The organism is Jezberella montanilacus, assembly GCF_003003055.1.
GTDB classification, from domain to species: domain Bacteria; phylum Pseudomonadota; class Gammaproteobacteria; order Burkholderiales; family Burkholderiaceae_B; genus Zwartia; species Zwartia montanilacus.
The window spans coordinates 1-115,343 of record NZ_PVTV01000017.1; the positions used below are offsets into that span (position 1 = coordinate 1).

Sequence of the window (115,343 nt, forward strand, 5' to 3'; positions counted from 1 at the left end):
TCGTCCGTAAATCGTGCTTTCTTCATCACTGCTCCTTGCTGTCAAGGAGCCATTGTCTCTAATTTCGCGTGGTCTGAAAATCCCAGGGCAGGTCATATCTGTTCATAGATTTCAGCGAGCCTGAAGATTGCCGATCTAGTTTGTGCGGACACCTTGCTAGGGCGACCGATACGCGGCCTGTCCAGCAGTCCTAGGATCCGATCCTGTTCAAACTCTGCAATATTATCGAGAACTCTTTGCTCAGGCATACCGACGGCTTGGGCGATCAAATTTGGGTGAATGCCTGCGACAAATTGCAGGACAAGCCATGCTCGTTTAGCGATACGTGTTGAGCCACTATTAGCCCAAATTTTTACTATTTCCGCTTCCGTTGGGCTCAAAACAAGTTTCATTTTGTACAAAACTTATGCAATTAAGGGATGAACTCTCGATAGACTTTACTCCAGGTAACCTCACAGGGAGTTGCAAAATGCTTGATTGGGAAAAAGATCGTCGTAAACGCCTTCCACGCCAATATGATTCAGATGCGTTACCCGCTACCGGATCTTGGGCAGATCAAAAAAGATGGGCTGATGAGTATGGTCAAAAAAGGCACAATTCCTTACAAAGATCAACAACTGCAACTCATCGCGTCGACTTGAAATCCCATTGGATATCTCAACTAAGTCTTTATTTGAAGTGCCTCAAATCAGTCGATTTTCATAAAAAATACCCGGAACACCAGTTGGAAATCATAGGTATTGTTCGAAAACTGATTAGTTCCTTATCAGCGTCAGGCAGCCGATTAGAGGCTTCCGTGCAAAAAGAAATCGACGAGGCAAAACGTATTATTTCTAACTTCCGTCACTAAGTTGCGTTCTCGGTGAATTTCGTAATTTACTAAAACTCTATTTCGATTTTTGCAAGCATTAGTGTGTCATGGCGATTTATTTTTTCAAGGCTCGTGTCTTGAGACAGGGGCCTATTAGAGTTTTACTAATTCTACTTGCCATTTGACATAAGCACTTGAGAACAAAATGACCGCACAATTTACCGAGGTACTGCATTACAAAGGTGAGCAGATGTCGCTGCGAACGCAACCTTTGTCGGAATATTTGTATCTGATGGATACGACGCCTGATTTCAAGCGCAAGTCGACGGCCTGTTGGCGACGTTACGTCGGTAAATGGGAAATCCTTTTAGATCGTCTCTACTTAGTCGGGATTCACGCCACCTATACAGATGGTACTGCCGTCACCTTAGATAGTCTTTTCCCCGGCTTTCCAGAAAGGGTATTTGCGCACTGGTATTCAGGCGTATTGAGTATCCCTCAGGGAGCGATGACACAATATGTGCATATGGGCTACCTGAGCACTTACGAGCGGGATCTATTCATCGCCGTTGAAAATGGTGTGGTCGTAGACACGCAATTGCGCATCAATAATGTCTCGTTGGGCGAGGGTGACAACATTGCTTAACTGGGTCCTTTATCTCGAAATATATTTGACAGTTGGGTTTGTTGTTTGCTCTGCCTTTATTGGCACTCATTTATTTGTAAATCGACACAAATCAACGGTTTTTGATTACATGCGCCGTTCGACTAATCGTGAGTGGACTCATTTTTTGTGTGACTTCTTTGAGGATTTCTTCATTCCCGCTGTTGCGTTGGCTCTGGTTTGGGTGGTTTGGCCGATACCGATCGGCCTGAAAATCAAAAGCATGGTTTTTAAAAAACCACCTCCGTTAAAGCCAAGAAGGCTTGTCGAGGTAAAAGAGTTCATCCTGAATGAGGCTGAATTAATCAGAGAAGTGACGATTGAGGAGGTTGAAAGAACCAACTTCATTCATGATCCGATGGAGGCTGTGCCGAACGTCCCGTTCGGTCATTCCAATGCCCTTTGGCTAGCGCTAAGGGATTCGATTCAACCCAATGAAACGCTGTGGGAGTTTGAATCAGAGCGGTCTGAACTCAAGGGAGTTCACTCCATGTGGGGTTATGCGATCAAGGGCGATGGCAGAGTGGATCGGTTTATGACAACAGGTTGGAAGATAAAAATTGAGGTAGGTTCAGGGTAGTCCCGTAATCGAGCAGGCACTAGTTAGGTAAATTACTGATATTGCTTGAGTTTAGGTCTCAGAGGATGGTGGTCAAAAAACTAGCCGCCTGCTCGGTCAGCACAACTTCAACCGCCAGTTGTGCTCGGGTCAAGCCGACAAATAGTTTGCGTCGTGCTTTGTCGTCGAGTGTTCCAAAATCGATCTCCGTTAAGACAATGCCCGAGGCACTTTGACCTTTAAACCGGTAGACCGAGTCGACCAACAGATCGCCAGTTGTCCAGATCGCATCGCCTGCAACCGAATACTTGCCTGTTGGTCGACGTAGCGTAAACGCACCCAATTGAGCGGTCTTGTTGAACTGCGAGTTAGTGAGGCCTTTCCAACTAATAATGGCGATATCGGCGAGGGCAATGCCGCGTTGCAATAAGTGTGTGACGGCTGCTTCGGTTTTAATTAGTAGGTCACTGTCAGTCGTGTAGGTATAAAAATTAGGCAGTTCGCCGCGATAAAACGATCGCGATACGATGGGCTGTTCGGTCAAGCCTAGCGCATTAATCACCTTACATACTGCTTTGGGTGTCCGAAAATTATCTAAGCAAGTGACGTTCACGACATCGCTGAGGTCGAACTCTTCTCTGTCGTAAAGCCTTTGCGCGTCGTCCTCAAGTAAATATATCTTGCCGTCATCGGTCAATTGGGGCAATAGGGCGGCCACCCAGGCCGGCTGAAAGTCTTGTCCCTCGTCAAGCACGATCAGTTGATAGCGCTTTTGCAGCTTGGGATCGGTCTCAACAGAGTCACAATATTGCGCGGCTAGCCGATCGTAATTGCCGGGGGCTGCGAAGTCAGGCTCACCCACTGTTTGTCGATAATGCTCGACGCAGAGTTCATGAAAACTTGCAACTTTAGCTTTGGTGGGTGCGATGTGACCAATGTGATCCGCCAGGCTGCGGTTGTAGCAAACGTAGAGGCTAAGTTGGGATTTGTCAGCCGCATCTTGTAATAGTTTTAAGGCTAGTTGTGTTTTACCGGAACCGGCTGTGGCTTGTATTCGTATTAAGCCTGAGGGAGCAGATATGCGTGGTATCCACGTGGCCAGACCATCCGCTAAACGAAGTGTTGTAGTTCGGACTTGTTCACCCAAGACGCGCATATCCAGCGTGACGTTAAATTCGTTACTAAAAAATCTTCTCAGGCTTTCAACGTCAACCCCAGAGTGCTCGGTCGCCATCATTTCTCTTGCGAGTGCCCCGAGTTGGTCGAACCGGGTGGCATCAATAATGCGTTCTGGTGGTAGGGCAACGATTTGTTGGTTACCCATGACGTAATCCGGAAGGACGAGGCAATTTGTTACGTGAGTGTTTAATTTTGCTTTGCTTAGCCGATCGACCATTGCGGCAAACTGAATCTTGGTTTGTCGCCCAACATCGGTTGAACCGTCATGGTAGGCCTTAATCATTTGCCCATTGCCAATGGATACATCGCCAGCTTTGATTTCTACCAGTAAGACATTGCCGATGGGGGACAGCACCACGATATCAATTTCACCATGCTTGTCTCGGTCGTTATGCAGGGTGTGCCAGGAAACATTATGAAAGATCTCATAGCCGTCAGGCAAGGATGATTGCAGCCGATAAAGCACATCGAGCTCACGATCTCTGCCGCTGCGGTAGGTTGGTTTGGGGAGGTCAGGGACGAGGTGTGCCATGGGATTTCTGTAAAGTGGTCGCGATATTTAAGGATAGCCGTTTTGAGTGTCTCATCCTATGAGTCACCTGTGAGGCGATTCGATACAAGGCCCTCAATCGTCGTCAATTTAAAGCGCTCGCCTGCCATGCCATACGGCTGTCATTTAGTCGGTCTGGCGATGACGGCGACCGTTACGGCAGAGCACAATACCGATGGTTTGCTTCAAGGTTTTTTAAAATAGTTACCGCTAGTGCTGCAAAAATAACATATAGTCAGTAGCATCTGGTGAGGCAGTAACTAACAATAATGACCCACAGGCGAGTCACTTCAGACAAACTCATGCCATCTGGCACGCGAGGATAAATGGATCGCACAGAACGCTTCTATAAGATTCAAGCCATGCTGATGGCTAAACCCTCAGTCACAATGAAGCAAATGCAAGACACGCTTGAAGTATCGCGAGCGACGCTTAATCGCGACTTAGCTTATATGCGTGATCGACTTGGTATCCCCTTCGCGTGGGATGCGGGCTTACGCGGTTATGCACTGACTCGGCAGCAGTCAGCGGATAAAACGTTTGAATTGCCTGGCGTTTGGTTTAATCAGCAAGAGATCCATTCTTTACTCACTATGATTGAGCTGATCGCCAAGCTTGAACCAGGTGGGCTGCTGTTGCCGCATATTGAGCCCTTCAGGGCACGGCTAGAAGGATTGTTAGATCAAGGCGTTGGCGGCTCTAAAGAAGCAATGAATCGAATTCGAATTCTGCCTATGGCACAACGCCAAGTATCTAGTGACTATTTTCAATCAGTGACTCACGCCTTAGTGCAACGCAAACGCCTGGATATCAAGCACCACGCACGTCAGACCGGGCAGGATACTGATAGGCAGATATCCCCACAGCGGTTGGTGTACTACCGTGACAACTGGTATCTCGATGCCTATTGTCATCTGCGCGAAGATTTACGTAGCTTTTCTCTGGATGCCCTTAAAGGTGTGCACATCACTGAAAAAGCTGCCAAGAATGTCGACGAAGCCAAACTGCGTGAGGTGTTTGAAACAAGTTATGGCATTTTCTCAGGTAAGGATCATCACGTAGCCAAATTGAAGTTCACGCCCTTTAGAGCTCAGTGGGTTGCCCGCGAGGTCTGGCATCCAGAACAAGTCGGTAAAGTGGACGTCGACGGCAGTTACACACTTGAAGTCCCCTACGGTGAGGATTGGGAACTCATTCAAGACATTTTGCGTCAAGGCCCCGATGTTGAAGTATTAGCACCAGCTGCACTAAAGAAGAAAGTCAAAGAGACCCTAAAACGCATGATGCGGCTTTATTGAGCGGTTCGGAAATTTATTGTTATCAATTTTTGATGGAGTAATTAGTCAACATGAATGAAATCAAATGCCCACATTGTGCTAAAGCTTTCAAGATCGATGAGGCTGGCTACGCGGATATCTTGAAACAAGTGCGGGACGATGATTTCAACCATCAGTTGCACGAAAGACTCGAGCTGGCAGAGAAGAGTAAGCAGAGCGCCATTGAACTTGCCATGTCTCGAGCCGGTATAGAGTTGCAGAAAGCTGAGGTAGCTAAAGACAGCGTGATTCAAGACCTGAATGCTAAACTTGATGCAGCCCAATCGGCACAAAAGCTCGCCTTGGCAGAAGCCCTAAGCGCAGTCGAAAAACAACGTGACGAACTTACCTATAAGCTTGAGCAGGCTGCACTGGAGACGGCTACGGCGGTCCAGCTTGCTGAGGCAAAACGGGTAAGCGAATTACAGCAGACTGCTGCAGCTAAGGATACCGAGATCCAAAGCCTGAGGGCTCAGCTTGGAACCCTCGAAATCAGGCAGAAGCTTGCCCTGACTGAGGCTATTAGTGTGGTCGAAAAACAGCGCGACGAGGTGAGAAACAACCTCAAGCAGGCAGAGCTTGAAAAGCAACTGGTTGAACAAGCGTTAAAAAGTCAATACGAGACTCAGATCAAGGACCGAGATGACGCAATCGAACGTCTCAAGGACATGAAAGCGCGCTTATCAACGAAAATGGTAGGCGAAACGCTAGAACAGCATTGCGAAATCGAGTTCAACAAGATTCGCGCGACAGCGTTTCAGAGAGCCTATTTTGAGAAAGACAACGACACGCGTAGCGGCAGTAAAGGCGACTATATCTTTAAGGACTCTAATGAGGATGGGGTTGAAATTGTCTCGATCATGTTCGAAATGAAGAACGAGAGTGATCACACTGCTAATAAAAGTAAAAACGAAGATTTTCTTAAAGAGCTCGATAAAGATCGAAATGAGAAGGGTTGCGAGTATGCAGTCCTGGTCTCTATGCTAGAGGCCGAAAATGACCTCTACAACAGCGGGATCGTGGATGTGTCTCATCGCTATCCCAAGATGTATGTGGTGCGACCTCAGTTTTTTATCCCTATCATTACTCTGCTTCGTAATGCGGCGTTGAACTCACTGAAGTACAAGTCAGAGCTCGCCCAGATTAAGCTGCAAAGCATTGACATAACTAACTTTGAAACTGAGCTGAACAATTTCAAGACTGGATTTGCAAGAAATTACTCCCTCGCATCGAAGCACTTTGAGACCGCGATTTCGGAGATCGACAAGTCTATCGATCACTTGCAGAGAACAAAAGAAGCTTTACAAACAACGAGTAACCACCTTCGTCTCGCGAATGATAAATCGCAGGCGGTAACAATCAAGAGACTCACGCGAGGTAATCCGACCATGACGCAGCGGTTTGCCGAATTACCTCCCGCAAATGAAAACCAGGACCCCGTTGACGATTGATTAATTTAGGTAGCATGCCTGCTTGCAAGTTCGTTTAACATTTTTTTCTCAGTCTCATCTAGTGATACACCACTGGGCGCATAATGAGTTATCTCCCTCATCGATGGCGCCCAACATGAACGAACCCCAAATCCCCAACGACGCACCTATCGTCTTTTTGTTGACGAAGGTAGAGATAAATTTGTCTGGCGTTGGGGGGCTTGAGCACCATCGGGCACATGATTCCGAGCTACTCTGGGCGATACTAGCAGCTATGGGTACATTGTCGACCCTGCTCATTTTATCGACGTTTTATATTGCATCACGCTGGGGCTGAAGCGGTAATCTTCCGTACTGATCAAGTAAGGAACCATTATTTGCTTGACAATTAAAGCTGTTTTTTGTACAATTATTCTAATAAATTATAACTTGTCAAGTTAAAAATGTTACATATTTTTATGCGTAAATTTATGAATCCTTGGCAAGCAAAATCAAGCATCCGCGTCAGGCACAAAGCCTGCATCGTCTTTTGAAACGTAACATTTTTCAAAAGAAATCCTGTCTTTTTAGGCATTAATCAACTTCCGCTTAGCGTTGCATTGCTGCAATCTTTTTAAAGATTGACGGCTTGTTGCATTCTTTTTTGCTTGTTAACTCACCTGAGGACAACATCATGGCTACTCGTCGACGTAACAGTAAGTATTTTTTACAAACAACCGTAACTGCTACTGATATGGAGGATTTTTCGCCTGAGTTTGCCGATGCGTGTAAGCGTTGGGCATTACGAGCTTTGATCGACTTAGGTGGCCACGAGGGGATTGTTCAATCCAGTTTCTGCACTGAGCCTGGCCTCATGCGCGCACTGGGTCTTAATCAAGAGATGATCGAGAACTACGAGCCTGAGCGCATGCTTGGTGCGCTTAAACAATTACACCGCGATGTCGTCAATCCAAAAACTGCTGACGAGTCTGGTAGCGCAGCAGCTGCTGCTAAGACGCTTTGTACACCGGACAGCGTCTTAATGCGCAATATTGACTGGTTAGGTAATCAAGTTTCGCTCACGTCAGATGAAAAGCAAATTTTGCTTCTGAGCGTTTTGGTGCGCCAAAATCCTTTTCTCGGGCAGGCCGTCGAAGCCTTGGGCTTCTTGTCAACGTCGCGTGCGAATTCTGTGTTGTCAGTACTACTTGATATCTCTGTGCCTCGTGTGCTTCAGGCGCTATCGGAGGATTCAAGCTTGGTTCGGTCAGGTTTAATGTTTATCGACGACAGCGGCAATTTTGAGTTCAATAATAAGGTCGTAATGCTGACGGGCTTAGATGGGCAATTAATGGTGGAGCAAAAAAATCTCTATTTTCTGTTTGCTTATAACTTTGTCGTGGCGCCCAAGCCCAAACTGACACTAGAGCAGTTTGACCACCTTGGGTCCAAGGTTAAGAATCTCAGTACTTTTCTGAGTGTTGCAGTGGCCGAAAAACAAAAGGGCGTCAATATTCTTGTTTACGGTCCACCGGGCACAGGTAAAACCGAACTAGGTCGTGCATTAGCTAAAGAACTTAAGTTTCAGTTGTTTGAGGTTGCAGTAGAGGGCTGGCGAGGTAGCCACATCGCTGGTAAGGATCGCCTTGCTGGTTATCGGTTGTCTCAAATGATCTTGGCCAAGCGCAAAAACACTATGCTCGTTTTTGATGAGATTGAAGACATCACTCCACGAACAGAGGATGATGGTAATAGTCGCCGAGGCAATCGCTCTGGTCAAAAGGGTTTTCTCAATCAACTGTTGCAAGAGAACCCAGTCCCAACGATCTGGATCACTAATAGCTTGCGTCCGCTGGATCCAGCTCATTTACGTCGGTTCGATTACTGCTTGTTGATGGATATCCCTCCCAAGAAAGTTCGTACCGCGATGTTGGCGGATTGTACAAAAGGGCTCGATGTTTCACTTGAGTGGTGCGAAAAAAAGGCCGCTAATGATGCGCTATCCCCAGCTGGTATGTCACGCGCCGCCAAGGTTGCGGGTGCGATGTTCAAAGGAGGAGCCAACACCTCTGTTGAAGCCTTGCTAGATGACGTCATTGATTCGGCGATGAAAGTTTTGTCAATTGACGCGCCACCTGCGAAAGCGAAAGCAGGTGCAGTCAAGTATCAGTTAGACGCCCTCAACGCAGACTGCGATCTAGGCGATGTTCTGGCGGGTCTGACCGAGACCGGGGAGGGACGCATTTGTTTATACGGGGTTCCCGGGACAGGTAAGTCGGCTTTTGCGAAGTACGTTGCTGACGTACTAGGTAAGCCAGCACTTATTAAACGTGCTTCAGATATCTTGGATCCTTATATTGGTCAGACCGAGTGCAATATGGCTGAGATGTTTTACCAAGCCGAGAAGGACGATGCTGTGTTGATACTGGACGAAGCCGATAGTTTTCTGCGATCCCGCGAGGGCGCTAGGCGTGGTTGGGAAATAACAGCTGTCAACGAGATGCTCACCCAAATGGAAGCATTTGGGGGCATCTTCTTTGCAACAACGAATTTGTTGGATCAACTTGATGCCGCTAGCTTGCGTCGTTTTGACATGAAGATCAATTTCGGATTTCTCAAGCACGCTCAACGTCTCTCGTTGTGTCGCGAGGTGTGCAAATCAATTGGCTTGGAAATGTCATCCCGGGATGAGTCTCGCTTGGTCGAGCTAGAAAAGTTAACGCCAGGCGATTTTGAAAATGCCCTAAGGCAGTCTCGTCTGCGCCCCCTTCGCACGGTGGATGATTTGCTCAGTCGATTGAGTCAAGAGGTGAAGCTAAAAAATCTGAGCTCAGGGCGTCCAATCGGCTTTTTGGCGACCGGTACAGCCTAGGATGGTTAGTGATGGCGACAGAAATTGTCGCAACAATCCGTATCATTACTTTTCTCGCAGTTAGCTGTTTTTCCTTCAAACTTTTAAAGGATTTACTATGCCTAAGCACAGCAATGTTTTGCCACTTGAGCAAGCTGGTCAAGGCCGTCAAAGCAGTTCATCCCGAGGACGCTTTTGCACACCCTATGTGCGCCTAGTAAAAGTAGGCCAACAAACAGTGGTTACGGCTGGCCGCCGAAATCCACACGCGGCATAAAGTCAACGTGAAGGGATTCTGTAACTGTTGCAATCCCTTCTTGCTTCATCACGAAATTGCGTCAATTAACGATTCAACTTAGGATAGCAAAATGAAAGTTTACAAAGTGACTTACACAGCCTACGAAAAAGGCAGCTGCATGGTAGTGAGTGAAGGCGTCATGCCAGTCCACACAAGCTCGTCTTATGAAGCTGAGGAGACCGTAAAAGCAATGTTTAGTGGCCTAGAAGTGATAATCCGACATACAGACTAGTGTCTATTGCAGTTGGGTTTAGTTTTTAAATCTATTGATAAAAGGATTGACTTTATGGCGAACCCTCGCTTTCTAACTAAGTCTCGCTTCAAACTGGCAGCAGAATGCCCGACCAAATTGTTCTACGCCAGCGAAAATAAGATATATCGAAGTCTTAAAAACGATGACAGTTTCTTGGCTATGCTTGCAGAGGGCGGTTTCCAGGTGGGCGAATTAGCTAAATGCTTCTATCCGCACGGCGTCGAGGTGTCAGAAACTAGCAATGCTGAAGCCGTAGCTAAAACTAATGAACTTTTACAAGTCGAATCAATCGTGATTTTTGAAGCGGCGATAGCATTTGAAAACCTGTTTATTCGTGTGGATATCCTCGTCAAGAACGGCAATCACTATGAATTGATTGAGGTCAAAGCTAAGTCGTACGATTCATACAAACCCGACTTGGTTGGAACCAGGGGCGGCATAGTAAAAGGCATGCGTCCTTACATTGAAGATGTGGCCTTTCAATCTTATGTGTTTAAGCAGGCTTTTCCGCAAGCACAACTCGATAGTTTCTTGATGATGCCGGATAAGTCAGTGGCGGTCGACATCGACGGGTTAAATCAATACTTCAAACTAGTGCGTATGGACCAACGCTCAAGAGTGATTGTGAATCCAGAGATCACTAATGTGGCTCTCGACCGTCGACTATTAGCGAAGGTCAATGTGGATAGTCTTGTTAATCGGGTGATGGAAGAGGGCGTGAGCACACCTCTGGGAATGGTGCCTGTAATTGACGCGATCAGACAATGGTCGCAAGCCTGTCTAGTCGGGGAAAAGATTGATCCTACGCCAGGTGGGCACTGCGGAAAATGTGAATTCAAGACTCGACCAGTCGATGTGCTAAGAAGTGGTTTGCACGAATGTTGGGCTGAAAAGTTCAACTTCACTCCTGAGGATTTCGCTAAAGGGACCGTGCTGGATTTATGGAACTTTCGCGGCAAGGATAGGATGATTAGCGAAGGCAGGGTTCGTATCCAAACCTTAGCCGAGCATGATTTAAATATGAAAGACGGCGGCGAGATATTGAGTTGGACCGAGCGTCAGTGGATGCAAGCTCATGGGATCCCCAAGAATGAGGATAAGGGCGGCTTTTGGATAGCTGAAGCTCACATAAAGGCCGAAATGTCGAACTGGAAGTATCCCTATCATTTCATCGACTTTGAGACGAGTGCGGTGGCGATACCATTTCATAGAGGAATGAGGCCTTATGAACAAATCGCTTTTCAGTTTTCCCATCATATGATGCATGAAGACGGTCGCATTGAGCACGCGGGGCAGTTCTTACTAGCAGAGCCTGGTTTGTTTCCAAATTTTGAGTTCATCCGCGCATTAAAAGAAGAATTGGACAAAGACAACGGCACCGTATTTATGTGGAGCCATCATGAAAACACAATATTGACGCGAATTGCCGAGCAACTTGAGAATTACTCAGATCGACCTTCTGACTGGGAAGCACTAAAAGCTTTTGCAGAGTCGCTACTTAAAACCGGCGACCGCCCGATGTTTGACCTTTGTAAGTTGGCCACGGATGCGTATTATCACGTCGATACGAATGGACGCTCCTCTATTAAGATGGTCTTGCCTGCCGTGTTGAACTCAACGCCATCATTACAGGCTTTGTACGGCCGGCCAATTTATGGAGATGACACTGGTCGTTCTGATGGGATGCCGAGCCTGAATTACAAAAACTTTACGTGGTGCAAAGCAACACCACAAGGGTCTGTCACGGACCCTTATGAACAGTTACGCCAATGGGGTAGTGAGCTACTTGGTGAAGAAGTGGCCGAAGGAGAAGATCCTGACGATCTTGTCATCGCCGAAGGCGGGGCTGCTGCCACTGCTTACCAACGGTTGCAGATGGAGAGTTTGTCGGCAATGACTCGCGACAAAATCAAAAATGCCTTGCTCAGATATTGCGAGTTAGATACGCTTGCGATGGTAATGGTGGTGCAGGGATGGAACGCGTCGGTTCATCAGCAAATGTCTTAAATCCCTTAGTAACTACGATCAGACTACTTGCTTGTTGGGGGGTGCGGTGGAAAAGTTGGACTGGTTTATCCCGTAAGTCCGAGACTTTGTCGGCATTCTAAAGGACTGCATGATCCAAGGGATATATTGATACGCTTTTCAAGCTGACGCCGAGCTTCCCTAATCTAATCGCGTTGATCATCTGAGTTCGCCCAGAGGTTATGCCGACAAGAACGACTCTTTCCTTTGGATCGACGTATTCAACGGATACGTAGCAAACTTCAATATCGCCTTCAACCACTCAATAGCCCGCAAATGCGGGGGTGCAGCGGAAAAGTTGGACTGGTTTATGCCGTAAGTCCAAGACTTTGTCGGTATTCTAAAGGACTGCATCATCCAAGGGATATCTTGATACGCCTTTCGTTGTATCAATGAATATACGAATCAACGATCTGAATAAATTGCTCAATGGTTGTCGCCTGTCAGCTACGAGAGTAAAACAGCTATTTTTTCAGACGCCCAAAGAAGCCTTCACAAGCAGAGTTATCTGGTGAGCACCCTTTACGCGACATCGATCGAATTAGTTTGGCATCGCCCATCCGCGTTAACCAGCCTGGCCATCGATAGTGAGCCCCGCGATCCGAATGGACGACCGGTTGATCACTATACTTTGCTACTATTTCGATGGTCGCATCCAGCATCGTGTTCACGTGATGGCGAGACGGACGTCTACACACTTGTCAGGGCCGCGCAGACGGGCCCAGTGATAAAAGTAAGAGCTGCAAGCAAGGCCAAGTTCGGCAAGGAGTTCTGGCACAGCATACGTTTGTCTTAGGGCAGGTCACGCTTGTGCCAAAGGCTTTGTATTAACTGTTCAACTGCCTGCTTTAAAACGTGGCGCTCAAGCATCGTGTTATGTCCGTTCTCTTGCGACAAATTCCCAACTGTCGTCGGCACATTTAAACCATAAGTTAAGTTAGTCCTAGTGCCATCCATCTGCACGTTAATGAATCGATGACCGTTTGTGTGAGCCTTAATAATGTTATTCATCAATTCTCGAATTATCCGCTGCCTCTGTGCGTCAGTCCTTTTCCTTTGACCCGAATGCACAACGCATCTATTGAAAGCCTCCCAATCTAGCCACACAAAAATCAATCCATGTTCCACACACCATTTAATCTTGGTTATGTGTTTGCACTGTATGTATTCCCAATTACCCTCATCCTTCGCTGGATAATGAAACGGACCTTGAATTTCAATGGCAATCTTAATGTTGTTCTCGAACAAGATTTGAAGGTCCAACTCCAGCCAGCTTCCATTATTGGAGATAGGTCTTTGTCCATGAAGTAGCCTGGGGGCGCCGTCCTGGCAGTTTGCATATATTGCGGCCAAGTCTCGATAAAGCACGGTCTCTGCCTGCGATTCACCAAACGTCCGAAGTTTCTCGCCCGCATCAAGATATTGAATTATGGACTTTACATAAAGAAGTATTTCTGTCGCTAATATACTACTTGGGCAAATTACTAATTCTTGATTTAAATGTGCCTCGTCGACACCGAGAAATCTTCTCATACTGAGCATCGGTAGTCCACTGATCCAACCGAGCGGCGGACGGTTGTGATCTTGCACTCGCTCAATGTATAGAGTCTCTGAAAAGAGCTCAGCCTTAGGATGACGAATCTCCACGTTTACGTCATTGCTGACTACGCTCAAATTCAAAATATCAAAGGATTGTTCCCCGTACTTTAGCTGTAAATATATGCAGCTCGTGTACAGTGGGTTACCTCCATTCCCAAAACCCTTGAGATGGCTTTTGTCTGCAGACACACATATCCTTTCTGAAGATAAGCTATCTTTTATAAATTTGTAAAAAATCCACGCCGCAGCTAACCTACTCTCTAATTGCGTCACTCTAGCTTGATCGGGCTTTAGCTCCACTCGAGCGCCTTGACACTCCCATTCCTGCTGGTAACAATCTAACACAGAGGCGGGTGAAGCTGTTGATTCTGCGTGGTGCAGTTGAAATTGCGCATACGAGTCATCTGTAAGATTTTGGTTATACCAGGCCATTCGCTACCCTCATTATATTTAGAAAGATAAAAAAACTAATAATGTCTTCACATCCTGACTGATCAGGCCGATGGTAACAACAAAATGTTTTGTCTGGTTGACCTGTCTGGTTTTAACGGACGATGTTAATTTAGAAACGACGGCTCCGGTTGTTGAACTGCTTTTCCATCCAGGTACTTACTCAAGTGAGGATCTTGAGTACGGGCTTGTGTAAGATCAATTTAGAAATTCAAGCGTGTGTTTATCATCAGGGTTGATACGAATCGACTCTGGCAACTGTCTAACCATACACAGAGTAGTACTTCGTCGCGACATAATCTGTCGCGGCGGTCTGTCACCATCTAGCTTGAAAAAATGGAGACAACTATGAGCCCTTTGTTGCCGGACTTTGTTTTTCTTCCCAGTAACGGTGAACTTTATCTTTGTACCGTCTCGTCTGCAGGTGTGGTTCAGACGCGTGTACTTGCGCCAGGCAACTCAGACGCGATCTACAAGATTTCGACAGATCAAAAGTTCTTCGCTTTTTTGGATTCTGCCAACAAACGCTTGGCAGTTTACGAGTTACTGAACGCCGAGCCTTGGCTGCAGCGCATCGTTCCGCCCACAAATTTGCCACGCGACTGTATCGCGTATGACTTTATTCTGCACGACGGGCAACTGCTCGTAGGCGGCAGAAGTCGTTCTCAAGAAAACATCTGGATGCTGGATTACACCTTGCCAGCGCAACCCGCGCGCGCCTGGACGGCACTTGAGGTGCCCGAACTCGTCCGTAATAACGGTAAGTCGATTGACCTGCTCTACGTACTAGACCGGACGCTGGTAGCTGTTGACAATGTCATCCGGCCGAAGTGGTTTGTGTTTTATCAATTGAACAAAGGTACTCTTCCGACACCAGTCGGTCTGCATCCAATTAGGGTAATGTCGGCCTTTGAAGGGATTCGCCACGGGGCCGAGAGTAATGCGTTGTATGCGCTTTTTTCAGCGGGTGCGGGGCAGCGGGGCGCTTCGTCGTATGTGCAGCTGTACTTTAAAGATGAAATCGCACAGAGTGTCGCTGCCGCGGACTTGAGTACGACCAGACTCGGTGGCAAGGCCAGTGTTAGCGCCGCAGATCTCGCAACGGCTAAGGGCAGCAGCATGGTGGCTGGTGACGCTTCAGTTATACGGATTCCGTCTCGTTCTACGTTGCGCCACGATCGCAATCGCACCTTGAACTGGCAGTTTTTTACGCCGATGGGTAATGATCACGACGATGAGTTTGGTGATTGGAAAGCGAACACTGACTTTGACGTAGAGTTTCTGCCTTTTGTCTCGCGGGTTAGGCGTCGCAAAGAAATCCCGCCTGATCCAAAGGTACTAAAGCTCAAAGCAGCGCGTGCGAAGCGAAAAGAACTGTTAAGGCAGCTACCTGGCGCAAGCGTCTTTGCGATGATTTTTTGCAATGATTTTTTACTGTTGGCGATGGGTGAGCAGGGTGTCTGGGTTGCAAATACCACGCCGGTGCTGCGCGATCGTCGTATCGACCTCTCGGCTCGCTTCCGTCAAGTTGGCTCGGTTCAGTTAACCAAGGCTGTCGGCTTTGAAAAGCGAACTGACGAACAGGGCGGCGTGTTTGTGCTGGGCCAAACCAGCACTGAAGCTATTGCGCATGAATGGCTGAGCCTTGAGCAAATTGTACTTAGCGCCAAAGCTCGCGCAAAGTCTCAGCGCTCGGCAGGCCCTTGAGTACGAAGCTAAGCGATCGGCATCTCAGCAGCTTGTGATTTTTTGGCGAGGTGAATTGAGCGAATGCCCTAGCGGGGTGAGTAAAGTAGTCGCTAGTCAAAGGTGGTGCTGTGAATCAGACGCGACTACTTCACCTGGTTGAGCTATGCAGCTTTAGCCGCAGTACCTTTGGCGCGAATCACGTGGATTTTTGGTAAAGGTTTTATTTCGACGAGCGCGTTTGCGTTGGCGATTGCTTGCGCATAGACTTCGGCAACATCCCGGCCCGCTAGTAACTGTGCGATAACAAAATCGCGCTGGGTGGTTATGTTGGCAGGCATAAGTGCGCGATTATTTTTAAAATAATCATACATTTCGTGTAGTGCTTGCTGTTCTTTTGCTGCAGCAGATTTTAAGACTGGCTTTTTCGTGCTTATCGTTTTTGTCATCGTCGCATCCAAAAAGTTGAAGGAACAAGATCATATAAAAAGGTCACGAAGAAAAATGTCGTGAACAACTTCGGTCGCAATTTATTATGTGGTTGTATAAAGAGTTTTTGGCAGTCTTTTAAAAATACGATGACTGCCATCTATTTGAAGTAGCGCTTAATTAGCGCTTGCTATTGTTGCGAACGATTGGCAAGCGTGCAGCGTCTTCGCTCCACTTGTAGTAGTACACGCGATCTATTTTTTTAACAGATAATTGCGGCTCGGCAACGTACGCTAAGCGTTCAAGCTGATTGAGTACTTTACGAGTAAAACTTTCAGGCAGCTCATCACGACGGTACACGGCTTCCAGCAATTCAGTCAGTCTGGTGTGCGAAATTTCGCTGTCTGGCCCTGGTATTAGATTAATAAGATCCCAACAAAGACGATTTATTCCCACAAGCGATTCCTTAAAATTTAGTCAAAAGCGCGACTTGACGCATAGTCCTTAGCAAAGGCAGCGCCGTGATTTTTAAGCAAACTAGATTGATGAGGTTAAAAGATGTAAAGCAACACGTTGCGTGTACAAAGGCTTGTTGTTTTATGAAGTATTTGTTTATCTTTTTTATTTTTTTAATCTTAATTACTACACTGATAATGTAGTTTTTCACGAATTAATTGTCAAGATAATTCCGTGAAATCCGGAGGTTACTGGCAGCAAAAATTCTTTTCTTTTAGCGATATTTTTACAACGCGCACATTGTTTTTTGTCGCGCCTTTGACGCATAGTTTTGGCTGATGTCGTTGCGAACAAGCTGCAAAAAAATGGGGCTACTTTGTCGTGAGATTCATTGACAATTAAATCGCAAAATCTTACACTTTCAATCCCAGTTCATTACACAAAATCAGCACACGATTTTGTCACCAGCCGCTGTAATAGCGGGCCAACTACTTAAATAGTTTTTTTAATAACTCCGTTTGCGCTTAGCTGCTTAAGTACAGCTAGTGCGCGTTAACTTCGTCGATAGCAAATGTTATTGCCGCGCTAAACCTTTTAGCGTGGTGCGGACCATTTTTTACTTAACTTGACTGTAAAAGGTAATTTATGAAAAAAACTAAAGCGATCAAAACATTTACAGTAACACGCGATTCGGTTAATGCTTGTGTTGTATTCACTTGGAATGGAAAGCAAGAAACGTTAGCCGATGCTTTACATACAATGCAACACGTTTTTGCTTTTCCTGACAGCGTGCTTAATCAAGTCAAACAATTGAAAGCCGTTACGTTAGCGCCAAACAAAATGCAAGTTAAAAAATTTCCGCTACACAGTTAAATTAAAAAACTGTCGTATCCCTCTGCAGTGCAATCACAAGCGCGTTTCCACCTTACTGCTAACCGTAGCCGTAGCAACTGTTAGTCAGCTTTCGTCTGCTGTATTCGCTCAATCTTTAAAAGGATCCGAAATGGCTCAATCTCGTCGTGCAGTGTTAGCCTCAAAACGTTACTCCAAAAAAACTAAAGAACAAGTTGCTCGCGAAATTCGGTGGGAATATTACAAAGCAAACAGGAATCGTTTAATAGACGATGTTGTGCAATACAGCGAAATAATTTTGCAAATGTTGCTTGCCGGCGTAGAAGTAGAAATTGCTTTTTTGCCTTATGTCAAAAATGTTAATGTTGTTAGTCCACAAATACTGCCCGCACACAACAGCCAACATAAAGCCGCGTGAAAAATCAGCTACATGAATCGCTAGTTTTGTAGACACTAGGTTCAGCCTTAAACTCAGCAGAGCTTATTCGACAGGAGCGGGTGTTAAAAATGATCATTACAGATTCACAAGTGCATATATGGGAAGCTCATCGGCCTGATCGTCCCTGGCCTGCCGAAGAGATCGCAAAAAAAGTATTCGTCGCAGCTGAGGGTGCACGACCCCATCGAGAGGAGCCCGTTAGTGCGGAGGAGATGCTTAGTGTCATGAATAGTGCACAGGTATCTCGCGCAATTATTGTTCCTCCGTCTCCTGTTGGCGACAATAATTTGTCTGCTCTAGAGGCTGCTGCTCGGTATCCCGACCGCTATGCTGTCATGGGTCGCTTTGATCCCAGTGCGCCGGACGCACGCAATCTTTTGCAAGGCTGGTTGGCGCAACCACAGATGCTTGGCATTCGCATGACCTTTCACAAACCAAAATGGGCTAGTTGGCTGGATGATGAGTCGATTGATTGGTTTTGGGCGGATTGTGAGAAGCTTGGGATTCCCCTCATGCTGTTGATACCTGGGCGCATGGATGTCATCGACAAGCTGGCCTCTCGGCATCCTGATTTAAAACTGATTCTTGATCATATGGGTCGACTGAGTGGGAAAAGAGATGACGACTGTTTTGCTGACCTTGACGTGATGCTCAAACTCGCAAAACACCCCAACGTCTCAGTAAAGGCATCTTCAGCACCTTGCTACAGCACTCAGCCGTATCCCTACAAAAATATCGAACCTTATTTGCGTCAGATTTTTGAGGCCTTTGGCCCCACGCGCACAATGTGGGGATCTGACTTCTCAAGACTTCCCTGCCCTTATACTGAGTGCGTGAATCATTTTCTTCAGGAGCTGAGTTTCTTGCGAGGCGATGATCTGAGCTGGGTAATGAGCAGAGCGATTTCCGATATTCTCAAATGGCCAGAACCAAAAACATCATGATAATTTTAAAAGCAACATTCTTAATACGCTTGTCAGCTAGACTGCTTTTGACTGGCGGCCTAGCTGTATTTTTCATTTCAGCCAACTGCTCTGCAGCCACGGGAGACGATTATCCGAATAAGCCGATCCATCTGATTATTCCTTTCCCACCCGGTGGTGCAGTAGACATCTTGGGCCGATTAATTGGCCAGAGTCTGTCAGAGCAATTTAATCAATCCGTCATTATCGAAAACCGACCCGGCGCGAATGGCAATATCGCCATGGAGGCACTCGCCAAAATGCCTGCGGACGGTTACTCACTGTTAATTGGCGGCAACGGCATTGCTACCAATAGTCTGCTGTACCCCAGCTCAACTTATCGTATGCCTCAAGACTTCTCAACGCTTGGTTATGTTGGGCGTGCGCCGCTAATAATGGTTGTGCCCGAGCAAGCACCTTATCAGTCACTTGGGGACGTCATTACTGCAGCTAAGAAAAATCCAGGTGCCGTAACATTCGCCTCTGCGGGAAGCGGGAGTTCAGCTCATTTAGGGGCTGAGCTTTTGAGCTACGCCACCAAAATTGAGCTCACACATATTGCCTACAAGGGCGGCGCGCCAGCTATTGTTGATCTTGTCGGCAATCGTGTGTCCTTCATGTTGCTTGATCTCGCGCAAGCCTTGCCTCAGTTACAAACTGGTCGCTTACGAGCGATCGTAGTTGGTACCCCCGAAAAATTAGATGTACTTCCGAAGGTCCCGAGCATGACTGATGCTGGCTATCACCAGATTGAGGCAACCGTCTGGTGGGGGCTAATCGGTCCGGCAAATATCCCTGAGGCAATTGCAAACAAAATAAATGCTGGCCTGAATCGTGCGCTGACGGACACTGCCATCGTCAAGAAACTAACAGAGTTCGGCGTGACGCCAAAACCGGGCACAACCCAGCAATTTCGTAGCTTTATTTTGAGTGAAATTAACAAATGGTCTGCAGTGATGAAAAACGTCAAAATGAAAGAAGATTAATACTCGTTGCCGAGGTATAAGGTGTTGCGCCTCGGCGAAAACCAAAGAGATCTCAGCTAATCCAAGCGCTCTCAGCTAATCAGTTGATGGCGCTTTTTAATTCAAGCGCTTCAGCAGGACACTGCCTAATCAGCGCCGCTATGTCTGACGGGGTCCCTTTAAGCCAGGCCTCATAGCTGTCAGGATTCAAAATCACCACCATGCGTTTTTCGTCTTGTGGCTTGTGCAATAGCTTAAATATTGAATGGTCATTAGCGTTAACGGTCAGCATGGTGTAGCTCTCGACCCAGCCGGTAGGCGAACGCCACGCCGACCATAGTCCGGCAATACCCATTGGCTCGCCATCAGCCCTCGATACTTCAGCCGCGACGGCCTTACCCGACCGCCAGTCTGGCTCAAACACAGATATCGCTGGGATGATGCAACGTTGCGCTTTTCTCCAGGCATCTCTAAACGTAGGCTTTTCAGCAATCGTTTCGCTTCGAGCATTGAAAGTGCCACGGACTTTACCGTCCTTTGACCAGTGCGGGATTAAGCCCCAGTGGCCGGAGACGGCCTCGCGATCGGGGACAGCTTCATCGCCAACATCAGCGTGCGGGTGCGGGCGGATGAAAAGACCTTCATAGCCTGGCCACATGTCGGGCTTGCAAATGGTTGTCAGTGGCCCAAGCCCAAAGATGTTGCGTAACTGATTGATATGAGTGACAGGTTTGTAGTGGCTACACATATTCGCTTGTGATTCGACTCATCAGGCTATTTGTTTTATTTTGTAACACGGTATCGTTTAGCGATCGAATGGGATTGAAGTGAATTAAGGGGCAGAATATTATTCGTTTGTTTTCGACTATTTCAGTATTCAGTTGGCAAACTTGTCACAGGGCCTTAAAATGAGACCGCGCGCGTTAGGGTCTTGTCCATGACAAGACAGATAATTTTCGTTACCTTACTTGTCATCCATGTCAAATTCAATCATCGATTCTGCTACGAAGGGCGCAGCTAGTGCGTTCTGGGATAAGCTCGTGCAGCATTTCGAGGTTAGTCGCACTTTGCTTTTTGGTAGCCGCGCTCGAAATACACATTCAGACGAAAGTGATGCTGACATTGCTGTGATACTACGTGGTGTAGTCGGTAAATTTATTGAAACAAAGTTTGTAATGGATGATTTAGCGTACGAAGTACTTTTAGATACAGGTGTGCGAATCCAACCACTACCAATTTGGCAAGAAGAGTGGGATCATCCCGAGCTTTACTCTAATCCTCTGCTGATCCGTAATATTCAAAAAGACGGCATACTAATTGACCGCTAACGAGCTTTTTGACAAAGCTACAACAGCGCTCAGTTCTGCTCAGTTGCTGTTGCAAGCTGGTGATTTCGATGGCACTTGTAATCGGGCGTATTACGCGATGTTCGACGCAGCTCGTGCTGCGTTATTGATTGCTGACGGAAATGAAAGTGCTCTAGCAATAAAAACGCATAGCGGTCTGATCGCGGCGTTCAGCCTTCGACTAGTCAAGACGGGTAGGGTTACGCTTGCTTTAGGCAAATCGTTTAATAAAGTAGAAGATCTTAGATTAGTCGCTGACTACAAAGGCGATCCAGTCGAGATTGAGCAGGCACAATGGGCAGTCAATGAGGCTAAGGTCTTTGTTGATGCGCTGAGATTGTTGTCAGTAGTTTAAGAAGTATATCGGGCTTGCCAATGATTGTCAGTGGCCCAAGCCCAAAGATGTTGCGTAACTGATTGATATGAGTGACAGGTTTGTAGTGACTGCACATAGTTGATCTAGCGGTTTTTAACAATTAGGTAGCAAACTCCATGATAATCTGACGAGTGCCTGTTTGATTCGGGCAGACAGCAAGGTTCAATCAGATTTCAACGAGGATCTTATGAAGCTCTTTCAAACAACACTCTCTGCCGTCGCCGTCATGTTGTTCGCCACGACTACCTATGCGCAAACCACTGGTATGGTCAGAGACAGATTGATTGATAAAGCACAGACCACCTGCAGCACAAAGCAGCGAGCCGAACGTCCTGCCTCAGTCAGCGATGCTGCCATTGCGTCTTTCTGCAAATGTAACGGGACCTTTATCGCTGACAAACTGACCAATGATCAAGCCATGGCGATGCGTGGTACCGATAAAACGATTGATCCCGTGCTTCTGGCAGCGGCAAATCAAGCGTGCGAGTCAAAGCTGAAATAAATCTCTCCGGCACAGTGACAGCTGGGGATTTGATACAAGAAGAAACGAATATTATGTCTAGCTTTCAGGTCGCAAACATTCTCGACTGTTAGTTGATTGTTTTTTCCTGTGTTACCCAGTAAGCTTAAAAGAAATTAAATAAGGCTTGGGGACATCATGCTAAAAAAAATCGCCTATTCGTTTTTATTCTTGTTTCTGTGCGCGCAATCAGCTTTTGCAGCGTCTGCAGTCAATCCGGTTGAATTGACTTGGATGTCGATTGCCAATTGGTACATCAAGATTGGTGATACAAAAATCATGATGGATGCGTACATCACACGCGTCCCCGGGCCTCCGTTCTTTTATGCCCCAAAGAATCTCCCTGAAGATCCCTATGCGTTCACCACAAAATCTTATGGCGTCGACACAGCCTCAATCAAAAAAGTAAAGGATGCAGTGCTTGGCAAAGGCGCCTTGGATTACATGATGGTTGGACATAGCCATTTTGACCACAGCTGGGATGCCCCCATGTGGTCTAAGTTGACTGGGGCAAAAATGATTGGTGGTGTATCCACTTGTCTTCAAGCTGAGGCACAGGGCGTCAAAACCAGCCAATGTCAGAGTGTCAGTGGTGGCGAAAAAATCGCGCTAAATGACAATACGGATGTGTATGTAGTGCGTTTTAATCATAGTGGTAACAATAAAAACCCCATTCAACATTTCGCACGAGAGCTCTATCAACCCCCAACGCCTGATGCCAAAGGTCAATACCGCGCCGGGGTAGGTGAAGACTATCCAAACGGCGGCGGTAACAGAGCCTACTTATTTGTGGTCAACACTGACAAAGGCAAAGTCAGTTTCTTTATCAACAGTTCTGCCAGTGCCTACGATCTGGATAAAGATATTATTGTCGACGGTGTTAATTATGGTTCGCCAATCGAAGATTTAAAAATGGCGATGAAGGCTGCTGGTCTTGATAAGGTTGATGTCTGGATCGGTGCCGGTGGTAAACCGGTGGCCGAACTCGTTGTACCTGTGCTTCATCCAAAAGTGTATATCCCTCATCACTGGGACGGTCTCTTTAACTCTTTCTGGAAAGGCATCCCTTATCCTTATAAAGATAACGACCTCGCCGATTACCTGAAACGTGAAGCGATTGAGCTGATTCCGCAAAAGCAATACTTTGATTCCTACTCGCTGAGTGCGACGGGTACGCATCTAACAGCCAACCATAGCGTGAAAGCGAAACTCGGTTTTCATGATGAGCAGAAATTCAGTGCGACGATGCTCAATTCAATTAAACATATGGCTTCAACTACTGCGGGCGATGATTGTGGCGAGACTGTGATCCGGCCCTCAATTTTGAGTATTATTCTGGCTCTAAACCTATTCATTAAATAAGGCTACATAAAAGGTTTAACCTTATTCTGTCAGCGTTTAGCCGATATTCATTTTCAACGTGGTTTGCTATCTGTCTCTTGGCGTACATAGCCCGGACTGTCTATCTGCGATGATCGAATTAACACGATTAAACGTGTTACAACAAATCAGCAAGAGAAAACGTAGACAAATCACCTCTGTCTGATGTTTCTTGATGTACGCGGTTCAACACCAGTAATTCAAAGGAAACTGAAATGACGTCAAATGCAACTTGCCCCGTGATGTCCGGGGCCAACACTGAATCCAGTCAAGGCCCCATGGCCTGGTGGCCTAAGTCGCTCAATCTCGACATTCTTCACCAGCATGACGCAAAGACAAATCCGATGGGGCCGTCCTTTAACTATCGAAAAGAGTTAAAGAAGCTGGATATAAAAGCACTCAAGAGAGATGTAAAGAAGCTACTCACCACCAGCCAAGATTGGTGGCCGGCAGACTGGGGTCACTATGGTGGTTTGATGATCCGGATGGCCTGGCACTCTGCCGGAACCTATCGAATCGCTGACGGGCGCGGCGGTGCAGGCACTGGTAATCAGCGCTTTGCGCCACTTAATTCCTGGCCAGACAATACCAATCTTGATAAAGCACGACGCTTGTTATGGCCAATCAAGAAAAAGTACGGCAATCAACTAAGCTGGGCAGACCTGATTGTCTTCGCGGGCACGATGGCGTACGAGTCGATGGGTCATAAAACCTTTGGCTTTTCTTTTGGGCGAGAAGATATCTGGCATCCTCAAAAAGATATTTACTGGGGTTCTGAAAAAGAATGGCTGCAAAAAAGTGGAGGCGAAGGCAGCAGATATTCAGGTGAACGTGATCTCTCGAATCCCTTAGCAGCCGTGATGATGGGTTTGATCTATGTGAACCCTGAAGGGGTTGATGGTCAGCCCGACCCAATTAAAACTGCTCATGATATCCGCATCACTTTTGCGAGAATGGCCATGAATGATGAGGAGACCGTCGCGTTAACCGCAGGTGGTCACACGGTAGGCAAGGCTCACGGTAACGGTAACGCTGCCAAACTGGGCCCACCACCTGAAGGTGCTCCGCTTGAAGAGCAAGGTCTTGGCTGGATCAATCAAGAGACAAGTGGCGTTGGTCGCGATGCTGTGACGAGTGGGATTGAAGGCGCCTGGACCTCACACCCCACCCAGTGGGATAACGGCTATTTTGATATGCTTCTCAATCACGACTGGGAGCTGAAAAAAAGCCCAGCCGGGGCTTGGCAATACGAACCCGTCAAGATTAAAGAGCAAGATAAACCAGTTGATGCAACGGATCCGTCGATACGCGCTATGCCCATCATGACTGATGCGGACATGGCGATGAAAATGGATCCAGCCTACCGAAAGATCTCAGAACGTTTTCATAAAGATCCAGCTTATTTTTCAGAGACCTTCGCCAGGGCTTGGTTTAAATTAACCCACCGCGACATGGGCCCAAAAGTCAGGTACTTTGGCCCAGATGTCCCCAAAGAAACTCTGCTTTGGCAAGATCCAATCCCAGCGGGTCGTAAAACCTACGATTTGAAATTGGTAATGTCCGAGATCAAAGCCAGTGGCTTGTCCAATAGCGAAATGATCACGACTGCTTGGGATAGTGCTCGAACCTTCCGTGGCTCAGATAAGCGAGGTGGCGCCAATGGTGCTCGTATTCGTCTGGCTCCTCAAAAAGAGTGGATTGGCAATGAGCCTGAGCGCCTTTCGAAAGCGCTCGCCATCTACGAAGCAATTGCTAAAAAAACCAAGGCAAGTATTGCTGACGTAATTGTTCTGGCTGGCAACATCGGTATCGAAGGAGCCGCTAAAGCGGGTGGCTTCAATATCAAAGTCCCGTTTACGCCCGGTCGCGGCGATGCGACGCAAGCGATGACAGACGTTGAATCTTTTGAAGTATTAGAGCCTGTGGCCGATGGATATCGCAACTGGTTAAAAGAAAATTATGTGGTGACGCCAGAAGAATTGCTTTTAGATCGGACGCAATTGATGGGGCTAACGGCACAGGAGATGACCGTTCTTGTTGGGGGCTTGCGTGTACTTGGCACCAATTATGGCGGTTCAAAACATGGTGTATTCACAAGCAAAGTAGGGGTTCTCAGTAATGACTTTTTTGTGAATCTAACTAACATGAATTATGCGTGGAAACCAACGGGTCGCAATAGTTACGACATCGTTATGCGAAGCACAGGTAAAACCAAGTGGACTGCGACAAGAGTCGATTTAGTATTTGGCTCAAATTCGATCCTGCGCGCTTACTCTGAGGTATACGCGCAGGATGATAATAAGAAAAAATTTGCTGAAGATTTTGTCGCGGCTTGGACAAAAGTCATGAATGCTGATTTGTTCAAATAACAGTCTGGTAGATTAATGAGTGACCTGACGACTTTGCAAAAGGACGAGCCTGTTTGTGCTCGTCCAACGACTAGCTTTGAGAACAAAAAATAACCTTTTGCTCGATCAGTTCATCAATTTGAGTTGCGCTGTAATCCAACTCATCTCTGAGAACATCTCTCGTATTTTCTCCAAAATTTGGACCTGAATGAAGAATCTCACCAGGTGTTGAACTGAGCTTAGGCACAACGCCTGGATGCGTTAAGGGCCCAAGCACAGGATGCTCAACTTGTGGGAGCATATCTCTTGCCTGAAAATGCGGGTCAGCAAAGATATCCGGCATGGTGTAGACCCTTGAAACTGGGACTTCTGCCTCTAACAATTGACGCTCGATTTCTACGCCGTCATGCTGTGCTGTCCAGGCCGATACCATTTCATTGCAAAATGCGATGTTCTGTCCGCGAACCCTGATGGAACTCATCTTAGGGTGATCGATGAGTTCAGGTTGACCCATGACAGCGATCAAGCGTTTAAAGGTCGCGTCGCTGTTTGCTGCGATCAATACATAGCCACCATCTTTGGTTAGGTACAAGCTATTGGGCGCCATATTGGGCAAGTTAGAGCCAACCCGGTTCGGCACAAAGTCAATGGTCTTAAACGCAGGGACGTAGGCCTCCATTTGTGAAAAAGCAGCTTCATAGAGGGCCACGTCCACCACTTGGCCGCGGCCAGTTTTGCCTCTGCTTAAGAGCGCCATGGAGGTGCCGTAGCATGCATACACGGCACTTAAATAATCAGTAGTTGCCAACGCCACACGGGCAGGGGGTCTGTCGGGATCGCCTGTCAGGTTTCTCACGCCGGCAAATGCTTCACAAATTGCACCGTAACCTGGTCGATCTTTATAGGGACCCGTTTGACCATAACCACTTATTCTGACCATCACAAGGCCCGGGTTCTCTTGAGACAAACTCTCATAATCCAGACCTAATCTTTCCATGACGCCTGGTCTGAAGTTCTCTACTAATACATCGCATTTCAAGGCTAACTCTCGGACAATTTTTCGACCCTCTACCGTCTTCAGGTCAACGGCAATTGCCCGCTTATTTCTCAACAGGGTGGCTGCATAAAGAGAGATGTCACCAGAATGCTTGCCCATACTTCGCATGGGATCACCTCCCGGTGGTTCAACTTTAATGACATCAGCGCCAAAATCGGCAAGCATGCGCGCGCAGGCGGGGCCAGCAATAGTCGAACACAATTCCAGTACCTTATAACCAACTAAGGGGCCAGAGTGCACAGGCGAATCTAACGGTTCAGTTGAAGACATACAGTCTCAATTCAATTTTTTGTGGAGCCGGGGATGTTCAGATCACTGACGATTTCTTTCACACTTGCGAATTCTTGGTCGTAATACTCGATTGCCTCTTTATTTGGCAAAAAGTGAGAACGACTTTGATTTCTTTCCATCGTTTCTAGCCACTCCTTACTTTGAGTCAGGCGTTTAAAAATGTTTTCCCAGTATGTGATTTGCTCTGGTTTTAGTCCTTGAGGCCCCAATATCCCGAGTGTCGAATGAAAGTCTGAATCGACGCCGCTTTCACGCCAAGTCGGGGTGTTGCTAAAGACACCACCGAGGCGTTTTTCAGCACTCACGGCTAGCAGTCGGATTTTGCCTGCTTGCAACATTGACACGACATTGGGTGTGGTTGCCGCAACTAACTCAATATGACCACCCATCGCGGCAAGAATCGAATCTGATGATGAGCGGAAGGGGACCACTACAATTTTTGTAATGTCTACCCCAGCGGCTTTCAATCCTTTTGCAGTGCCGACGTGGATATGGTTCCCAAGGCTGGTCGCCACGGCAATTCGCAAACTGGCAGGATCTTCTTTTAATTTTTTGATGACCTGTGCAAAATCTTTAATCGGAGAATCTGCTCGAACCGCTAACACCAAGTACTCGTCTTGCAAGATGGCGATTGGGGTCAAATCCCTGCTTGGCAAGATGTCTAAATTGCCAAGCAAATAATTCGAAATATAACCAGTCGTATTGGTAGTCAGGTAGTGTGCATCGCCAGGCTTTTGTCTCAGTACATCAAAGGCGATTTTTCCATTACCACCCCCTTTATTGATGACCACCATCTGATTTTTTGAATATTTATTTTGTTCAAAAAAATGCTGAAGTAGCCGACCAACCTGATCTAAGGCGCCACCAGGGCCGGCGGGCACAACAAATTCAATTGTTTGCGCCGGAGACCAATCCGCACCCAGCACAGGAGCAGGGCTTAGACCGACAAGGGATAAAAAGCCAGAAAAACATAGGATACGGAATAATCTTTTAACCATGTATTCACCTCTTTTTATTCTGGATAACAATCAGGGTCGAACACCAGCCTTAAATTTCGGTCCTACTTGTGTTTTTAGCCGGAACTGCGCTGCTTCAATAAATTGGCATAAATAGGGCCGAGTTTGTCTGGGATCGATTAAGTCCTCAACCGCAAATGCTTCGGCTGTTCTGAAAGGGGAAGACAGGCTTCTGAGTTCAGCTTCAATTTCAGCCTCTTTGGCTTTTGGATCTGGAGCGTTATCAATTTCTTTTCTGTAGGCTGCCTTGACCCCGCCTTCAATTGGCAACGAACCCCAGACTGCAGAGGGCCATGCGATTTTGAAATTCAATCCAGCGCGATCAATAACGCTACCACCTGCCACCCCAAAACATTTTCTGATCAACACACTATAAATGGGCACGGTCGCTTGCGCCAACGCATAGCGTTGTTGAATACCAAATCTCATAATGGCTTGTGATTCCGATTCAACACCGATTAATAGACCAGGTACATCAACAAAGAAAATCAAAGGGATATTGAATGAATCACACAGCTCAATAAAATGAGTCTGCTTTCTTGCGGCTTTGACATCAACAATGCCACCAAACATGGGGTTGTTGGCAACAATGCCAACGACATAGCCATTCATTCGTGCAAGGGTCGTAATAACGGCTTTACCGAACCCTGCCTGAATTTCAAAACCAGAATCCTTATCTACAACCATAGCAATCAGGTTTTTCATGTTGTAGGCCTGTCGCTCAGACCGCGGCACAATCGACAAAAGCTTTTCCTCGCATCGATCAACTGGATCGGTGCTTGGTATATGGGGCGGCAGCTCCCAGGCGTTTTGAGGCATAAAGGATAGAAACCGTTTAATCTGATTTAAACAGTCCTCTTCATTTTCAGCGACGTTATCGATCGTGCCAGCCGTTTCAGCTGCGATTTTATGGCCGCCGAGTTCGTTCTTGTGTAATTTTTGTCCAAAAGCACGTTCTACCACTGGTGGGCCAGCAGCAAAAATCTGGCTCGTATCTTTCACCATAATCGACCAATGGGCCAGCATTGCACGACCCGCAGGACCGCCTGCAACAGTGCCCATCACGGCGCTCACCACTGGGACCACACCCATTAGCTGCGCAGACCTTTCAAACCCGTCTTGCCCATAACCCGGGATAACGGTGTACCCCTTACGCTTAACGGTATTAACGGTGCCGCCGGTGCCATCAATCAGATTGACTAGGGGGATGCGGTATTCGAAGGCAAGGTCCTCGATAAAACCGCCTTGCCCGCCTTTTCGTCGGTCGCTGCCAAAACCGGTACCTGCTCTGATGGTGTAGTCTTCCCCGCCCACTGCAACCGGTCGGTCATTGATCTTGCCCAAACCCATCACATAGGGGGCTGGTTCAAAAGACACTAATTGTTCTTTGTCGTAAACGGCTTTGCCTGCCAGCTTTCCGACTTCGCGAAAAGATCCGGTATCCAGCAATTTGGTAATGCGTTCTCTAACTGTTAGCTTGCCATGATCGTGTTGTCGCTTTACCGCCTCTTCGCCACCGCATTTTTCTGCTAAAGCGTGACGCAGCTGAATCGCTTCAACTTCTTTTAACCAAGTCATCGTGAGTACTCCTTAATCAATAGCTTTATTTATTTTGTGTTGTCAGCGTATTTGGGCGTAAAAATTCAGAGATTTTTTCAAGGTCATTTTTAAACGCTGAAACTCGTCAGCACCGAGATGGTTCGATAGCTCTAGCTCAGCTTTCTTAATTGATTTATGGAGCTTCTTCATATAGTCAATGCCCTGATCTGTGAAGGTGACAACCCGCTTCCGTTGATCGTTCTGGTCAATGATTTGTTTGATCAATCCAGCGGCTTCTAACTCGCGAACTGTCTTAGATACCGCCTGTTTACTGACCCCCATCTTTTTTGATAATTCGGTCAGCGAGGTTCCGTTGAGGTCAATAAACGGCAAAGCAAAGCCAGTATAGGCATTGAAGGGATAGCCGGCATTTTCTTGCAGGTCAAGCTTCACTCTTGCTAAAAATCCCCTTCTCGCCAAAAGCAGAAGGCGCGGTAATCCATTTTGTCTCGATTCTTGAAGTTTTAGATTCACGTTTTTGTTCTGAAATACTGATAATATTGACAACTATGTTGACTAATTTATGAAACTTTGTCAACGATAAATACAGCCCCTGTATTGACTAAAGGAGACAGCCATGGGATCAATAGACGTCAAAGCCGAAATATCGGGATCGATCTGGAAGGTACTTGTGAGTGAGGGTGAACAAGTGACGGCCGGGGATACGCTGCTTATTATTGAATCCATGAAGATGGAGATCCCGGTTGAAGCACCTCAAGATGGCATCGTTGAACATTTGCATGTGAAAGAAACCGACACCATTGAAGAAGAGCAGGTTCTCGTTTCAATTAAATATTAACTCTCTGTCGGCTCGTATTGAGATGAAAAAAAAGATAACAAAAATCCTCATTGCAAACAGGGGAGAGATCGCAGTTCGTATTATTAAGACATGTCAGAAAATGGATATCCAGACTGTTCAGGTTTATTCCGATGCGGATGAAAATAGCCTTGCCGTCAAATTAGCGGATGAAACAGTCAATATCGGCCCTGGGCCTGCCTTACAGAGCTACTTTAATATTGAAAAAATAATATCTGTGGCTAAACAACACGCCGTGGATGCCATTCACCCTGGCTATGGGTTTTTGTCTGAGAAAGCCGAATTTGCAATGGCCTGTCTAGAAGCGGGCATTAGTTTTATCGGCCCTCATCCTGAGACCCTGATCGATATGGGGGATAAAGCCAGAGCTAAATTAATTGCTCAGCAAGCTGGGGTTCCGGTATCACCTGGTTCAACGGGAGAAATCCTCAATTCAGACGACGCCATAAAAATCGCGAATTCAATTGGCTATCCTGTCATCATCAAAGCTAGCGCTGGCGGCGGTGGCCGTGGGATGAAAGTCTTTTATGACGAGCAGGAAATACGCAGGAATTATGAAGGACTGGCAACAGAGGCGTTGCGATCTTTTGCTAACTCAGCGCTGTATGTCGAAAAATATTTTGAAAATATTAGACACATCGAGGTGCAGGTTCTTTGCGATCAAGAGGATATCTACGTTCTCGGTGAACGAGATTGCAGCATCCAGCGTAAAAATCAAAAATTAATAGAAGAATGTCCAGCAGTCATCTTGACTTCAGACGTGAGCGCTTTGATTTACGAGGCTTCAAAGAGAATTTGTGCGGAGGCGAAATATTTGAACGTTGGTACGATTGAGTACCTATACGATCTCAATACGTCTAAATTTTATTTTTTAGAAATGAATACTCGCATACAAGTCGAGCATCCGGTCACAGAGATGTGCTTCAATTTCGATCTGGTAGAGGCTCAAATAAAAGTTGCAAGCGGAGAAAAACTAGGGCTCGATCAAAATAGTCTGATTAGTCACGGTCACTCCATTGAATGCCGCATTAATGCTGAAAATCCAGACAAAAAATTCATGCCTTCGCCGGGCACTATTATAAAATTAAAGTGGCCAACTCTCGAGGGTGTCAGGATCGATTCTCATGTTTTTGAAGGCTACACGATTCCTATTTACTACGATTCATTAATTGCAAAAATAATATGCTGGTCTCATTCGCGAGACGAAGCAATCGAATTGATGAAGCAGGCACTTGGTGAGCTTCAAATCGAGGGGATTAAGACGACTGCTAGCTTTCATGAGTCCGTCATGGCCGATGCTAGCTTTGGCGCTAATCAGTACGATACGCGGTTTTTAAACCGTTTTTTTGAGTGAGTTGTGCCAAAATGAATACAACTGCGAGGGTTAGGGTTCAGTTTTGGTGAGTTTTACATCTCAGGAAGCGCTGTATGTCTCAAACCACTAAGTACATGAGCACTCGATTTTTGATTGTTGATCACTCAGCCGTGATGCGTCGTATGATCAAACACTCTCTAAAAGAGGCCGGCTATACCGTCACGGATGAAACAGACAACTGTTTGAACGCAATCCGGAAACTTCAGCAAAAATCTCATGACTTTGTGATTGCTGAATTGAATGCACCTCATATGGATGGCTTGATGTTACTTCACACGATCCGCAGCGATCCTGAATTGGCTAACACGCCCGTTATCATTATTTCAGCCACTAGCAGAAAGGACGATGTTCTTGCTGCGGCAAAAGCTGGTGCCAATGGCTACGTGGTCAAACCATTCTCTATCAGTATATTAGCCAGAAAAATTATCCGTGTTTTGGATAAAATGACTCTTGCTGCCAACCAGCAAACTTGACTGATCAAGCCCATTTTCGATTGTCTTTAAAGGGCAAGAATTGCCTGGCGCGATGCTCAGGCAAGTGCTTAATGTTTGGGCCGAAGCAAAGCAGCACCGGCCCTTGCCACGAGGCTGCGAGGCGCAAACCTCAAGGAGTTCGCCATCAGCCAATTTTTAAAACCGATGATGTGAGTTGGTTGCGAACTAGTAAGTGCTTTGATGGCTTCTATGGCGACGTGCTCAGCTGAAATAGTCTTCGAAAATACGGCTGTGCTCTTGACTGAATCGTCGCTCAGTTTATCGATGAAGCCAGTCTCAACAGCTGGAGGGCAGAGCGCCGCAATATGAATCCCACGGCCTCGATACTCGCCCCAGAGTGCCTCGCTAAAACTGAGAACAAACGCTTTGAAAGCAAACTCATTGCTTCAGGTGTTTGGTCCGGGTATTGCCAAATACCTGCACTAGTCTCTCAGCACAGGCGAGACGTTCTGGCGCAAAACGTTGTCCAGTTTCCCGGCTCATGTGTATCTGCGTTAAAGTAAGCACACAAAAATTAGCCATAAAATACGGGAGCCAGACGTGCGTACTAACCTAAAAATTACAGCCAACGGTGTCGAACTCGATGCGTGGTTTTACACACCCGACTCGGCTCAAGGACCTTTTCCTACAATCGTGATGAGCCACGGGTTTGGTGCAGTCAAAGAGATGTCTCTGGATCAAACCGCTGAGGTGTTTGTCAATGCGGGCTTTGCCTGTGTAGTCTATGATCATCGCAATACGGGATCGAGTGCAGGTGAGCCCCGCTTTGAGCTTGACCCCTGGCAGCAGATCGCAGACATGCGCGATGTGATCACTTGGGCCGTGATGCAACGGCAAGTTGATTCAAGTCGAATTGGCTTGTGGGGCACAAGTTACTCAGGTGGGCACGTGCTGGTGGTCGCTGCGACTGACAGAAGGGTGAAATGTGTCGTATCTCAAGTCCCAACCGTCAGCGGTTACAAAAATACATTGAGAGCGACCCCCACCGATAAGCTTGACGCCATACTTGACGCGATGAATGAAGATCGCATTGATCGCGCAAAAGGCTTACCCCCTAAACTCGTGGCGATTTCGGTTGAGGGCTCTGAAAGCTACGAATGGAGTGCGGTTGCAGGCGTTGGGACCACCTATGTGAATTCAGTCACCTTACGCACACTCGATCTGCGCATGGCTTATGAGCCGGGGATTTACATACCGCGTATCGCGCCGACACCGCTCTTGATGATTATCGCTGATCACGACATGCGTTGCCCAACCGATGACCAGCTTGCCGCGTTTGAGACTGCACGCGAGCCAAAAAAGCTACATATGTTCAAAGGCGGTCATTATCAGCCGTATAACGTGCGGCTGGCTGAATGTTCAGGGCTAGCAAAAGACTGGTTCACTGAACATCTCATCACCCGATAACGCGATTGAATGAGCCGGCATGCCAACGAAGCCGCCGTTTAATAGTGCGGCGGTAGTTCGTCGCGTAAGCTCGGCAGCTGTGTGTTGCCTTCTTGCGGGGTCTGCCTTCTTAAAACACTGATTTCGCGAGCGAGAGATTCGATTTGTTCTTGTTGCCTGAAGACCGTCTGGTTTAACTGATCCAGCATGTCATCGGCCAGTATCAGCTTGACCTCGAGGTCAGTCAAGCGCTTGTCGATGTCTTGCTCGGTCGTCATTAGATAAGTTCTTCTTGCTCACGCAACCAGCGTTTAAGCCCGATGCGTGTTGACATATTTACCATGTCAGCTTTGAGATCGGTAATGTTGCTCAGTAAATCCAGTTGCGTCTTTTTAAGATGGGATTTCAGTGAAGGTGCTGTGATCGAGACAGCGGAGGGAAGCACGAATTCCGCAACGGTCTCAATTTCTATGTCTCGCAAAGCGCGTTTGAGTAGTTGGATGCGATGCTCAAGCAGACTGATCAGTGCAGGTATTTTTTCTACTGAAAGACTAGCCGTGATTTGTTGCTCGGTAAGATTCGCCTTGGTTTGCAATTGCAATAACGTAAATAAATCGTGCTGCTCATAGGCCGTGTTGGCTTCGCTCATGAGGCTCGTTTTGTAGATGCGCTTAACGGGATCTGCTTCACGGTCTGGATGCAAAGCGCTGGCAAGTTGACGATAAATCGCTCTTAGGCTTGCCTTCGTATCGAAATCATCCTCGGCAACACCATTTTCGATAGCCGACTTGCCAGCTCTCTTACGACGTTTTTCTTTTGCCTTTTCGCGGGCTTCTGCCTGTTTGCGCATACGCTCGATGCTAGCGTGAAGCACATCGTCGACGTTCTCGAACTCATCCTCATCGTCAAGTTCTTCGCCCATCATTTGCTCGAAATACGATCTTGCCTCGTCCGCTTGGGATTTTTCGAGCTCAGCCAAAGTTTCTTCACTGTGCTTATCGTGCAAGAGCCGCATTTCATCATCGCCCTTCAGGGCGAATTCTTTTGCTGTTCGGCAAATGATGCGTTTAATTTGACGCAGCTGTTTCGCCGTTAACCCTTCCACTGAGAGTTTCTCGTCCAGCATAATAATCGTGGCACGTTTAAGCCCAGCCTGGCGCACTTGCAGGGGCCTAACAATACCCCAGAAAGTCACGCGATGTTGATCAACCAGCGCACGCAGGGCAGACGTTTTGTCGGCTAAAGACTTAGCCTCGTCTACCAACGCCGCAAACTCATGTTGTTCAGTGCTAAGGGGGCTCGATTCTTGTCGAGTGACGACGATGTCGCTATTCATTCATGTGTAGTGAGTAAACTAGTGCAGTAAAGCCCAACACTATACTTGACGAATCGGGTCATCTTGTTGACAGTGGCAGTATTCTTTGTCGATCAACTTAAGTTTTTACGCGACGAGGCCGAGGGCGCCAAGGGTGCCACCAATGGCTAGCAGCCAAAACATATTGACTCTGCCATCAATAATCAGGATGGCCGTCACGCCAGTAGTAGCCCAGAGTCGCCAATCACTAAGCGTTGCAGTGTTTGCCGTGGCTAAGAGCCAGCCGGATGCAATCAACATGGCAATGACAGTCGGGCTCATCCCTTGCTTGAAAGCCTTAACAGCCCTCAATTCTTGATTGCGTGATAACCACTTAGTGGCAAAAAACATCATGCTACAGCTAGGTAACAAGATACCGATTAAGGAGAGCAGGGCGATGCCTGGTGCATACAGATAGCCGCCAGCGTTCATTCCGATGTTCCAGCCAAGCAGGGCAATAAATAAGACATTAGGGCCAGGCGCAGCTTGAGCCAGCACGACTGATGCATTGAATTGACTGTCTGTCAGCCATTGTTGTTGAGTGACTAAATAGCGATGCAGTTCAGATACCAAACCAAGGGGGCCGCCGATCGAAGCCACTGAATACGCAAGCAGGTGTTTAACCAGATCGATCCAATCACCCCAGTTCATGACGATTTTTAGAGAACTATTCACGCTGGAATCTTTTTATAGGCGAGTACGCTGCCCACTCCGCCTAGAACGGCCAGCACTAAGATTGAGTGCCAATGCAGCCAGGCGATGGTTGTAAAGCCTGTAAAAGCCAGCATGGCGCAAACACGGATTCCCAGTGGGTTTTTTTTCAGCGCAGTAAGCAACTTGATTCCAGTCGCCATAATGAAACCTGCCGCCACCGCGCCCATTGCCCGTAAGGCTTGAGTGACTTGTGGCTGATCGCCAAACTGGGCATACAGGATGCCCAGCAGGACGATTGTGACGGAAGGTGCCGCCAACATCCCAGCTGCGGCGACGACCGAACCGCGCCAGCCGAAATATTTAGCACCCACCATAATGCTGAGGTTCATGGCGGGCGGACCTGGCATGGTGCGTGCGACTGCCCATTCCTGAACAAACTCTTCACGCGTCATCCACTGTTTTTGTTCAACTAACGCTCTCTCCATGAAGGCGAGAACACCGCCAAAGCCCTGCAAGGCCAAGCGAGTAAAAGAAAAAAACAGATCACCAAGTGATTTGGGGACTGGATGCTGGGGTTGGTTCATTCCAACAATACTAAAATTAGCTTATTGTCCTGAGGCGGATTGATAAATCACCCACCCCAAGGTCAGTGCCGACGGCACAATCATGATCAACATGATCGTCCAAATACCGCTGCCAGACGCGTGCTGGGTATGGGTGTCGTGCGAGTGATCAGCATTGCTCATGTTTCAGCTCCGTAAATTTGTGTATCGATTGAATTAATTCTTAACACTGACATCTTAGCAAACCGCCGCGGTAAGAAAGTCATCTACTGGCATAGAATGTTGGTTGCTTGACTTGCGCCACACTGACCACGAATGCCTGTTGCTGCTCAACTTTGCCCTTGCGGGTCCGTGTCTCCTAAAAAAGTGCCGAAGACATTTGAACAATGCTGCGGTTGCTACATCAACGCTTTTGACACAACGCCGGCTCCCGATGCGCTTTCATTGATGCGATCACGTTACACCGCCTATGTTCTCGATAACGAGGCATATCTGCTTGCGACGTGGGCTAGCGAACACCGGCCGGCGAGCGTGAGTAGTGATGAAAAACTCAAGTGGCTAGACTTAACTGTGAAGAAGTATCAACGGTATGACGAGAATTCTTCAACAGTAGAATTCGTGGCGCGTTACAGGCAAGATGGCAAAGGTGGCAGGCTGCATGAGACCAGTCGTTTTGTGCGTCGTGCGGGCCGCTGGTATTACTTGGACGGTCGAGAACGTGATCCCCTCTAAGCAGCCACTATACGGGGTGTTGTTTATCCTGATATCCACCTTGCTTTTTGCAAGCCACGACGGGATCACGAAATATTTAACACTCACTTATCCTGCCATCATGATCATCTGGGCGCGTTTTGCGATACAGACGGTTTTGACAGCTGGTGTCTTCGTCCCCAAAATGGGCGCTCGTATTTTGTACTCAAAACAGTACAAAATTCAGTTGATGAGAGGCGTGTGTATGCTGATGTCGAGCATGTTCTTTGTGCTTGGGCTCAGATATGTGCCGGTCGGCGAAGCGACGTCAGTTGTGTTTCTCGCTCCCCTTATTGTGACCTGGTACTCGGGCAAGGTTCTTGGCGAAAAAATCCAGATGGGTCAGTGGGTTGCAGTGACCGGCGGGTTACTTGGTGTATTGATCATCGTGCGGCCGGGTAGCGCATTGTTCACGCCTGCAATTCTTTTGCCGATGGCAGCTGCTTTTGCCATGGCTGGTTTTCAAATACTCACACGTCGTGTGCTCACGACTGATCACATGATCGCAACTAATTTTTTGACAAGCCTGGTGTGTACTGTTTTACTGAGTGTAGTGGTTTGGTATTTTTGGCAAACGCCTGGCCTAGGTGCATTAAGCTTGATGATAATCGGCAGTTCACTGGCAATGGCTGGGCATTTGTTGTTGACTCATGCTTACCGCCTCGGCTCTGTGGCCTCTTTAGCTCCGTTTAGTTATTCGCAAATTATTTTTGCGACCTTGATTGGTTTTCTATTCTTCGGTTACACCCCAGACGTGGCAACAAGAGTTGGGATGGCAATCATCATGCTCAGCGGGGCAGGCCTGATCTGGTGGCAGCGGCGTTGACAACAACAGGTGATTTTTGAATAGCAACAGAAACCACGCGCTAGGTATGGCGGTGATCTGTCTGGGTGCATCCATTGCGCCGTTGGATTTCTCAGTCAATATCGCTTTTCCTGCCATGACACAGGCGTTTAGTCTGGATACGCAGGGTATACGGTGGGTCGCCATTTGTTACATGTTGAGTTACGGCGGCTTGATGTTGCTCTTCGGCTCAATCGGCGACCGCGTTGGCCATTTGAAGATATTTCGCTGGGGTTTAATGCTTGGCGCCTTGGCCTTTTTATTGTGTGCTGTTGCCCCCAGTTTTAGACTTTTGCTTGTTGGTCGCGTGATTCAGGGGGTCGCAACCGCCTTGACAGTATCGTGTGCGCCCGCCTTGGTGTTGCGCTTGTTTGCTGATCATCGACGTACTTGGGCTTTATCGCGTTTTGGTGCTTATTTCGCTTTGGCAGCGGCCATCGCCCCTGTTATGGGCGGCTTGATGACTGGGTTAATGGGCTGGCCCGGCGTGTATTGGTTTCGCATACCGCTTATTGTGTTCGCTTGGTTTTCGCTGCGCTATGTGAATTTGTCTGAACATGACGATGAAACGAGGCAACGGCACGACGTCAATTTCTCCGCCTGGTCTGTGCTATCACAAGTGGCCTCGCAAAATAACAATTTTCTCTGGATCAATATTTCTAGCTTTGTTGTCCAGTGGTCGGTGTTTACGGTTCCCTTGCTAGTGCCTTATTTCTGTGTGCAGCAATTGGGCTGGACTTACCTCCAGTGTGGGTTGTTACTGGGTCTCTGGGCCTCGGGGACTGTGGCTGGTTCTTTTCTCGCACCGAGGTTTACCCAAGCAACCAAGGTTGAACTCGTGGCCTATCTATCCGCCTGGATAACGTCACTCTCAGTCTGTTCGATAGCATTGTGGTCTCAAGACGCCTCAATTCTGTTGATTGGTGGTTCGTTGCTGTCTTGCGGTCTTGGTTTAGGCGTGTACCAGGTTGCTTATGCGGACCTGGTTGTGGCAGCCTTGCCTCGCAGTTCGAGGGGGGTAGCCGGTAGTCTCACCCAAGTCACTCGTACGATTGGCGTGATTGTCGGCGCCTTTACTTGGTTATGGATTTTCTCTCAGCTGTTGCCTGAGACTAAGAGTGACGGCCACGACAGTCCCCAGGCCTTTATGCTCGGGTTTCGGGCCGTCTTTCTGATTAGCCCAGCGTTCGCAGTTGCTTTTCTGGCGATAAGCGCGCTGAAGCCGGGTTTGTGGTTTAAAGAAGAAGCGGCAAGCTAGCGAAACATCGTCTCCATTTCTAGTCGGACGCGCACAGCCTCTTTCGTTTGATCTATGTCGATATCCGCCCATTTAACGGTCTGGCCTGCAGGCACATCATTTTTTAGTCTGACATGATGAGCGAGCCCGATGGGCAGAGCACCTAGCTTTAGAGAATCTGCAGCGGGCATGACTTTACCGTAGACCGTGTAACCGCCTTCGCCGTCCAGCGTTTCGCCAGCCTTCAGGGCGCGTTTTGCGGTCGCCGCAACGTCGCCGTGAAAACCAGAAGTGGCGCCCGTTGCTTCTTGCCGGCAGGCAATGCTCGCCACAGATGTGCCAAGTTCTAAACCGATCAAGTGATAAGGTTTGTACATGGCCGCGTAGCGCCCACTCGCATCGGTTTTCAGACCGTATTGCGAAAAACAGCTTTTGACGTAATCCGTTGGCGCTTCGAACACCACATACACGCCCCAGCGCAGATCCCGAAAGACGGGTCTGCCGTCTCGTTCGATCGACGAAACTACCTCGACATTACCCTTGTGTGACAAGATGCCACCATCTGCCACTGGCCGCAAAATGTGGGGAAGATCATCAACGCCGCAAGGCGGGAACAACAGCCCATCAGCGGGCGGCCGTAAATCGCATGCGTTCGATACTGCCGCCATTTCAAGTGCCGATTTGGTGCCGTCCAGAAACGAGTTGAACATCTGGGCATTGAAGTCACCCGACCCCACTTGCTCGTCACTGAACCCGTAATGACCCCAAACGGTATCGGGGGTTGATTGATGGTAAACCGGCAAGTATTTAGTGCCTTTGCCGGCGCAGACAACCTCAAACCCTGTGGATCTCGCCCAGTCGACCATCTCTGCAATCAAGGCGGGTTGATCGCCTGACGCCATCGAATAAATAATGCCTGCTTCAGCGGCTTTTTTTGCTAGATAGGGACCCGCCAGTACGTCTGCTTCAACGTTGACCATGATGATGTGCTTGCCATGCTTGCAGCATAACAAGGCGTGATGGATACCCGCAGCCGGGCTGCCTGTTGCGTCAATCACAATATCAACGTGATCGCTGGCAATCATCGCATCTGCGTCATCAGTGATGAACGTGGCACCGGTGTTGCGTGCCTGATCCCAGGATTGTGCGCCATACTGCTCAGCAGCCCAGCCCACCTTCTTCAACGCTTCGCGCGCCCGGTCAGGCGATAGATCAGCCAAGCCCACCAAATGGACGCCGGGCGTCCGTGGTATCTGAGATAAATACATTGATCCGAATTTGCCTGCACCAATCAGACCAACTTTGACTGAATTACCTGCTGCGGCTCTACTTTTTAATTTTGCAAAGAGGGACATGCTATCTCCTTAGGTTGAATGTATATTGATCGATTGTTTGTCTCGATCTTGGTGTGCTGTCTGACAAGGTTTTAGTTCTGTTAATACTTTCAATACATATCAAAAATTCTTTGAATTTCACTCAATTCATTTGTTTTGCTCAAAGCCAGGGCAAGCAGAATGCGAGCTTTTTGGGGATTGAGATTATCGGCTTGCAAAAAGCCTGCTGCACGGTTGTGACTGGGACCAAAAACTCGACCAGAACCAGCTCTAGACGATAAAACCACACGAACGCCCTGAGCAGCAGCTTCTTTCATCGCGGCCATATCATCCGGTCCCAACAGGCCAGGTGCAAAGGCTGCACCGACAATACCTTTAGCACCCGCTGCGACAAAGGCCCGAATAGCGGTCCCGTCACTGCCTGCATAGCTATACGAAATATCTACTCGCGGCATCGCATCCATGCCGTCTAAGGCAAATTCTGTATGAGGGTAGGTTGTTCTAACCGGTTTGCGGTAGAACACGACGCGATCACCATCCGCATGCCCAAGTGCACCAAAGTCGGGCGCTTTAAACGTTTGCAAGCGGCCGTTCGAGGTTTTTGTGACTTCTCTAGCTGCGTGAATTTCATCGTTCAGGCAAACCAGCACGCCAAGACCACGCGCTTCAGGGCAGGCTGCCACGCGCACAGCGTTATAAATGTTCATGCCCGCATCGGTCGATAAGGCGCTGGCAGGGCGTTGAGAGCCCGTCACGACGACGGGTACGTCAACAGTCAGTGTCAGACTCAGCGCATAAGCGGTTTCTTCCATCGCAGATGTACCGTGCAAAATGACAATGCCTGATAGCGCGGGGTACTGCTTAACCAGATTTTCGATTGTTTGTGCGAGGCGTTTCCAGTGGGGGAACGAAATCGCGGTCGATAACAACGCCTCAAAGGGGACAGGGATGATGTCAGCGACTTCGTTTCCCTGAGGGAACATGGCCATCATTTCGTTTGCGTCGAGACGTGTGCCCGTTGCGCTGTACTCAAAGAGGTCCAGTTCGCCCAAACCACTAATTGAGGTGATGGTGCCGCCTGTGCTGATCACGGCAACGCTTGGCTTGTTATTCATACAGTCAGTCCGGTCGCTTGTTGATTAATAGGTGTCGTTAATGAATAGACATGCTTCTGATTTTATACGCCTGCGTGCTTGCACACTGCTTTTGCTGGAAGTGAGGCTTCAGTCCCACTATAAAGCGCGGGACTCAAGCACCTGGGTAACGCTGGTTGTTCAATGTTGCGTCAGCAGTTGCGCCAACTGGCTGGCACTGGTCAACTCCTCCATGCCCAGCACGGCATCGCGTAATTGCGCAACCTGAGACGCAGGCAGGGCATGCGAGGCAAGTTTCTCAAACTTAGCAATCACGTCGGCATCGCTTGAAAAATTCCGTTCACTGCCGCGCGCGTATTCTTTTGTGCATGTGAGCGTTTCACCGCTCTTGAGTACAACTTCAACCCGAACCATATGGCGAAACTTGGCGCCGCGGCTGGTAATGTCGGCATCATGATAGACCTCGACTTTTTCTGCCAGTGCCATACGGGCTGGATCGGACACGATGCTGTCACTGAATTGCTCAACAAAACAATCACCTTCCAGCAAATAGGTCGCAACACAGAAGGGCAGATTAAGCTGAGCAGAAGTCAGACCCTGAGGTTGATATTTCCAGCCCACATGATCCATGGTCACTTGTGAGCCGTGCACTTTGATGCGATCAATATCATAGGGACTGAAAGGTTGCTGGGCTTGCAGATCCCGAATCGCATCCAGCGTTGTATGGTTGCTGCCGACGCAGGAATAGAATTTGAGTGCGATAGCCATGGTCTGCCAGACCTCACCAAAGCCCGCTGTCAGTTCGCTCAGATCAAAGCGATCGGTAGAGCGTGAGAAGGTCGTGCAAAAGCCGCCATACTCAGACTCCAGCACGTTGACGATGCCGGTCAGACCACCTTGGGCAAACAGTGCACCATACAGACCGCTCTGCGAGGCACGACCCGCATGCATACGTTTAACCATGGCACCGTATTGCGCGGCCATCAGGCCCGCAGCCTGTGTGCCGGCAATGCCCAGCGCATGAACGGTCTGTTCAACATCCAGTCCCAGCCCGCGTGCAGCGCCTGCGGCAGCCGAGAAGACGCCGAGTGTTGCGCCCGAATGCCAACCCTGACCGATATGCTCAGGTCCCATACAAAGGCCTACACGTGGTCCGATTTCGTAACCTGCAACTGCGGCAGTCAGAAAATCTCGCCCACTCATATTTTGATGCGTTTCTGCCAGAGACATCAGTGCAGGCAAGACCACGGCACCAACGTGCAACACGCCCGCACGATGGACATCGTCGAGTTCAAAACCCTGAACTTCCGTGCCATTGACCAGCGCAGCGTGCGGCGCAGATAAGCGAAACTTGGTGCCCCAGATGGCGCAATCGCGTGTCTGATCAACGCGCGTCAGGGTGTCTTGCAAAATCCTGCACCATTGAAGATGCGAGCCATACAGCGCACAGCCTAGCGAATCGAGAATCAGTAACTTGATGCGCGCACGGACTTCAGCGGGTATGGCTTCGTATCGCAGGCCAGAAACAAATTTAGCAATACCTAGTGTGTATGGATTGTCTTGTGACGCTTCGCTCATGTTGACTCCTTTAGTCCATCTGGATTCGACCGTCTCGAATCACAGTGTGCATGCGTTGATATTCGGATTGAATATGTGCGGCAAACTCAGCTGATGAGCCGCCAATGGCCTCTGCGCCTTCGCTGACAAGCTGGGCGCGAACGGATTCTTGCGTGAGCACGCGGGTGCTGGCTGCCTGAATCTTGCTGAGAATGTCTTGAGGTGTTCCGGCCGGGGCAAGCAAGCCATACCAGGAGCCAGCCTGATAGTCGGGAAGTCCAGCCTCGGCAAGGGTGGGGACCTCAGGCAGCAAGGGCGCACGATGTTTGCCTGTCACGGCCAGCGCGCGCAGCTTGCCCGCCTGGATTTGTGGGATGATGGCAACAATGCTGCTGAACATCAGATCCACACGTCCGACCAGCAGGTCATTGAGCGCCGGTGCGAGCCCCTTGTAGGGGACGTGCACCAGATCGACTCCGGACTGCGTTGTGAACATGACGGCTGCAATATGTGCTGAGCTGCCATTGCCATTGGAGGCGAAGTTGATTTTGCCGGGGTCTTTTTTAGCTAGCGCAATGAGTGAGCGGACATCGGTTGCTGCAAATGCCGGATAAACCACCAGCACGGAAGGCGCCGAGGCAATCAGGATAATCGGTTCAAAATCCTTGATCGGATCATAGGGAAGCTTTGAGAAAAGGTTAGGGTTGACCGACAGACTGCCGACACCGCCCAGAAATAGGGTGTAGCCATCGGCCGCACTGCGCGCGGCAGTCTCGGCCCCCACCGCACCGCCTGCGCCAGGCCTATTTTCTACAATGACGGATTGCTTGAGTTCGACACCCAGCTGCTGTGCAACGACACGGGCGACTGCGTCATTGCCACCCCCCGTGGCAAAAGGGACGATCAGACGAATTGGTTTGTTCGGGTAATCTTGCGCCTCGCAATTCAGGCCAAGCAGACAGAGAATGAGCAGAAATAGCCGTTGCAAAATCATTATGCTTGATGAAAACAGAGTGAAACCGAGTGTTCAATGAAGTCGGCTATGATACTTCGCCTGTCATTTTTGTCTAGGATAACTCGCTTTAACAGTTAAACGCACTGTGCGGCGCCTTTGGGATTTTCTATGAGTCAAATTTGTTATTGGTTGCTTCGTCAACAGAATCAACTGTTAGTTTCAATCGATGACAATGGGGTGGCGATGTTTCCCCGCGCTCGAGCAGACGAGTTCGGCGGTTTGGTAGATCCCATTCTGGTTGGGCATTACCAGGGTGATCCGTGCTATGCCAGCGAATTTACTGATTTGCCAGCACATATCGCGGGTCAGTTAACGCCAGTGCGTAGTCTGTTTAGCATGGCTGGCCCTGAAGTTTTCGCTTTAGCGGGTCGCGCCACCCAACTGATGGATTGGAAGAAAAATCATCGTTTTTGTGGTCATTGCTCTACGCCGACTCAGGTCAAATCCACCGAGTTTGCGACAGAGTGCCCCGCCTGTGGCCTAGTTTGCTACCCGCGCATTTCACCTGCCATCATGGTGCTGATACGCCGCGGCAAAAATGAGTTGTTGCTTGGCCGTAGCCCTCACTTCAAGCCTGGCATGTTCAGTGCACTGGCTGGTTTTGTTGAGGCTGGCGAATCCTTAGAAGAATGCGCCCGCAGGGAAGTCAGAGAGGAGGTCGGTGTCGAGATAGGCGAAATGGAGTACTTTCAAAGCCAGTCTTGGCCTTTCCCCAACTCGTTGATGATTGCCTTCTTTGCAGAGTACGTTAGCGGAGAAATCACGCCGGACCCCGCAGAAATCGAGGATGCGGCTTGGTTTAGTATCGATGATTTGCCTACCTTGCCGGATCGCGTCAGTATCGCCCGGCGCTTGATTGACGAAGCGATTGCTCGCAGCAGGGTTTAAGCTCAAACCAAGTATTGATTAAAACGTGTATTGAAATCGCGATGATCATCCTTATCTAAGGATTATCCGATTCAGGCGCTTTGCCTGCCCAATAAAGGGATATCACTATGCGTTTTGACAAACTGACAACCAAGTTTCAACAAGCACTGGCTGATGCGCAGACCTTGGCGGCGCATAATGATCATCAATACATTGAGCCCGTTCATGTGCTGATGGCGCTTATTCAAGATGCTGACAGCGGCGCTGGCAGCCTCCTTTCGAGGTCTGGCGTGGCTGTTGCTCGCCTTATCCCTGCACTTGAGTCCGCCCTCAAAAGTCTGCCGCAGGTTAAAGGCGGTGACAAAACGATTCAAATCGGGCGCGACCTTCAAAATCTCTTTACTCAAGTAGAAAAAGAAGCCACCAAACGCGGCGATACCTATATCCCGAGTGAGTTGTTTTTGCTCGCACTGGCCGATGACAAAGGCGCTGCAGGACGTGTATTGAAAGAGAACGGTTTACAACGCAAGGCGCTTGAGGCGGCCATTGATGCAGTGCGCGGGGGGGAAGCGGTTACGGATCAAGAAGGCGAGTCTAAACGCCAAGCACTCGAAAAATACACGATGGATCTGACCGAACGAGCCCGTGAAGGCAAGCTTGACCCCGTGATTGGTCGCGACGATGAGATTCGTCGCACGATCCAGATTTTGCAACGCCGTACCAAAAATAATCCAGTTCTCATTGGCGAGCCTGGCGTGGGTAAGACCGCCATAGTCGAAGGTTTAGCTCAACGCATCGTCAACGATGAAGTCCCTGAGTCCTTGCGTGGCAAGAGAGTCTTGTCGCTGGATATGGCAAGCCTGCTTGCTGGCGCTAAGTTTAGGGGTGAGTTCGAAGAACGCCTTAAATCGGTACTGAAAGAGCTCGCTCTCGAAGAAGGCAGAGTGATTGTATTCATCGATGAGTTGCACACCATGGTGGGTGCAGGTAAGGCCGAAGGCGCGATGGACGCCGGCAATATGCTCAAACCTGCGCTGGCACGCGGGGAACTGCATTGTATTGGTGCGACAACCCTTGATGAGTATCGAAAGTACGTCGAGAAAGACGCGGCACTTGAGCGTCGTTTTCAGAAAGTGATGGTCAACGAACCCAATGTTGAGTCCACCATCGCTATTTTGCGTGGGCTTCAGGAACGCTATGAATTGCATCATGGCGTTCAGATTACTGATCCTGCTATTGTTGCCGCAGCTGAGTTGTCTAATCGCTACATTACGGATCGCTTTCTACCGGATAAAGCAATCGACCTGATTGATGAGGCGGCCGCCCGAATCCGCATGGAGATTGACTCAAAGCCAGAAGTCATGGACAAGCTTGATCGCCGTATTATTCAGCTGAAAATTGAACGCGAAGCGGTCAAAAAAGAGACAGATGATGCCTCGAAGCGTCGCTTGCAGATCATCGAAGAAGAGCTCGAAAAGCTACAACGCGAATACAACGATTTTGAAGTCATCTGGAAGCGGGAAAAAGCAGCGGTCCAGGGCACACAGTCCATTAAAGAAGAAATCGAGCGCGCACGCGCAGACATGGCCGAACTTCAACGCAAAGGGCAATTCGATAAATTGGCCGAAATCCAGTATGGCAAATTGCCAGAGCTTGAGGCGCGTTTGAAAGCAGCCGAGGTCTCGCATGACGCAGCTGATGAGAAGCCACGGTTATTGCGAACACAAGTTGGGGCTGAAGAAATCGCAGAGGTCGTCTCTCGGGCGACTGGTATTCCTGTTTCAAAAATGATGATGGGCGAGCGCGACAAATTACTGAAAATGGAAGATCGTCTGCACAGCCGCGTTGTCGGGCAGGATGAAGCGGTCGGGCTTGTCGCCGACGCGATCAGAAGGTCTCGAGCCGGCCTTTCAGATCCATCCCGGCCCTACGGTTCGTTTCTATTCCTTGGCCCGACCGGTGTGGGGAAGACCGAACTGACCAAAGCGTTGGCGGATTTCCTTTTCGATTCAGATGAGCACATGATTCGCATCGATATGAGCGAATTCATGGAGAAACACTCTGTCGCTCGTTTGATTGGCGCGCCGCCTGGTTACGTCGGTTACGAAGAAGGTGGATACCTGACCGAAGCGGTTCGTCGTAAGCCCTACAGCGTGGTGCTTTTGGATGAGGTTGAAAAAGCGCATCCTGATGTTTTTAACGTTTTGTTGCAGGTTTTGGATGATGGTCGACTGACCGATGGGCAAGGCCGCACCGTTGATTTCCGCAATACCGTGATCGTGATGACCTCCAATTTGGGGTCGCAACAGATACAGCACATGAGCGGTCAGCCCTATGAGGCAGTAAAGGAAGTCGTCTGGGAAGAAATCAAACAGCATTTCAGGCCTGAATTTCTCAACCGGATTGACGAGGTTGTTGTCTTTCATGCGCTGGATAAAGCACATATCGAGAAGATCGCGGGTATTCAGGTTGAGCGCCTGGCCAAGCGGATGGCCGCTCAGGATATGGTGTTAGAGGTCAGTGATGCCGCCTTGGCTGAGCTAGCTCGGGGAGGATTTGATCCTGTCTTCGGTGCAAGACCCTTGAAGCGCGCCATTCAGCAAATGCTTGAGAATCCGATCGCTAAACTCATTTTGCAGGGTAACTTTGGGCCGAATGATGTGGTGCCAGTCGACTATCGGGACGGAAAATTCGTTTTCTCCAGAACCTTGCAGTAGTTATTTGGTGTCATCGCGCGGCATAAACACCACTACAATAGTGAGGTTTATTTAACCATGCAAAATAATTTGTAGCCAAGCGCTGCGAAGTACCCGCGATGACAACTGAAGAGACTCAGCCCAACCCATCAGTGCGCAGTCTTGACACATCGATTGTCACCTGTGTTGTGCCCGCTTATAACGAGCACGATAACCTGAGTTTATTGCTTCCAACCCTGCAGGCGATGTTAACTGCCGCTTGTCCAAACTGGGAAATCATCGTTGTTGATGATGGCAGTAAAGACAAAACAGCTGATTTAATGCTCGTTTGGTCTAAAAACCCTGGTTTTCGTTACGTTCAACTCTCGCGTAACTTCGGCAAAGAGCCAGCCATTACTGCAGGGCTTGAGGCTGCCCGTGGTGATCTGGTTCTCATTCTCGACGCGGATTTGCAGCACCCACCAGAACTGATCCCCTCCATGTTGCAAAGGTGGGTAGCTGGGCGCGATATGGTTTACGCCGTCAGAGAGCACAGAGATGACGAAAGCTGGGGCAAGCGACACGGATCTAAATGGTTTTATCGCCTGCTTTCTATTTCAGGCGATGTAGATGTGCCCTCGGATGCTGGCGACTTTCGCCTGATGGACAGGAAGGTCGTCGACGCGCTGCTCAGACTTCCTGAGCGTAACCGGTTCATGAAAGGCCTGTACGCGTGGGTTGGTTTTGATTCAGAAGCGATTCCCTACACGCCGGCGTCAAGACAGCACGGCGAGTCACGATTCAATGCGTTTAAATTATTCAGTCTGGCACTTGCTGGTTTAACGGCTTTTACCACCTGGCCTTTGCGCGTTTTGAGCTTGGTCGGATTTTTTGTATCGATCTGTTCCTTCTCTTACGGGATATATATTATTTTTGAGGATTGGTTTTTTGGGAATCCGGTCAGTGGATGGCCTACGATCGTCACCATTCTGTGTTTCTTTAGTGGTTTGAACATGTTGGCGTTGGGAATTGTCGGCGAATATATCGCGGGGATTTTCAAAGAAGTCAAAGGACGACCCCTGTACTTAGTCAAACGCGATCAAGGCGATATTTACCGTCGTGATCCTTCAAGTGACGCAAGTTGACTGTGACCACGTCTATTGGTATCTGTGCTGATGATTTTGGTCTTGAAACCGGTATCAACGAGGGCATCTTAGCGCTTGTTGCTCAGGGTCGGCTCAGTGCTGTCAGTTGTCTGGCGCAAGGCCAATATTTTTCTCGAGACTCAGCGGCCCTGGCCTCCATGGATGTGGATATTGGCTTGCACCTGAATTTTACCGAAGCCCTTACCGGTTCAGATCTTTCTCTGCCTGTACCCCGACTGATTTTGCAAGCGTATTCACATGCTTTATCAACTGCCCGCATTCGTGCGCAAATCGATCAACAGCTTGATCGATTTGATGCGCTTGTTGGTCGCAGCCCTGATTTTGTAGACGGGCACGAACACGTTCACCAATTACCCGTGATCAGAGACGCGCTGTTGACCGCACTGAAACACCGTTACCCAAAGCAAGCGATCTGGCTCAGAAGTACGAGGCCAGCTCGACTTAGCCACGCCTTGCCCCGTGCTCAGCGAGTTAAAGCACATCTTATTGCGGCCCTCGGAGCAAAAGCGTTGCGTTCACAGGCTCAACAATTTGGATTTCAGATGAATACCGATTTTGTTGGCGTTTACGACTTTTCAAGGCCTCACCCGCTTTATCTAAAGATGCTTAATGACTGGTTGAGTCAGGCATCAACCGGAACATTGTTGATGTCACACCCCGCCACAGGCGTCGACGTAGCGGACAGATACGGTGTGGATCGTGTCGCAGAATACCAAGTGTTGAGCAGCGATGGCTTTGCCACGTTGCTCGGGCAGCTTGATCTAAAGATCACTCGTTTATCGAGTTTGAATCTTGCTGCTTAGCGCGCTCAAGTTCCGTGACACCAATCTCGTCCCGACCGTAAAACTTAACACCTAACTCAATCCGGTCACGGCCTTGCGATCGTCGGTGACGGTTGGTATCACGTAGCGAATAGACGCAGCCACAATATTCTTGTTGATAGAACTGTTCGCGTTTGCTGATTTCAATCATTCTCTGCGAGCCGCCGTGCTTGCGCCAGTTGTAAGTCCAGTAGAGAAGATCTTCGTAACGACCGGCTGCGCGTTCGCCGCAGCCATTAATTTGATTCATGTCTTTCCAGCGCGAAATCCCTAGCGAGCTTGATATCGTGTCAAACCCGTGCTCATGGGCATACAAGGCGGTACGCTCAAAACGCATATCAAAGCACTTCGTGCAACGCTCACCCCTTTCGGGCTCGTTTTCAAATCCCTTGATCCGGTCGAACCAATTGTCGACGTCATAATCGGCGTCAATCATTTCAATGCCATGTTGTTCGGCAAAACGAATATTTTCGTTTTTACGTATCTCGTATTCTTTTACTGGATGAATGTTAGGGTTGTAGAAAAAAATCGAATAGTTGATGCCAGCTTCGAGCATGGCTTCCATGACCTCACCGGAGCAAGGCGCGCAGCATGAGTGCAGCAACACCTTGTTGCGGCCTTCGGGCAGGGACATCGTTGGGCGTAAGGGTTTATCCATAATTTGTATTTTAATTTGAGATCCTCACTTTGTCTCAAAGACACTTTGCCATAACGCTTGAATCGATTTGCGTTCGAAAGCGAGCTCAGTTTGCGGGACGCGCGCCTTGTCTGCGCCTTGCAAACGCAACACATGTTGTCGATGTCGCAATGAGCGATAACTGTTTGCGCCGATTGTGGCGAGTTTTGTGTCAATCAACCCGTAATCACCCGCCAGATTAAGTAAGCCAATATTCCCAAGATTTTCAAGCAGCGCTGGATACTGAGAGGCGTATAAAAGCACTAAGTACTGTGTGACAAACTCTAAATCAACCATGCCGCCTGAGTCATGTTTGATGTCAAACTGGTCGCTACGATTGGGATGCCCCGCGGTAATCTTGTCTCGCATCGCCAGAATCTCTCGCCTAAGATCAGCCGGATCACGTCGCCTCATCAGTATTTTTCGACGAACATCCTCAAACTTAGCGCCCACCTCAAGATCTCCCGCGCAGAAACGTGCCCGAGTGATAGCTTGATGCTCCCAGACCCAGGCATGTTCTTGCTCGTAGTTCTCAAAAGCTTGAACCGATACTGCCAGCAGCCCAGCCTCTCCATCGGGCCTCAGTCTCAAGTCGACTTCGTACATCCGACCCGACGAAGTCAGCGTCGATATCCAGGAGGTTAGGCGCCGGCTGAGTTTCGCGTATTGTTCTTGTGCGTGCTCTCGTTGATCGTCATAGAGATAAACCAGATCGAGGTCGGATGAGTAGCCGAACTCCTTTCCACCCAGTTTGCCGTAAGCAATGACCGCCAAGCGGGGCTGGATTGGCGTGTCATTTACTCCCGGGTTTACCACGAGGGGCCACGCTCGCGTGATCGATTCTTGCAACAATAGGTCAGCTAAAGAAGAGAGTTGATCCGATAAGTGCTCAACCGAAAAAAGACCTTCGAGATCTTGGGCAAGTAGCTGAAAGCTGATCTGATGTTGTAGGTCGCGCATCAAATTCATTTGTTGCTCGACGTCTGGTTGCCCATCGATCAACTTACACGAATCCAGGTCTTTTTTTAAAGTTCCTCGAGTTTTTTCAAAATCGATTGGCTCCATCATGCTTTGCCAAGAGATCAAGCTATCAAGCACCACTGGGTGTCTTAAGAGATACTGCGCCGCCCACGGACTGGCTGCCATCATTCGAGCCATCCTGTTCAGTGCACCTGGATATTCAGCGAGTAACGCCAAGTATGAACTTCTTTGTGCCACGGTTTCCAGAAAATCCAGCATCTTGTAGATGGTGGCGAGTGGTTGACTGGTTTGTGCACACGCCGCTAAGGTGCTCATTAAAATTGAGTCCACTCTTTGCTGGTTCTGTGCAGATAAGGCTCGAATGCGGTGACCTTCTAAAAAAATACTAAGACGAGCTGAGAGCTCATCACGTTGTTCAGAAAATCGAGTGATTGCAGCGCTCAGTTGTTGCGAAAACTGACGATGTGACTCTTTCTTTTGGCTATTGTCGTCGGACACGCCAGCGGGCAGGGTGGGTTCGTTGCTTTCACCAAGTCCCGCCAGACGAAAGGCTTGTTTGAACAACGTAGCAACGAAGTGTCGATGCCTATCGAGGGTGGCCCAGAATTCCTGACTCGACATGCCCATTGCTCGTGCGAGCGCCTCACGCAAATCAGGATCTTGGGGTAACAAGTGAGTTTGCGCGTCCTCGCGATATTGCAATACATGCTCGGTTTTACGTAAAAACCGATAGGCAAGTTCCAGCTGCAGCGCAATATCGGGGGCGAGCAGCCCCGTCGATACCTGTTGAGCAATCGCGGCTAACAAGTTGCGCTCTTGCAAAACTGGCATACGACCGCCGCGGATCAGTTGTGTCAGTTGCACAACAAACTCGATTTCCCGGATTCCTCCATCCCCGAGTTTGATATTTGATGTGATGTCTACTCCGTGTCGCCCCGTGGCTCGGCGCTCCCAATCCTGTCTGATCTGCTCTCGCAGCGAGCGAAGGGCGGCTAACGCATCGAAATCAAAGTACTTTCGATAGACAAATGGCAGGCGCATGCTTTCAAGGTTTTTGACAGTTTCAAGAGAATTGCTATTTTTAAATGCCTTTGCAGGGATGACATCAGCCTTTAACCAAGCGTAGCGCTCCCACTCACGACCCTGCGTAAACAAGTACTGTTCGAAGGCATTAAGGCTCCAAGCTAACGGGCCCGAGTCTCCATCTGGCCTTAGTCGTAAATCTGTTCTGAAAACTTGCCCATCGCCGTCAAATTCAGAAATGATGGGCAACATCATTCGTATCAGTTTGACGTAAAACTCATGATTACTTATTTTTCTGGGGCCAGCGGTTTCACCCTCTTCGCCGTACAACATAATGAGATCAATATCTGAAGAGACATTTAATTCGCCTCCTCCGAGTTTGCCCATCCCGATAAGGATCAGTTCTTGAGGCAAGTTTGACGTTGGGTCAATAGGCTCACCCCAACGGTTAGCGAGCTCAGTCGCAGCTGTTTGATAGGATTGTTGGACGGCCAGTTGAGCCAGACGGGTCATGGCGCCGGTCACTTCTTCTAATGACGCAAGTCCGGCAAGATCACGAACCATAGCAAGAAAAAACACGCGTTGACGCAGCTGTCGAAGCACTTTTCGGCATTGCTCAAGACTGAGGACTCCGTCAGAGACTGGCTGACCCGATAATTCGATGAACCACGAATCAATAACGTGATGGTTCAACTGTGTTTGTGCATGCATATCGAGCCAGCGCACAAAGTCAGGATTGCCCAGCGCTAAACGGCGCAGTGTGCCTGACCAAGACATCGCATTGTCTACAATCGCCATGATCTCGCTTGTTTCATGAACCTAGGTGGCTGAATGCACACACAAGTTGGGTTATAAGTGAGTGTAGACATAAATTGCCTTGCCCAATGCGCGAGTTCAAGGCCCATTGAGTATTTACGATGAAAAGACACGATTTTGTTGGTACTTAGAAGAATACTACGCGCGTTTGTCGTGCTTTTTGTCGCCGCTTATTTCCTATCGGTCGGGGTCATGCTCGGTGTCCGGTATTTGGTGCTTCCTCATGTTGATCGGTGGCGCCCAGAAATCGAAGCTCAGTTGTCGAGTTTGTTGCACTCAACAGTCCAGATAGACGATATTTCGGCGAGCTGGTCAGGCCTGCATCCCGCACTTTCCTTGACGCAATTTAGAGTCCTTGACCAGCATGGCCAAGAACTTCTTAAGGTACCAAGCCTTTATGGAGTGGTGTCCTGGACAAGTCTGCTCTCTGGCACGCCGACTTTTGTCCATCTTCAAATCGATGGGCTCAGCGTTGCTGCAGTCAAAAGGCTTGACGGAACACTCGCACTGGTCGGCCTGGATATGCCACCCTTGCATGAGGATCAAGTTAATCACCCCTTGAACATCCCGGCCGTGAACTGGATGTTGAATCAGCGTCACATTGAACTCAGAAAGGCTGGTTTTGTTTTGACTGACGAGTCCAGACCGGGAGCGTCGCTTGCGTTATCCGACATCACGGTGATGATACACAACAGTCTTTTCAAACATGAACTGACGCTAAGTGCTCAGATCCCTGCATCGCTGGGCGGGCGGGCCTTGTTTCAGATGCGAGCCGATCAGATGTTTTCTCCATTTGTGCCGACAATCGGACGGAAAATCGAGTTCTATGGTGAGTTAGATCGATTTCTTCCCAGCGGTTTGCAGCCGTGGCTCGATATACCTCTCGTAACCGGGACGTATGGCGCTCGTGCCTGGGTCGAGTTTCGCGATGGGCGGCTAGCAGAGACCACGATTGATCTGGTCGGTCAGAACGCAACTGGAGCAATCGGCTCATCGACACTAGCAGCTCAACAAATAAAAGTCAGGCTAAAAGGTTTGTTGGCAGATATTCTTCCTGAGGTGATCTCTCCGCTCTTGGTCGTTAGCTCTGATCATAAGAGGGGGGTGCGCGTCACTGCTGCCTTACAAGGAGCAGCGTTGACGAGCACGCTGTTTGAGCCAAATCAACTCGACATTGGTCAGTTGGATGTGGCAGCCACTGTCAACGCTACGCACGAAGCTGGGTTGGCAATTGAATTTGATAAGCTATCTGTGCATAACAGCTCTTCAGAATTTAGCTTGCAAGGTAGATGGCGGGCAGGTGGTGTGCTGGGTTTAGGCTACGCCGATGTGACAGGATTTATCCAAAGACTGGATGCAACTTACCTGTATCGCTATTTGCCTACTTTGGTCGGTGCTGAAAGCCGAACCTGGTTGCACCAAGCCTTTACCTCTGGCGACTTTGTAGAATCAAAAATCAAGCTTTTCGGAGATCTTTCGTATTTTCCGTTTAACGATTGCGGCAATTTCGGTCAGTTCAGCGTAGACGGACGACTCAAAAATATCACTCTGGATTACGCGCCGCCGACAAAGTCAATTGCTGGATGGCCTGTTATCGAGCAGGTGAATGGCAAATTTAAGTTTGAGCGTTTAGGGTTGGCTGTCACGGCTGAATCAGGATATCTGCATTCGGGCCGCGAGGACAGGATCAAAATTACAAATGGTACGGCTAGCATTGCAGATCTGTACTATGACCCCTTGTTAAAGCTGCACTTTGAAACCAATGGGTCGGGGCAAACTTATTTAGATACGCTTGCGCAAACGCCTTTAGCTGACCGGTTTGGTGAAGGTCTTGCAGATGTCAGACTGACGGGCCAACTTGAGATTCCGGTTGATCTGGTCGTAGATCTCGTTCATCCAGAACAGGTCGACGCCAGAGGATACGTGGCGCTTCAGAACGAGTCTTTGACCCTATCGAAAGATTTACCGGTTATCGATGACATCAGCGGACGAGTGGACTTTGCTGGTGAGACGATTACGTTCTCTGGTGTACGAGCCCAGATGCTTGATGGCAACATACTTGTCGATGGCAGTTTTGACCATGACAATGGGGTGGTTCAAATATCAGGTGACTTAGGGGCTGCCGCGATTAATAAACTTGCCGGCCTGGCAACGCAAGATCTCGTGAAGGGCTCTCTGCAATACAAGGGTTTAATGAAGTTAAATGCGACCGGTGGGATAGATGCAACGGTCAATACCAATATGAAAGGACTTGCACTCAACTTACCACAGCCTTTAACTAAAGATGTTGAGCAAGAGGTGCCTCTGGAGATCAGGTTTGGCGGGACGCGCAGAGCAGCTGATCAGCGCAAGTCACTCAGTTTTTCGTATGGATCAAATCTCAAAGGACGCTTTGAGCGGACGCGAATGAGACGAGGTTCGTCCCTGTTCGACCGCGGTCTGATTACATACGATTTGGTCGGCAACATGCCTGAAACAGGTCTGGCGATTGATGTCGCGTTGCCTAGTTTTGATTGGGACAACTGGGAAAGCCTGACAGCATTAGCCAGCCCTGCCAAAGAGGGTAACAAGTCCGGCACAAACGCGGTGCTGCCGCCCCTCGTGAAGGCAAGATTGCTAGCTAGACACTTTACTTTGGGTGATATCGGGTTTAGTGATTTGGATCTCAATTTGAGCCATAACAGTGACTCGGCACTCTGGTCGGCGCAGCTAAAGTCTCGCGAATCCGACGGTGTCATTGATTGGTTGCAGGGCACCACCGCGACACCGGGGAAAGTCACTGCAAAGTTATCTCGTCTCGTGTTTGGCAGTGCGGCTGAGGTTGTCAAAACGGATACAGATCCAAGCGCTACGAACACGAGTGCTGCTGAGGTCACTCTTGATGACAGTCGGTTCTCAGATATTCCTTCAATTGATTTGACGATTGATGATTTAACCCTTTATGGGAACAGGTTAGGTCAGATTCGATTTAAAGGATCCAACAAAGAACGCGGAAAAAAATGGAACATTGATCAATTGCATATTGTTAATCCTTACGCGACCTTTGACGCGAGTGGCGATTTGCAAATGACGACTGCTGAGCGCGGTGTCAGGCTAACAACTAAGATTGAAATCAACGACGTTGGCAAACTATCTGACTATATGGGCTACCCCGATAAAATTAAGGAGGGACAAGGGGTGATCAATGCAGATGTGCACTGGCGTAACTTCCCCTGGGTCTTTGATTACGAGGGGTTATCTGGCAACGCCGAAGCCAGTCTGAAAAATGGTGTGTTCGAACATCTCAACTCGCGCAGTGCCAGATTGCTTGAATTGCTTTCTGTGCAATCACTGCAACGATTATTCAGTCTGAATTTCAAACCAGGAACGGTTTTTCAAAACGGCTATCCATGGAATTCAATTGCCGCTAAATTTGTGATTACCAATGGCGTCGTGTCTACCAGCGATTTGACCATCGCCTCACCCGTTGCAAATATCTTGTTAGTGGGCAAGTCCGATCTCAAAGAGCGAATTTGGGATATGCAAGCTGACGTGAAGCCAGTCTTTGATATGAGTGGTACCGCATTGGCAACGGGGTTTGTGGTGAATCCCTTCATCGGGATTGGCGCCTTAGTGACGCAGTATATTTTGCGTAACCCGATCGAGAAGGCCTTTACTGCACAATACAAAGTGACGGGATTTTGGGATGACCCCAAGTTAGAACCATTGGGTGGCGGCGCTTCCCCTGCGAAGGCGGAAGTGTCCCCTGTCCGATAAGTTACTTCTTCATCATGTCGAAGAATTCGGCATTATTTTTTGTTGAACGCATCTTGTCGAGGATGAACTCCATCGATTCGACTTCTTCCATGCCGTGTATGAATTTGCGCAACACCCAAACTTTCTGAAGCAAGTCCGGTTTGATTAATAACTCTTCGCGACGGGTGCCGGATTTGTTCAAGTTAATAGCAGGATAGACTCGTTTCTCGGCAAGTTTGCGCTCAAGATGAATTTCGGAGTTGCCTGTACCTTTGAACTCTTCATAAATCACTTCGTCCATGCGGCTACCGGTTTCAATCAGCGCTGTGCCAATGATCGTGAGTGACCCGCCTTCTTCCAGATTTCTTGCGGCACCGAAGAAACGCTTAGGCCGCTGCAAAGCATTGGCGTCAACACCGCCAGTCAGTACTTTGCCAGAGGCCGGTACCACCGTGTTGTAGGCGCGAGCCAAACGCGTAATGGAATCAAGCAGGATGACCACATCTTTTTTCATTTCGACCAAGCGTTTTGCTCGTTCGATGACCATTTCGGCGACTTGCACGTGACGGGTGGCGGGTTCATCAAACGTAGAAGCGACTACTTCACCGCGCACGGTTCGTTGCATCTCAGTGACTTCTTCCGGCCGCTCGTCAACCAGCATAACGATCATTACTGAATCCGGAAAGTTAGTAGTAATCGCGTGTGCAATATGCTGCATCATTACTGTTTTGCCCGATTTTGGGCTTGCCACGATCAACCCGCGTTGACCTTTGCCGATTGGAGCAAATATGTCGAGAATCCGTCCTGTCAGGTTTTCTTCACTTTTAATGTCTCTTTCAAGAGGCATTACCTTGTCTGGATGCAAAGGTGTCAAGTTCTCGAACATGATGCGATGTTTCATCGCCTCAGGGGCAAAGCCGTTGACTTTATCGACTTTAACTAAAGCAAAGTAGCGTTCACCTTCTTTTGGTGTGCGAACTTCACCCTCAATAGAATCCCCTGTATGAAGATTAAAACGACGTATTTGCGAGGGAGAAATATAAATATCGTCAGTGCTCGCCAAATACGAAGTGTCGGGTGAGCGTAAAAATCCAAAACCGTCCGGCAGGACTTCAAGAACGCCATCACCGAATATTTGCTCACCGAGTTTGGCGCGCCGCTTCATGATGGTGAACATGAGTTCTTGTTTGCGCAACCGGTTTGCGTTTTCGATTTCTAGCCCGGCGGCCATTTCTAGTAGCTGCGAAACGTGCAGCGCCTTTAGTTCGTTAAGGTGCATTGATATGAGTCAAAAAAATCGTACGGTGGGAGGGAATTAACTCGAAGAAATAAAAGGGTGGCGGGCCTCGGACGGACCCGCGCGCGGTACTGTTGCTTTAAATCGCGCTTTTGAGCCAGTCAGTGAGTTGTGACTTGGACAAAGCCCCAACCTTGGTCGCCGCAACTTGTCCGTCTTTGAACAACATCAAAGTAGGGATGCCACGGATATTGAATTTTGCCGCAGTTTCCTGATTTTCGTCAACGTTTACCTTGGCAATTTTCACCTGGCCTGAAAACTCTGTTGCGAGTTCTTCCAGGATTGGGGCAATTGCTTTGCAAGGGCCACACCACGCAGCCCAGTAGTCAACTAAAACCGGACCAGACGACTTTAAGACGTCAGCTTCGAAGCTAATGTCGCTGACGTGTTGAATGTTTTCGCTCATGATTGTTCTCTGCCTAACATAACTGCAAACAAATTATTACGCTAATTCAGCAGATTAGAGCATAACATTGGTCACAGAGGTTAAAAATCATGTAAGCGGCGCTACGTAGAATGGGACAATAGCGACTAGATGTGGGTTTTACGTAAAATGCAGTGCTTTTTCCATAGAATTTTGGGGATAACTTGAGTAAGACGTCCTACAACGAATCATCCATCCGGGTCCTGAAAGGTCTCGAGCCAGTTAGACAGCGCCCGGGTATGTACACTCGGACTGAAAGCCCGTTGCACATTATTCAAGAAGTCATTGATAACGCGGCAGATGAGGCGCTCGCCGGATTTGGCAAGCATATTCAAGTGACCCTGCAAAATGACGGTAGTGTAAGCGTCGAGGACGATGGCCGCGGTATACCCGTTGGGCTCCATCCGGAAGAAAAAGCACCCGTAGCCGAACTGGTGTTTACCCGACTTCACGCAGGGGGCAAGTTCGACAAAAAAGACGGCGGAGCCTACGCGTTTTCTGGTGGCCTTCACGGCGTTGGCGTATCTGTCACCAACGCACTGTCGAAGCGTCTTGAGTTGGTGATCTGGCGTGACGGCGGTGCTCACCGAATGGAGTTCGCCGACGGTGCCGTGACCGTGCCTCTTGCCTCGGTTGCTGAGTTAGCTCGAAAAAAATCAGGGACTCGCGTCCGCGTCTGGCCAGACCAGAGCTTTTTTGATTCTGCCTCAATTCCGCTCGCTGAGCTAACACATTTACTGCGAAGCAAAGCAGTGTTGATGGCAGGCGTTAAGGTGTCGTTACATGTCGAAAAAACGGGTGAGACACGTGTCTGGCAATATGAAGACGGGTTGGCAGGCTACCTGACAGAGGCCATGACTGGGATCGAGCTGAGGGTTCCCCTGTTTCAAGGTGAACAGTTTGCGCTTGCAGATGACGACTCTTTTGCATTGGGCGAGGGCGCGCAATGGGTTGTGGCGTGGTCGGACGAAGGAAGCGTGATTCGGGAATCTTATGTGAACCTGATCCCGACCCCAGCCGGGGGCACCCATGAATCCGGTCTGCGCGAGGGCCTGTTCAACGCGGTTAAAGCCTTCGCCGAGTTGCATGGACTGATGCCTAAAGGGGTCAAACTCTTACCTGATGACGTTTTTGCGAGAACGAGTTTTGTTTTATCAGCCAAAGTATTGGATCCTCAGTTTCAAGGGCAAATAAAAGAGCGTTTGAACAGCAGGGATGCTGTTCGTCTAGTCGGTGGTTATGTCCGGACTTCGCTTGAACTCTGGCTGAGCTCAAATGTCGAATATGGCAAAAAGCTAGCTGAGCTGGCAATCAGACAAGCTCAGGCTCGCGCAAAATCGGCTCAAAAAGTTGAGAAGCGCAAGAGCTCAGGCGTCGCGGTTCTGCCAGGGAAGCTGACGGATTGCGAGTCGACCGATGTGCTTCGTACCGAAGTCTTTCTTGTCGAGGGCGACTCGGCTGGCGGGTCTGCCAAAATGGGGCGAGATAAAGAGTTTCAGGCAATCCTTCCGCTCAGAGGTAAAGTACTCAACGCTTGGGAAGTCGATCGTGACAGGCTGTTTGCTAACAATGAAATTCACGACATTGCAGTTGCGATAGGAGTCGATCCACACGGACCTACTGACCAGCCCGATCTGTCAGGTTTGCGCTACGGGCGAGTTTGTATTTTGTCTGATGCTGATGTGGACGGTTCTCATATTCAAGTATTGTTGTTGACACTGTTCTACAAACATTTCCCCAGATTGGTTGAGCTCGGCCACGTGTACATCGCTCGACCGCCATTATTTCGGGTGGATGTCCCCGCTGTGGGCAAACGGCCAGCCAGAAAAATATATTGCCTGGATGCTGGCGAGCTTGAAGCGCTCGAGGATAAATTGCGTAAAGAAAATGTTCGCGAAGGGTCTTGGAGCATCAGTCGGTTCAAGGGACTTGGTGAAATGAATCCTGAGCAACTGTGGGATACCACTATGAACCCTGATACACGACGCATGTTGCCAGTGGCTTATGGCGAAATGGATTCTGCTGAGACGACGCGCATGTTTGATATGTTGATGGGTAAAGGAGAGTCCGGACAACGTCGTAGTTGGATCGAAGAGAAAGGCAATCTCGCCGAGTTGGATATTTAGGGCACGCGAATGAATGATGTTGTACAACCCGATCTGTTTGATCAGGGTGAACCGAATGAATCAAGCGAAACGATAACGCTCGGTAAATATGCTGAGCAAGCTTACTTAGACTATGCAGTTTCTGTCGTTCGGGGTCGAGCCTTGCCCGACGTTGGCGACGGACAGAAGCCCGTCCAGCGCCGGATTCTTTATGCCATGCAGGCCATGGGACTTCAATCGGGCTCGCGTCCGGTTAAATCGGCGAGGGTAGTGGGTGATGTGCTTGGTAAGTATCATCCACACGGGGACCAGGCGGCTTATGAGGCCCTAGTCCGAATGGCACAAAGTTTTACTTTGCGCTACCCGCTGATTGATGGTCAGGGCAATTTCGGTTCGCGCGACGGCGATAATGCTGCAGCGATGCGATACACCGAGGCGCGGTTGACGCCTTTCGCCCGAGTCCTGCTCGACGAACTCGACGAAGGCACGGTTGATTTTGTACCCAACTACGATGGCAGTCATCAAGAACCCTCGATGTTGCCAGCGCGTTTACCGGTCATGTTACTCAATGGCGCCTCAGGCATAGCGGTTGGTATGGCCACTGAAATCGTGTCGCATAATCTAAGAGAAGTGGCGCAAGCTTGTGTTGCATTGATCAAGCAACCAAAGCTGACAGAAACCGAGTTGCTAGAGATCATTCCGGGGCCCGATTTCGCTGGTGGCGGTCAAATTATTACCGCGGCTGAGGACATAGCGCTTGTTTATCAAACAGGCAGGGGTTCGATCAAAGCTCGCGCGCGCTGGCAATTTGAGGAAATGGCCCGAGGTCAATGGCAATTAGTCGTGAATGAGTTACCACCTGGCGCCTCGTGCCAGCGAGTATTGGAAGAAATCGAAGACTTAACCAACCCCAAGGTTAAAACAGGAAAAAAAACATTAACGCCCGAGCAACAACAAACCAAGACACAAATGCTGGCATTGCTCGATGCCGTGCGCGACGAGTCAGGCAAAGATGCCGGCGTACGCCTGGTCTTTGAACCTAAAACTTCAAAAATTGATCGGGATGAATTTGTCACGACATTGCTCGCTCAAACCAGCATGGAGACCAATGTCTCGGTTAATTTGGTTTGTATCGGAACCGACGGACGTCCAAGACAAAAACCCCTGCGGGATGCGCTGCTTGAGTGGATAGATTTTAGACTGGCAACGGTTTTAAGAAGGACCCGTTTCAGGCTGGATAAAGTCATCGATCGCATTCACGTCCTTGAAGGCAGAATGTTGGTCTATCTGAATGTCGACGAAGTCATTCAGACGATTCGTGAATCCGATGAGCCCAGACCCGCGTTGATGGCCAGATTCAATTTAAGCGAGCGCCAAGCGGACGATATTTTAGATATGCGTCTTCGGCAGTTGGCTAAGCTCGAAGGCTTTAAGATCGAACAAGAGCTCAAAGACAAAAAGGGCGAGCAAGCGCGTTTGCAAGAGTTGGTTGAGCAACCGGCCGCACTCAAACGCCTGGTCGTTAAAGAAATCGAAGCGGATGCGAAACAATATGGGGATGACAGACGCACCCTGATAAAAGTCGCTGAGCGAGCTATCCGTGAAGTCAAGGTAATCGATGAACCCGTGACTGTGATCGTTTCGCACAAAGGCTGGTTGCGCTCAAGGCAAGGTCATGGTCATGATGCGACGCAATTTGCTTTCAAGAGTGGCGATGATTGCTATGGCGTATTCGAATGCCGAAGCACAGATTCGCTGATCGCGATGGGTGATAACGGCAGAGTCTATTCCGTTGCTGTCGCGGGTTTGCCCTCTGCTCGGGGTGATGGCGCACCCGTTACATCAATGATTGATCTGACACCTGGAAGCCGAATTGAGCATATGGTGGCCTCTGCGCCTGATCAACGATGGCTCTTGACCACTCGGCAGGGCTTCGGGTTTTCGGTCAAATTGGTCGATATGACGACTCGTCAGCGTGCCGGTAAACAGTTCGTCTCTCTAGAAGCTGGTGATACGCTGTTGAGGCCATCCCCTATTTCAGAAGCAGCTGTGCAAGTCGCTTTTCTCTCTGAAAAAGGTAAATTGCTCGTGATCGGATTGGATGAAGTGAAAGCACTGTCAGGGGGTGGCAGGGGTACCATCTTGATCGCAATCGATTCGCCTGACTCCTTGTCGCAATGCGTTCCCATCTCAGAAAAAGGGTTGCGAGCAACGGGTGTTTATCGCAATAAACAAATTGAAGATGTTCTGTCAGGCGCCAGTCTTGCTGGCTACGTTTCTAAACGCGCCAGAAAAGGTAAGCTACTTGATGTTCGCCCTAAAAATCCGATCCTATCCCCGGTTTTCTGAGCTTCTCAATGCTATAGATCGTCAAATTAAAAAAACAGGTTAGTTTTCAATGTCCTTTCAAATTACGATTCAACCAAGTCAACACCAGTTCAAAGCTGAGTCGAGCCAGTCGGTTCTCGATGCAGCACTCGCAGCCGGAATTGTGTTGCCCTATAGCTGCAAAAGCGGGGCATGTTCAACCTGCCGTGGCAAAGTGGTGTCCGGCAGTTACGAAGCTGGTTCAAATCCGGCTCAGGTATTGAGTTCGGAGGATATCGAAGCCGGGTTTACGCTATTTTGTCAGGCTAAGCCTACATCCGACTTGGTGATTGAGTCTCGCGAGGTGAGATTCGCCACAGATATTCAAATAAGAAAATTACCTGTTCGTTTGACCGCAATGGCGCAGGTTGCGCCAGATGTCAAAATTCTGACATTACAGTTACCCGCGACCGAGACGTTTCGTTTTTACGCTGGACAATACGTCGAACTCCTACTGAAAGACGGTAAGCGCCGGAGCTACTCAATGGCCAACGCTCCGCATTCAGCAGCTGCCCTTGAATTACATATCCGTCATATGCCGGGTGGCTTGTTCACAGACCACGTTTTTGGCACCGGTGCAACACAGATGAAAGAGCGCGAAATATTGCGTTTCGAGGGGCCATTTGGTTCTTTCTTTTTGCGGGAAGACTCTTCCAAACCCATCATCATGGTGGCGAGCGGCACAGGCTTCGCACCCATTAAGTCAATCATTGAGCACATGGTACATGAAGGGATTAAACGACCGGTCACGCTATATTGGGGTGGTCGCCGTCCTGTTGACCTATACCTCGGTGAACTTGCAAAAACTTGGTCTAATGATCTGGCTGATTTCACCTATATCCCAGTTGTTTCTGACGCGCTTGAAGGCGATAACTGGACTGGTCGCACCGGTTTTGTGCACGAAGCCGTGATGCAAGATTTTCCGGATATGCAAAGTTTTGAAGTATATGCCTGTGGCGCACCAATTGTGGTTGAGTCTGCCCGTAAAGAGTTTTCAGCTAAATGCAAACTTCCTGAAGATGCTTTCTATGCGGATGCATTCACGTCAGCCGCTGATCTTGGGTAAACAGTGTTTATGATTGGTTCAAGTTTTATAAGGATTATTAGCTTGTCTTACACAAATCGCGTTATCGGCATTTTAAGTACCAGCCTCGTCTGCGCGTTATCCCAAGCAGCGACCGAAATCGAAGTTTGGCACACACTCAATCCAGCCAATCGCGCTGAGTTCGAGAAGATTGTTAAGCAATTTAATGCTGAGCAGAATGATACAAAAGTAGAGCTAAAAGCATTTGCTGACCAAATCGCATTAACAAGCCCCGACTCACGGGCGCTAGCGGCGAAACGCAAGCCCGATTTAGTGCAACTTGATGACAACAGATCACCAGACGTGATCGCCAATAATCAAGACATCCTGCCGTACTACGAATTTGCAAAGAAATACCCAATCCCGGATAACACTTCAATTCTGGCACAAACCAGCGGTTTTATTCGCGATAAGCAAAATCGTCTGCTTGCGTTTCCTTTCATGGCAGAGATTCCGGTCATGTTTTACAACCTAGACGCTTACAAAAAGGCTGGGTTGGATCCCAATGCTCCTGGCGCAACGTGGGCTGCTCTTCAGGCACAATTGTTGCTGTTGCGTGATAAAGCCTATTACGACTGTCCGTATGCAACCAGCCAGCAAGTTTCCGTCCACCTCGAAAATCTAGCGGCGATGAATAACTCGCTTTATGCGACGCCAAATAATGGCCTAGATAATGCAAAAGGTGCTGTACTTAACTTCGATACATTATTCATGCGCCATATAGCCATGATGGTGAGCTGGAAAAAGGTCAACATATTTTCAGTCAACAGCAATTCCAACCAGCCAGATGGATTATTTGCTGAGGGCAAATGCGCCGTGCTGACGAGTGGTTCTGGGTCGCTGGGGCAATTTGCAGCGACTAAGGATTTGAAGTTTGGCGTGGCTCCTCTACCGTATTACGATCAACTCACTCCCAAGCCAGGCGTCCCCTTTGTCAGCGGTTCTGCCCTTTGGGTAACGACTGGGCAACCGGTCGAGCAATACAAAGCGACCGCTAGTTTTCTTGCCTACCTGTCTAAGCCTGTGGTGGCTGCCGCTTGGCATCAGAAAACTGGGTTCTTACCACTTAACGATGCTTCGACGAGAGCTGCTGACGTTTCGTTTTATGGCAGCATTCCTGGACTGAATCGTATTGTCGAGAATATGCGGCAAGCGACAACCAAAACAAATCGGGGTTTTCGTTTGAATGGCTATGCGCGCATCGAACCCATGCTGAGTGTAGAACTTGACGCGGCCTTGTCTGGTCAAGTTCCACCAGTCAAGGCTTTAACGACGGCAATCGAAGAGGCCAAAGTGATGTCTGGTGAGGCACCGGCTCCAGCGTCCGCTTCAAACAACAAAAAGTCTAAGAAGTAGCGTCCTGTAGTCAACAATCTTAAAAGGTCAACTGCAGTTGACCTTTTTTTTACCATCATCGCTTGTAGCGCTCAAGCATTCAACGGCCCATACGTAGGTTTCACAATTGTGGCCTCAAGCGAATAAAGCCATCATGTCGATCATTTTGCTTCTCGTGATGACTGATGCTGACTGTACGTATCGCCTTAACAATCCTAGCGCTGCCATTGTTTGGGGCATGCACAACGCTACTACGCGACACGACTCCCAGATTTGAGGTCGGCGCTCAGGCTTCTCAAACAACTTCAGGTTCGCTTGATTTTAATTGGCGCCTGAGTGGTGATCGCTCGGTGGGACCAATTCAGGTATTTTCAGATGATCAGAAAATCTGGCTGCACTGGCACGCGAAACAGACAACTCCGATCCTGAGCGCACAGCAAACTGATGGCGAGCAAATTCTCAGTGACAGCCGACGTGGCGACATCAGCGTCGTAACGGGGTCGTGGGATCATCTCTATTTTCGTCGTGGCAAAAAAACTGCACAAGCTATGCGCGTCAACTCACTCGGCCGTGCTCCGCAGGTTGGGGTAACTGAAGTTGATAGCAATAAACAAATTGCAACAACCCAGCTTGGCAGCAATTTTGAAATCAACGCAGATGACCTGCATTTGCGCAACACATTGTCTCGCTGGGCGACGCTGTCAGGGTGGCATTTTTTGCCGGAACACTGGACCGTCGACTTCGATATCCCGATCTCCGGATATGCGAGTTTCAGTGTTGACTTTGAAGAGTCGGTCAAGAGCTTAATGAGCGCAACAGAGTTGTCAGACAGGCCACTTCAAGCTTGCATTTACAGCAATCGGGTGTTGCGAGTAGTGAGTGTCACCCAGACATGCGATCCGTCGACTTCTGCAGAGGTGAGGTCTTGAACGGCTGTCTCGCGCTGATTGGTGCCGGCACATTGTTGTTGTCTGGTTGCGCACTGCAGGATGCTCTTATTAAGCACACGCTGAACGTGACAGACTCAGCAAGTGAACTCGAGCAGAGAATTGATCGTTTCAAAGTAAGCACCAAGAGCACACAAATTCGACGTGAGGCACAGTCAGTGAACAAGCCTTGGATTGCTGGCAGAGCAGTACCGCTCGCAAGAGACGTCACATTGCCGAAAGCCTTGCAACGCAACGTGGATTCGACCTTACTGTTTGGTAGTACCAAGTTCACCTTGTCAGCACTCGCTGAGCGGCTGAGTATTGCCATCGACCTGCCGGTTCGCATCAGTCCTGAAGCTCTACTACCCTCGTCGATGTTTGCTCCAAGGATGGCAACAGTCGAACCGATAGAAGCAAGCACAACATTCAATGAAACAGCTTTCCCCAGAGGTTCGCAACCATTAGCCAAAATTCTGGACTTGATTTCCAGACGGCTAAATGTAAATTGGAGGTACGAGTCAGAGGCACTCGTGTTTTATCGCACCGAAACACAAGTGTTTGACGTTAGATTGCTCACGGCCTCGGCCTCAGTTGAGATGGCTTTGGGTCGTTCTACTTCATCTTCAGCTGGCGGATTTGACAGTAGTGCGCGAACGGTGCTTCGATCGGCTGAGCACAATGCGCTTGACGCAGTCAAAGCAAAAATCGAACCATTTCTTACACGAGCTGGGGCAGTAACTGCTCAAGCCGGGGTTGCGAGCTCTATCGTTGTCACAGACGTACCAGCGTCGTTAAGGTTGGTTGCGCAATTCCTAGATAAAGAAAATCGAATCCTAACTCGACGAATACGCCTGGTATTTGAAGAGCTGACAGTTGAAACAGACGACAGTCAAACGCTCAGCGTCGACTGGTCGGCCGCTGTGGTGTCCAACAATTTGACAACTTCTCTCAAAGGACCTTCGGCCGAGCCCATCAATGAAAACGCGCAGTCTGCCCTGTCGGTTGCGACAACGGGCATCAGTCCCGTCAAACTTATGCTTCAAGCGTTGTCGCGACAGGGAAAGGTCATTCGTCACAGCACGGTACCCATCATGACAATTAACCGTCGTCCCGTTACTCACGCCGTTCGTACGACATTTTCCTACGTCGATCAGGTTCGTACCGCCACAGCATCTAGTCTGGATTCCACCACCACTAATTCCGCGCAAGCCTCTGTCTCAGTTAGTCAGAAGGAGGAGACTGTTGGTGCTTTCCTAACAATCTTGCCTGATGCGCAGGATGATGGACAGATCCTGATCTCGATTGCTTATGACAACACCATTGCTCAGCCCTTAAAAACGATTAGCTTTGGGGAATCAGGAAAAGGCCTGTCGATTCAACAAGTCCTGATCGATGGAACCGGTACGGTTCAGCAGGTGTCCTTGCGATCGGGTCAGCCCATGTTGATCTCCGGGTTTGAGCGAGTCAAAGAACAAAGTGAGTCGACGAGCTTTACACCAGAGGTGCCCGCAATAATAGGCGGCGCGGATAGACTTGGTAAAAGCAAAGTCATCACAGTCATTGTGTTGACCGCGTTACTGGAGGAGGGCTGATGAGTTCGATTACCTCTCCCCTTGATCCCCTTATGGCAGATCGCCGCAACATGGTCTGCGCTTCTGTTATTAATCCACAGGGGGATTATTTAATGCTAGGTTTAACGTGGTTTGCGCTAGTTGGCTCAAACCCGCGCAATAACATTTATCAGCTTGCACGCTCGCTGCGCGCTACTCATTATGTATTAGTGGAATCGAATGCTCGCGTCGCTGCCTGCGCTCGCTTGCCAACGATAAATCGCGTGAGAGGACGTAGCCGCAACGCGGCCCATTGTTATTCGCTGGCAGCACTGTTTGCTTGCGCTCATCCAGAGGGTGCTCAGGCGTGTCTATTACCTGATACCCAAGGCGGCGCTTGGTTAATGGCCAGCCATGAGGGGCATGTCCTGTGCAGCAGTGATCGGCATTTTGCTTCGCGCCAAGCAGCCGACGATGCAATCGCAGACATCAAAATCAGATACCCCGGTTTGATTCAGCTTACTTTAAGTACCGAGTGGCAGCACAATATGCCGTGCTGGCTAGCTCAAAAACTTTCTGCATCATCAGCTCTGAAGTCGATCCCAACGTTGCACTTACTACCTCGAGGCTCAATTTTATGCGGCGGTTTTGTTTTGATCGGCGCTACATCGTTATGGGCTTTGACTGACCATACGAAGCCAATCGTTGCATCGACTGTGCAAGGGCAATTTGAGCTGACTCGCCAGGTCGAAGTTAAAGACGAGTTGTTAAAAGTGATGATAGACCGGCCCGGCTCTTTATGGTCAAGCATTCAGATATGGGCTTCTCTACCCATAAAAAAAGAGGGCTGGAAATTGATATCGATCGATTGTCAGACAACTGATAAGGATTGGCATTGTGGGGCTCGTTATCATCGTGATTTTCACCCCGCTGGGCGAGAACATCTGGAGCAACTGGGCTTAAGCAATCCAATCCTTACCTTCGATAATTTAAAAGAAGCGGTCGTTCGCTGGCGAGATCAGCGGTCTCTTGAGGTTCTTGACGACAATTTCGACAAAGGATCAGGTTGGCTCGATCAGCTCCAGAGAATTGAGAACGGGTTTAATTCCCTCGAGGTTGGGGCAGTTATCAAGCGAGCACAAGGCAATGTGCGTCCAGTGCGTCTGCAAGGCCCGTTGCGCTCTGCTTCGTTAATAAAGACCATTTTGCTACCTATCAGTTGGAGACGGGTATCCATTTCGTTGAATGATCTACCCGCCAGACTTGCCGGTGCAAAAAAGAGTGCAGTTGAATTTACAGCGGAAGGTGAAATCTATGCAGACTGAACTTCACAGCAATGTGCGAGCCGTTCGGTTGCGCTTCCCCTCAGCTTTGAGCTCGTTAGTGCCGCTGACTCATTATTTACGTTTGGCAGGCTTTGCCCTGGTCATTTGGTCGATCAATACGTACATGTTTTGCTACGCCCAAACAACCTTGGAACAAACGGTCAATGAATTGATCGAGACAGAAACTCAAACGGCATTAAAAAATAGAGGTAAGCACAAAGTGTTGACCGATCCAGATGAGAATAAAACATTCGATCCTGAGAACGGTGACAAACTCTTTTCCATTTACGGAGTCAATAAAAACTTAACGGCAGAGTTATTGATTGAATCAAAATTTTTAATTTTTAAATCGGGTCGTTCTCAACCCGTTTTAGGCTCTCGGATTGGTTATGAGCTGGTAAAAATAGATCCCCCCTGCGTGGTCCTGCGACGTGGCGAAAGTTTAAAAGAACTTTGCTTAGAGCCTGTGTTGCCATGATCCGGCTGCCCCCCTTTGCCTTAAAAAAAGGAATAAACGCAATGAATCTTGTTGTGACAACCATTGACACAACTGCCGAATTAACTCAACTGAGTCCCCGGTACAAGCGATTACTCACAATCGATCTTGATACCTTAAGTGTCCTCGACCGGATATGTCCGGTGCTGTTTGAAGACGGAACTGCCGGCGTTTTTGTCATGCGAGGCAATGATTATGATGATCAAGTCATGGCCGTGATCAATTTGTTGATGCAGAAGAAATTTAGACTTCAGCAGGCCCCTCTTTATTCTGTTGCGAGGCCAGTTTTCCTCAGTTTGATCAAGCCGCTCAGATTGAACGATGAGCGAGCTTTAGCCACCGTCCTAACAGGATCAGAGAATCTTCCTCCTTTAATTAAGATCTTTGACGAAATTGTTGAGTGGGCGGTTGATGTCGGTGCCAGCGATATTCATTTCAACGTCAGAACAACCGATGCAAACTCTCAAGTCAGATTCACCATCAATGGCGACTATTTTGTGTTCGACAAGTTTTCTAAATACCCAACATCCTTCATGCTTGAGATGCTTAGCCTGGTGTGGATGGAAATCAAGGGAGGCAATGGTGCCGTATTCGATCCTACGGTTGAGCAACAAGGGCGGTTGGAGCGGACGGTTAGTGGCAGTCGATTCACACTGAGATGGGCGTCTTTGGCAGCGGACGGCGGCCCCAGTGTCTGCCTGCGCTTGTTAAAGTCTGAGGCAATCTCGGAGGCACCCACCTTGTCGTCGTTAGGTTATCTCTCGTCTCAAGTTGCTTCGTTTGAACGAGCGACTTTGATTGAAGGTGGCGCTGTTGTTTTATCGGGGATGGTGGGCTCAGGCAAATCAACGACGATTGCATGCTTGATGCGCAACATTCCAAGTCATCGAAAAGTTATCACGATAGAAGATCCCGCTGAATTCATTATTCCTCATGCTTTGCAGAACACGTTGACCCGCTCTCTGAACGGCTCTGATACCCACGTGTTCGACGCTAAGCTAGCAACCATTAAGCGATCCGCTATGAACGATTTGCTGATTGGTGAAATCCGTGATTCTGCTGGTGGTCGCGCGTTTATGGATCTTGCAGCGTCTGGCGCAAATCTTTACACAACAGTACACGCTCGCTCCTGTTTATTGATTTGCGAACGGCTGAGCTCAACGCTGATAGGCGTTGCGAGGGACTTTTTGGCTAGCCCTGGGGTTCTTAAATTATTAGTCCATCAGATGCTCCTGTCGGCTTTATGTAAATATTGCTCGCTCAGTTTCTTTGAGGTGAATCCGGATCAGCCCTGGCGCTGCGTCAAAGGCTATGCGAGAAACCATTTGTGGTTTGCGCGATGGGCAGAAGCGATCGCTTGCACGTATCAACTTGACTTGAACCGGCTGAGGTTTCGTAACGAGTCAGGTTGCGACAGGTGTCGCAGAGTGAGTATCCAGGGATTGGCGGGAATTGAAGGGCGTACAGTCATCGCAGAGATGATCGAACCTGCTCGTGAGTTGGATTTTCTTGATGGTCTGGATAGCGGCAATCGTTCAAAGTTGCGACGCTGGTACGAAGAGAGGCCTCGCGCAGCTTTAACGAGCGAAGATATGACCGGTAAGTCGGTCTTCGATAGCGCTATTTTTAAAATATCGGTCGGCCATGTTGATCCAAGATTTGTTGAAGCGAAGTTTGGTTTGTTCAACGAACGCTTACAGGCTTGAGTGAATGAGGAAATTGTCATGGTCTTGGGCCTTGCTCGGTCCCCTGTGTCGTGTACGCGATCGCATGCATCGCTGCGTTTATGAGCAGAAAATTGCTTTTGTGGCAAAAATGTTTCGGCCCTACAGAGCTGATTACTACATATATCTCGCCGAAATGGTGGCGCTTAACGGCGGAGGCAAAACATTATTAAAGATTCTTGAATCAGATGGGTACCGTTATCGTCACCGAGGCGCGAGAGGCATTTTGACCGATTACTGGGCGAAACGCTTGAGCCTAGCCGCAGGTGATGTATACGCTACCTTTGAGCGCACGCTTCCACAGGAAGACATAATTGCGTTGCGTGCAGCACAGATCGCTGGTGGTGAATCGCTCAGTAAAGTGCTGAGTAGTTTGGGTCGTTGCGTTCGTATTCATGATGAAGCTCAACGTAGTTTCGTTCAAACGATCGCTGTTGGCATTGGTGCCTGGTTAGTCGCCTTAGCGTCGATGATGGCAATTCCTTTTTTCACGCACAATCGACTATTTTCAGCGTTCTCAATCATTCCTTCTGAGTTCTATGGCCCATGGACGATTCGCTTTGATCTGTTCGCTAAGCTTCTGCGAGACCAATGGTTGTTCGCGTTGCTTGCTGTCTGCTTTGGGTTCGGGGTGTTGACCTGGTCTGTAGGAAGTTACGTGGGGCGATTCCGAGGGGTTCTCGATCGATGGTTTGTCTGGCGACTGTATAGATTGCTTCACGCAATGCGATTCCTTTCCTTGCTTGCCGTATTGATTCAGCCTCAAGGAAGCGATCTGGCGCGTCTGCGTCAAGCAATTGTCGCAATGACAGGAAACAGTTCACCGTGGTTGGAGCATCACTTGCAGAATATGTTGTTAAGAATCGACGTTGGCGTAGCGTCGGTCCAAGCACTTGATACGGGTCTTATTGACGAGCAGACCTGGTGGTTTTTGTGTGACGTTGAGGAAATTGCAGGGCTGGATCAAGCGATCTTTCGCACTTCGGATCGCTTGGGAGATAAGGCACTGATCGAGTTTAAACAATGTGCGGTGCAAATGCGCTGGTCGTTATTGATCATCGCTGTAGCCATCGTGATGATCACTGCGCTCTGGCACTTTAAAGTTATCGATGAATTACGGCAATCGATGGCGATTGCCTATGCATTCAATTAAAGCGGGAGTACTCATGCAGATCTATTACTCTAAATCCTCACTACGTGGCCAGCATCAGCTTTCCGCTAAAGAGAGTTATCAGGACGGTTTCTCTCTAATCGAGGTGTCCATCGTGACGGCAATTATTATGCTGATTGCAATTATCGGGATTCCAGCGATACAAGCTTATGTTATCGAAAATAAAGTACCAAGGGTAGCGGAGGAGATACAACGCTTCGTTGCCAGAATCAAGGCAAATACCCACGGCTTTGGATCAACTCCTTATGCGGGGATTCACAATGGGACGCTTGCCTCTGCTTTAAGGGGGTCGAGCGTGGTTTCTGTCTCAGGTGAAGGAGCCATGTCCAATATTGCACACGGGCTTGGCGGTCTGGGTACAAGTGGTCGCGGCGTCGTTCAAATCGAAGCACATAGCCTTGCGGGTGCTGGACGTGGCTCAGCATTTTCGATTACTTTTACTGATGTCAACGAGGCCGCTTGTCCAGCACTCGCTTCTATCTTGCAACGAATCGCAGAGAGTGTGACGATTTCTGGAAGAGCGGGTGCGGCACAGGTTAAAAACGCTACGCAATCACCGCCTCAGCCTTATAACCCTATCTTGGCAGATGCTCAGTGCTCAAGCGGGGACAGCAATACTTTTCAGTTTGTTGTTCGTTGATGGATCAAATTGCGGTTCTGGCGATAAACTGGTGAGACAGGGCAGCGTGCTTTGCCGGACGCAGCAAGGCTTTTTATTATTCGAACTCGTTGTCGTTATGATGATAGCGTCGTTGCTTGCGACGTGGGCTGCTTCACGCTGGGCCTCCGAAATTGATGATCACGCCGCTTCGTCTACGGGTGTCTGGCTGGCCCGTGTGGGGGATGCTGTTAGGCAAGAGCTGAAAGTCCGGGCGAACGCCTGGCAGGAAGTCACCCTGACTCAATCATCGAGATTTGATAGCGATCGCTCTGATCGCGTTGAAACGTTGAGTGTCAGAGACCTGATCACCGCAGGTCATTTACCTGAGGGGTTTTTGACACAACCTTCATTGCGCTATGAGTTAACAGTGCACGTCCGACAGCGCATACAAACCTCGTGCTTCAGGTTGTTATGTGGTTTAGAAGCGCTGATTCTATTGCGTCCAAGCGCGTCCGAATTTGAGCATGCACAAGACAGTAATAGGCTGGGGAAAATTCTGACAACACTATCGGGAACGGGGTTGGTCGTTCATCCGCTCAATGTAGAAAGACTGAAAGGACCACAGCTTGACTTAGCCAACCCACCCTGGGGTGCGATTGAGCTGTTGCCAGCTGGAACGATCGGGATGCATGTGTCTAACCCAGTCCTGTTGAAGCCACGCGATAGATTTGGTGGCGTGTACGTATCCCCTCACGGCGGAGACTGCAAGAGCTGGGGTTTGGCCGAGCGCTACCTGAATCCGCTGACAGGGAATTGCACTTGTCCTGAAGGCTATGTGCCCAGACAGTTAGCAGAATGGCGAATTGACCCACCTCACGAGCATTCTTTTCAGGCGACAGGGGTACGATCCTATATTTGTGTTGCTCCCCTATAATCTGGGGTTTATTCAATCCGGCAGTGCGCGTTGCACTGCAGATTGCACCTAACAGTGTTGCACCATGAAAACCGCCGAAATTCGAAAGAAGTTTCTAGAGTATTTCCAATCTAACGGACACACGGTTGTCGCGTCGTCGTCGCTTGTGCCGGGTAACGATCCCACTTTACTATTTACCAACTCGGGCATGGTGCAATTTAAGGATGTCTTTACGGGTAAAGACATGCGGCCTTATACCCGAGCAACTTCGTCGCAACGAAGCGTCCGAGCGGGCGGTAAACACAACGATCTGGAAAATGTAGGCTATACCGCCAGGCACCACACATTCTTCGAAATGCTGGGTAACTTTAGTTTCGGTGACTATTTCAAGCATGACGCTATTAGGTTCGCGTGGACTTTACTGACTGAGGTTTACGGCCTACCCAAGGATAAGCTCTGGGTAACGGTTTATCAGGAAGACGATGAGGCCTTTGGTATCTGGCGTGATGTGATGGGTGTGCCAGTCGAGAGAATCATTCGGATTGGTGATAACAAAGGTGCCCGCTATGCATCAGACAATTTCTGGCAAATGGCTGATACGGGTCCTTGCGGTCCGTGCACTGAGATTTTTTATGACCATGGTGAGGGTATTTGGGGTGGGCCACCTGGCTCGCCAGAAGAAGATGGTGATCGGTATATTGAGATCTGGAACCTCGTTTTCATGCAGTTTGAGCGCGATGTCGCTGGCAATCTGACGCCACTGCCGAAGCCGTGTGTTGATACGGGGATGGGCTTAGAGCGCATTGCGGCCGTGTTACAGCATGTGCATTCAAACTACGAAATTGATTTGTTTCAGGGGCTCATTGCAGGTGCCGCTCGTGAAACAAACTGTACCGACTTGCAAAATAACTCATTAAAAGTCATTGCGGATCACATACGAGCTTGCAGCTTTTTAATCGTCGACGGTGTCATACCAAGTAATGAAGGGCGAGGGTATGTCCTGCGACGCATTATTCGTCGCGCTCTGCGTCACGGCTATCAGCTCGGTCAGACCAAGCCCTTTTTCTATTTGCTTGTTAAGGATCTCGTTAATGAGATGGGCGCGGCGTATCCAGAGCTTGCAAAGGCCCAGTCCAGGGTGGAGCAAGTGTTACGCCAGGAGGAAGAGCGTTTTGTTGAAACCCTCGAGCATGGGATGAAATTGCTGGAAACGGCGTTAAGTGAAATTGCACTCACCGACCCAGCCCCCTCGGCTGGTACTGCTCCGATTCTTTCCGGGACCACGTTGTTTACGCTTTACGACACCTACGGATTCCCCGTAGATTTGACAGCCGATATTTGTCGCGAGCGTCATGTTGAAGTGGATATCGATGGCTACGAACGAGCCATGACCCGTCAACGTGAGCAAGCAAAGGCGTCTGGTAAGTTCAAAATGGCAGAGGGCTTGACTTACAGCGGCACACAAACTCAATTCGAAGGCTATGAGCACTTGGAGTGCGTTGCAACGGTGCTCGCGCTTTATGTCGAGGGCAGTCAAGTAGATCAAGTCACGTCCGGCCAACAGGCAATTGTCGTGCTGGATAAAACTCCGTTTTATGCAGAATCAGGCGGTCAAGCCGGTGACGCTGGTGTTCTGCAATCGACTTCAGCATTATTCGTGGTCTTGGATACGCAAAAAATCCAGCCAGCTGTGTTTGGGCATCATGGCCAAGTAAGCCAGGGTAGTTTGAAAGTGGGTGACAAGGTGACTGCGGAGGTGGATGCGCTCAAGCGAAGCAAGACAATCAGGAATCACTCGGCCACTCACTTAATGCATAAAGCATTGAGAGAAGTGCTCGGACCTCACGTACAACAACGAGGCTCACTGGTTGACGCAGATAAAACAAGATTCGATTTTGCTCACGATGCACCTGTCTCTGCCGCAGATATCGAGAAAGTTGAGCAGATTGTCAATGCCGAGATTCTGACCAATCAAGCCACCGTCGCAGAAGTGATGGCCTACGACGACGCCGTAAAAGGTGGTGCAATGGCCTTATTTGGTGAGAAGTACGGTGATACAGTGCGTGTGTTGGATATCGGCTTTTCTCGTGAGTTGTGCGGTGGCACTCATGTGAAGCGAACAGGTGATATTGGTTTATTCAAGATAACTGCAGAGTCTGGCGTTGCTGCTGGTGTACGTCGAATAGAGGCTATCACAGGCGACAACGCTCTGACTTGGGTTCAGCGACTGAATGCAACAGTTGTCAAGGCCGCGTTGGCCTTGAAGACACAGCCAGCCGACTTGTCAGACCGGATTATCCTGGTGCAAGATCAAATTAAAAGTCTTGAGCGGGAACTCGATCAAGCACGATCCAAGCTTGCCTCAAACGCGGGTAATGCGCTGTCAGATCAAGCGATTAACATCGGCGGTGTGTTGGTGCTAGCCCAAGAAGTACAAGGCGTTGATCCCAAAGAATTGCGAGGGATGGTTGATCAACTGAAAGCCAAGTTGGGCTCAGCAGTCGTTTTGTTAGCAGCGCGGTCTGCCGAGGGAAAAATCAGTGTCGTGGCAGGTGTGACCAGCGATTTGACCAGTAAGTTCAAGGCAGGTGACTTGGTGGCTGATGTATCGGTTCAGTTGGGTGGCAAAGGTGGTGGTCGCCCTGACATGGCCATGGGTGGCGGCACCAACCTTGAAGCCCTGCCTCAGGCAATAACAGGTGTTAAGGCTTGGGTTGAGAGTCGGATTTAATAGTGAATAAAACTCAATGACACAGACTGAGCAAACGTCCCCGGAGTTTCAGCACCTTGTGGATGCAAAGGGGCTAGCATGCCCATTACCAATACTGAAAGCTAAAAAAGCGTTAGCATTGATGACGAGCGGGGAAGTCCTTCAGGTGATGACCACTGATAAGGGTGCGGTCAGAGATTTTCAGGCCTTTGCAAAGCAGACAGGCAACGATTTGATCTTCCAAGTCGATCAAATAAGCCATTATGAGCACTATTTGAAGCGACGTTAGTTGTGCGTGCGATGTATTTTCTTGAAGAATCGCTAAAAAGTGCTATACTCGCAGGCTTTGTTGCATCTTTTAGTCGCACGTCTTTTGTTGTGTAAATTTTGGCTTCGGTGATTAAAGCGCTGTTGCTGGATCGTGGCAAAAAAGTCACTAAACGATACATTCACTCATAAATTTTATAGAGGGATTACCTATGGTGGTGATTCGTATGGCCCGCGGCGGGTCGAAAAAACGTCCTTTTTATAACCTCGTTGCAACCGATTCGCGTAATCGTCGCGATGGTCGTTTCATTGAGCGTGTTGGTTTTTATAACCCCGTTGCCAATGCAAACGAAGAGCGTCTGCGTATCGCGCTTGATCGCGTTGGTTACTGGACGACTAACGGTGCGCAATTATCGCCCGCCGTTGCTCGGTTGGTAAAAGACTACTCGGCTAAAGTCGCAACAGCGGCTTAATTGAATCAGGCAAGGGCTATGCCTGAGCAGGGCGCATCAACTGCGCCAAGCGATCTGGTCGAGCTGGGTCGTATTGTTTCTGGTTATGGCGTGCGCGGTTGGGTAAAAATCCAGCCTCATTCTTCGCAATCTGACGTTTTACGCAAAGCCAATAGTTGGTGGTTGCGCAGACCTGTTGCCCCTGCAAAACGTTCTGCTACGACTGGCTCGAATGATCTGCTGCCAGCCGTTCAATACAAAGTCGTAACATCTCGAACGCAAGGGGCTACAGTCGTTGCCCAGCTAGGTTCCGTCGATGATCGCGACCAGGCAGAGTCCTTGGTCGGTTGTACTGTCCATGTTTCAAAGGCACTGTTCCCGCCTGCAACGGGTGACGAATACTATTGGGTTGACCTTGAGTCATGTTTTGTCTACGAGACTGGCACGCAAGCGCTGATAGGCGTTGTGTCTGAAGTGCTTGATAATGGTGCGCACGCAATTCTTCGCGTCCAGAGATTAATTGCGCTCGACCCTCAAGAGCCACTTCTAGACGAAAAAGGTAAAGTGTCAGAGATTCTGGTGCCCTTTGTTGAAGCCTACGTGCAGCACGTGGATATTCAGGCAAAGAAAATTGATACTGACTGGCCACTGGATTTTTGAAATTCTAGATTAATCAAGAGATGCCTTGCCATGCGCATTGATGTCATCACTTTGTTTCCTGATGTGTTTGCCGGTGTCCGCGATTATGGTGTGACTGGCCGAGCCCATGCACAGGGTATTTGGTCTTTGCATTCTCACAACCCAAGAACCTATTGCCAAGATGTCCATCGAACGGTCGATGATCGCCCTTATGGTGGCGGACCAGGTATGGTGATGATGGCAGAGCCACTCATCAGAACCTTAAATGCAATTAACCAAGAGCGAGCCCAATCGCCAGTTATTTTGCTATCACCCACGGGCAAACAGTTTGGTCAGACTGCAGCAGCGCGCCTGGCTGCATCAAAGGGCGTCATTTTCGTCTGTGGACGCTATGAAGGCGTTGATCAGCGCTTTATTGATCAGTACGTTGATGAACAATGGTCTCTCGGGGATTTCGTCATGTCAGGTGGCGAGATTGCAGCGATGGCCATGATTGATGCGGCCGTGCGCCTCATGCCTGGTGTTCTGAATGACGGTAATTCTTCGTTGCAGGACTCGTTTCAACCATCAATCTCAGGTTTGCTGGATAGCCCTCATTACACACGACCCGAGACGCTCGGTGACAGTAAAGTACCTGAGGTATTAACCTCGGGCAATCACGCAAAAATAGCCCGATGGCGCAGAGAGCAGTCCTTGGCCCTTACAGCTAAAATCAGACCCGATCTGATTACAGCCGCACGAGCCAGAGGAGACCTATCCCCACAGGATGAGGTGTTCCTCGAGTCCCTGACCCACTAGACGCTGATTTGGCAGATCATCACTCAGCCAAGTTTTAGATATTGAGATCTGACCTTCTCAAGTGTTTCTGAGAACTGACTGATACGCAGTCGCTCTTGATCGACCACTGCTACCGGTGCCCTAGCGACAAAGCCTTCATTACTTAACTTTGCTTGAGCTTTTGCGATTTCAGTCTCTAATCGATTGATTTCTTTTTCTAGTCTAATTTTCTCTGCTACCAGGTCAATTTCGACTTTCAACATCAACCGCGTGTCACCGACAACCTGGACAGGGGAGCCGTCATCCGGCAAAACGTCGACCACAGCAACGCTTGAGAGCTTGGCGAGTGCAGCAAGATAAGGTGCGTGTTGAGAGAGCTGTTCGCTTGCCCCTTGAGCAAACAGAGGCACCCGTGCGGCAGGCGATAGATTCATTTCACCGCGTAGTGCTCGGATCGCTTCGATTTCGGCTTTGAGCCTATCCATCTGAGCAATTGCCGCCATGTCAATTTTATCTAAGTTGGCCTGTGGAAAAGCCTGTATTGAAATGCTCGTGACTTCCTCAGCAGTTCTTTTTCCCGCCACCAGCGAAACCTTCTGCCATAACTCTTCGGTGATGAAGGGCATGATGGGGTGCATCAAGCGAAGCACCGCCTCCAATACACGAATGAGCGTTCGACGAGTCGCCTGCTGTTGCACTGGTGATCCCTGTTGAATTTGTACTTTGGACAGTTCAAGATACCAATCACAATATTCGTCCCAGACAAAGTGATACAGCGCATTGGCGATATTATCGAAGCGATAGTCAGTAAACCCTTTTGCGACATCGTACTCAAGCTGCTGAAGCGCACTGATAATCCAGCGATCAGCAAAGCTTGCTGCTGCGTTGTCTGCCTCGCCAAGGTCTGTGCCTTCTGTGTTCATCAGTACATATTTGGTGGCGTTCCAGAGTTTGTTGCAAAAATTGCGATAGCCCTCGCAACGTTTGAGGTCGAAGTTGATGTTTCGCCCAAGTGTGGCGTAAGCAGACATGGTGAATCTGAGTGCATCGGCGCCAAACGCTGCAATCCCCTCGGGAAATTGCTTGCGTGTGGATTTCTCAATACTGCTGGCCTGTTTTGGGTTCATCAGGCCATGCGTGCGTTTAGACACCAATGTTTCAAGATCAACCCCGTCTATCAGGTCCACTGGATCCAGGGTGTTACCCTTGGATTTACTCATCTTTTGACCCTCAGCATCCCGGATCAAACCATGAACGTAGACATGCTTGAAGGGCACCTGACCGGTCAAGTGCGTGGTCATCATGACCATGCGCGCAACCCAGAAAAAGATGATGTCGAAGCCCGTGACCAGCACACTTGAGGGTAAGTAGCGCGTCAGGTCTTTGGTCTGTTCGGGCCAGCCCATTGTCGTAAAGGGAACCAAGGCGGACGAAAACCACGTATCCAGCACGTCTGGATCACGCGTGAGCTTGCCTTGAACACCAGCGCCTCTTGCTTGCTCGAGCGCCTGAGCCTCGGATCGGGCCACAAACACCTGTCCATCCTCGCTGTACCAGGCAGGGATTTGATGACCCCACCAGAGTTGTCGGGATATGCACCAATCCTGGATATTTTCTAGCCACTGGTTGTAGGTGGTTGTCCAGTTTTGTGGATAAAACTGGACCTCGCCCCGTGCGACAACATCGAGAGCCACTTCAGTGATGCTTTTACCCGGATTCAACGTGCCATCCGGGGCTGGCTTGCTCATCGCAACAAACCACTGATCGGTAAGCATTGGTTCAAGCACTTCTTGTGTCCGATCGCCTCGCGGTTGCATCATCTTGTGGGCAACAACTTTGACGAGATAACCTGTGGCTTCAAGTTCGGCGACGACCGCTTCACGAGCTTTGAAGCGATCAAGCCCCTGAAATTGCACTGGGCCGTTTTCGTTGATCTTTGCATCCAGCGTGAAAATGACGATCAACGGCAAGTTATGCCTTTGCGCGCAGGCATAATCGTTAAAGTCATGGGCGCCAGTTATTTTGACGCAGCCGGTACCAAAAGCCTGGTCAACAAAATCATCCGCGATGATGGGGATCTGTCTATCGCATAAGGGCAAATCAACCATCTTGCCAATCAAGTGCTTATAGCGCAAGTCGTCCGGATGGACGCAGAGCGCGCCATCCGCCAGCATGGTCTCTGGCCGAGTGGTCGCAATTGTCAAGCCGCGCAAGGTTTCTGTCGTGCCGTCCTCGAGTGTTATTTCTTGTGGCCCATCGACAAAAGGGTAAAGAATGTGCCAGAGGTGCCCGTCGGTTTCCACGGATAGGACTTCAAGGTCCGAAACGGCTGTCAATAACTTCGGATCCCAATTGACGAGACGCTTACCTCGATAGATCAGGCCCTGCTCAAACAAGCGTACAAAGGTCTCTACGACTCCCGTGGACATCTTGTCGTCCATGGTGAAATATTCGCGCGGCCAGTCAGCCGAAGCACCAAGCCGTCTCACCTGACTCGTAATCGTATTGCCCGATTGTTGTTTCCACTCCCATACTTTCTCGACAAACGCTGGGCGTCCCAGGTCATGTCGGGAGAGCTTTTGAGCATCAAGCTGCCGTTCTACGACGATCTGCGTGGCGATGCCCGCATGATCGGTACCAGGCACAAATACTGTATCGTCGCCCAGCATACGGTGATAGCGGATCAAGCCATCCATGATTGTTTGATTAAAGGCGTGGCCCATATGTAACGTCCCCGTAACATTTGGGGGAGGGAACTGAATTGCGTAGGTGCTGGCCCCGTTTGTGCCGGGCTTGACGTGCTGACCTGCAGCAAAATAGCCGCGTCGCTCCCACTCTGCGTACCAGCGTGATTCAAGTTCAGCTGGCTCAAAACTCTTTGAAAGTTCACTGGCCAGGGTATCGTTCTTTTGATTCATTAAGGATTTCCGAGAAAACTGATTACTGCTTGAGCGAAACCATTATTTTAGTGGTTAGGCGCGCGAACGGGCATGCTAGAATACAAGGCTATCGTAGTTATCCGCAAAGCCCCTGTTTTTATTGAGATTTATTGGAGTTTTTATGTCTGCAGAACGCACTTTATCGATCATCAAACCCGACGCCGTTGCTAAGAACGTAATCGGTCAAATCGTTGCCCGTTTCGAGTCCGCCGGTTTGAAAGTAATCGCTGCTCGCATGATGCAACTGTCGCGCGCTGACGCTGAGCGTTTTTACGCTGTGCACAGTGCTCGCCCATTCTTTAAAGATCTGGTTGACTTCATGATTTCTGGGCCTGTGTTTGTTCAGGTACTCGAAGGTGAAGGCGCGATTCTGAAAAATCGTGATTTGATGGGGGCAACGGATCCCAAGAAAGCTGAAAAAGGTACGATTCGTGCAGATTTCGCAGACAGCATCGATGCTAATGCTGTTCACGGCTCGGATGCTCCCGAGACAGCTGCTGTTGAAATCGGCTTTTTCTTCCCCGGTATTAACGTTCACAGTCGCTAAACATCGCTACTGACCGTGACACAGTCAAGATGCGCGCTGATCCCATTAACTTGCTCGGGTTGGATGGCTCGTCGCTGACCAGCCTTGTTGCGCAATGGGGTGGCAAACCTTTCAGAGCCAAGCAAGTTCAAAGGTGGATACACCAGCGCGGGGTCGGTCAGTTTGATGCTATGACTGATCTGGCACGCGATTTCCGGGCTCAGCTAAGTCAAGATTGTGTGATTCAGGCACCGGATGTCATCAGCGATAAGGTTTCTGCTGATGGCACCAGGAAATGGTTGTTTGATGTCGGTCACGGTAATGCGATTGAGTCTGTTTTTATTCCCGAAGACGACCGTGGCACGCTCTGCATATCAAGCCAAGCAGGGTGCGCGGTCAACTGTCGCTTTTGCTCGACAGGGCATCAAGGATTCAACAGAAACTTGAGCACGGCAGAAATCGTTGGACAACTCTGGTGGGCGGGCGTCAAGCTTCGCGAAGCAGGTCAAGGAGTTCGCTTAACAACAGTTGATCAAATGCCTGCGCCTCTGGATATTCAGCAAGACAAGCGGCTCATTAGTAATGTCGTGATGATGGGCATGGGAGAGCCTTTACTTAATTACGATGCCTTGGTTCCTGCGCTAAAACTCATGCTCGACGATAATGCCTATGGTCTCTCGCGTCGCCGTGTGACTGTCTCGACCTCGGGCGTTGTGCCCATGATGGACAGATTGTCTCAAGATTGCCCGGTCGCACTAGCTGTTTCATTGCACGCTCCAAATGATGAGCTTCGGGACAAGCTTGTCCCTCTTAATAAAAAATACCCGCTGGCCGAACTTCTTGCTGCGTGTGAGCGCTACCTTGAGTTCGCTCCGAGGGACTTCATTACTTTCGAGTATGTGATGTTGGATGGCGTGAATGACACTGATGAACATGCTAGGCAGCTCGTCGAGATAGGTCGGCGATTGCACTGCAAATTCAATTTGATCCCGTTTAATCCTTTTCCTGAATCAGGATTACTGAGGTCAAAGGATTCAAGGATCCGACTGTTTTCGCAAAGATTGTTAGATGCGGGCCTTGTCACAACTATTCGTAAGACTCGTGGTGATGATATCGATGCGGCTTGCGGTCAGTTGGCCGGACAAGTAAAAGATCGCACTCGCTTACATGAAAAACAAGCAGCTAAGCTGTCTATTCCCATTAAGGAGATTCGGACGTGACTGAGGCAGACCTCGATCAACCCCAGCAATCTGTGCCCACGATGGACTCAATAACCGAGCCACCGGTGCTCGTTCAAGCCTCGTTGTCGATTGGACAGGCGTTAGCCGAGAAACGACTATCCCAGAAATTAACCATCGAAGATGTCTCTGCACGAATAAAGTATTCAGTGCGGTTTATTCAAGCGCTTGAGTCGGATCACTGGGATGATCTGCCCTCTGGCCTGGCATTACGAGGCTTAATTAAAAGCTATACCCGCCTGCTCGGGGCGGATGCACAGCCAGCAGAGGACGCGCTCAAGGATCGTATCGGCGTGATCCGAGGTGGCATCGCGAATCACACGTCAACACGTTCGCTGGCTACCCATGAAACTGATCGCACCCAGCAATCGTCAGTTGGCTGGTTGGCGTTAATCGGCATTGTGGTTGTGGCCGCTGTAGCGATTGCCATCTCGCAGGGGATTATTCCTAAAGCCTTATTGCCGCACTGGCTGGGAGCCCTAGTGAAATGACCCAAGAGATTGGCGTTGCACTTAGACATCAAACTAGGTCGGTTCGCTTGGCCTGGGGAGGTCGCTCAGTGACGATAGGCGGTACCGCACCGGTTCTTGTGCAATCCATGACAAACACGGATACTGCTGATCCGGTTGCAACCGCGATTCAGGTCAAAGAACTTGCGCTCGCTGGTTCTGAAATCGTCAGGATCACTGTTAACACCCCTGAGGCCGCAAAAGAGGTATCGACGATCCGCGAGCATCTGGATCGAATGGGTATCTATGTCCCGCTAGTGGGTGATTTTCACTACAACGGTCATAAGTTATTGACGCAATTTCCTGATTGTGCTGAAGCATTATCGAAATACAGAATCAATCCTGGGAACATGGGCGGTGGTAAAAAGCGGGATGATAATTTCGCACAGATGATTGAGGTTGCGTGCCGTCATAACAAACCGGTTCGTATCGGCGTGAATTGGGGTAGCCTCGACCAAGAACTGTTGGCCAAGATGATGGATGCAAACAGTCAATCAAGCTCACCCCGCGATGGGAGGGCAGTGATGCGAGATGCTCTGGTTGTCTCTGCCATCAGCAATGCTCAACGGGCTGAAGAGCTGGGATTACCCGCCGATTCGATTATTCTTTCGTGCAAGGTCAGCCACGTGCAGGACTTAATTGCGGTTTACCGAGACCTGGCTGCTCGTTGTGATTATCCCTTGCATCTTGGTTTAACCGAGGCGGGTATGGGCAGCAAGGGTATTGTTGCATCCACGGCCGCGTTGTCGGTGTTGCTGCAGATGGGCATTGGTGACACGATACGAATTTCACTCACCCCCGAACCAGGTGGTGATCGGACGAAAGAAGTTATTGTTGCTCAAGAGATCCTTCAGACAATGGGTTTGAGGGCGTTTACACCTATGGTTGTAGCTTGCCCGGGTTGTGGTCGCACTAGCAGTACGGTGTTTCAAGAACTGGCTGATCGAATCCAGACTTATTTGAGAAATCAAATGCCAAACTGGAAATCCCGGTACCCGGGTGTCGAGTCTATGAATGTTGCTGTGATGGGTTGTGTTGTGAATGGCCCGGGCGAGAGCCGGCATGCTGATATTGGAATTAGCCTGCCTGGGACGGGTGAGGTGCCCTCCGCGCCGGTATTTGTGGATGGTGAGCGGACAGTGACGCTCAAAGGCGATCATATCGCCGAAGAGTTTCAGGAAATCGTGGAACGATATGTTGCCCGACGCTACGGAATGATCGAAACATCAACTTGAGTCGCCTCTGCGCCGATCAGCAAGGAATCAAATCTGCTGCGCGCAGCCCTTCAGGTTGCCTGCGGCGGATCACTAAATGGAAAAAATGACACAAGCGTTCAACAAAGTCAGTGCCATTCGAGGCATGAATGATGCATTGCCCAGTGCTGCGGATAGAATCAACGAGCTTGAGGGAATCGTTCGAGAATGGCTGCGTATATACGGTTATCGCAATATGCGAACACCGATACTCGAACACACTCGCTTGTTCACACGAGGTATCGGTGAAGTGACCGATATCGTTGAAAAAGAAATGTACACGTTTACCGATGCCCTGAATAATGAGTCGTTGACCATGCGTCCAGAATTCACTGCTGGGATGGTGCGAGCCGCGATTGAGCACAATCTTCTCTACGACCGCCCGCATCGAGTCTACGCCATGGGCCCAGTCTTTCGACATGAAAGGCCTCAGCGTGGCAGGTACCGACAGTTCCATCAAATCGACGTCGAAGCGCTGGGAATAGCTGGCCCTGATGTTGACGCTGAGCTGATTGTGATGACCAGCCGCTTATGGAAAATGCTTGGCATCAATGACTTGAAGCTTGAGGTCAACTCGCTCGGTCAAGGTGACGAGCGAGCTGCTCACCGGCAGGCTCTCATCGCTCATCTCGAGAAGTTCAAAGGCATTTTGGACGAGGATGGTTTGCGTCGCATGTATACCAATCCCTTGCGCGTTCTTGACACCAAAAACCCAGCGCTTCAAGAGATGGCTGAGGCGGCGCCCAAGTTATCTGATTATTTGGGCACCGAATCACGCACGCACCTCGACGGCGTTCTGCAACGAATATCTGACGCGGGCGTTGCGTACCAGATCAATCCGCGAATGGTACGAGGGCTCGATTATTACAACTTGACCGTTTTCGAGTGGATAACCGATAAATTGGGTGCTCAGGCAACAGTATGCGGCGGTGGTCGCTATGACGGACTGATTGAGTTGCTTGGTGGTAAACCTGCTCCTGCAGTCGGCTTTGCCATTGGTGTCGAACGATTGATTGATTTATGGGGCCAGTTTCAACCGCAGATTGAGCAAGCCGAATGTTCTGTTTATATTATTCATCAGGGCGAAGATGCTCAGAGACGAGCCGCCGTACTGGCTGAAAATATCCGGGATGCAGGTATTTCAGTGGTGGTGCATCCTGGATCAAGCAGTTTTAAGTCTCAATTTAAGCGTGCCGACTCAAGCGCTGCATCAATTGCGGTTATCCTTGCAGGCGACGAATTAGCAGCAGGGGTCGCATCGGTCAAAATGCTTAGATCGAATCCTCAGCAAGGTGAGACATCTCAGCATAGTGTTCCACTGGATGATCTCATTTCATTTTTGAAAGATAAGGTTTAATACGAGTATGGCTCTCGATCTCGAAGAACAGGAACAAATTGATCAGCTGCGTGCGTGGTGGTCTAAGTATGGCAACACGCTGATGGCGATTCTTATCCTTGCCCTATCGCTGATGGCTGCGTGGCGCGGATGGCAGTGGTACCAAGTTCATCAGGCTGGCCAAGCCCGTGGTTATTTTGAGGCGCTCCAAGAGGCAGCCGCCCAACAAACGGGTGACGAATCGGTTGCGCGAATTACTGCTGCGGTGAAAACGCTACGCGACGACTACGCCAAAACAGAGTACGCAACGCGCGGTGCCTTGATTGCCGCTACAGCACTTGAAGCACGCAAGGACTCGACGGGAGCCCAAGCTCAACTTGAATGGGTTATCCGTTCCGGGGATCGTGCTTTGGTTCCTGTGGCAAAGTTGCGATTGGCTGGTGTACTGTTAAATAAGAAAGATTTTGACGCAGCACTCGCTTTACTCAATGATGCTCCTGAGTCTTTCGCTGGTATTTACGCAGATAGGCGAGGTGATATTTTGCTTGCACTGGGACAGACTGCCCCGGCTAAAACTGCTTGGCAAAACGCTATCGAGTTGCTTGGCCCAGCCAACCCGCTGACCTCTTTAGTCAAATTAAAACTAGATGCTCTCGGAGTCTGATGACTATGTCCGCCTTATTAGTTAGTTGGTTTAAACGCTCGGCAATCCTTTGCGCTGTGCCACTTTTAAGTGCGTGCGGGGCGATGAACGTTTTCACTGGTGACGATGGTCGCTTCGACCCTACACCGCTAAAAGAGTTTCCCGCTGCCGTTTCTGCAACAATTGGTTGGCAGGCAACGCTCGGAGAGGGGTCAGGCGTTGGCTTCTCTCCCACCGTTACGAAAGACAGTGTTTACGCAGCGACCGCAGATGGATCAGTAGGTAAATTTGATCTCAGTAATGGTGCCCGCATCTGGTTTCAAAAACTCGATGTGAAGCTTACCGCGGGTGCTGGCAGTGACGGCTCAATTACAGCAGTCGCAGCCAGCGATGGGACGGTGATTGCTCTTGACGATAATGGTGCGGAAAAGTGGCGTGCGAAGGCCACGAGCGACGTATTTGTTCCTCCAGTAGTCGGATACGGTGTAGTTGCTGTGCGAAGCGGTGACTATCGAATACAAGGTTTCAATGCGCAAACTGGCGAACGAATCTGGAGCGTTCAACGCCCAGGCCCAGCGTTGGCGCTGCGTGCAACGTCAAAAATGATTGTTGCTGAAGGTTTGCTCATCACCGGTGTCCCTGGTGGAAAAATGATTGCGGTGAACATGCAAACCGGTGATATTCAATGGGAGGGTATTGTTGCCACTGCTAAGGGATCAACCGATTTAGAACGGGTGACTGATATTACCGGTAGCCCGATTCTGGCTGGCCCACTGCTTTGTGCGGCATCCTATCAAGGTAAGGTGGTATGTTTTGATGTCACGCAGCGAGGGCGGCCAATTTGGGCTAAAGATTTTTCTAGCCCCAACGGAGTATCGGTTGATACAGCTAACGTCTACAGCGGTGACCAAAAGGGTGTGATTACCGCGTTTGCCTTGCAGAATGGTGCGCCAGCCTGGACTCAAGATGGTTTCAAATATCGACGCCCAACCACGCCGGTATCAAACGGTAAGTATGTTGCAGTCGGTGATTACAAAGGCTATCTGCATGTGCTTTCTGCCGTCGACGGCAAGATGCTAGGTCGAATTGCGGTGGGCGGGGATGCAATGATCACCGCACCGCAAATTACGCCTCAGGGGATGCTTTTGCAACTGGGTAACGGAAGTCTTGCTTTGATAGTGTTGAATTAACTCGTGCCATTTAAACCCGTCATAGCTCTGGTCGGACGACCAAACGTTGGTAAATCGACTCTGTTTAATCGGATGACACGGTCGCGCTCAGCGCTTGTGGCTGATTATTCTGGCTTAACGCGCGATCGACATTATGGTGAAGGTCGTGTTGGCGAGAAGCCCTTTATTGTTGTTGACACCGGTGGGTTCGAACCCGTCGCCAAGACGGGTATTTTGCATGAAATGGCAAGGCAAACTAAGCAAGCAATTGCTGAGGCTGACGTGGTCATCTTCATGGTTGATGCTCGTCTAGGTATTAGCGCTCACGATCACGATATTGCACGGCTACTTAGAAAAACTGGTCAACGTTGTTATCTGTGTGTCAACAAAGCTGAAGGAATGCGCCACACAAGCGCAGTGGCTGAGTTTCACGAGTTGGGGCTGGGTCAACCGTACGCTATTTCAGCAGCCCACGGTGACGGAGTTGCTGATCTCGTTGACATAGCACTAGAGGGGTTAGGGGACGTTGTCCTGGCTGATGAACCCGAGTTTCAAGTTGACGATGCCGAACCAACAGAGTTGGATTCAGTTGAGGATCATGCAGTTGTTGAGCTACCCATCGAGCACAGGATTAAACTCGCCATTGTTGGTCGACCTAACGTTGGTAAATCGACGTTGATCAATACCTTGCTCGGTGAGGAGCGTGTCATTGCGTTCGACATGCCAGGCACGACCCGCGACGCGATTGAAATTGAGTTTGACCGGGGCGGAAAGAAATACACAATTATCGACACGGCTGGTCTGCGTAAACGCGGCAAAGTGTTTGAGGCAATCGAAAAGTTTTCAGTCATTAAAACCTTGCAAGCTATCGAGGCTAGCAATGTGGTGCTGCTAATGATTGATGCGCAGCAAGAAGTATCCGAACAAGATGCCCATATCGCCGGCTTTATCCTTGAAACTGGCCGGGCATTGGTTGTTGCCATCAACAAATGGGACGGTTTAGATACCGATCAGCGCGAGCAAGTCCAACGTGATTTTGATCGTAAGCTCAGGTTTCTATCGTTTGCCCGGGTGCACACTATTTCGGCGATGCGTGGTCAGGGGGTTAACGCGGTCTTGAGATCGGTGAATTCAGCACACGCGGCGGCCTTTGCGAAGTTATCTACTCCTAAGCTCACGCGCGAGCTTCAAGCAGCAGTTGAACAACAGCAACCACCTCGAAAAGGGATTTTCCGTCCCAAGATGCGCTATGCACATCAGGGCGGTCAAAATCCACCACTGATTATTATTCACGGTAGTGCCTTGGATTCAATCCCTGACTCGTATCGTCGCTACCTTGAAGGTCGTTTTAGAGACGCCTTTGAGCTCGCAGGCACACCGTTGCGAATTGAATTTAAATCATCCCATAATCCTTACGTCGACGATTAACCATGAGCCGCTTCTGGAGTAGTGTGGTAGCCGGGCTTGATCCCTATATTCCCGGGGAGCAGCCTCGCATTGATAACTTGGTCAAGCTCAACACGAATGAGCATCCGTTTGGCCCTTCGCCTAAAGTGATCCAGGCGATTAAGGAAGCGACTAACGACAGCTTGCGTCTATATCCTGATCCAAGTGCGACAGTTTTACGTGAAGCAATCGCCAAACGGTTCTCCCTTGAGGCCGCGCAGGTTTTCGTTGGTAATGGGTCTGATGAAGTATTGGCTCATGCTTTTCAGGCACTCTTGAAGCAAGACGCACCCTTGGTTTTTCCCGATATCACATACAGTTTTTACCCCGTTTATTGTGGTCTGTACGATATTGAATTTCGGACCATACCGCTCGATGATGATCTATGCATGAGAACGTCGGATTTTCTTCCCCCGGCGATTGGTGATGTCGGAGGGATTATTTTCCCCAATCCCAATGCACCGACAGGCCGATCGCACGCGCTCAGTGATATTGAACGTATTATTGCTTCGCACCCCAATATCGTTGTGGTGATTGACGAAGCCTACGTGGATTTCGGTGCCGAGAGCGCGGTCGCATTGATTGACAAGTACCCGAACTTACTCGTTGTGCACACGCTATCCAAATCGGCTTCGCTGGCTGGACTGCGCGTGGGCTATGCGGTAGGTCATCGCGAATTGATCGAAGGGCTGGATCGTGTCAAAAATAGTTTTAATTCGTATCCTCTAGACCGTCTGGCCCTAGCAGGTGCAACAGCAGCAATCGAAGATAAAGAGTACCTGGTTCAATCCTGCACGGCAGTGGTGAAGACGCGCGAGAGGATGTCACGAGGCCTGAAAGATCTGGGCTTCACAGTGCTGCCATCTTCCGCGAATTTTGTTTTTGCCAAACACAGCAAAATGAGCGGATTAGATCTCGCTGTTGCATTGCGTCAAAGAAACATCTTAGTTAGGCATTTCAATAAACCTCGATTGACTGATTATCTGAGGATTACGGTTGGTACAAATGATCAAACTGAATTGCTGCTTCGCAACCTTGTTGAAATACTAAGATAGGCTTTCGATTGAACGTTTGTCGGGCTGAGTCGTTTCTTCCTATTCATCTTTATCCAATTTGTAAGTAAGCGTAAAACAAGTTGGTGGTATGGGGAAAACCCTGTAGAGTGGTAACATCGTGGTGGTTGCTGATTAAGATAACCAAGTCCACTAACAACAACAAACGGAGCCTGCCAATGAGCAACAAAGGGCAAACTTTGCAAGATCCTTTTTTGAACGCTTTGCGTAAAGAGCACATACCAGTGTCTATTTATCTGGTAAACGGAATCAAGCTTCAGGGTCAGGTCGAATCATTCGACCAATACGTGGTGTTGCTGCGCAACACGGTTACACAAATGGTCTACAAACACGCCATTTCTACAGTGGTGCCAGCAAGAGCAGTTTCGCTTCCCACAGAAGCTGCGGCAGTTGCTTCGGTTGACGAAGAATAATCGTAGCTTGCATAAACCTAGTTTTGACTGATATTGGGGTGAGAAGATGTCGCCCCAGTATCTAATTAGTCTTTGAATTGATGCGTGCGCTAATTATTAGTGTCGATCTAGGCGTGCCTGACTATCAGGCGCATGCCGAAGAGTTCGCTATGCTAGCAAAAGGCGCTGGCGCTAATGTTGTCTCGGTTTTAACCGCTCGTCGATCAAGGCCAGACGCGGCCTATTTCATCGGTACCGGCAAGTTGCAAGAAGCGGTGCTGATTTGTGAAGAGCTTGACATAGAGGTCGTTCTGTTTGATCAGGATTTGTCGCCGGCTCAGCAGCGTAACCTTGAGCGGCAACTAAACTTGCGGGTGGTCGACCGCGTCGCACTGATACTCGATATATTTGCGCTGAGGGCCCAGAGCCATGAGGGCAAGTTACAGGTCGAACTGGCTCAATTGCAGCACCTGTCAACTCGATTAACTCGGATGTGGAGTCACCTCGAGCGGCAACGCGGCGGTATCGGTATGCGGGGACCAGGTGAGTCCCAGCTAGAAATGGACAAGCGCATGATTGGTGCGAAAGTCAAAGTGTTGCGAGAGCGTTTGGCCCGGGTTCAGAGACAAAGATCAACACAGCGCCGTTCGCGCGCGAGGGGCAACACGATGTCTGTCTCGCTCGTCGGCTATACCAATGCTGGTAAATCGACGCTCTTCAATAGCCTTACTCGGGCAGGTGCTTATGCGGCTGACCAGCTCTTTGCAACGCTAGATACCACCACTCGCCGTGTGTGGATAGAAGGTGCTGGTCAAATCACCTTGTCTGATACGGTTGGTTTCATCAGGGATTTGCCACCAACGTTAATTGCTGCTTTTCGTGCCACGCTTGAAGAGGCGATTCATGCGGATTTGTTGCTTCATGTGGTTGATGCATCGAGTCCTCAACGTGATGAGCAGATTTTTGAAGTGAATAAGGTATTAACGGACATTGGTGCTGGTGACCTGCCTCGTATTTTGGTCTACAACAAAATCGATGCGGTTGGGCTTGAACCGCGGGTTGAGACCGATGCGCATGGTACGATTTGCCGTGTTTTTGTCTGCGCGCAACAGCGTGTTGGACTTGATGGATTGCGTCAGGCAATTTCGCAATCAGCTTTACTTCCGGAAAACCATGAGATTATTCAGCAGAATCTTTAATCTGAACGACCCCGGCTGGGGCCGTGGCTCGAAAAATAGCAACGCCGAGCCCCCAAAGCGACCAAACTCAGAGGGTGGCCCACCGGATCTTGATCAGGTTTGGCAGGAATTCAACCAGAAACTGAGTAAGCTATTTGGTCGAAGGCCCGGTGCCAATCGTCCCAACGGTCCTTCAGATGGTGGTTCGATGGGTCCAACGCCACGACAATCAAAAATTGGCTTAGGGGTCATCCTCGCGGTTGCAATTGTGCTGTGGGTGATCAGTGGTTTTTTTATTGTCCAAGAAGGTCAAGTGGCAGTGGTCACTCAATTCGGAAAGTACAACGTGACTGTACCCGCTGGCTTTCAGTGGCGTTATCCTTATCCGTTTCAAGCCCACGAAATTGTGAACATCTCACAACTGCGAACATTTGAAATTGGCTTCAGGGGTAATACCCGCAATCGTGTACTGCCAGAAGCCTTGATGTTGACTGACGACGAGAACATTGTTGATGTTCAGTTTGTGGTTCAGTATCGTTTGCGAGCAGATGGTGCGCCACAATATTTGTTCAGAAGCAAAGACCCAGACGAATCGGCTCGGCAGGCCGCTCAGGCCGCTATGCGTGAGGTTGTTGGTGGTCGCAAAATGGACTTCGTGTTGTATGAAGGTCGGACTGCTGTGGCTGGTGAAGTTCAGAACCTAATGCAACAAATTCTTGATCGTTATGAAACGGGCATTCAAGTGAGTAGTGTCGCGATTCAAAACGTTCAACCTCCTGAACAGGTCCAGTCTGCGTTTGATGATGCAGTGAAGGCGGGTCAGGATAGAGAGAGGCAGATTAACGAAGGGCAGGCCTACGCCAATCAAGTCGTACCAATGGCTCGGGGGCAAGCATCACGTATGCTTGAGCAAGCTGAAGGTTATCGTGCGAAAGTAATCGGAGACGCAACGGGTGATACGGCTCGCTTCAACAGCGTTCTAACCGAATACGCTAAGGCACCACAAGTCTTGCGGCAGCGCTTATACCTTGAGACGATGCAGCAGCTTTACGTCAACGCTAACAAGGTGTTGGTGGATGTTGGCGGTAATCAGATGATCTACCTGCCGCTTGATAGGCTTACTCAGCAGGTTGCCAGAGACGGTACAGGCTTGACATCGACGGGATCAGGGTCGACTGGCAGCAGTGCTATGCAGCTTGCCCCGCTGGCAAATAAGCCATCACCGAAATCGTCTGGTATGACGAACAACATCTCGCGCGATCGCGCTGACAGATAAGGGGCTACAACATGAAACGTATTTTGCCTCTTGTTGTGTTATTTGGTGTGCTCTTAGGTGTGCTGTCGAGTACGGTTTTCATCGTGCGTGAGCGTGACTACGGGATCGTTTTTGCGCTAGGTGAGATCAAGAAAGTCATAGACAAGCCCGGCTTGTATTTTAAATTACCACCACCCTTCCAAAACGTGGTGACACTGGATAAGCGCCTGTTGTCGATTGATGCTCAAGACGCCGAAAGAATTCAGACCTCGGAAAAGAAAAACCTTTTGATAGATTCCTATGTCAAATGGCGCATTGTTGACCCACGACTCTATTACATTACTTTTGGTGGGAATGAGAGGGCGGCTCGTGAGCGGCTACAGGCACAGATTCGTGATGCATTGAATGCATCGGTGAACATCCGTACCGTTAAAGATGTCGTCTCACTTGAACGTGATGTGATCATGTCTGAAGTGCTGACGAACGTGGCAAAGCGAGCCGAATCCTTGGGCGTTCGTATCGTTGATGTCAGATTAAAACGTATTGAATTCGCTCCGGAAATTTCTGAATCTGTGTTTAGACGGATGGAGTCCGAACGTCTGCGTGTTGCCAACGAACTTCGTTCAATTGGTGCCGCAGAGAGCGAAAAAATTAGGGCTGAAGCCGATAGACAGCGCGAACAAATTGTCGCTGAAGCCTACGGTCGTGCTCAAGCAATCATGGGCCAGGGGGATGCCTCAGCAGCGGCGCTGTACGCACAGGCTTATGGCAAAGATCTGGGCTTCTACAGTTTCTACAAAAGCCTTGAGGCGTACAAAGCGGCCTTTGGTAAATCCACCGATTTGATGGTTGTCGATCCGAGTTCCGAATTTTTCAAGTTTCTTAAAAACCCTGCCGCTAAATAGAAATCAAGCATGAAAGGTCATTGGTTATTGCCCGAGAGCCTAGCGGATGTTTTGCCCGCCGAAGCTCGCCGAATTGAAGAGTTGCGGCGAGCGTTGCTCGACTTGTTTCGAACCTACGGCTTCGAAATGGTTGCACCGCCATTGGTGGAGTACATCGATTCCCTCTTATCCGGATCAGACTCAGATCTCAACTTGCGTACAAGCAAGCTCGTTGATCAATTGTCTGGGCGCACACTCGGTGTGCGTGCAGATATGACGCCGCAAGTTAGCAGGATAGATGCTCACCTGTTGAATAGAGACGGTGTCACAAGACTTTGCTATTGCGGCCCAGTATTGCACGCCAAACCTGCAGGTCTGCTGGCCAGTCGTGAACTGTTGCAAATTGGCGCAGAAATTTTTGGATACGCTGGTCTTGAAGCTGACGTTGAGATTGTGCGTCTCGCGCTTGAGAGCATCCGTCTGGCCGGGATACATAACTTGAGGCTGGATCTCTGTCATGCGGGCTTGGTCAGGGCGCTTATTGAGACCGATGCAAACGCTCTGCGTCGCGCGGATGAGATTAGTACGCTACTCAAAGACAAGGATTTACCAGGTATCAGGGCGCTGTCTAAAGGTATCGAGGCCGTTGCACTCAGTACAGTGCAGGCTCTTGAGCAACTTCCTTTGTTATACGGTGGCATTGATCAAATTGCCAGAGCCCGCCACGTATTGCCGGTTTTATCTGGGGTGACTGATGCCCTCGATACCCTTGAGTCATTGTTGTTGCAATTGAATGACCCCTCCGTGGGGCTTGATCTGTCCGATGTTGGCGCTTATGGGTATCACTCTGGGGTGATTTTTTCGGCCTATGCACCCGGATGGCATGACGCTCTCGCGCGTGGTGGACGCTACGATGGTGTTAGTCTGGCCTTTGGTCGCTCAAGACCCGCAACCGGTTTTAGTCTGGATTTGCGTAAACTAGCAGGTGGATTAGCGCCTGCCAGAGCGACTAACGCTATTCGAGCACCAGCGGGATCCGACCTCAGCCTAGTCCAAGCAATGCAAGATTTGCGGAAATCGGGTGAAATTGTTGTGCAAGTGTTTGCCGATGAACTTGCTGATCATGACGAATTTGTGTTTGATCGGGAACTATTAAACAGAAACGGCCAGTGGGCTGTGGAGAAAGTATGAGCAAGAATGTAGTAGTCATTGGCACGCAATGGGGCGACGAGGGTAAAGGAAAGATCGTCGATTGGCTCGCAGAGTCCGCCCAGGGAGTTGTGCGGTTTCAAGGTGGTCATAATGCGGGGCATACGCTTTGGATCAATGGTAAAAAAACAATCCTGCGATTAATCCCTTCTGGGATTATGCATGCTGATCTTATTTGTTACATCGGTAATGGTGTGGTGCTTTCACCAGAGGCATTACTCAAGGAAATTACCGAACTCGAAGCTTCCGGTTTAAATGTTCGCGAACGTCTGCAAATCTCTGAAATTTGTCCGTTGATTTTGCCTTACCACGTTGCGCTTGATCAGGCGCGAGAAGCGAGGAGGGGGGACGCAAAGATCGGGACGACAGGCCGTGGTATCGGACCTGCTTACGAGGACAAGATCGCACGGCGTGCCTTAAGGGTGCAAGATTTGTTTGATCCCACAGGTTTTCGTAACAAGGTTGATGAAGTTCTTGATCTACACAACTTTGTGCTGACCAAGTACCTCGGCGCAACAGCTATTTCTGGTCAAGAGGTGTTTGATCAAGCGATGGCGCTTGCACCGGCGATCGCACCGATGGTGAAAGACGTTAGCTCGAATTTATTTGCGGCGCAGCAGGCTGGGCAAAATCTCCTGTTCGAAGGGGCACAAGGCGCGCTACTTGATGTTGATCATGGGACGTATCCTTTTGTTACCAGCAGTAATTGTGTCGCGGGCGCTGCCTCAGCCGGTGCTGGTGTCGGGCCTCAAAGCCTGAGCTACGTCCTGGGCATCACGAAAGCCTACGCAACGCGTGTTGGCTCAGGGCCTTTCCCAACAGAGCTTGATGATGAAGTGGGTAGTCATTTAGCAACAGTTGGTAAAGAGTTTGGATCGGTTACGGGGCGTCCAAGGCGGTGTGGCTGGTTTGACGGAGCCGCACTCAAGCGCTCTGTGCGTTTAAATGGAATTTCCGGCCTTTGCATCACGAAGCTCGACGTGCTTGATGGTATTGAATCCATTCAGATTGGTGTCGGGTATAAGCTTGATGGGCAGTTCGTGGATGTCTTGCCTTACGGTGCTGCCGCTGTTGCCCGCGCCGAACCAGTACTTGAAGAAATGCCGGGTTGGACTGAATCTACTGTGGGGGTGACGCAGTTCGATCAGCTTCCGATCAACGCGCAGCGTTACTTACAACGTATGTCAGATGTCTGTGGGGTGGCAATTGACATGGTGTCGACTGGCCCTGACCGCAACGAGACCATCTTGCTTCGCCATCCTTTTAAGGCTTGAACGCTCAGTCATGTCCACGCAAACAGATCTTTGGGTTGATTGGGATGAGTACCATCAACTTATTGAGAAGCTAGCGCTTCAGATTGACGCTTCGGGGTGGGAGTTCGACCGCATTGTTGCGATCGCTCGCGGTGGCTTAAGGGTAGGTGATGTCTTATCTCGGGTATTTCAGCTGCCTTTAGAGATTGTGTCTGCCAGTAGTTACCGCGGAAACGCAGGCACCCTACAAGAGGACCTTGTGCTATCACCATCAATGGCAGGCACGGAAGGTGATTTAGCGGGCCGTGTTTTGCTAGTTGACGATCTCGCGGATACCGGTCATACCCTCGTCGCGCTTCTGGAATCCTTAAAACAGCGCTATGTTGGGATAAGCGAAATTCGCTCTGCCTGCCTTTGGTGCAAACAGCGATCTGTGATTAAACCGGATTTTGTTGTCGCCGATTTGTCTAGTGACCCATGGATTCACCAGCCATTTGAGCGTTATGACAACATGAACATAGAAGATTTGCGCATGGGGGCACAGAATAGCTAACAAAATAGCGTACTTATGCTATTATCTAAGGCTAACTGCATTGAAGTGATTGTCATCCAACGCTGACAATGTTTTGAATCCAGTTTTGAAATATCCCTGAATATCTTTACTTTATAAAAGACCAGCGTCCCTATGCCTATCGTACGTCTGAAAGAAAATGAGCCTTTTGAAGCCGCTTTGCGCCGCTTCAAACGCACTATTGAGAAAACCGGTCTGTTGACCGAGTTGCGTGCTCGCGAGTTTTATGAAAAACCAACTGCTGAACGCAAACGTAAAGGTGCCGCTGCTGTTAAGCGTCATTACAAACGCATTCGTAGTCAGCAACTGCCCCCAAGACTTTATTAATCTGTTGCGCTTGCGTGCAAGGCGCTCGCGCAGTTTTCAGATGGTCTGATCGGTGATCCCAGATTCGTTTATCCAGGATCTCCTCGCCCGCATAGATGTTGCGGATATAGTCGGGCGGTATGTGCAGTTGAAAAAAGGTGGCATAAACCTCATTGGTTTATGCCCTTTTCATAACGAGAAATCTCCTTCATTTACCGTTAGTCCAGCAAAACAGTTCTATCACTGCTTTGGTTGCGGCGCCCATGGTAGTGCCATCACCTTTTTAATTGAACATTCCGGTTACAGCTTCCCTGAGGCGGTGAATTCGCTTGCCGCGAGTGCTGGGATGGTGGTGCCTCAAGAGCAACGATCCGCCAAACACGATGCTGAGCGTGCGCAACGCAGAGAAGAAATTTCTCAACACACTTTGGCATTGCAACGCGCGCAAGACTTATACCAGCAGCAGTTGCGCAAGAGTCCTGAGGCTATCGCTTACCTGAAGAAACGCGGGCTAACCGGCGAGATTGCAAAACAATTTGGGTTGGGCTGGGCCAGTGCAGACCGGCAAGCGCTGTCCACTGTGTTCTCACCTTATTCCGATCCTATCCTCGTTGAGTCAGGCCTCGTCATTCAATCTGACGACGGGCGGCGATATGACCGATTTCGCGAACGGGTGATGTTTCCCATTCGTAATACAAAAGGCGAATTAGTCGGATTTGGTGGCCGGATCATCGGCAAAGGGGAGCCCAAATATTTAAATTCGCCCGAAACTCCAGTGTTTTCAAAAGGGCAGGAGCTTTATGGGCTGTTTGAAGCTAAAGCTGCCATTCGCAAAGAAGCCTGCATCATTGTGGTGGAGGGCTACATGGATGTGGTCGGGCTCGCTCAGTTAGGTGTTGGCAATGCCGTTGCGACACTTGGCACGGCAACGACACCGATGCACATTCAGAAACTGCTGCGCTCAAGCGACCGTATCATTTTTAGCTTTGATGGGGATAAGGCAGGGCGCAGGGCTGCCTGGAGAGCGCTTCAGACGTGTTTGCCTCTTTTACGTGACGACATATCGATTCGGTTTTTATTTCTACCCGAAGAACATGATCCAGATAGCTATATAAGGCAGTTCGGCGCGGAAGCCTTTCGTGAATGTATTAAAGAGTCTGATGCGCTATCCACTTTTTTCTTGAACGAGTTAGCTGACCGCTTCCCGCTCAAAGAGGTCGAAGGACGCTCAAGATTGGTGTTTGAAGCCAAACCGTTGCTTGCTCAGATTCCCCAGTCTGCGGTTAAGGTGCAGTTGCACAATGAACTAGCCAAAATGGTGCAATTGACACCCGAAGAACTTACCAATCTGCTAGTGAGTGCACCTGCAATGGACGATCAAGCATCACTCTCTGTCAGTCAAGGGCAAGTGGGACAAGAGGATTCAGTGCACGCCGCTCCCAGTCGTCCGAGGGAGACGGGCAGAAATAATATACGGAGGCAGGCATTTGCTCGGTCCAGTAGACGGTCAGTTACTCCTTTGGCGTTGAGATTGCTTGGTTTGCTTCTTGCTCATCCTGCTCTGGCTGAAGGTATGGGAGATCAGCAACTCGATGTGCTTGAGCAAGGTGAAAACCTTGACATGGTTCTTGATTTGATTATTTTGATTCAAAAAACGCGTGCAAAACATGTTGGCGCCTTAATTCAAGCTGCGGAATCTGGCTCTGATCTTGAAGCATTGCTTATTTCTGTTAGCGCGGACGTGATGGCTCAAGACGAATTGCCACACCCTGAATCGGAGTGGGAGGACGCTTTGCGGCGCATTGAAATCGATAATTTAAAGCGAGAACAAAACGAGCTCATTGCCTCGGGTGAAAATAATTTACAACTTTCTCAAAAATATCAGGAACTTTCCCGAAGGATCACCCGTCTAATTAGCTTTAATAGTCCGAGCAAAGCTAGGTAATTCAGTTAAAATCCATGGTTTGTTGGCCTTAATTGCCATTACTTTGGCCTTTCTTCATTAGTTTCTGCTAGTTCATTTCACGCATTCTTCCCATAAAGAGCGATTATGACAAAAGCTTCTGGTAAAAAAACTGTTGCCGTTAAAAACAGCACGCGTAGTAGCGCAGCTGCAAAGTCAAAGACTGTTGCAGCCAAAGTTCAACCCAAGAAAGTTGTCAAGGTCGAGAAAAAGCCCGTGATTGCAAAGAAAATGTTAACAAGCAAAGCGACGATTGAAAAAAAGCAAGCGGCTAAGCCAGCGAGTACAAAACAAGATCGTGTGAAAACCACCGCTGCAAAAACGGCCAGTGTCAAAACCGCCAGTGCCAAGACCTCTGGTGCAAAATCAGCTGTTACAAAAACAGCCAGCGCGAAGCCAGTTAAAGCAGTAGCTAAACCCGTAACAAAATCTGCAGCGAAGTCCAGCACTCCCGCTGCGAAGAAGCAAGCAACAAAGTCAGTTAAGGATTCAATGAAGTCGGCATCAAAAGTAACCGCTGTACCCGTAGCACCCCAAGCACCTGCTAAATCTGCAACCAAGGCAACTGCAAAGCCAAAAGCGGTCGAAAAAGTGGAAAAAAAGCCAGCTGTCGCTAAGGTAGTCACTGAGCCAAAAGCCAAAGTTGCCGCCCTTGACGATGATTTTGACGAAGTACCAGTTAAGAAGGCCAAATCTTCTCGGCCTCCTGGTGGTACCGGGCGACGTCCCGGCCGTCCTTCTAAAAATCCGAATAACAACGCTGATAGCGAGTTTGGTGATCCGAATGACGGTGACGGCGAAGTCGAAGCTTTACCTGATTTAAAGCCAGTTAAACGAGGTAAGCGAGGCAAAGGCGAGGGCAAAGAATTGCTCGCTCGCGGTCCTGTGTCACCAGAAGAATACGAAGCACGTCGTAATCGCTTGAAGCTGTTGATCAAGCTCGGTAAAGACCGTGGCTATTTGACCTATGGCGAGATCAACGATCATTTACCTGATGATCTGGTCGATGCTGAAGCGATTGACGGCATTATCAGTACCTTTAGTGATATGGGTATTGCCGTATACGACCAAGCCCCAGATGCTGAAACCCTGTTAATTGGCGAAAACGCGCCGATGCCAACAAGTGACGACGACGTCGAAGACGAAGCTGAAGCTGCGTTGACTACGGTTGACTCAGACTTTGGTCGGACCACTGACCCAGTGCGTATGTACATGCGCGAGATGGGTACCGTTGAGTTGCTGACTCGCGAAGGTGAAATTGAAATTGCTAAGCGAATTGAGGATGGCTTAAAGCACATGGTCATGGCAATATCCGCCTGCCCAACGACGGTGAACGAAATCCTCAACCACGTACAGCGCGTGCGCGATGGGCAAGCCCAAATTGATGAAGTCGTTGATGGCTTGGTCGATCCTGATGACGGTGAAGAATACGCAGGCGCTGGTGTCGCCGATGAAACCGAAGAAGATGGCCCAGCAGGTGGGATGAGCAGCAAGCAGCTCGAAGATCTGCGTGTCAAAGGTTTAGCAAAATTCGATATCGTCGCTACTCAGTTTGCTGCAATGCGCAGTGCCTATGAGACTGATGGCTATCGTTCTGCACCGTACATGAAAGCGCAAGAGCTGATTCAGAATGAGTTGATGGGTATTCGCTTTACCGCCAAGATGGTTGAGCGTTTGGCCGATACTTTGCGCGCACAAGTCGAAGAAATTCGTCAGCTCGAGCGCGCAGTGCTACATACCTGCGTTGACCGTGCTGGTATGCCGCGTAGTCACTTTATTAAAGTGTTTCCTGGCAACGAAACCAATCTTGAATGGGTTATCGAAGAGGTTAACGGTAATCACGATTACTCGCACACCTTGCGTCGTCATATCCCCGCGGTACAAGAATTGCAGCAGAAACTGATCGATTTGCAGTCACGTGTTGTGCTGCCTTTGAAAGATCTGAAAGAAGTCAATAAACGTATGGCAACAGGCGAAGCAAAAGCCCGTAAAGCGAAGCGTGAAATGACTGAGGCTAACTTACGTCTGGTGATTTCGATTGCTAAGAAATACACCAACCGTGGTCTGCAGTTCTTGGATCTGATTCAAGAGGGCAATATCGGTTTGATGAAAGCGGTCGACAAGTTTGAATACCGTCGTGGCTATAAATTCTCAACTTATGCGACCTGGTGGATTCGTCAGGCCATCACGCGTTCGATTGCTGATCAGGCGCGTACCATCCGTATCCCGGTTCACATGATCGAAACGATCAACAAGATGAATCGGATCAGCCGTCAAATCTTGCAAGAAACAGGTGCTGAACCTGATCCTGCAACCTTGGCTGCCAAAATGGATATGCCTGAGGACAAGATCCGTAAGATTCTCAAAATCGCAAAAGAGCCCATCTCGATGGAAACCCCAATCGGTGACGACGATGATTCGCATCTTGGCGACTTTATCGAAGATAATGTGACGCTTGCGCCAGCCGAAGCCGCTTTGCATAGCTCAATGCATAATGTCGTGCGTGAAGTGCTTGACTCGTTAACCCCACGTGAAGCAAAAGTATTGCGTATGCGTTTCGGTATCGAGATGAACACAGATCAAACGCTTGAAGAGGTTGGCAAACAGTTTGATGTCACGCGTGAGCGTATACGTCAAATAGAAGCTAAAGCCCTGCGCAAACTGCGCCATCCAAGCAGGGCTGACAAACTCAAAAGCTTTCTCGAAGGTCAACAGTAATCACGATTACTGAAACCCATCGAATGCCCCTCTAGCTCATGCTTGGTTAGAGCAGCGGACTCATAATCCGTTGGTGCCGTGTTCGACTCACGGGGGGGGCACCAGTCATTTAACGGCTCACAGCGATGTGGGCCGTTTTCAGGTTCAACAACAGCTTCTGAAAATCGCCCAGATAGTCTTGTGGCGCGTTAATTTTTGTTGTTCGCTCAAGCGCTTTCAATATACACTCGCCCAAGCAGGGTGCAACTTATGTCAGTCGAGCTCACAGTTTTTTAATTACATTTCATCTCTACATCCTATTGGAGTCCTCATGAATTTCAAAGATACTGCAGTTATTCTTGTTGGCTATCAAAACGACTATTTTGCGGCGGATGGTATCTTGAGGAGTGTCGTGGAAGAGCCTGGTCGGGTTGATCAAGTATTGAGTAATACACTTGCATTAATTAAAAAGTTAGCTCCCACCGAAGCCTCAATTATCGCCACGGGGATTGTATTAACGCCAAACTATCGCGCGCTGGCAAACTCTGCAGGGATTTTGGATAAAATCAAAGAAGTCGGCGCTTTCACTGAGGGAACTTCTGGTGCTCAGACGATCGACGAGTTAAAACAATTTGGTGACAGAATTACTTATGTGACTGGCAAGGAAGGTTTTAACTCTTTCAACAATACAAATCTTGCCGAAACGTTGAAAGAGGCCGGAATTAAGCACGTTTGGGTTGCGGGGATGGTGACCTCACTTTGTATTGATTCCACAGCGAGAGCAGCTTACGAAAATAGCTATGAAGTATCGATTCTTAGCGACTGTTGTTCTGCCAGAACGGCATTTGAACAGAATTTCTTTTGTGAAAACGTATTCCCCCTATACGCTAACGTGATGGATAGCTCACAGGTGCAAGTAAGCCTCGCGTCAGCGTAGCCAGTTGATACTTCGCATCACGTATCGCTTTGATGGCTAAGAACTCTCTAACTGATATTCAGGTTTCTGCAACGACTCGTCTTATAGAGGCGTTGCAGGAGAGTGAAAATCAAATGCACAGACGTATCAATTTATTGGTGGAAATCGTCTTTGAGTTAAATGGCGCTGGAGAGATTGTTTACCTGAATGATGCGTGGCAAAAACAGCTTGGGTACAGTGTGACTTATGGCACTCAGCTTTCTGACTATATTCATCCCTTTGATCTCGAGATCTATCAGAAAGCGCTGAACCACCATACGTTTAACGAAGGACAGCAGTCTCAAATATTAGTTCGTTTTAAGCATCGAGATGGTCGCTTGCTTTCAATGAATGCCAATCTAGTCTCGATGAAATCAGGCATTGTGGGTGCGTTACATGATGTGACAGAACACATTCAGACTCGAAACGACTTAGTAAATCTTGCTCACTTTGATCCGCTGACCAAATTACCAAATAGGCTGCTACTTGAGGATCGCTTAAAGCAGTCGATTATTTACGCAAAAAGACATAATCAGTTGCTGGCTGTTGTTTTTGTAGATTTAGATAATTTCAGTTTTATCAATAATAATTACGGGCATCGTATAGGCGATGAGATACTAAAAGAGTTTGGACATTTAATTCAAAGCACACTTCGAGAGACGGATTCCATTGCACGGATCGGTGGCGATGAATTCTTAATTTTATTGTCCGAACTGACTTCACCAGCAACTTGTGACTTGGTCTTGCAACGACTGGTCGAGGCTTTGCGTCAACCCATTGTTATTGGCGGCGTTAAATTCTTAGTTAGAGCAAGCATTGGGGTCAGCCTCTACCCCGATGATGACACAGATGCTGAGCAATTAATTCGAAATGCCGATCACGCGATGTACAGCGCCAAGCAATCTGGTAAAAACAAAATTGAGTATTTTGATGAAGCCCGTCATGCCACGAGCAACTCAAGAATTGCCCTAATACAACAAGTAAAAAAAGCATTGGTTGAGAATCAGTTCGTGATGCACTATCAACCAAAAGTAACCTTAAGGGATAAGAGAATATTCGGCGTAGAGGCCTTAATTCGCTGGCAGCATCCCGAGAATGGCTTACTACTCCCGGGGCTCTTTTTACCTCAAATTGAAAAGCACCCACTCAGCCAAGAGATTGGTAAGTGGGCCATAGAGACTTCTCTTAAGCAAATGTCGGAATGGAATGAAGCGGGCTTAAATCTAGAGATGAATGTCAATATTGGTGGCGCACAATTACACGACTTAAATTTCTATGATTTCGTAGCAAATGCTTTGAAAAAAAACCAAAACGTCAAAACGTCTCAACTGCAGCTCGAAATTGTCGAAACAAGTGCAGTTACAAATATTGAATTTATTGCCGGCTTAATGCAGAATTTCAAACAACTAGGCGTATCGTTTGCTTTGGACGATTTTGGCACAGGTTATTCTTCTTTGTCACTCTTGAGAATATTGCCAATTGATACGATAAAAATTGATAAAAGCTTTATTGTAAATATGCTTGTCAGCAAAGAAGATTTATCAATTGTCAAAAGTATCATCAGCTTAGCCGAGGGCTTTAATTGTAAAGTGCTAGCTGAAGGAGTGGAAACCTCGGATGTTGCAAAGGCCTTACACGAGTTGGGTTGTCACGCTATGCAGGGGTACCATTTTTCACCTGCTTTGCCAGCGGCTGAGGTGTATAAATTGGTGAGCTCTTCGTCGTCTAGCTGAGCACATGCCATTGATTTTTTAGGTATGAGTGCATTTTTGAATAGTTGTCATGACAATCACACTGATTCGTGAGTGGCATACTGCTTAAGCACTTCAAGCGAAACAGTCTCTAGGGCCTTGATATGCGTACTTTCAAGTTTGATGTTGGGTGCACAGTCGGCGGCTAAGGCCTCAGCCCAGCGGTTTATGCAGAGGCACCACTGATCGCCCGGGACAAGACCGGCAAATTGATACTCTGGCCTTGGCGTCACCAGATCGTTCCCCATTTGTTGGCTGAATTGTAAAAATTTAGCGTTGACGATGGCACACACCAGATGTCGCCCGTGATCGCTGTCGTCAGTTTTACAGCAACCATCTCGAAAATATCCCGTTACAGGATCAAAAGAACATGCTACCAAAGGCTGCCCTAAAACGTTCAATGCCATCTTGCTGTTCACGTTAATCCGATGTTGATTTTGGTTTGAAGAAGAATTTTAAAATTTTGTTAAACATAGTCTTGGATTCATTTTCTATTTGTTCGTTTCGTGAATCTTGATTTGAGAAGGCGATATTTTTTGCTGAACGTTCGGCCAGAGCGGTTGAAAATAATTTAACTAAGTTAGGGTTATCTTTTAGCAGTGGTGCCATATTTTCATCTGAGATTTCGAGCAGGACCGAGTCAACTTTGGCATAGACATCAGCAGACCGGGTCGCCCCAGTTAGCATCGACATTTCACCCAAGAAATCGCAGGGCCATAGATTAGCTACCGTTACAAACTCGCCAGACTTGGCTTCGATTTTGACTTCTAATGTACCTTCAGAAACCAGGTACATCCAGTTTTCTTGCGCACCTTTTTTAATGACTAACTCGCCTGCGGAGCAATGCCGAAGCTTGATGGAGTGAGCGAGTGTTTTGACTTCGTCAGGACTTAGTACTTTAAGGATTCCATATTCGTAAGAGTCTAACAGGCGAGACTTTATATCTTTTGTGTCGATGCTAGGCAGTTGACTGACCATCAGATTTGTATTTATTCCTGCCGCCTTCAAAAACCGCATGATGACCAGCAAAAACTCGCTCTTCGATTCATCAGAGTTAATTTCTGGGGCGCATTCATATTTGACGGTGAAAGACACTTCACCTTTTGTCAACCCGTTAATGTAGACGCCATGATCAGACAGATATGACTGGTTATTTTCGACAACAAAGGCGATCGCTTGTTTGGTAATTGCCAGCACTTTTTCAGGGTTGCAGCTTGAGTTCAACTCAAATGTAAAGAACCGGCGTGAACCGACACCTGGAGCTTGTCGAGAAACGTTTACAAACTCCAAGTTTAAAAACTGGTGGTTGTATATGCGGGTGGTTAAGCCAGACATTCCTTTCAGAACTACCATTCGTTGGTCTATTTCAACGATTTGATAAATTTTGGGATTACCTGCGGTCGATACTTCTATCCAATCGCCGATGCCAATGATCCTGTCTGTCTGAATTTTTAAGCTGGCAGCAAGGTCAGCGATAAAACCACGAAAAATATACACCACACCAACGCCAAGAGCGCCAACCGATGCAAAAAGGCGACTTAAATCGTGATCGTAAAATAAGACGTAGGCTGTGATGGCCGCAATAAAATAAATCAGGAGGCTAATCAACCTCATGATAATTTTAGGAACAGTGGATTTTTTGCTAAGCTTGTTGTGTATTTTTAGAATAGTGCGAATCGTCTTGTCAGCGGTAAAAGCAAACATGACAAATTGCAGGATCGCTAAACCATCTACGAGCAAATGAGTTGGGGATTTATCTAAGTCAGCAACTCGCCATCCCCAGAAACTATCGGCTAATAGGTTTAGCCAGATCATGATACCAAGGTTGATTGCCATGAGGCTGATCAATAGAAACTTTGGCAGTGAATAAAGTCGATGATCTGGAGTCATGTGTTTTTAATAAAAAATTTTGCTTTATGCTTTTGTGACAAGTGTTGATAATACCCAGAAAGCTTCTAGAATAGAATCAATTATCCCGCTTGGTACACACCAAATAATGCAGAATTATCTCTACACCTCGCTTATCAGTATCCTCACGGTCTTTTTAATGTTTGGTCTTACCTTTAATGTGGGTATAGCAAGGGGTAAGTATCAGGTTAAAGCGCCAGCTTCAGTCGGTCTTAGCTAGGATTTGTTATCAATGATTATTGATTGTCACGGGCATTACACCACTGCGCCTAAAGCTTTAGATGATTGGCGAAGCAAGCAAGTTGCTAACTTACTGACGCCTGAACTTGGGCCGAGAGTGTCAGAGCTAAGAATTAGCGACGATGAGTTGCGCGAATCGATTGTAAATAATCAGTTAGCGCTGATGAAAAAGCGGGGGAGTGATCTCACCATTTTTTCTCCTCGCGCCAGCTTTATGGCGCATCATATCGGTAGCTTCAATACCTCAGCGACATGGGCAGCCCTTTGTAACGAGCTCTGTTATCGAGTCGCTCAGCTATTTCCGGATCATTTTGTTGGTGCGGCAATGCTGCCACAATCGCCAGGCGTCGATCTAAAGACCTGCATTCCTGAGCTGGAGAAATGTGTCCGAGACTATGGTTTTGTGGGTATCAATTTAAATCCAGACCCCTCTGGTGGCCACTGGCGTGAACCGCCCCTATCAGATCGCCATTGGTACCCGTTATACGAGAAAATGGTAGAGCATCAAATCCCGGCAATGATCCATGTGAGCACGAGTTGCAATGACTGCTTTCATACAACAGGCGCTCATTATTTAAATGCGGATACCACTGCATTTATGCAGTGTTTAACATCTGATCTTTTTAAAGACTTTCCAACGCTGAAATTTTTGATTCCCCACGGAGGTGGTGCGGTCCCTTATCACTGGGGTCGGTTTCGTGGTTTGGCTCAAGAACTTAATAAGCCCTTGTTGAGCGAACACTTGCTCAATAATATTTATTTTGACACTTGTGTGTATCACCAACCGGGCATTGATCTACTCACCAAAGTCATCCCTGTCGACAATATTTTGTTTGCGTCTGAAATGATTGGTGCGGTAAGGGGTATCGATCCAGAGACGGGTTTTTATTTTGACGATACAAAACGCTATATCGAAAACTCATCTGCGCTTTCTGCGCAAGACAAACATAAAATCTATGAAGCGAACGCCAGGAAGGTGTTTCCGCGCCTTGACCAACAGTTAAAAATTAGAGGCTTCTAGGTCGTATGCGGGCACCTGGTACGCCTTAAACCGCACAATATTTCTGTTGAATCTCATCGTTCGCGAGCAGATTTTTTGCGGTGTCGTGAAACACAATCTTGCCTTGATCTAATATATAAGCGCGGTCAGAGATGCTTAAGGCGTGCTTGACGCTTTGTTCAACCAGCAGAATTGTCAGGCCTTTTTGCTTGAGATCAGAGAACAGTTTGAACATCTCATCAACAAGCACAGGCATGATGCCTTCTGAGGGTTCATCCAGCAGGATGACTTTGGGCTTTCCGATCATGGCACGAGCAATGGCAAGCATTTGCTGTTCGCCACCAGACATTGATGTTGCCTCTTGATGCAAACGTTCTTTCAAACGGGGGAATATCTCGGCAATTTCATCAACCAGGGCATTCATATCGCCAGTATTCTTCTTGGCAATAATACCCAATTGCAGATTTTCTTTGACAGTTAGTCCAGCAACGATGCGTCTGTCCTCTGGCACATAAGCCAGACCCAAGTGATACCTTTCATGCGCAGCCAGATTAAGAAACGGTTTTCCATCAATCGACGCTTCGCCCTTTTTTTTGGGGACCAGTCCCATGAGCGTTCTAAGGGTAGTCGTTTTCCCCGCACCGTTGCGTCCCATGAGAGTGACAATTTCGCCTGCCTGAACCTCAAGTGAGATCCCTTGAAGGATGTGGCTGCGGTCATACCAAGCATTGAGATCTTTAACACTTAGCATGATCAGTTATCACCCAGGTAGACACGTCTGACTTCAGCGTTGCTTTGTATATCTTCAGGGCTACCTTCAGCTAAAAATTCCCCATGATGCAACACGATAATCCGATTGCATAAGCCCATAATCAATTTCATTTTGTGCTCAACCAAGATGACTGTGCGTTCACTGGCCAAGTCCCGAATCAAATCCATCATGACCATGGTTTCTTCTGGCGACATCCCTGCTGTGGGCTCATCTAGCAAGAGTAGCTTGGGATCACAAGCCAGTGCCATCGCAAGCTCTAACGCGCGTTGTTGCCCATGCGCCAAGTCACCACTGGTTTGATGACTCAGGTGCGAGAGGTTGACCCTTTGCAGCACTTGATCGGCAATTTCAATTGGCTTGGAATAGGTGTGGGCGGATCGCAAAAAGTTATAACGAGCCGTTTGCATCTGAGCGGCCACTCGAACGTTTTCGTGCACGGATAGCTGTTTAAAAATATTCGTAATTTGAAAACTTTTTGAGATGCCGAGACGGGCAAACTCGTGCTGAGGCAAACCAGTGATGTCTTGCCCGTTGAAGAGTACTTGGCCGCTGCTCGGCGCAAAGGCACCGCTCAGCACATTAAAAAACGTACTTTTACCTGCCCCATTCGGTCCAATAATGGCCGTCAAGGTACCTGGCATGAATCGTGTTGTAACGTCTTGCAGTGCTCTAAACCGACCAAAGGTTTTACTGACTTGCCTGGCTTCAAGGATTGGAGTGAGGGAATTGTTCTGCATGATCAATCGCCAGCCTGCGTAAACTTTAATTTACTGAGAATTGTTCCCCAGATTCCTTGTGGAAAGAACAAGACAAAAAACATGAATACCACCCCAATGATCGCCATCCAGTGTTTGGTAAAGGTGGTAACGACATCCTCGAGATAAAACATGGCAATCGCTCCGACAAAAGGCCCGAAGAAGGTACCCATGCCACCCAGAATACTCATCATCACAGCCTGACCCGATTGCAAGTAATGCAGGGAGTCAATTGGCACGATCGACAGGTGCAGCGCCCGCAATGATCCCGCCAGGCCGCAAATAGCGGCAGAAAGCACAAAAACCAGTAGTTTGGTTCGGTCTACGTCGAAGCCGCAAGCGCGAGCGCGTTTTTCGTTTTCTCTGATCGCGCGCATAACTGCGCCAAGGGGTGAATTGAGAATTCTGGAAATCAGCCAGAGTGCACCGATGACAAAAGTAAGTATCACATAGTATTTGACCAAGGGATTCAAAAAATCAATGGCGACACCAAAAATCTTGAATGGGTCTACTTTTACTCCCCTGAGGCCGTTCTCCCCGCCAGTGAAGCGCTCAGCCTTGTAAAAAATGTAATAAATAATCTGACCTAGCGCGAGAGTCACCATTGAGAAATAAATCCCGCGTGTGCGAATCGCGAGAAAGCCCATAATGAGACCGCCAAGCGCTGCACCGGCCACCCCAATCAGCATGGCCGTTGCCCAGGGGAGCGCGAAACTCACGATGCTGATACCAGTTAGGTAGGACCCAATTCCCAGGAAAGAGGCGTGACCAAAAGAGAGTAGCCCTGTGTAACCAAATAACAAGTTAAAGCCCATTGCAAACAAACCAAAGATAAGGATATTGATCGCTAAGGTCTCATAAGGCATAAGAAATGGAAACACGCTCAAGAAAAGACCACAGGCCAGAACCCTGTGACGACTGATCAGCGATAGAAGCGATTGCATGATTGATAAGCCTCTAGGTCGAGCGCTCAGCTCTACCAAATAAGCCCTGTGGGCGAATCAGTAGTACCAGAGCCATTAAGATAAAAATCGACAACTCGGCTAAATCGGGAAAGAACAGTGAGGTCATGCTGTAGACGACACCGACCAGCAGGCCAGCCACAACCGCACCTACAGGAGACCCCATCCCACCGACAACGGTGACAACAAAGGACTCTGCCAGAATGGGGATGCCCATTTCAGGGTTCACCGATCGGGTAGGTGACGCAAGGACCCCTGACAAGCCGGCAATGGCGCAGCCTAAACCAAATATCATGAACCAGACTTTCGAGATATCAATCCCTAATACTTTGACAATCTCCTCGTCCACGGCGCCAGCTTTAATAATCAATCCATAGCGGGTTTTTTGGATAAGAAACCAGATACCAAAAAGAATGATCGCTGTGGCTGCGATCAAAAACAAACGGTATCTGGGGAAGAAGCCAATCCCGACGTTAATTGATCCCTTTAAGCCTTGTGGCGTGACAGAGGGCAGGCCTTCAATGCCGAAGCAAATTCTGACCAATTCAATTAAGACATATGACAAGCCAAAAGTCAGCAGCAATGGGTAGTCGATGCCTCGACCATAAAGACGTCGCACCAGAAAGCGCTCCGTTAGCAGACCAAGGATGCCCGTGAAAGCTGCAGTCAAGACGAGACTTAACCAGAAATTACCTGTCATGCCTAAAAAGTAAACGCCGATGAAAGCGCCCACCATGAAAAAGGCACCGTGAGCAAAGTTGACGACGTTGAGCATGCCAAAAATCAGGCAGAGGCCCAAAGCAAGCAGGGCATAAACGCTACCCAATGCAACCCCGGTCAGGAGTTGCATCGCTACCAGATCAAAGGATAGTCCAGCCATTAACGCACCAAGGGTTCAAGATCGTAGGGAGCGCGTATCACTTAAAACCGAGCTCTGTGCAGCTGCGCATATTTTTCTCAGCCGATTCTTCGACAGAGAGAATCTTGAACACATCATTCTTGTCTTTCATATCTTTGGATTTAGATTCAACGATGATGACAGACTGCTCCGCTTGGTGATCACACGCACGATAGGATTCCGGGCCCTTGTACCAATCGTATTTCAACGCTTGCATGGCGGTAATGACTTTTTCGGTATCAACAGATTTAGCAGCAAGTACCGCAGCCAGGACACTTTTTACGCCCGCATACCCAAGTGCGCCGTAATCGGATGGAACCGCTCCGCTATACGCCTTGCGATACGCGTCATTGAATACTTTCGCGCTGGGGATGCGATCTTCCAGGCCCCAATAATAAGAGGTGCCGCCAGCAATACCTTCGAAAGCGTCAGGCCCAGCCGATACACGGGATGTGTATAGCAAGACGGGTGCCACAATTTTCATGCTGGCTTTCAAACCAAAGTCAGTGCATTGCATGGCAGAGTTGGCAAGGTCACGCCCAAAGTTAGCAAGGACAAGAATGTCTGGATTCAGAGATTTGATGCGTGGCAAGAAAGCAGAGTAGTCGGAGGCACCTAAGGGATGACGAATATCCGCTACGGTTGTGGCGCCCAAGTCTTTGCCTGCGCGTTCAAAGGCACGTACCATCTCGTGGCCGTAGGCGTAGTCAGCAGTCAGAAACGCAATTTTTTTACCGAACAATGGGATAGCGTAACGAGCGACAGCACCAGCAGTCATGGTCGGGTTGAGTGCTTCGTGAAACGTGTAGATGCTCCAGTCTTTTGCCTCGTTGATCGCATCGGATTGGCTGATTGAATTGAATAGAACTTTACGCTCTTTACAGACAGCATTGATCGATAGTTGAGTCGCTGCTGAGAGGGAACCGACAATGAAGTTAACTTTGTCTTTCTCGATTAACTCTAGTGTTCGTGTCGCCGCTTCGCCTGGATTCAGCTTGTCGTCGCGCACCAACAACTCTGCTCGACGCCCATTAAAACCGCCGGCATCGTTAAATTGCTTAATGGCTAATTCAGCGGCCTTGACCTGGTCTTGCGCTTCAGCAGAAAAAGCACCTGTCAGCGGTGTCGGGAAGCCGATCTTGATGGTATCTGACTGAGCCCGAGCAATGTTAAGCCCAAACGGAGTGCCGAGTGCAGCGGCACCACCGATGATCAACTGTCTTCTAGTTCTATTTGTTGCGATTGTTTTCATGATTGTCTCGTCCTTTTTTACACTGCAAATTAAATCAAAGTGTGGTTGCTAAATTGGCTATATCAATTGCTGTTTCTTTCATAACAGTGTCAGCGTTCCGAGTCATTGCCTCGCTGTTATCTTTACCTTTTGTAACTTGAGACTGCATATAACGACCTAAATATTGTGCGCGAGCGACGATCTCTTGACCTTTTAATAATCGATCAGCGCGGTAGGCGAGCAGCGCCTCAGGGTTGACGCCATGGTTATGAATATTCGTGACCACACTCATGGCATCATCCCCAGCCTTAGTTACCCCCATTCCAACATGTGGCCTCGCAACAAATCCCGCATCGCCCATCAAGGCAATTCGTCCAAAGGTGATCTCGGATGAATTGACATCGTAAATGGCTTGAACGAAAGGTTGTTCAGTTTTTTCAATAATTTCTGCGTACTGAGGCGCCAGTACCTGCTTTGATGCCGCTCGCATCGCGTCAATTAAGCTTGATTTAATCTTGGCTGGTGGGATTCCTTGTGCATAGTGCACACCCGTCTCGTCGGTTAGATAGTCAAGCAAATCACGGTTGGACACAGGGCGATACCAAACAAAGTTGTACCAACGTTTGCCAACTCTTGTGTCGTTATTTGGACCTGCGACCGGATAACCCAGCATTTGCTCTCCGTCGGGCAAACAAAAACCAAAGTAGTTGAACAATGTCCCGAGCGTCTTCGGAGATAATGCCTCCTCGTGACAGACACCTCGCCATGCAACATAACCTGCATATTCAGGTTGAACTGACGGTAAAACCGTTTGCCGGACTGCCGAGCGTAAACCATCAGAGGCGAGCAGTAATTCGCCCGAGTAGCGACTACCATCGTCGCATACAACGTGTGCGTGTTCGCTGTCCTGGGAAACCAGCCTGACGACCTTACCTTGTAAATACAGATCGGCAGGCAGGCAGTTTTTTAATAATTGGTAGAGCCTGCTCCAAGAGGTCAGGACTTGTGGATAGTCGATCTCACTAATTTGGGCACCACTCAATCCTAAGACCACACGCTTGGTTACGGACACACCAAGTGTCTCGTCAACGTGCACGCCTGCAAAACGGAGCGCGTCAAAAAGTGACGAATGGGTAACGATACCAGCGCCTCGTCCGTCCATGGGGTTCATGGATTTCTCAAGTACGGTGACATCGTGACCTTGCCGGTGCAACATATTCGCAGCGAAAAGACCACCTAGCGACCCACCAACGACGAGAATCTTAGCCATGGAATGGTTTAGTTAGCATCGGCATCGAGGGCTGACTTTTCTTCGGCGGGATAGTTGAGCTCAATGACAACACCGGTCGGGTCATCAAGAAATATTTGATGGAGATTCAACGTCGGAACGGTTCTCTCGCGATACTGCACTTTCAGCTGTTTCAGTGTTTGAATCTTGCCCTTTAGATCCGTTGCGAAGAAGGCAATGTGATCAACGCAACCGGTTCCTTGAAGACTATTTAAATCACGATCTCCTAAATACCGCTTGAGGCCTTCAGGATCATTCTTATCGATACCAATGATATGCAAAACAGCATTCGCGTAGCTGCCATGGTCCCCGTTGTACAACCACAAACCGGGGAACGGGAAGCTTGGTCTTGGACCTTCAGTCAAACCAAGTACTTTGGTGTAAAACTCTGCCGTCTGCTGTAGCTCGACGCTGCGTATAGAGAAATGATTCAGGCTTAATGTTGACATAATTGAGATCAATCCATTTTGAAGAAAGTTTCAGCTGAAAGAAGGTAGGACACGACTCTGTCTGTAATAATTTCCAGCTCTGCCTGCGGGCTGGTCACGTCATAAATCGCCTGGCCGTATACCCAGCGTCGCATTGCAATATAGAAAATACCACCATGCAGGCCCATTAAAAGCTCTAATTCCCGGTTGCTAGGTTTTGCGCGGGTCC

General features: G+C 48.9%; 105 protein-coding genes, 1 tRNA gene and 1 pseudogene (1 of these 107 running past the window's edge). 72 read left to right on the forward strand and 35 right to left on the reverse strand.

Annotated elements, in window-relative coordinates; translation table 11 throughout:
• Positions 1-92: 92 nt before the first annotated feature.
• Entirely contained in the window at positions 93-392 is a 300-nt protein-coding gene (locus tag BCM14_RS13170; RefSeq protein WP_106228513.1) for a COG3415 family protein, read from the reverse strand.
• Positions 393-469: 77 nt separating this feature from the next.
• Between BCM14_RS13170 and BCM14_RS15180 the strand changes: the two genes are divergently transcribed.
• The 3 genes from BCM14_RS15180 to BCM14_RS13180 all read left to right on the forward strand — a co-directional run bounded on the left by BCM14_RS15180 (position 470) and on the right by BCM14_RS13180 (position 2,055).
• Positions 470-850, forward strand: a complete 381-nt coding sequence (locus BCM14_RS15180; RefSeq protein ID WP_146129777.1) for a hypothetical protein — start codon at positions 470-472, stop codon at positions 848-850.
• A 166-nt stretch (positions 851-1,016) separates the two neighbouring features.
• On the forward strand, positions 1,017-1,457 hold the full coding sequence (locus BCM14_RS13175; protein WP_106228514.1) for a hypothetical protein: 441 nt from the start codon (positions 1,017-1,019) through the stop codon (positions 1,455-1,457).
• Between the two features lie 109 nt (positions 1,458-1,566).
• On the forward strand, positions 1,567-2,055 hold the full coding sequence (locus BCM14_RS13180; protein ID WP_146129778.1) for a hypothetical protein: 489 nt from the start codon (positions 1,567-1,569) through the stop codon (positions 2,053-2,055).
• Between the two features lie 58 nt (positions 2,056-2,113).
• Here BCM14_RS13180 and BCM14_RS13185 read toward each other — a convergent pair whose 3' ends face one another.
• Positions 2,114-3,745: an NERD domain-containing protein gene (locus BCM14_RS13185; protein ID WP_106228516.1), complete on the reverse strand. Its 1,632-nt coding sequence runs from the start codon at positions 3,743-3,745 to the stop codon at positions 2,114-2,116.
• A 42-nt stretch (positions 3,746-3,787) separates the two neighbouring features.
• Here BCM14_RS13185 and BCM14_RS15185 point away from each other — a divergent pair, with 42 nt between their 5' ends.
• From BCM14_RS15185 to BCM14_RS13215, 7 genes are all read left to right on the forward strand, one after another.
• Positions 3,788-3,967: a hypothetical protein gene (locus BCM14_RS15185; protein WP_146129779.1), complete on the forward strand. Its 180-nt coding sequence runs from the start codon at positions 3,788-3,790 to the stop codon at positions 3,965-3,967.
• A 122-nt stretch (positions 3,968-4,089) separates the two neighbouring features.
• A complete protein-coding gene (locus BCM14_RS13190; protein ID WP_106228517.1) occupies positions 4,090-5,061 on the forward strand; it encodes a helix-turn-helix transcriptional regulator in 972 nt (323 codons plus the stop codon).
• Positions 5,062-5,111: 50 nt separating this feature from the next.
• Complete coding sequence (locus tag BCM14_RS13195) at positions 5,112-6,530, forward strand: DUF2130 domain-containing protein (RefSeq protein ID WP_106228518.1); 1,419 nt, start codon at positions 5,112-5,114, stop codon at positions 6,528-6,530.
• Between the two features lie 115 nt (positions 6,531-6,645).
• Positions 6,646-6,846 carry a hypothetical protein gene (locus BCM14_RS13200; RefSeq protein ID WP_146129780.1) on the forward strand — a complete coding sequence of 67 codons (201 nt, stop codon included), beginning with the start codon at positions 6,646-6,648 and terminating at the stop codon, positions 6,844-6,846.
• Positions 6,847-7,182: 336 nt separating this feature from the next.
• A complete protein-coding gene (locus BCM14_RS13205) occupies positions 7,183-9,360 on the forward strand; it encodes an AAA family ATPase (RefSeq protein ID WP_106228520.1) in 2,178 nt (725 codons plus the stop codon).
• Between the two features lie 97 nt (positions 9,361-9,457).
• A complete protein-coding gene (locus BCM14_RS15360) occupies positions 9,458-9,616 on the forward strand; it encodes a hypothetical protein (protein ID WP_259673629.1) in 159 nt (52 codons plus the stop codon).
• Positions 9,617-9,875: 259 nt separating this feature from the next.
• Positions 9,876-11,897: a DUF2779 domain-containing protein gene (locus BCM14_RS13215; protein WP_146129781.1), complete on the forward strand. Its 2,022-nt coding sequence runs from the start codon at positions 9,876-9,878 to the stop codon at positions 11,895-11,897.
• Between the two features lie 371 nt (positions 11,898-12,268).
• On the opposite strand, the pseudogene BCM14_RS13220 reads toward BCM14_RS13215, so the two are convergent.
• Both BCM14_RS13220 and BCM14_RS13225 read right to left on the reverse strand, forming a co-directional pair.
• Positions 12,269-12,601, reverse strand: a pseudogene (locus BCM14_RS13220) (IS3 family transposase); the annotation flags it as partial.
• A gap of 106 nt (positions 12,602-12,707) precedes the next feature.
• Positions 12,708-13,946 carry a hypothetical protein gene (locus BCM14_RS13225; protein WP_106228523.1) on the reverse strand — a complete coding sequence of 413 codons (1,239 nt, stop codon included), beginning with the start codon at positions 13,944-13,946 and terminating at the stop codon, positions 12,708-12,710.
• Positions 13,947-14,312: 366 nt separating this feature from the next.
• Between BCM14_RS13225 and BCM14_RS13230 the strand changes: the two genes are divergently transcribed.
• Positions 14,313-15,671: a hypothetical protein gene (locus BCM14_RS13230; protein WP_106228524.1), complete on the forward strand. Its 1,359-nt coding sequence runs from the start codon at positions 14,313-14,315 to the stop codon at positions 15,669-15,671.
• Between the two features lie 143 nt (positions 15,672-15,814).
• Here BCM14_RS13230 and BCM14_RS13235 read toward each other — a convergent pair whose 3' ends face one another.
• On the reverse strand, positions 15,815-16,099 hold the full coding sequence (locus tag BCM14_RS13235) for a hypothetical protein (RefSeq protein WP_106228525.1): 285 nt from the start codon (positions 16,097-16,099) through the stop codon (positions 15,815-15,817).
• A 160-nt stretch (positions 16,100-16,259) separates the two neighbouring features.
• Complete coding sequence (locus BCM14_RS13240) at positions 16,260-16,535, reverse strand: hypothetical protein (protein WP_106228526.1); 276 nt, start codon at positions 16,533-16,535, stop codon at positions 16,260-16,262.
• 645 nt (positions 16,536-17,180) lie between these two features.
• Between BCM14_RS13240 and BCM14_RS13245 the strand changes: the two genes are divergently transcribed.
• From BCM14_RS13245 to BCM14_RS13260, 4 genes are all read left to right on the forward strand, one after another.
• Positions 17,181-17,408 (forward strand): hypothetical protein, encoded by a 228-nt coding sequence (locus BCM14_RS13245; protein WP_106228527.1) that lies wholly within the window; start codon positions 17,181-17,183, stop codon positions 17,406-17,408.
• Positions 17,409-17,538: 130 nt separating this feature from the next.
• Entirely contained in the window at positions 17,539-17,805 is a 267-nt protein-coding gene (locus BCM14_RS13250) for a hypothetical protein (RefSeq protein WP_106228528.1), read from the forward strand.
• Positions 17,806-17,894: 89 nt separating this feature from the next.
• Positions 17,895-18,770 carry an amidohydrolase family protein gene (locus BCM14_RS13255; protein WP_106228529.1) on the forward strand — a complete coding sequence of 292 codons (876 nt, stop codon included), beginning with the start codon at positions 17,895-17,897 and terminating at the stop codon, positions 18,768-18,770.
• Positions 18,767-19,774 (forward strand): Bug family tripartite tricarboxylate transporter substrate binding protein, encoded by a 1,008-nt coding sequence (locus BCM14_RS13260; RefSeq protein WP_259673630.1) that lies wholly within the window; start codon positions 18,767-18,769, stop codon positions 19,772-19,774. Before BCM14_RS13255 ends, BCM14_RS13260 begins: the two co-directional genes overlap by 4 nt.
• A 79-nt stretch (positions 19,775-19,853) precedes the next feature.
• Here the strand turns inward: BCM14_RS13260 and BCM14_RS13265 are convergent, their stop codons facing one another.
• The gene (locus BCM14_RS13265; protein ID WP_106228531.1) at positions 19,854-20,501 is read right to left on the reverse strand and encodes an SOS response-associated peptidase; all 648 of its coding nucleotides are present in this window, start codon (positions 20,499-20,501) and stop codon (positions 19,854-19,856) included.
• A 229-nt stretch (positions 20,502-20,730) separates the two neighbouring features.
• Between BCM14_RS13265 and BCM14_RS13270 the strand changes: the two genes are divergently transcribed.
• From BCM14_RS13270 to katG, 5 genes are all read left to right on the forward strand, one after another.
• Complete coding sequence (locus BCM14_RS13270) at positions 20,731-21,081, forward strand: nucleotidyltransferase domain-containing protein (RefSeq protein WP_106228532.1); 351 nt, start codon at positions 20,731-20,733, stop codon at positions 21,079-21,081.
• On the forward strand, positions 21,071-21,454 hold the full coding sequence (locus BCM14_RS13275; protein WP_106228533.1) for a HEPN domain-containing protein: 384 nt from the start codon (positions 21,071-21,073) through the stop codon (positions 21,452-21,454). Before BCM14_RS13270 ends, BCM14_RS13275 begins: the two co-directional genes overlap by 11 nt.
• Before the next feature lie 208 nt (positions 21,455-21,662).
• The gene (locus BCM14_RS13280) at positions 21,663-21,977 is read left to right on the forward strand and encodes a hypothetical protein (protein WP_106228534.1); all 315 of its coding nucleotides are present in this window, start codon (positions 21,663-21,665) and stop codon (positions 21,975-21,977) included.
• A gap of 156 nt (positions 21,978-22,133) precedes the next feature.
• The gene (locus tag BCM14_RS13285) at positions 22,134-23,357 is read left to right on the forward strand and encodes an MBL fold metallo-hydrolase (RefSeq protein ID WP_106228535.1); all 1,224 of its coding nucleotides are present in this window, start codon (positions 22,134-22,136) and stop codon (positions 23,355-23,357) included.
• 233 nt (positions 23,358-23,590) lie between these two features.
• On the forward strand, positions 23,591-25,744 hold the full coding sequence (gene katG / locus BCM14_RS13290; protein ID WP_106228536.1) for a catalase/peroxidase HPI: 2,154 nt from the start codon (positions 23,591-23,593) through the stop codon (positions 25,742-25,744).
• A gap of 70 nt (positions 25,745-25,814) precedes the next feature.
• Here the strand turns inward: katG and BCM14_RS13295 are convergent, their stop codons facing one another.
• The 4 genes from BCM14_RS13295 to BCM14_RS13310 are packed head-to-tail and all read right to left on the reverse strand — an operon-like array spanning position 25,815 to position 30,160.
• On the reverse strand, positions 25,815-27,050 hold the full coding sequence (locus BCM14_RS13295; protein ID WP_106228537.1) for a CaiB/BaiF CoA transferase family protein: 1,236 nt from the start codon (positions 27,048-27,050) through the stop codon (positions 25,815-25,817).
• An 11-nt stretch (positions 27,051-27,061) separates the two neighbouring features.
• Positions 27,062-28,069 (reverse strand): Bug family tripartite tricarboxylate transporter substrate binding protein, encoded by a 1,008-nt coding sequence (locus BCM14_RS13300; protein ID WP_106228538.1) that lies wholly within the window; start codon positions 28,067-28,069, stop codon positions 27,062-27,064.
• 30 nt (positions 28,070-28,099) lie between these two features.
• Complete coding sequence (locus BCM14_RS13305) at positions 28,100-29,665, reverse strand: acyl-CoA carboxylase subunit beta (protein ID WP_106228539.1); 1,566 nt, start codon at positions 29,663-29,665, stop codon at positions 28,100-28,102.
• A gap of 42 nt (positions 29,666-29,707) precedes the next feature.
• Complete coding sequence (locus tag BCM14_RS13310; protein ID WP_146129782.1) at positions 29,708-30,160, reverse strand: MarR family winged helix-turn-helix transcriptional regulator; 453 nt, start codon at positions 30,158-30,160, stop codon at positions 29,708-29,710.
• A 103-nt stretch (positions 30,161-30,263) separates the two neighbouring features.
• Here BCM14_RS13310 and BCM14_RS13315 point away from each other — a divergent pair, with 103 nt between their 5' ends.
• The 4 genes from BCM14_RS13315 to BCM14_RS13330 all read left to right on the forward strand — a co-directional run bounded on the left by BCM14_RS13315 (position 30,264) and on the right by BCM14_RS13330 (position 33,779).
• On the forward strand, positions 30,264-30,485 hold the full coding sequence (locus BCM14_RS13315; protein WP_106228541.1) for a biotin/lipoyl-binding carrier protein: 222 nt from the start codon (positions 30,264-30,266) through the stop codon (positions 30,483-30,485).
• Between the two features lie 22 nt (positions 30,486-30,507).
• Positions 30,508-31,857, forward strand: a complete 1,350-nt coding sequence (locus tag BCM14_RS13320; RefSeq protein WP_106228542.1) for an acetyl-CoA carboxylase biotin carboxylase subunit — start codon at positions 30,508-30,510, stop codon at positions 31,855-31,857.
• A 74-nt stretch (positions 31,858-31,931) separates the two neighbouring features.
• Complete coding sequence (locus tag BCM14_RS13325; RefSeq protein ID WP_106228543.1) at positions 31,932-32,351, forward strand: response regulator; 420 nt, start codon at positions 31,932-31,934, stop codon at positions 32,349-32,351.
• Positions 32,352-32,912: 561 nt separating this feature from the next.
• Positions 32,913-33,779 carry an alpha/beta hydrolase gene (locus tag BCM14_RS13330; protein WP_259673631.1) on the forward strand — a complete coding sequence of 289 codons (867 nt, stop codon included), beginning with the start codon at positions 32,913-32,915 and terminating at the stop codon, positions 33,777-33,779.
• 38 nt (positions 33,780-33,817) lie between these two features.
• Here BCM14_RS13330 and BCM14_RS13335 read toward each other — a convergent pair whose 3' ends face one another.
• From BCM14_RS13335 to BCM14_RS15365, 5 genes are all read right to left on the reverse strand, one after another.
• On the reverse strand, positions 33,818-34,036 hold the full coding sequence (locus BCM14_RS13335; RefSeq protein ID WP_106228545.1) for a SlyX family protein: 219 nt from the start codon (positions 34,034-34,036) through the stop codon (positions 33,818-33,820).
• Positions 34,036-35,094, reverse strand: a complete 1,059-nt coding sequence (locus tag BCM14_RS13340) for a hypothetical protein (RefSeq protein WP_106228546.1) — start codon at positions 35,092-35,094, stop codon at positions 34,036-34,038. The genes BCM14_RS13335 and BCM14_RS13340 overlap by 1 nt, the downstream gene beginning before the upstream one ends.
• 105 nt (positions 35,095-35,199) lie before the next feature.
• Positions 35,200-35,787 carry a chromate transporter gene (locus BCM14_RS13345; RefSeq protein ID WP_259673632.1) on the reverse strand — a complete coding sequence of 196 codons (588 nt, stop codon included), beginning with the start codon at positions 35,785-35,787 and terminating at the stop codon, positions 35,200-35,202.
• The gene (locus BCM14_RS13350; RefSeq protein ID WP_106228548.1) at positions 35,784-36,350 is read right to left on the reverse strand and encodes a chromate transporter; all 567 of its coding nucleotides are present in this window, start codon (positions 36,348-36,350) and stop codon (positions 35,784-35,786) included. Before BCM14_RS13350 ends, BCM14_RS13345 begins: the two co-directional genes overlap by 4 nt.
• Before the next feature lie 21 nt (positions 36,351-36,371).
• Positions 36,372-36,512, reverse strand: a complete 141-nt coding sequence (locus BCM14_RS15365; protein WP_259673633.1) for a hypothetical protein — start codon at positions 36,510-36,512, stop codon at positions 36,372-36,374.
• Positions 36,513-36,776: 264 nt separating this feature from the next.
• On the opposite strand from BCM14_RS15365, the gene BCM14_RS13355 reads away from it, so the two are divergent.
• Genes BCM14_RS13355 through BCM14_RS13365 form a run of 3 tightly spaced genes read left to right on the forward strand, consistent with a single transcriptional unit; the run spans position 36,777 to position 39,181 of the window.
• A complete protein-coding gene (locus BCM14_RS13355; RefSeq protein ID WP_311042732.1) occupies positions 36,777-37,061 on the forward strand; it encodes a YchJ family protein in 285 nt (94 codons plus the stop codon).
• Positions 36,988-37,905: a DMT family transporter gene (locus tag BCM14_RS13360; protein ID WP_259673634.1), complete on the forward strand. Its 918-nt coding sequence runs from the start codon at positions 36,988-36,990 to the stop codon at positions 37,903-37,905. The genes BCM14_RS13355 and BCM14_RS13360 overlap by 74 nt, the downstream gene beginning before the upstream one ends.
• Positions 37,906-37,921: 16 nt before the next feature.
• A complete protein-coding gene (locus tag BCM14_RS13365; protein WP_146129783.1) occupies positions 37,922-39,181 on the forward strand; it encodes an MFS transporter in 1,260 nt (419 codons plus the stop codon).
• On the opposite strand, the gene BCM14_RS13370 is transcribed toward BCM14_RS13365, so the two are convergent.
• The 4 genes from BCM14_RS13370 to BCM14_RS13385 form a co-directional block, all read right to left on the reverse strand.
• On the reverse strand, positions 39,178-40,515 hold the full coding sequence (locus BCM14_RS13370) for an NAD(P)H-dependent oxidoreductase (RefSeq protein ID WP_106228552.1): 1,338 nt from the start codon (positions 40,513-40,515) through the stop codon (positions 39,178-39,180). The genes BCM14_RS13365 and BCM14_RS13370 overlap by 4 nt on opposite strands.
• Positions 40,516-40,604: 89 nt before the next feature.
• Complete coding sequence (locus BCM14_RS13375; protein ID WP_106228553.1) at positions 40,605-41,609, reverse strand: asparaginase; 1,005 nt, start codon at positions 41,607-41,609, stop codon at positions 40,605-40,607.
• A 159-nt stretch (positions 41,610-41,768) separates the two neighbouring features.
• Positions 41,769-43,166 carry an MmgE/PrpD family protein gene (locus BCM14_RS13380; RefSeq protein ID WP_106228554.1) on the reverse strand — a complete coding sequence of 466 codons (1,398 nt, stop codon included), beginning with the start codon at positions 43,164-43,166 and terminating at the stop codon, positions 41,769-41,771.
• A 10-nt stretch (positions 43,167-43,176) separates the two neighbouring features.
• Positions 43,177-44,133: a tripartite tricarboxylate transporter substrate binding protein gene (locus tag BCM14_RS13385; RefSeq protein WP_259673635.1), complete on the reverse strand. Its 957-nt coding sequence runs from the start codon at positions 44,131-44,133 to the stop codon at positions 43,177-43,179.
• 135 nt (positions 44,134-44,268) lie between these two features.
• Here BCM14_RS13385 and nudC point away from each other — a divergent pair, with 135 nt between their 5' ends.
• The 4 genes from nudC (at position 44,269) to BCM14_RS13405 (ending at position 49,671) form a co-directional block, all read left to right on the forward strand.
• Positions 44,269-45,048, forward strand: coding sequence for an NAD(+) diphosphatase (gene nudC, locus BCM14_RS13390; protein ID WP_106228556.1), 780 nt, complete (start codon positions 44,269-44,271; stop codon positions 45,046-45,048).
• 107 nt (positions 45,049-45,155) lie between these two features.
• Complete coding sequence (clpB, locus tag BCM14_RS13395; RefSeq protein ID WP_106228557.1) at positions 45,156-47,744, forward strand: ATP-dependent chaperone ClpB; 2,589 nt, start codon at positions 45,156-45,158, stop codon at positions 47,742-47,744.
• Between the two features lie 98 nt (positions 47,745-47,842).
• The gene (locus tag BCM14_RS13400) at positions 47,843-48,847 is read left to right on the forward strand and encodes a glycosyltransferase family 2 protein (protein ID WP_106228558.1); all 1,005 of its coding nucleotides are present in this window, start codon (positions 47,843-47,845) and stop codon (positions 48,845-48,847) included.
• 2 nt (positions 48,848-48,849) lie between these two features.
• A complete protein-coding gene (locus BCM14_RS13405; RefSeq protein WP_259673644.1) occupies positions 48,850-49,671 on the forward strand; it encodes a ChbG/HpnK family deacetylase in 822 nt (273 codons plus the stop codon).
• Here the strand turns inward: BCM14_RS13405 and BCM14_RS13410 are convergent.
• Together BCM14_RS13410 and glnE are read right to left on the reverse strand one after the other, a co-directional pair.
• The gene (locus BCM14_RS13410; RefSeq protein WP_106228560.1) at positions 49,637-50,347 is read right to left on the reverse strand and encodes an epoxyqueuosine reductase QueH; all 711 of its coding nucleotides are present in this window, start codon (positions 50,345-50,347) and stop codon (positions 49,637-49,639) included. The genes BCM14_RS13405 and BCM14_RS13410 overlap by 35 nt on opposite strands.
• A gap of 24 nt (positions 50,348-50,371) precedes the next feature.
• Positions 50,372-53,167: a bifunctional [glutamate--ammonia ligase]-adenylyl-L-tyrosine phosphorylase/[glutamate--ammonia-ligase] adenylyltransferase gene (glnE, locus tag BCM14_RS13415; protein ID WP_106228561.1), complete on the reverse strand. Its 2,796-nt coding sequence runs from the start codon at positions 53,165-53,167 to the stop codon at positions 50,372-50,374.
• 138 nt (positions 53,168-53,305) lie between these two features.
• Between glnE and BCM14_RS13420 the strand changes: the two genes are divergently transcribed.
• Complete coding sequence (locus BCM14_RS13420) at positions 53,306-56,941, forward strand: YhdP family phospholipid transporter (protein ID WP_445972074.1); 3,636 nt, start codon at positions 53,306-53,308, stop codon at positions 56,939-56,941.
• Position 56,942: 1 nt separating this feature from the next.
• Here the strand turns inward: BCM14_RS13420 and rho are convergent, their stop codons facing one another.
• Together rho and trxA are read right to left on the reverse strand one after the other, a co-directional pair.
• The gene (gene rho, locus BCM14_RS13425) at positions 56,943-58,199 is read right to left on the reverse strand and encodes a transcription termination factor Rho (protein ID WP_106228563.1); all 1,257 of its coding nucleotides are present in this window, start codon (positions 58,197-58,199) and stop codon (positions 56,943-56,945) included.
• Between the two features lie 97 nt (positions 58,200-58,296).
• Positions 58,297-58,623 carry a thioredoxin TrxA gene (gene trxA, locus BCM14_RS13430; RefSeq protein WP_106228564.1) on the reverse strand — a complete coding sequence of 109 codons (327 nt, stop codon included), beginning with the start codon at positions 58,621-58,623 and terminating at the stop codon, positions 58,297-58,299.
• Between the two features lie 182 nt (positions 58,624-58,805).
• On the opposite strand from trxA, the gene BCM14_RS13435 reads away from it, so the two are divergent.
• From BCM14_RS13435 to trmD, 17 genes are all read left to right on the forward strand, one after another.
• A complete protein-coding gene (locus BCM14_RS13435; protein WP_106228565.1) occupies positions 58,806-60,767 on the forward strand; it encodes a DNA topoisomerase IV subunit B in 1,962 nt (653 codons plus the stop codon).
• A 9-nt stretch (positions 60,768-60,776) separates the two neighbouring features.
• Positions 60,777-63,095 carry a DNA topoisomerase IV subunit A gene (gene parC, locus BCM14_RS13440; RefSeq protein WP_106228566.1) on the forward strand — a complete coding sequence of 773 codons (2,319 nt, stop codon included), beginning with the start codon at positions 60,777-60,779 and terminating at the stop codon, positions 63,093-63,095.
• A 49-nt stretch (positions 63,096-63,144) separates the two neighbouring features.
• Positions 63,145-64,179, forward strand: a complete 1,035-nt coding sequence (locus BCM14_RS13445; RefSeq protein WP_106228567.1) for a CDP-6-deoxy-delta-3,4-glucoseen reductase — start codon at positions 63,145-63,147, stop codon at positions 64,177-64,179.
• 42 nt (positions 64,180-64,221) lie between these two features.
• Positions 64,222-65,553, forward strand: a complete 1,332-nt coding sequence (locus tag BCM14_RS13450; protein WP_259673636.1) for an extracellular solute-binding protein — start codon at positions 64,222-64,224, stop codon at positions 65,551-65,553.
• 164 nt (positions 65,554-65,717) lie between these two features.
• Positions 65,718-66,461: a TcpQ domain-containing protein gene (locus BCM14_RS13455; RefSeq protein ID WP_106228569.1), complete on the forward strand. Its 744-nt coding sequence runs from the start codon at positions 65,718-65,720 to the stop codon at positions 66,459-66,461.
• Entirely contained in the window at positions 66,425-68,053 is a 1,629-nt protein-coding gene (locus BCM14_RS13460; protein ID WP_106228570.1) for a type II secretion system protein GspD, read from the forward strand. The genes BCM14_RS13455 and BCM14_RS13460 overlap by 37 nt, the downstream gene beginning before the upstream one ends.
• Positions 68,053-69,336, forward strand: a complete 1,284-nt coding sequence (locus BCM14_RS13465) for a hypothetical protein (protein ID WP_106228571.1) — start codon at positions 68,053-68,055, stop codon at positions 69,334-69,336. The genes BCM14_RS13460 and BCM14_RS13465 overlap by 1 nt, the downstream gene beginning before the upstream one ends.
• On the forward strand, positions 69,326-69,814 hold the full coding sequence (locus BCM14_RS13470; protein WP_106228572.1) for a hypothetical protein: 489 nt from the start codon (positions 69,326-69,328) through the stop codon (positions 69,812-69,814). Before BCM14_RS13465 ends, BCM14_RS13470 begins: the two co-directional genes overlap by 11 nt.
• A 41-nt stretch (positions 69,815-69,855) precedes the next feature.
• Positions 69,856-71,538 (forward strand): ATPase, T2SS/T4P/T4SS family, encoded by a 1,683-nt coding sequence (locus tag BCM14_RS13475; RefSeq protein ID WP_259673637.1) that lies wholly within the window; start codon positions 69,856-69,858, stop codon positions 71,536-71,538.
• A gap of 4 nt (positions 71,539-71,542) precedes the next feature.
• Entirely contained in the window at positions 71,543-72,709 is a 1,167-nt protein-coding gene (locus BCM14_RS13480; RefSeq protein ID WP_106228574.1) for a general secretion pathway protein, read from the forward strand.
• Positions 72,696-73,367: a type 4 pilus major pilin gene (locus BCM14_RS13485; protein ID WP_311042733.1), complete on the forward strand. Its 672-nt coding sequence runs from the start codon at positions 72,696-72,698 to the stop codon at positions 73,365-73,367. Before BCM14_RS13480 ends, BCM14_RS13485 begins: the two co-directional genes overlap by 14 nt.
• A 31-nt stretch (positions 73,368-73,398) precedes the next feature.
• A complete protein-coding gene (locus tag BCM14_RS13490; protein ID WP_146129784.1) occupies positions 73,399-74,262 on the forward strand; it encodes a pilus assembly FimT family protein in 864 nt (287 codons plus the stop codon).
• Positions 74,263-74,326: 64 nt separating this feature from the next.
• On the forward strand, positions 74,327-76,972 hold the full coding sequence (gene alaS, locus BCM14_RS13495) for an alanine--tRNA ligase (protein WP_106228576.1): 2,646 nt from the start codon (positions 74,327-74,329) through the stop codon (positions 76,970-76,972).
• Positions 76,973-76,988: 16 nt separating this feature from the next.
• Positions 76,989-77,240 (forward strand): sulfurtransferase TusA family protein, encoded by a 252-nt coding sequence (locus tag BCM14_RS13500; RefSeq protein WP_106228577.1) that lies wholly within the window; start codon positions 76,989-76,991, stop codon positions 77,238-77,240.
• 190 nt (positions 77,241-77,430) lie between these two features.
• Complete coding sequence (gene rpsP / locus BCM14_RS13505; protein ID WP_106228578.1) at positions 77,431-77,691, forward strand: 30S ribosomal protein S16; 261 nt, start codon at positions 77,431-77,433, stop codon at positions 77,689-77,691.
• Positions 77,692-77,709: 18 nt separating this feature from the next.
• Positions 77,710-78,330: a ribosome maturation factor RimM gene (rimM, locus tag BCM14_RS13510; RefSeq protein WP_106228579.1), complete on the forward strand. Its 621-nt coding sequence runs from the start codon at positions 77,710-77,712 to the stop codon at positions 78,328-78,330.
• A gap of 30 nt (positions 78,331-78,360) precedes the next feature.
• On the forward strand, positions 78,361-79,107 hold the full coding sequence (gene trmD, locus BCM14_RS13515) for a tRNA (guanosine(37)-N1)-methyltransferase TrmD (RefSeq protein WP_106228580.1): 747 nt from the start codon (positions 78,361-78,363) through the stop codon (positions 79,105-79,107).
• Positions 79,108-79,130: 23 nt separating this feature from the next.
• Here trmD and BCM14_RS13520 read toward each other — a convergent pair whose 3' ends face one another.
• Complete coding sequence (locus BCM14_RS13520; RefSeq protein ID WP_106228581.1) at positions 79,131-82,004, reverse strand: valine--tRNA ligase; 2,874 nt, start codon at positions 82,002-82,004, stop codon at positions 79,131-79,133.
• Between the two features lie 142 nt (positions 82,005-82,146).
• Here BCM14_RS13520 and ndk point away from each other — a divergent pair, with 142 nt between their 5' ends.
• The 22 genes from ndk to BCM14_RS13630 all read left to right on the forward strand — a co-directional run bounded on the left by ndk (position 82,147) and on the right by BCM14_RS13630 (position 105,614).
• Positions 82,147-82,572 carry a nucleoside-diphosphate kinase gene (gene ndk, locus BCM14_RS13525; RefSeq protein ID WP_106228582.1) on the forward strand — a complete coding sequence of 142 codons (426 nt, stop codon included), beginning with the start codon at positions 82,147-82,149 and terminating at the stop codon, positions 82,570-82,572.
• 29 nt (positions 82,573-82,601) lie between these two features.
• Positions 82,602-83,771 (forward strand): dual-specificity RNA methyltransferase RlmN, encoded by a 1,170-nt coding sequence (gene rlmN, locus BCM14_RS13530; RefSeq protein WP_106228583.1) that lies wholly within the window; start codon positions 82,602-82,604, stop codon positions 83,769-83,771.
• Entirely contained in the window at positions 83,768-84,280 is a 513-nt protein-coding gene (locus tag BCM14_RS13535; protein WP_106228584.1) for a helix-turn-helix domain-containing protein, read from the forward strand. Before rlmN ends, BCM14_RS13535 begins: the two co-directional genes overlap by 4 nt.
• The gene (ispG, locus tag BCM14_RS13540; protein ID WP_106228585.1) at positions 84,277-85,533 is read left to right on the forward strand and encodes a flavodoxin-dependent (E)-4-hydroxy-3-methylbut-2-enyl-diphosphate synthase; all 1,257 of its coding nucleotides are present in this window, start codon (positions 84,277-84,279) and stop codon (positions 85,531-85,533) included. The genes BCM14_RS13535 and ispG overlap by 4 nt, the downstream gene beginning before the upstream one ends.
• 85 nt (positions 85,534-85,618) lie before the next feature.
• Positions 85,619-86,908 carry a histidine--tRNA ligase gene (gene hisS / locus BCM14_RS13545; RefSeq protein WP_106228670.1) on the forward strand — a complete coding sequence of 430 codons (1,290 nt, stop codon included), beginning with the start codon at positions 85,619-85,621 and terminating at the stop codon, positions 86,906-86,908.
• A 7-nt stretch (positions 86,909-86,915) separates the two neighbouring features.
• Positions 86,916-87,551 (forward strand): YfgM family protein, encoded by a 636-nt coding sequence (locus tag BCM14_RS13550; protein WP_106228586.1) that lies wholly within the window; start codon positions 86,916-86,918, stop codon positions 87,549-87,551.
• Between the two features lie 5 nt (positions 87,552-87,556).
• The gene (gene bamB, locus BCM14_RS13555) at positions 87,557-88,720 is read left to right on the forward strand and encodes an outer membrane protein assembly factor BamB (protein ID WP_106228671.1); all 1,164 of its coding nucleotides are present in this window, start codon (positions 87,557-87,559) and stop codon (positions 88,718-88,720) included.
• A 3-nt stretch (positions 88,721-88,723) separates the two neighbouring features.
• Positions 88,724-90,127 carry a ribosome biogenesis GTPase Der gene (gene der, locus BCM14_RS13560; RefSeq protein WP_106228587.1) on the forward strand — a complete coding sequence of 468 codons (1,404 nt, stop codon included), beginning with the start codon at positions 88,724-88,726 and terminating at the stop codon, positions 90,125-90,127.
• A 2-nt stretch (positions 90,128-90,129) separates the two neighbouring features.
• The gene (gene hisC, locus BCM14_RS13565; RefSeq protein ID WP_106228588.1) at positions 90,130-91,200 is read left to right on the forward strand and encodes a histidinol-phosphate transaminase; all 1,071 of its coding nucleotides are present in this window, start codon (positions 90,130-90,132) and stop codon (positions 91,198-91,200) included.
• A gap of 176 nt (positions 91,201-91,376) precedes the next feature.
• Positions 91,377-91,631, forward strand: coding sequence for an RNA chaperone Hfq (gene hfq, locus BCM14_RS13570; RefSeq protein WP_106228672.1), 255 nt, complete (start codon positions 91,377-91,379; stop codon positions 91,629-91,631).
• Between the two features lie 80 nt (positions 91,632-91,711).
• Positions 91,712-92,809 carry a GTPase HflX gene (hflX, locus tag BCM14_RS13575; RefSeq protein WP_106228589.1) on the forward strand — a complete coding sequence of 366 codons (1,098 nt, stop codon included), beginning with the start codon at positions 91,712-91,714 and terminating at the stop codon, positions 92,807-92,809.
• Positions 92,784-94,064: an FtsH protease activity modulator HflK gene (gene hflK / locus BCM14_RS13580; RefSeq protein ID WP_106228590.1), complete on the forward strand. Its 1,281-nt coding sequence runs from the start codon at positions 92,784-92,786 to the stop codon at positions 94,062-94,064. The genes hflX and hflK overlap by 26 nt, the downstream gene beginning before the upstream one ends.
• Before the next feature lie 11 nt (positions 94,065-94,075).
• Positions 94,076-94,948 carry a protease modulator HflC gene (gene hflC, locus BCM14_RS13585; protein WP_106228591.1) on the forward strand — a complete coding sequence of 291 codons (873 nt, stop codon included), beginning with the start codon at positions 94,076-94,078 and terminating at the stop codon, positions 94,946-94,948.
• 9 nt (positions 94,949-94,957) lie between these two features.
• On the forward strand, positions 94,958-96,118 hold the full coding sequence (locus BCM14_RS13590; protein ID WP_106228592.1) for an ATP phosphoribosyltransferase regulatory subunit: 1,161 nt from the start codon (positions 94,958-94,960) through the stop codon (positions 96,116-96,118).
• Positions 96,115-97,410, forward strand: a complete 1,296-nt coding sequence (locus BCM14_RS13595; RefSeq protein WP_106228593.1) for an adenylosuccinate synthase — start codon at positions 96,115-96,117, stop codon at positions 97,408-97,410. Before BCM14_RS13590 ends, BCM14_RS13595 begins: the two co-directional genes overlap by 4 nt.
• 10 nt (positions 97,411-97,420) lie before the next feature.
• Positions 97,421-97,942, forward strand: coding sequence for a phosphoribosyltransferase (locus tag BCM14_RS13600; RefSeq protein WP_106228594.1), 522 nt, complete (start codon positions 97,421-97,423; stop codon positions 97,940-97,942).
• A 132-nt stretch (positions 97,943-98,074) separates the two neighbouring features.
• Positions 98,075-98,287 (forward strand): 30S ribosomal protein S21, encoded by a 213-nt coding sequence (gene rpsU, locus BCM14_RS13605; RefSeq protein ID WP_106228595.1) that lies wholly within the window; start codon positions 98,075-98,077, stop codon positions 98,285-98,287.
• A gap of 52 nt (positions 98,288-98,339) precedes the next feature.
• Positions 98,340-100,211: a DNA primase gene (gene dnaG, locus BCM14_RS13610; RefSeq protein WP_106228596.1), complete on the forward strand. Its 1,872-nt coding sequence runs from the start codon at positions 98,340-98,342 to the stop codon at positions 100,209-100,211.
• A 249-nt stretch (positions 100,212-100,460) separates the two neighbouring features.
• A complete protein-coding gene (gene rpoD / locus BCM14_RS13615) occupies positions 100,461-102,947 on the forward strand; it encodes an RNA polymerase sigma factor RpoD (protein ID WP_106228673.1) in 2,487 nt (828 codons plus the stop codon).
• Between the two features lie 25 nt (positions 102,948-102,972).
• A tRNA-Ile gene (locus BCM14_RS13620) sits at positions 102,973-103,051 on the forward strand.
• A gap of 206 nt (positions 103,052-103,257) precedes the next feature.
• Positions 103,258-103,863: a cysteine hydrolase family protein gene (locus tag BCM14_RS13625; protein ID WP_106228597.1), complete on the forward strand. Its 606-nt coding sequence runs from the start codon at positions 103,258-103,260 to the stop codon at positions 103,861-103,863.
• A gap of 32 nt (positions 103,864-103,895) precedes the next feature.
• Positions 103,896-105,614, forward strand: a complete 1,719-nt coding sequence (locus BCM14_RS13630) for a putative bifunctional diguanylate cyclase/phosphodiesterase (RefSeq protein ID WP_106228598.1) — start codon at positions 103,896-103,898, stop codon at positions 105,612-105,614.
• A 56-nt stretch (positions 105,615-105,670) separates the two neighbouring features.
• On the opposite strand, the gene BCM14_RS13635 is transcribed toward BCM14_RS13630, so the two are convergent.
• Positions 105,671-106,039, reverse strand: coding sequence for a DUF2237 family protein (locus BCM14_RS13635; RefSeq protein ID WP_106228599.1), 369 nt, complete (start codon positions 106,037-106,039; stop codon positions 105,671-105,673).
• Between the two features lie 13 nt (positions 106,040-106,052).
• Positions 106,053-107,468: a mechanosensitive ion channel family protein gene (locus BCM14_RS13640; protein ID WP_259673638.1), complete on the reverse strand. Its 1,416-nt coding sequence runs from the start codon at positions 107,466-107,468 to the stop codon at positions 106,053-106,055.
• 304 nt (positions 107,469-107,772) lie between these two features.
• Between BCM14_RS13640 and BCM14_RS13645 the strand changes: the two genes are divergently transcribed.
• The gene (locus tag BCM14_RS13645) at positions 107,773-108,801 is read left to right on the forward strand and encodes an amidohydrolase family protein (RefSeq protein WP_106228601.1); all 1,029 of its coding nucleotides are present in this window, start codon (positions 107,773-107,775) and stop codon (positions 108,799-108,801) included.
• Between the two features lie 25 nt (positions 108,802-108,826).
• On the opposite strand, the gene BCM14_RS13650 is transcribed toward BCM14_RS13645, so the two are convergent.
• The 8 genes in view from BCM14_RS13650 to BCM14_RS13685 are tightly spaced (at most 37 nt apart) and all read right to left on the reverse strand, a layout consistent with a single transcriptional unit that may run on beyond the window.
• A complete protein-coding gene (locus BCM14_RS13650) occupies positions 108,827-109,531 on the reverse strand; it encodes an ABC transporter ATP-binding protein (RefSeq protein ID WP_106228602.1) in 705 nt (234 codons plus the stop codon).
• Between the two features lie 2 nt (positions 109,532-109,533).
• Positions 109,534-110,289 (reverse strand): ABC transporter ATP-binding protein, encoded by a 756-nt coding sequence (locus BCM14_RS13655; protein ID WP_106228603.1) that lies wholly within the window; start codon positions 110,287-110,289, stop codon positions 109,534-109,536.
• Positions 110,290-110,291: 2 nt separating this feature from the next.
• Entirely contained in the window at positions 110,292-111,251 is a 960-nt protein-coding gene (locus tag BCM14_RS13660; protein ID WP_106228604.1) for a branched-chain amino acid ABC transporter permease, read from the reverse strand.
• Between the two features lie 13 nt (positions 111,252-111,264).
• Entirely contained in the window at positions 111,265-112,149 is an 885-nt protein-coding gene (locus BCM14_RS13665; protein WP_106228605.1) for a branched-chain amino acid ABC transporter permease, read from the reverse strand.
• Positions 112,150-112,186: 37 nt separating this feature from the next.
• Positions 112,187-113,419 (reverse strand): ABC transporter substrate-binding protein, encoded by a 1,233-nt coding sequence (locus tag BCM14_RS13670; RefSeq protein ID WP_106228606.1) that lies wholly within the window; start codon positions 113,417-113,419, stop codon positions 112,187-112,189.
• 34 nt (positions 113,420-113,453) lie between these two features.
• Positions 113,454-114,668: an FAD binding domain-containing protein gene (locus BCM14_RS13675; protein ID WP_106228607.1), complete on the reverse strand. Its 1,215-nt coding sequence runs from the start codon at positions 114,666-114,668 to the stop codon at positions 113,454-113,456.
• An 8-nt stretch (positions 114,669-114,676) separates the two neighbouring features.
• A complete protein-coding gene (locus BCM14_RS13680) occupies positions 114,677-115,135 on the reverse strand; it encodes a VOC family protein (RefSeq protein WP_106228608.1) in 459 nt (152 codons plus the stop codon).
• Positions 115,136-115,143: 8 nt separating this feature from the next.
• Positions 115,144-115,343: the final stretch of a TetR/AcrR family transcriptional regulator gene (locus BCM14_RS13685; RefSeq protein WP_259673639.1), read on the reverse strand. 436 nt of this gene lie beyond the right edge of the window; 200 of the gene's 636 nt are visible here — the last part of the coding sequence; the start codon falls outside the window, past its right edge — the gene reads right to left on this strand; its stop codon occupies positions 115,144-115,146.

What these genes read in the sequence shown, in the direction of transcription:
- BCM14_RS13305 (WP_106228539.1), bottom strand. Translation starts at nt 29,665, where the DNA reads ATGACTTGGTTAAAAGAAGTTGAAGCGATTCAGCTGCGTCACGCTTTA.
- hflX (WP_106228589.1), top strand. Translation starts at nt 91,712, where the DNA reads ATGCGTGCGCTAATTATTAGTGTCGATCTAGGCGTGCCTGACTATCAG.
- BCM14_RS13245 (WP_106228527.1), top strand. Translation starts at nt 17,181, where the DNA reads ATGAAAAAAACTAAAGCGATCAAAACATTTACAGTAACACGCGATTCG.
- BCM14_RS13350 (WP_106228548.1), bottom strand. Translation starts at nt 36,350, where the DNA reads ATGAACCAACCCCAGCATCCAGTCCCCAAATCACTTGGTGATCTGTTT.
- glnE (WP_106228561.1), bottom strand. Translation starts at nt 53,167, where the DNA reads ATGGCGATTGTAGACAATGCGATGTCTTGGTCAGGCACACTGCGCCGT.
- clpB (WP_106228557.1), top strand. Translation starts at nt 45,156, where the DNA reads ATGCGTTTTGACAAACTGACAACCAAGTTTCAACAAGCACTGGCTGAT.
- BCM14_RS13200 (WP_146129780.1), top strand. Translation starts at nt 6,646, where the DNA reads ATGAACGAACCCCAAATCCCCAACGACGCACCTATCGTCTTTTTGTTG.
- BCM14_RS13250 (WP_106228528.1), top strand. Translation starts at nt 17,539, where the DNA reads ATGGCTCAATCTCGTCGTGCAGTGTTAGCCTCAAAACGTTACTCCAAA.
- hflC (WP_106228591.1), top strand. Translation starts at nt 94,076, where the DNA reads ATGAAACGTATTTTGCCTCTTGTTGTGTTATTTGGTGTGCTCTTAGGT.
- BCM14_RS13340 (WP_106228546.1), bottom strand. Translation starts at nt 35,094, where the DNA reads ATGAATAGCGACATCGTCGTCACTCGACAAGAATCGAGCCCCCTTAGC.
- BCM14_RS13285 (WP_106228535.1), top strand. Translation starts at nt 22,134, where the DNA reads ATGCTAAAAAAAATCGCCTATTCGTTTTTATTCTTGTTTCTGTGCGCG.
- BCM14_RS13590 (WP_106228592.1), top strand. Translation starts at nt 94,958, where the DNA reads ATGAAAGGTCATTGGTTATTGCCCGAGAGCCTAGCGGATGTTTTGCCC.
- hfq (WP_106228672.1), top strand. Translation starts at nt 91,377, where the DNA reads ATGAGCAACAAAGGGCAAACTTTGCAAGATCCTTTTTTGAACGCTTTG.
- BCM14_RS13235 (WP_106228525.1), bottom strand. Translation starts at nt 16,099, where the DNA reads ATGACAAAAACGATAAGCACGAAAAAGCCAGTCTTAAAATCTGCTGCA.
- BCM14_RS13650 (WP_106228602.1), bottom strand. Translation starts at nt 109,531, where the DNA reads ATGCTAAGTGTTAAAGATCTCAATGCTTGGTATGACCGCAGCCACATC.
- rimM (WP_106228579.1), top strand. Translation starts at nt 77,710, where the DNA reads ATGCCTGAGCAGGGCGCATCAACTGCGCCAAGCGATCTGGTCGAGCTG.
- BCM14_RS13675 (WP_106228607.1), bottom strand. Translation starts at nt 114,668, where the DNA reads ATGGCTAAGATTCTCGTCGTTGGTGGGTCGCTAGGTGGTCTTTTCGCT.
- rlmN (WP_106228583.1), top strand. Translation starts at nt 82,602, where the DNA reads ATGCGCGCTGATCCCATTAACTTGCTCGGGTTGGATGGCTCGTCGCTG.
- parC (WP_106228566.1), top strand. Translation starts at nt 60,777, where the DNA reads ATGAATGATGTTGTACAACCCGATCTGTTTGATCAGGGTGAACCGAAT.
- BCM14_RS13295 (WP_106228537.1), bottom strand. Translation starts at nt 27,050, where the DNA reads ATGTCTTCAACTGAACCGTTAGATTCGCCTGTGCACTCTGGCCCCTTA.
- BCM14_RS13475 (WP_259673637.1), top strand. Translation starts at nt 69,856, where the DNA reads ATGAATCTTGTTGTGACAACCATTGACACAACTGCCGAATTAACTCAA.
- BCM14_RS13660 (WP_106228604.1), bottom strand. Translation starts at nt 111,251, where the DNA reads ATGCAATCGCTTCTATCGCTGATCAGTCGTCACAGGGTTCTGGCCTGT.
- BCM14_RS15365 (WP_259673633.1), bottom strand. Translation starts at nt 36,512, where the DNA reads ATGAGCAATGCTGATCACTCGCACGACACCCATACCCAGCACGCGTCT.
- BCM14_RS13325 (WP_106228543.1), top strand. Translation starts at nt 31,932, where the DNA reads ATGTCTCAAACCACTAAGTACATGAGCACTCGATTTTTGATTGTTGAT.
- katG (WP_106228536.1), top strand. Translation starts at nt 23,591, where the DNA reads ATGACGTCAAATGCAACTTGCCCCGTGATGTCCGGGGCCAACACTGAA.
- BCM14_RS13375 (WP_106228553.1), bottom strand. Translation starts at nt 41,609, where the DNA reads ATGAATAACAAGCCAAGCGTTGCCGTGATCAGCACAGGCGGCACCATC.
- BCM14_RS13465 (WP_106228571.1), top strand. Translation starts at nt 68,053, where the DNA reads ATGAGTTCGATTACCTCTCCCCTTGATCCCCTTATGGCAGATCGCCGC.
- BCM14_RS13485 (WP_311042733.1), top strand. Translation starts at nt 72,696, where the DNA reads ATGCATTCAATTAAAGCGGGAGTACTCATGCAGATCTATTACTCTAAA.
- BCM14_RS13270 (WP_106228532.1), top strand. Translation starts at nt 20,731, where the DNA reads ATGTCAAATTCAATCATCGATTCTGCTACGAAGGGCGCAGCTAGTGCG.
- BCM14_RS13320 (WP_106228542.1), top strand. Translation starts at nt 30,508, where the DNA reads ATGAAAAAAAAGATAACAAAAATCCTCATTGCAAACAGGGGAGAGATC.
- BCM14_RS13195 (WP_106228518.1), top strand. Translation starts at nt 5,112, where the DNA reads ATGAATGAAATCAAATGCCCACATTGTGCTAAAGCTTTCAAGATCGAT.
- BCM14_RS13360 (WP_259673634.1), top strand. Translation starts at nt 36,988, where the DNA reads ATGAGACCAGTCGTTTTGTGCGTCGTGCGGGCCGCTGGTATTACTTGG.
- BCM14_RS13190 (WP_106228517.1), top strand. Translation starts at nt 4,090, where the DNA reads ATGGATCGCACAGAACGCTTCTATAAGATTCAAGCCATGCTGATGGCT.
- BCM14_RS13185 (WP_106228516.1), bottom strand. Translation starts at nt 3,745, where the DNA reads ATGGCACACCTCGTCCCTGACCTCCCCAAACCAACCTACCGCAGCGGC.
- BCM14_RS13665 (WP_106228605.1), bottom strand. Translation starts at nt 112,149, where the DNA reads ATGGCTGGACTATCCTTTGATCTGGTAGCGATGCAACTCCTGACCGGG.
- BCM14_RS13315 (WP_106228541.1), top strand. Translation starts at nt 30,264, where the DNA reads ATGGGATCAATAGACGTCAAAGCCGAAATATCGGGATCGATCTGGAAG.
- BCM14_RS13335 (WP_106228545.1), bottom strand. Translation starts at nt 34,036, where the DNA reads ATGACGACCGAGCAAGACATCGACAAGCGCTTGACTGACCTCGAGGTC.
- alaS (WP_106228576.1), top strand. Translation starts at nt 74,327, where the DNA reads ATGAAAACCGCCGAAATTCGAAAGAAGTTTCTAGAGTATTTCCAATCT.
- BCM14_RS13470 (WP_106228572.1), top strand. Translation starts at nt 69,326, where the DNA reads ATGCAGACTGAACTTCACAGCAATGTGCGAGCCGTTCGGTTGCGCTTC.
- BCM14_RS13595 (WP_106228593.1), top strand. Translation starts at nt 96,115, where the DNA reads ATGAGCAAGAATGTAGTAGTCATTGGCACGCAATGGGGCGACGAGGGT.
- BCM14_RS13230 (WP_106228524.1), top strand. Translation starts at nt 14,313, where the DNA reads ATGAGCCCTTTGTTGCCGGACTTTGTTTTTCTTCCCAGTAACGGTGAA.
- rho (WP_106228563.1), bottom strand. Translation starts at nt 58,199, where the DNA reads ATGCACCTTAACGAACTAAAGGCGCTGCACGTTTCGCAGCTACTAGAA.
- BCM14_RS13180 (WP_146129778.1), top strand. Translation starts at nt 1,567, where the DNA reads ATGCGCCGTTCGACTAATCGTGAGTGGACTCATTTTTTGTGTGACTTC.
- BCM14_RS13670 (WP_106228606.1), bottom strand. Translation starts at nt 113,419, where the DNA reads ATGAAAACAATCGCAACAAATAGAACTAGAAGACAGTTGATCATCGGT.
- rpsP (WP_106228578.1), top strand. Translation starts at nt 77,431, where the DNA reads ATGGTGGTGATTCGTATGGCCCGCGGCGGGTCGAAAAAACGTCCTTTT.
- trxA (WP_106228564.1), bottom strand. Translation starts at nt 58,623, where the DNA reads ATGAGCGAAAACATTCAACACGTCAGCGACATTAGCTTCGAAGCTGAC.
- BCM14_RS13520 (WP_106228581.1), bottom strand. Translation starts at nt 82,004, where the DNA reads ATGAATCAAAAGAACGATACCCTGGCCAGTGAACTTTCAAAGAGTTTT.
- BCM14_RS13170 (WP_106228513.1), bottom strand. Translation starts at nt 392, where the DNA reads ATGAAACTTGTTTTGAGCCCAACGGAAGCGGAAATAGTAAAAATTTGG.
- BCM14_RS13225 (WP_106228523.1), bottom strand. Translation starts at nt 13,946, where the DNA reads ATGGCCTGGTATAACCAAAATCTTACAGATGACTCGTATGCGCAATTT.
- BCM14_RS13630 (WP_106228598.1), top strand. Translation starts at nt 103,896, where the DNA reads ATGGCTAAGAACTCTCTAACTGATATTCAGGTTTCTGCAACGACTCGT.
- BCM14_RS13455 (WP_106228569.1), top strand. Translation starts at nt 65,718, where the DNA reads ATGCTGACTGTACGTATCGCCTTAACAATCCTAGCGCTGCCATTGTTT.
- BCM14_RS13205 (WP_106228520.1), top strand. Translation starts at nt 7,183, where the DNA reads ATGGCTACTCGTCGACGTAACAGTAAGTATTTTTTACAAACAACCGTA.
- BCM14_RS13680 (WP_106228608.1), bottom strand. Translation starts at nt 115,135, where the DNA reads ATGTCAACATTAAGCCTGAATCATTTCTCTATACGCAGCGTCGAGCTA.
- BCM14_RS13655 (WP_106228603.1), bottom strand. Translation starts at nt 110,289, where the DNA reads ATGCAGAACAATTCCCTCACTCCAATCCTTGAAGCCAGGCAAGTCAGT.
- bamB (WP_106228671.1), top strand. Translation starts at nt 87,557, where the DNA reads ATGTCCGCCTTATTAGTTAGTTGGTTTAAACGCTCGGCAATCCTTTGC.
- BCM14_RS13550 (WP_106228586.1), top strand. Translation starts at nt 86,916, where the DNA reads ATGGCTCTCGATCTCGAAGAACAGGAACAAATTGATCAGCTGCGTGCG.
- BCM14_RS13355 (WP_311042732.1), top strand. Translation starts at nt 36,777, where the DNA reads ATGCGATCACGTTACACCGCCTATGTTCTCGATAACGAGGCATATCTG.
- hisS (WP_106228670.1), top strand. Translation starts at nt 85,619, where the DNA reads ATGACACAAGCGTTCAACAAAGTCAGTGCCATTCGAGGCATGAATGAT.
- ispG (WP_106228585.1), top strand. Translation starts at nt 84,277, where the DNA reads ATGACCCAAGAGATTGGCGTTGCACTTAGACATCAAACTAGGTCGGTT.
- hflK (WP_106228590.1), top strand. Translation starts at nt 92,784, where the DNA reads ATGAGATTATTCAGCAGAATCTTTAATCTGAACGACCCCGGCTGGGGC.
- BCM14_RS13370 (WP_106228552.1), bottom strand. Translation starts at nt 40,515, where the DNA reads ATGTCCCTCTTTGCAAAATTAAAAAGTAGAGCCGCAGCAGGTAATTCA.
- BCM14_RS13280 (WP_106228534.1), top strand. Translation starts at nt 21,663, where the DNA reads ATGAAGCTCTTTCAAACAACACTCTCTGCCGTCGCCGTCATGTTGTTC.
- BCM14_RS15360 (WP_259673629.1), top strand. Translation starts at nt 9,458, where the DNA reads ATGCCTAAGCACAGCAATGTTTTGCCACTTGAGCAAGCTGGTCAAGGC.
- BCM14_RS13480 (WP_106228574.1), top strand. Translation starts at nt 71,543, where the DNA reads ATGAGGAAATTGTCATGGTCTTGGGCCTTGCTCGGTCCCCTGTGTCGT.
- BCM14_RS13400 (WP_106228558.1), top strand. Translation starts at nt 47,843, where the DNA reads ATGACAACTGAAGAGACTCAGCCCAACCCATCAGTGCGCAGTCTTGAC.
- BCM14_RS13175 (WP_106228514.1), top strand. Translation starts at nt 1,017, where the DNA reads ATGACCGCACAATTTACCGAGGTACTGCATTACAAAGGTGAGCAGATG.
- BCM14_RS15180 (WP_146129777.1), top strand. Translation starts at nt 470, where the DNA reads ATGCTTGATTGGGAAAAAGATCGTCGTAAACGCCTTCCACGCCAATAT.
- BCM14_RS13625 (WP_106228597.1), top strand. Translation starts at nt 103,258, where the DNA reads ATGAATTTCAAAGATACTGCAGTTATTCTTGTTGGCTATCAAAACGAC.
- nudC (WP_106228556.1), top strand. Translation starts at nt 44,269, where the DNA reads ATGAGTCAAATTTGTTATTGGTTGCTTCGTCAACAGAATCAACTGTTA.
- hisC (WP_106228588.1), top strand. Translation starts at nt 90,130, where the DNA reads ATGAGCCGCTTCTGGAGTAGTGTGGTAGCCGGGCTTGATCCCTATATT.
- BCM14_RS13260 (WP_259673630.1), top strand. Translation starts at nt 18,767, where the DNA reads ATGATAATTTTAAAAGCAACATTCTTAATACGCTTGTCAGCTAGACTG.
- BCM14_RS13300 (WP_106228538.1), bottom strand. Translation starts at nt 28,069, where the DNA reads ATGGTTAAAAGATTATTCCGTATCCTATGTTTTTCTGGCTTTTTATCC.
- ndk (WP_106228582.1), top strand. Translation starts at nt 82,147, where the DNA reads ATGTCTGCAGAACGCACTTTATCGATCATCAAACCCGACGCCGTTGCT.
- BCM14_RS13410 (WP_106228560.1), bottom strand. Translation starts at nt 50,347, where the DNA reads ATGGATAAACCCTTACGCCCAACGATGTCCCTGCCCGAAGGCCGCAAC.
- BCM14_RS13645 (WP_106228601.1), top strand. Translation starts at nt 107,773, where the DNA reads ATGATTATTGATTGTCACGGGCATTACACCACTGCGCCTAAAGCTTTA.
- rpsU (WP_106228595.1), top strand. Translation starts at nt 98,075, where the DNA reads ATGCCTATCGTACGTCTGAAAGAAAATGAGCCTTTTGAAGCCGCTTTG.
- BCM14_RS13255 (WP_106228529.1), top strand. Translation starts at nt 17,895, where the DNA reads ATGATCATTACAGATTCACAAGTGCATATATGGGAAGCTCATCGGCCT.
- rpoD (WP_106228673.1), top strand. Translation starts at nt 100,461, where the DNA reads ATGTTAACAAGCAAAGCGACGATTGAAAAAAAGCAAGCGGCTAAGCCA.
- BCM14_RS13265 (WP_106228531.1), bottom strand. Translation starts at nt 20,501, where the DNA reads ATGTGTAGCCACTACAAACCTGTCACTCATATCAATCAGTTACGCAAC.
- BCM14_RS13500 (WP_106228577.1), top strand. Translation starts at nt 76,989, where the DNA reads ATGACACAGACTGAGCAAACGTCCCCGGAGTTTCAGCACCTTGTGGAT.
- BCM14_RS13635 (WP_106228599.1), bottom strand. Translation starts at nt 106,039, where the DNA reads ATGGCATTGAACGTTTTAGGGCAGCCTTTGGTAGCATGTTCTTTTGAT.
- BCM14_RS13460 (WP_106228570.1), top strand. Translation starts at nt 66,425, where the DNA reads ATGCGATCCGTCGACTTCTGCAGAGGTGAGGTCTTGAACGGCTGTCTC.
- BCM14_RS13445 (WP_106228567.1), top strand. Translation starts at nt 63,145, where the DNA reads ATGTCCTTTCAAATTACGATTCAACCAAGTCAACACCAGTTCAAAGCT.
- BCM14_RS13600 (WP_106228594.1), top strand. Translation starts at nt 97,421, where the DNA reads ATGTCCACGCAAACAGATCTTTGGGTTGATTGGGATGAGTACCATCAA.
- BCM14_RS13640 (WP_259673638.1), bottom strand. Translation starts at nt 107,468, where the DNA reads ATGGCAATCAACCTTGGTATCATGATCTGGCTAAACCTATTAGCCGAT.
- trmD (WP_106228580.1), top strand. Translation starts at nt 78,361, where the DNA reads ATGCGCATTGATGTCATCACTTTGTTTCCTGATGTGTTTGCCGGTGTC.
- BCM14_RS13380 (WP_106228554.1), bottom strand. Translation starts at nt 43,166, where the DNA reads ATGAGCGAAGCGTCACAAGACAATCCATACACACTAGGTATTGCTAAA.